The organism is Stenotrophomonas hibiscicola ATCC 19867, from assembly GCF_000382065.1.
Taxonomy (GTDB): Bacteria; Pseudomonadota; Gammaproteobacteria; order Xanthomonadales; family Xanthomonadaceae; genus Stenotrophomonas; species Stenotrophomonas hibiscicola.
The window spans coordinates 130,714-238,868 of record NZ_KB907498.1 but is presented as its reverse complement, the minus strand read 5'-3'; the positions used below and the strand labels follow the sequence as shown (position 1 = coordinate 238,868).

At 64.6% G+C, this 108,155-nt stretch carries 127 protein-coding genes, 2 tRNA genes and 1 pseudogene (1 of these 130 running past the window's edge); 86 read left to right on the top strand and 44 right to left on the bottom strand.

Annotation, left to right across the window (positions count from 1 at the left end; genetic code table 11):
- The 21 genes and pseudogenes from G370_RS0101235 to G370_RS0101135 all read right to left on the bottom strand — a co-directional run.
- Window positions 1–156, bottom strand: the 5' portion of a protein-coding gene (locus tag G370_RS0101235) for a tyrosine-type recombinase/integrase (RefSeq protein WP_019658965.1). Its footprint begins 774 nt before the window's first position; only the first 156 of its 930 coding nucleotides appear in the window; its start codon is at window positions 154–156; its stop codon lies off the left edge, out of view.
- 23 nt (window positions 157–179) lie between these two features.
- Window positions 180–323: pseudogene (locus G370_RS1000000122030) on the bottom strand (helix-turn-helix domain-containing protein); the annotation flags it as partial.
- Window positions 324–343: 20 nt separating this feature from the next.
- Window positions 344–568 (bottom strand): hypothetical protein, encoded by a 225-nt coding sequence (locus G370_RS0101230; RefSeq protein WP_019658964.1) that lies wholly within the window; start codon window positions 566–568, stop codon window positions 344–346.
- A complete protein-coding gene (locus tag G370_RS0101225) occupies window positions 555–875 on the bottom strand; it encodes a hypothetical protein (protein ID WP_019658963.1) in 321 nt (106 codons plus the stop codon). Before G370_RS0101225 ends, G370_RS0101230 begins: the two co-directional genes overlap by 14 nt.
- A complete protein-coding gene (locus G370_RS0101220) occupies window positions 872–1,135 on the bottom strand; it encodes a hypothetical protein (RefSeq protein ID WP_019658962.1) in 264 nt (87 codons plus the stop codon). Before G370_RS0101220 ends, G370_RS0101225 begins: the two co-directional genes overlap by 4 nt.
- On the bottom strand, window positions 1,128–1,352 hold the full coding sequence (locus tag G370_RS0101215; protein WP_019658961.1) for a hypothetical protein: 225 nt from the start codon (window positions 1,350–1,352) through the stop codon (window positions 1,128–1,130). Before G370_RS0101215 ends, G370_RS0101220 begins: the two co-directional genes overlap by 8 nt.
- Window positions 1,353–1,426: 74 nt before the next feature.
- Window positions 1,427–2,044, bottom strand: a complete 618-nt coding sequence (locus G370_RS0101210) for a hypothetical protein (protein WP_019658960.1) — start codon at window positions 2,042–2,044, stop codon at window positions 1,427–1,429.
- A complete protein-coding gene (locus G370_RS1000000121005) occupies window positions 2,041–2,325 on the bottom strand; it encodes a hypothetical protein (protein WP_019658959.1) in 285 nt (94 codons plus the stop codon). Before G370_RS1000000121005 ends, G370_RS0101210 begins: the two co-directional genes overlap by 4 nt.
- Complete coding sequence (locus tag G370_RS0101200; protein ID WP_154081305.1) at window positions 2,322–2,732, bottom strand: hypothetical protein; 411 nt, start codon at window positions 2,730–2,732, stop codon at window positions 2,322–2,324. The genes G370_RS1000000121005 and G370_RS0101200 overlap by 4 nt, the downstream gene beginning before the upstream one ends.
- Before the next feature lie 11 nt (window positions 2,733–2,743).
- Window positions 2,744–3,079: a hypothetical protein gene (locus tag G370_RS0101195; protein WP_019658957.1), complete on the bottom strand. Its 336-nt coding sequence runs from the start codon at window positions 3,077–3,079 to the stop codon at window positions 2,744–2,746.
- Window positions 3,076–4,050: a recombinase RecT gene (locus G370_RS01000000120625; RefSeq protein ID WP_019658956.1), complete on the bottom strand. Its 975-nt coding sequence runs from the start codon at window positions 4,048–4,050 to the stop codon at window positions 3,076–3,078. The genes G370_RS0101195 and G370_RS01000000120625 overlap by 4 nt, the downstream gene beginning before the upstream one ends.
- A 196-nt stretch (window positions 4,051–4,246) precedes the next feature.
- Window positions 4,247–4,483 carry a hypothetical protein gene (locus tag G370_RS1000000121715; RefSeq protein WP_019658955.1) on the bottom strand — a complete coding sequence of 79 codons (237 nt, stop codon included), beginning with the start codon at window positions 4,481–4,483 and terminating at the stop codon, window positions 4,247–4,249.
- 10 nt (window positions 4,484–4,493) lie between these two features.
- Window positions 4,494–4,715, bottom strand: coding sequence for a hypothetical protein (locus tag G370_RS0101180; protein WP_019658954.1), 222 nt, complete (start codon window positions 4,713–4,715; stop codon window positions 4,494–4,496).
- Entirely contained in the window at window positions 4,715–5,026 is a 312-nt protein-coding gene (locus G370_RS1000000121000; RefSeq protein ID WP_154081304.1) for a hypothetical protein, read from the bottom strand. Before G370_RS1000000121000 ends, G370_RS0101180 begins: the two co-directional genes overlap by 1 nt.
- 231 nt (window positions 5,027–5,257) lie before the next feature.
- Window positions 5,258–5,464, bottom strand: coding sequence for a hypothetical protein (locus G370_RS0101170; RefSeq protein ID WP_019658952.1), 207 nt, complete (start codon window positions 5,462–5,464; stop codon window positions 5,258–5,260).
- A 106-nt stretch (window positions 5,465–5,570) separates the two neighbouring features.
- The gene (locus tag G370_RS01000000120615) at window positions 5,571–5,813 is read right to left on the bottom strand and encodes a hypothetical protein (RefSeq protein WP_019658950.1); all 243 of its coding nucleotides are present in this window, start codon (window positions 5,811–5,813) and stop codon (window positions 5,571–5,573) included.
- The gene (locus G370_RS0101155) at window positions 5,813–6,016 is read right to left on the bottom strand and encodes a hypothetical protein (protein ID WP_019658949.1); all 204 of its coding nucleotides are present in this window, start codon (window positions 6,014–6,016) and stop codon (window positions 5,813–5,815) included. Before G370_RS0101155 ends, G370_RS01000000120615 begins: the two co-directional genes overlap by 1 nt.
- Window positions 6,016–6,324 (bottom strand): hypothetical protein, encoded by a 309-nt coding sequence (locus G370_RS0101150; RefSeq protein WP_019658948.1) that lies wholly within the window; start codon window positions 6,322–6,324, stop codon window positions 6,016–6,018. Before G370_RS0101150 ends, G370_RS0101155 begins: the two co-directional genes overlap by 1 nt.
- A 3-nt stretch (window positions 6,325–6,327) precedes the next feature.
- Window positions 6,328–6,522, bottom strand: coding sequence for a hypothetical protein (locus tag G370_RS0101145; protein ID WP_019658947.1), 195 nt, complete (start codon window positions 6,520–6,522; stop codon window positions 6,328–6,330).
- 137 nt (window positions 6,523–6,659) lie between these two features.
- Window positions 6,660–7,298, bottom strand: coding sequence for a hypothetical protein (locus G370_RS0101140; RefSeq protein ID WP_019658946.1), 639 nt, complete (start codon window positions 7,296–7,298; stop codon window positions 6,660–6,662).
- Complete coding sequence (locus G370_RS0101135; protein WP_245541192.1) at window positions 7,298–7,969, bottom strand: S24 family peptidase; 672 nt, start codon at window positions 7,967–7,969, stop codon at window positions 7,298–7,300. The genes G370_RS0101140 and G370_RS0101135 overlap by 1 nt, the downstream gene beginning before the upstream one ends.
- 337 nt (window positions 7,970–8,306) lie before the next feature.
- Here G370_RS0101135 and G370_RS0101125 point away from each other — a divergent pair, with 337 nt between their 5' ends.
- The 18 genes from G370_RS0101125 to G370_RS0101025 all read left to right on the top strand — a co-directional run bounded on the left by G370_RS0101125 (window position 8,307) and on the right by G370_RS0101025 (window position 15,840).
- Window positions 8,307–8,492 carry a hypothetical protein gene (locus G370_RS0101125; RefSeq protein WP_019658943.1) on the top strand — a complete coding sequence of 62 codons (186 nt, stop codon included), beginning with the start codon at window positions 8,307–8,309 and terminating at the stop codon, window positions 8,490–8,492.
- Between the two features lie 342 nt (window positions 8,493–8,834).
- Entirely contained in the window at window positions 8,835–9,146 is a 312-nt protein-coding gene (locus G370_RS0101115) for a winged helix-turn-helix transcriptional regulator (RefSeq protein ID WP_019658941.1), read from the top strand.
- Between the two features lie 3 nt (window positions 9,147–9,149).
- Window positions 9,150–10,295, top strand: coding sequence for a DUF1376 domain-containing protein (locus G370_RS1000000120995; RefSeq protein WP_019658940.1), 1,146 nt, complete (start codon window positions 9,150–9,152; stop codon window positions 10,293–10,295).
- Between the two features lie 222 nt (window positions 10,296–10,517).
- Window positions 10,518–10,718, top strand: a complete 201-nt coding sequence (locus G370_RS0101100) for a hypothetical protein (RefSeq protein ID WP_019658938.1) — start codon at window positions 10,518–10,520, stop codon at window positions 10,716–10,718.
- On the top strand, window positions 10,715–10,891 hold the full coding sequence (locus tag G370_RS1000000121710) for a hypothetical protein (RefSeq protein ID WP_019658937.1): 177 nt from the start codon (window positions 10,715–10,717) through the stop codon (window positions 10,889–10,891). Before G370_RS0101100 ends, G370_RS1000000121710 begins: the two co-directional genes overlap by 4 nt.
- Window positions 10,891–11,205, top strand: coding sequence for a DUF551 domain-containing protein (locus tag G370_RS0101090; protein WP_019658936.1), 315 nt, complete (start codon window positions 10,891–10,893; stop codon window positions 11,203–11,205). Before G370_RS1000000121710 ends, G370_RS0101090 begins: the two co-directional genes overlap by 1 nt.
- Entirely contained in the window at window positions 11,202–11,651 is a 450-nt protein-coding gene (locus tag G370_RS0101085) for a hypothetical protein (RefSeq protein ID WP_019658935.1), read from the top strand. Before G370_RS0101090 ends, G370_RS0101085 begins: the two co-directional genes overlap by 4 nt.
- Window positions 11,652–11,925: 274 nt before the next feature.
- Window positions 11,926–12,141 carry a hypothetical protein gene (locus G370_RS0101075; protein WP_019658934.1) on the top strand — a complete coding sequence of 72 codons (216 nt, stop codon included), beginning with the start codon at window positions 11,926–11,928 and terminating at the stop codon, window positions 12,139–12,141.
- Window positions 12,141–12,332, top strand: a complete 192-nt coding sequence (locus G370_RS0101070; protein WP_019658933.1) for a hypothetical protein — start codon at window positions 12,141–12,143, stop codon at window positions 12,330–12,332. The genes G370_RS0101075 and G370_RS0101070 overlap by 1 nt, the downstream gene beginning before the upstream one ends.
- Window positions 12,329–12,700, top strand: coding sequence for a Ref family recombination enhancement nuclease (locus tag G370_RS0101065; protein ID WP_026346908.1), 372 nt, complete (start codon window positions 12,329–12,331; stop codon window positions 12,698–12,700). The genes G370_RS0101070 and G370_RS0101065 overlap by 4 nt, the downstream gene beginning before the upstream one ends.
- Window positions 12,697–13,170 (top strand): hypothetical protein, encoded by a 474-nt coding sequence (locus G370_RS0101060; protein ID WP_019658931.1) that lies wholly within the window; start codon window positions 12,697–12,699, stop codon window positions 13,168–13,170. The genes G370_RS0101065 and G370_RS0101060 overlap by 4 nt, the downstream gene beginning before the upstream one ends.
- 219 nt (window positions 13,171–13,389) lie before the next feature.
- Window positions 13,390–13,824 carry a hypothetical protein gene (locus tag G370_RS0101055; RefSeq protein ID WP_026346907.1) on the top strand — a complete coding sequence of 145 codons (435 nt, stop codon included), beginning with the start codon at window positions 13,390–13,392 and terminating at the stop codon, window positions 13,822–13,824.
- Window positions 13,825–14,000: 176 nt separating this feature from the next.
- Entirely contained in the window at window positions 14,001–14,438 is a 438-nt protein-coding gene (locus G370_RS0101050) for a lysozyme (protein ID WP_019658929.1), read from the top strand.
- An 8-nt stretch (window positions 14,439–14,446) separates the two neighbouring features.
- Window positions 14,447–14,695, top strand: coding sequence for a hypothetical protein (locus tag G370_RS0101045; RefSeq protein ID WP_019658928.1), 249 nt, complete (start codon window positions 14,447–14,449; stop codon window positions 14,693–14,695).
- A complete protein-coding gene (locus G370_RS0101040; RefSeq protein ID WP_019658927.1) occupies window positions 14,692–15,018 on the top strand; it encodes a hypothetical protein in 327 nt (108 codons plus the stop codon). Before G370_RS0101045 ends, G370_RS0101040 begins: the two co-directional genes overlap by 4 nt.
- Window positions 15,015–15,287 carry a hypothetical protein gene (locus tag G370_RS0101035; RefSeq protein WP_019658926.1) on the top strand — a complete coding sequence of 91 codons (273 nt, stop codon included), beginning with the start codon at window positions 15,015–15,017 and terminating at the stop codon, window positions 15,285–15,287. The genes G370_RS0101040 and G370_RS0101035 overlap by 4 nt, the downstream gene beginning before the upstream one ends.
- A 9-nt stretch (window positions 15,288–15,296) precedes the next feature.
- Window positions 15,297–15,584, top strand: a complete 288-nt coding sequence (locus tag G370_RS0101030; RefSeq protein WP_019658925.1) for a hypothetical protein — start codon at window positions 15,297–15,299, stop codon at window positions 15,582–15,584.
- Window positions 15,585–15,594: 10 nt separating this feature from the next.
- On the top strand, window positions 15,595–15,840 hold the full coding sequence (locus G370_RS0101025) for an Acb2/Tad1 domain-containing protein (RefSeq protein WP_019658924.1): 246 nt from the start codon (window positions 15,595–15,597) through the stop codon (window positions 15,838–15,840).
- A 43-nt stretch (window positions 15,841–15,883) separates the two neighbouring features.
- Here G370_RS0101025 and G370_RS1000000121510 read toward each other — a convergent pair whose 3' ends face one another.
- A complete protein-coding gene (locus G370_RS1000000121510; protein ID WP_154081302.1) occupies window positions 15,884–16,264 on the bottom strand; it encodes a hypothetical protein in 381 nt (126 codons plus the stop codon).
- A gap of 217 nt (window positions 16,265–16,481) precedes the next feature.
- Between G370_RS1000000121510 and G370_RS0101015 the strand changes: the two genes are divergently transcribed.
- The 15 genes from G370_RS0101015 (at window position 16,482) to G370_RS1000000121705 (ending at window position 31,660) form a co-directional block, all read left to right on the top strand.
- The gene (locus tag G370_RS0101015; protein ID WP_019658922.1) at window positions 16,482–16,688 is read left to right on the top strand and encodes a hypothetical protein; all 207 of its coding nucleotides are present in this window, start codon (window positions 16,482–16,484) and stop codon (window positions 16,686–16,688) included.
- Between the two features lie 3 nt (window positions 16,689–16,691).
- Window positions 16,692–17,123 carry a terminase small subunit-like protein gene (locus G370_RS0101010; protein ID WP_019658921.1) on the top strand — a complete coding sequence of 144 codons (432 nt, stop codon included), beginning with the start codon at window positions 16,692–16,694 and terminating at the stop codon, window positions 17,121–17,123.
- Entirely contained in the window at window positions 17,113–18,618 is a 1,506-nt protein-coding gene (locus G370_RS0101005; RefSeq protein WP_019658920.1) for a terminase large subunit, read from the top strand. The genes G370_RS0101010 and G370_RS0101005 overlap by 11 nt, the downstream gene beginning before the upstream one ends.
- Window positions 18,618–20,651, top strand: coding sequence for a portal protein (locus tag G370_RS0101000; RefSeq protein WP_019658919.1), 2,034 nt, complete (start codon window positions 18,618–18,620; stop codon window positions 20,649–20,651). Before G370_RS0101005 ends, G370_RS0101000 begins: the two co-directional genes overlap by 1 nt.
- A 51-nt stretch (window positions 20,652–20,702) precedes the next feature.
- Window positions 20,703–21,608, top strand: a complete 906-nt coding sequence (locus G370_RS0100995; RefSeq protein WP_019658918.1) for a hypothetical protein — start codon at window positions 20,703–20,705, stop codon at window positions 21,606–21,608.
- Window positions 21,609–21,620: 12 nt separating this feature from the next.
- On the top strand, window positions 21,621–22,811 hold the full coding sequence (locus G370_RS0100990; protein WP_019658917.1) for a P22 phage major capsid protein family protein: 1,191 nt from the start codon (window positions 21,621–21,623) through the stop codon (window positions 22,809–22,811).
- Between the two features lie 12 nt (window positions 22,812–22,823).
- The gene (locus G370_RS0100985) at window positions 22,824–23,027 is read left to right on the top strand and encodes a hypothetical protein (protein WP_019658916.1); all 204 of its coding nucleotides are present in this window, start codon (window positions 22,824–22,826) and stop codon (window positions 23,025–23,027) included.
- 10 nt (window positions 23,028–23,037) lie between these two features.
- Window positions 23,038–23,307: a hypothetical protein gene (locus G370_RS0100980; RefSeq protein WP_019658915.1), complete on the top strand. Its 270-nt coding sequence runs from the start codon at window positions 23,038–23,040 to the stop codon at window positions 23,305–23,307.
- A 64-nt stretch (window positions 23,308–23,371) separates the two neighbouring features.
- Window positions 23,372–23,779, top strand: a complete 408-nt coding sequence (locus G370_RS01000000120600; protein ID WP_050563249.1) for a packaged DNA stabilization gp4 family protein — start codon at window positions 23,372–23,374, stop codon at window positions 23,777–23,779.
- Complete coding sequence (locus tag G370_RS1000000120990; RefSeq protein ID WP_020723484.1) at window positions 23,779–26,223, top strand: putative Ig domain-containing protein; 2,445 nt, start codon at window positions 23,779–23,781, stop codon at window positions 26,221–26,223. The genes G370_RS01000000120600 and G370_RS1000000120990 overlap by 1 nt, the downstream gene beginning before the upstream one ends.
- Window positions 26,216–26,443 (top strand): hypothetical protein, encoded by a 228-nt coding sequence (locus G370_RS01000000120590; protein WP_019658913.1) that lies wholly within the window; start codon window positions 26,216–26,218, stop codon window positions 26,441–26,443. The genes G370_RS1000000120990 and G370_RS01000000120590 overlap by 8 nt, the downstream gene beginning before the upstream one ends.
- Window positions 26,443–27,000: a GNAT family N-acetyltransferase gene (locus G370_RS0100955; RefSeq protein ID WP_154081301.1), complete on the top strand. Its 558-nt coding sequence runs from the start codon at window positions 26,443–26,445 to the stop codon at window positions 26,998–27,000. Before G370_RS01000000120590 ends, G370_RS0100955 begins: the two co-directional genes overlap by 1 nt.
- 55 nt (window positions 27,001–27,055) lie before the next feature.
- Window positions 27,056–27,865 carry a hypothetical protein gene (locus G370_RS1000000120985; RefSeq protein WP_019658910.1) on the top strand — a complete coding sequence of 270 codons (810 nt, stop codon included), beginning with the start codon at window positions 27,056–27,058 and terminating at the stop codon, window positions 27,863–27,865.
- Complete coding sequence (locus G370_RS01000000120580; RefSeq protein ID WP_019658909.1) at window positions 27,865–29,427, top strand: D-Ala-D-Ala carboxypeptidase family metallohydrolase; 1,563 nt, start codon at window positions 27,865–27,867, stop codon at window positions 29,425–29,427. The genes G370_RS1000000120985 and G370_RS01000000120580 overlap by 1 nt, the downstream gene beginning before the upstream one ends.
- On the top strand, window positions 29,417–31,660 hold the full coding sequence (locus G370_RS1000000121705; RefSeq protein ID WP_019658908.1) for a hypothetical protein: 2,244 nt from the start codon (window positions 29,417–29,419) through the stop codon (window positions 31,658–31,660). The genes G370_RS01000000120580 and G370_RS1000000121705 overlap by 11 nt, the downstream gene beginning before the upstream one ends.
- On the opposite strand, the gene G370_RS1000000121505 is transcribed toward G370_RS1000000121705, so the two are convergent.
- Window positions 31,657–31,815, bottom strand: coding sequence for a hypothetical protein (locus G370_RS1000000121505; protein ID WP_154081300.1), 159 nt, complete (start codon window positions 31,813–31,815; stop codon window positions 31,657–31,659). The two genes, G370_RS1000000121705 and G370_RS1000000121505, sit on opposite strands and share 4 nt — an antisense overlap.
- A 474-nt stretch (window positions 31,816–32,289) precedes the next feature.
- Between G370_RS1000000121505 and G370_RS01000000120575 the strand changes: the two genes are divergently transcribed.
- The 5 genes from G370_RS01000000120575 (at window position 32,290) to G370_RS0100910 (ending at window position 36,382) form a co-directional block, all read left to right on the top strand.
- Window positions 32,290–33,081, top strand: coding sequence for a hypothetical protein (locus G370_RS01000000120575; RefSeq protein ID WP_154081299.1), 792 nt, complete (start codon window positions 32,290–32,292; stop codon window positions 33,079–33,081).
- Window positions 33,081–34,259: a hypothetical protein gene (locus G370_RS0100925; RefSeq protein WP_019658905.1), complete on the top strand. Its 1,179-nt coding sequence runs from the start codon at window positions 33,081–33,083 to the stop codon at window positions 34,257–34,259. The genes G370_RS01000000120575 and G370_RS0100925 overlap by 1 nt, the downstream gene beginning before the upstream one ends.
- Window positions 34,259–35,017 carry a hypothetical protein gene (locus G370_RS0100920; RefSeq protein ID WP_019658904.1) on the top strand — a complete coding sequence of 253 codons (759 nt, stop codon included), beginning with the start codon at window positions 34,259–34,261 and terminating at the stop codon, window positions 35,015–35,017. The genes G370_RS0100925 and G370_RS0100920 overlap by 1 nt, the downstream gene beginning before the upstream one ends.
- 67 nt (window positions 35,018–35,084) lie before the next feature.
- Window positions 35,085–36,041, top strand: coding sequence for a tail fiber domain-containing protein (locus G370_RS0100915; protein ID WP_154081298.1), 957 nt, complete (start codon window positions 35,085–35,087; stop codon window positions 36,039–36,041).
- 98 nt (window positions 36,042–36,139) lie between these two features.
- The gene (locus G370_RS0100910) at window positions 36,140–36,382 is read left to right on the top strand and encodes a hypothetical protein (protein WP_154081297.1); all 243 of its coding nucleotides are present in this window, start codon (window positions 36,140–36,142) and stop codon (window positions 36,380–36,382) included.
- 62 nt (window positions 36,383–36,444) lie between these two features.
- Here the strand turns inward: G370_RS0100910 and G370_RS0100905 are convergent.
- Window positions 36,445–36,531, bottom strand: a tRNA-Leu gene (locus G370_RS0100905).
- Window positions 36,532–36,662: 131 nt separating this feature from the next.
- Between G370_RS0100905 and G370_RS0100900 the strand changes: the two genes are divergently transcribed.
- The 4 genes from G370_RS0100900 (at window position 36,663) to G370_RS0100885 (ending at window position 40,771) form a co-directional block, all read left to right on the top strand.
- Window positions 36,663–37,097: a BLUF domain-containing protein gene (locus G370_RS0100900; protein ID WP_019658901.1), complete on the top strand. Its 435-nt coding sequence runs from the start codon at window positions 36,663–36,665 to the stop codon at window positions 37,095–37,097.
- 142 nt (window positions 37,098–37,239) lie between these two features.
- A complete protein-coding gene (locus tag G370_RS0100895; RefSeq protein WP_019658900.1) occupies window positions 37,240–38,526 on the top strand; it encodes a nucleotide sugar dehydrogenase in 1,287 nt (428 codons plus the stop codon).
- Between the two features lie 55 nt (window positions 38,527–38,581).
- Entirely contained in the window at window positions 38,582–40,204 is a 1,623-nt protein-coding gene (locus tag G370_RS0100890; protein ID WP_019658899.1) for an FMN-binding glutamate synthase family protein, read from the top strand.
- A gap of 105 nt (window positions 40,205–40,309) precedes the next feature.
- A complete protein-coding gene (locus G370_RS0100885; RefSeq protein ID WP_019658898.1) occupies window positions 40,310–40,771 on the top strand; it encodes a GNAT family N-acetyltransferase in 462 nt (153 codons plus the stop codon).
- Between the two features lie 122 nt (window positions 40,772–40,893).
- Here the strand turns inward: G370_RS0100885 and G370_RS0100880 are convergent, their stop codons facing one another.
- Both G370_RS0100880 and G370_RS0100875 read right to left on the bottom strand, forming a co-directional pair.
- Window positions 40,894–42,141, bottom strand: a complete 1,248-nt coding sequence (locus G370_RS0100880) for a TIGR03862 family flavoprotein (RefSeq protein WP_019658897.1) — start codon at window positions 42,139–42,141, stop codon at window positions 40,894–40,896.
- A complete protein-coding gene (locus tag G370_RS0100875; RefSeq protein ID WP_019658896.1) occupies window positions 42,128–42,562 on the bottom strand; it encodes an FKBP-type peptidyl-prolyl cis-trans isomerase in 435 nt (144 codons plus the stop codon). Before G370_RS0100875 ends, G370_RS0100880 begins: the two co-directional genes overlap by 14 nt.
- Window positions 42,563–42,632: 70 nt before the next feature.
- Between G370_RS0100875 and G370_RS0100870 the strand changes: the two genes are divergently transcribed.
- The 4 genes from G370_RS0100870 (at window position 42,633) to G370_RS0100855 (ending at window position 45,816) form a co-directional block, all read left to right on the top strand.
- Window positions 42,633–42,998 carry a DUF6164 family protein gene (locus tag G370_RS0100870; RefSeq protein ID WP_019658895.1) on the top strand — a complete coding sequence of 122 codons (366 nt, stop codon included), beginning with the start codon at window positions 42,633–42,635 and terminating at the stop codon, window positions 42,996–42,998.
- Between the two features lie 287 nt (window positions 42,999–43,285).
- Window positions 43,286–44,053: a sulfurtransferase gene (locus G370_RS0100865; RefSeq protein ID WP_019658894.1), complete on the top strand. Its 768-nt coding sequence runs from the start codon at window positions 43,286–43,288 to the stop codon at window positions 44,051–44,053.
- Between the two features lie 200 nt (window positions 44,054–44,253).
- Window positions 44,254–45,249, top strand: a complete 996-nt coding sequence (locus G370_RS0100860) for an LLM class flavin-dependent oxidoreductase (protein WP_019658893.1) — start codon at window positions 44,254–44,256, stop codon at window positions 45,247–45,249.
- A gap of 69 nt (window positions 45,250–45,318) precedes the next feature.
- Complete coding sequence (locus G370_RS0100855) at window positions 45,319–45,816, top strand: pyridoxamine 5'-phosphate oxidase family protein (protein ID WP_019658892.1); 498 nt, start codon at window positions 45,319–45,321, stop codon at window positions 45,814–45,816.
- A gap of 92 nt (window positions 45,817–45,908) precedes the next feature.
- Here the strand turns inward: G370_RS0100855 and G370_RS0100850 are convergent, their stop codons facing one another.
- Together G370_RS0100850 and G370_RS0100845 are read right to left on the bottom strand one after the other, a co-directional pair.
- Window positions 45,909–46,568, bottom strand: a complete 660-nt coding sequence (locus G370_RS0100850; protein WP_019658891.1) for an exopolysaccharide biosynthesis protein — start codon at window positions 46,566–46,568, stop codon at window positions 45,909–45,911.
- Window positions 46,552–47,856: a hemolysin family protein gene (locus G370_RS0100845; RefSeq protein WP_005416017.1), complete on the bottom strand. Its 1,305-nt coding sequence runs from the start codon at window positions 47,854–47,856 to the stop codon at window positions 46,552–46,554. The genes G370_RS0100850 and G370_RS0100845 overlap by 17 nt, the downstream gene beginning before the upstream one ends.
- A gap of 292 nt (window positions 47,857–48,148) precedes the next feature.
- Here G370_RS0100845 and G370_RS0100840 point away from each other — a divergent pair, with 292 nt between their 5' ends.
- Window positions 48,149–48,775: a DUF47 domain-containing protein gene (locus G370_RS0100840; protein ID WP_004152833.1), complete on the top strand. Its 627-nt coding sequence runs from the start codon at window positions 48,149–48,151 to the stop codon at window positions 48,773–48,775.
- 13 nt (window positions 48,776–48,788) lie between these two features.
- On the top strand, window positions 48,789–49,910 hold the full coding sequence (locus G370_RS0100835) for an inorganic phosphate transporter (protein WP_019658889.1): 1,122 nt from the start codon (window positions 48,789–48,791) through the stop codon (window positions 49,908–49,910).
- 373 nt (window positions 49,911–50,283) lie between these two features.
- Here G370_RS0100835 and G370_RS0100830 read toward each other — a convergent pair whose 3' ends face one another.
- The 3 genes from G370_RS0100830 to parE all read right to left on the bottom strand — a co-directional run bounded on the left by G370_RS0100830 (window position 50,284) and on the right by parE (window position 54,512).
- Window positions 50,284–51,780, bottom strand: coding sequence for a S10 family peptidase (locus G370_RS0100830; protein ID WP_019658888.1), 1,497 nt, complete (start codon window positions 51,778–51,780; stop codon window positions 50,284–50,286).
- A gap of 110 nt (window positions 51,781–51,890) precedes the next feature.
- Window positions 51,891–52,469 carry a GNAT family N-acetyltransferase gene (locus G370_RS0100825; protein ID WP_019658887.1) on the bottom strand — a complete coding sequence of 193 codons (579 nt, stop codon included), beginning with the start codon at window positions 52,467–52,469 and terminating at the stop codon, window positions 51,891–51,893.
- Window positions 52,470–52,622: 153 nt separating this feature from the next.
- Window positions 52,623–54,512 carry a DNA topoisomerase IV subunit B gene (gene parE / locus G370_RS0100820; protein ID WP_019658886.1) on the bottom strand — a complete coding sequence of 630 codons (1,890 nt, stop codon included), beginning with the start codon at window positions 54,510–54,512 and terminating at the stop codon, window positions 52,623–52,625.
- Between the two features lie 170 nt (window positions 54,513–54,682).
- On the opposite strand from parE, the gene G370_RS0100815 reads away from it, so the two are divergent.
- The 10 genes from G370_RS0100815 to truD all read left to right on the top strand — a co-directional run bounded on the left by G370_RS0100815 (window position 54,683) and on the right by truD (window position 62,576).
- A complete protein-coding gene (locus tag G370_RS0100815) occupies window positions 54,683–54,916 on the top strand; it encodes a hypothetical protein (RefSeq protein WP_019658885.1) in 234 nt (77 codons plus the stop codon).
- A 400-nt stretch (window positions 54,917–55,316) separates the two neighbouring features.
- The gene (locus G370_RS0100810) at window positions 55,317–56,981 is read left to right on the top strand and encodes a CTP synthase (RefSeq protein ID WP_005416023.1); all 1,665 of its coding nucleotides are present in this window, start codon (window positions 55,317–55,319) and stop codon (window positions 56,979–56,981) included.
- An 89-nt stretch (window positions 56,982–57,070) separates the two neighbouring features.
- Window positions 57,071–57,901, top strand: coding sequence for a 3-deoxy-8-phosphooctulonate synthase (gene kdsA / locus G370_RS0100805; RefSeq protein WP_019658884.1), 831 nt, complete (start codon window positions 57,071–57,073; stop codon window positions 57,899–57,901).
- Window positions 57,898–58,245: a hypothetical protein gene (locus G370_RS0100800; RefSeq protein WP_019658883.1), complete on the top strand. Its 348-nt coding sequence runs from the start codon at window positions 57,898–57,900 to the stop codon at window positions 58,243–58,245. The genes kdsA and G370_RS0100800 overlap by 4 nt, the downstream gene beginning before the upstream one ends.
- Window positions 58,245–58,574 carry a hypothetical protein gene (locus G370_RS0100795; RefSeq protein WP_019658882.1) on the top strand — a complete coding sequence of 110 codons (330 nt, stop codon included), beginning with the start codon at window positions 58,245–58,247 and terminating at the stop codon, window positions 58,572–58,574. Before G370_RS0100800 ends, G370_RS0100795 begins: the two co-directional genes overlap by 1 nt.
- 96 nt (window positions 58,575–58,670) lie before the next feature.
- Complete coding sequence (gene eno, locus G370_RS0100790) at window positions 58,671–59,963, top strand: phosphopyruvate hydratase (RefSeq protein ID WP_014036739.1); 1,293 nt, start codon at window positions 58,671–58,673, stop codon at window positions 59,961–59,963.
- 4 nt (window positions 59,964–59,967) lie between these two features.
- The gene (gene ftsB / locus G370_RS0100785) at window positions 59,968–60,321 is read left to right on the top strand and encodes a cell division protein FtsB (protein WP_019658881.1); all 354 of its coding nucleotides are present in this window, start codon (window positions 59,968–59,970) and stop codon (window positions 60,319–60,321) included.
- Window positions 60,318–61,016: a 2-C-methyl-D-erythritol 4-phosphate cytidylyltransferase gene (gene ispD, locus G370_RS0100780; RefSeq protein WP_019658880.1), complete on the top strand. Its 699-nt coding sequence runs from the start codon at window positions 60,318–60,320 to the stop codon at window positions 61,014–61,016. The genes ftsB and ispD overlap by 4 nt, the downstream gene beginning before the upstream one ends.
- A gap of 34 nt (window positions 61,017–61,050) precedes the next feature.
- A complete protein-coding gene (gene ispF / locus G370_RS0100775; protein ID WP_005409005.1) occupies window positions 61,051–61,548 on the top strand; it encodes a 2-C-methyl-D-erythritol 2,4-cyclodiphosphate synthase in 498 nt (165 codons plus the stop codon).
- The gene (gene truD / locus G370_RS0100770; RefSeq protein WP_019658879.1) at window positions 61,545–62,576 is read left to right on the top strand and encodes a tRNA pseudouridine(13) synthase TruD; all 1,032 of its coding nucleotides are present in this window, start codon (window positions 61,545–61,547) and stop codon (window positions 62,574–62,576) included. The genes ispF and truD overlap by 4 nt, the downstream gene beginning before the upstream one ends.
- Before the next feature lie 123 nt (window positions 62,577–62,699).
- Here truD and G370_RS0100765 read toward each other — a convergent pair whose 3' ends face one another.
- Complete coding sequence (locus G370_RS0100765) at window positions 62,700–63,239, bottom strand: Smr/MutS family protein (RefSeq protein WP_019658878.1); 540 nt, start codon at window positions 63,237–63,239, stop codon at window positions 62,700–62,702.
- 209 nt (window positions 63,240–63,448) lie between these two features.
- On the opposite strand from G370_RS0100765, the gene surE reads away from it, so the two are divergent.
- The 5 genes from surE (at window position 63,449) to G370_RS0100740 (ending at window position 66,974) form a co-directional block, all read left to right on the top strand.
- Window positions 63,449–64,228 carry a 5'/3'-nucleotidase SurE gene (gene surE / locus G370_RS0100760; RefSeq protein ID WP_019658877.1) on the top strand — a complete coding sequence of 260 codons (780 nt, stop codon included), beginning with the start codon at window positions 63,449–63,451 and terminating at the stop codon, window positions 64,226–64,228.
- Entirely contained in the window at window positions 64,225–64,902 is a 678-nt protein-coding gene (locus tag G370_RS0100755; protein WP_010485977.1) for a protein-L-isoaspartate(D-aspartate) O-methyltransferase, read from the top strand. The genes surE and G370_RS0100755 overlap by 4 nt, the downstream gene beginning before the upstream one ends.
- Window positions 64,903–64,920: 18 nt before the next feature.
- A complete protein-coding gene (locus G370_RS0100750; RefSeq protein WP_019658876.1) occupies window positions 64,921–65,535 on the top strand; it encodes a YqaA family protein in 615 nt (204 codons plus the stop codon).
- Window positions 65,532–66,314, top strand: a complete 783-nt coding sequence (locus tag G370_RS0100745; RefSeq protein WP_019658875.1) for a peptidoglycan DD-metalloendopeptidase family protein — start codon at window positions 65,532–65,534, stop codon at window positions 66,312–66,314. The genes G370_RS0100750 and G370_RS0100745 overlap by 4 nt, the downstream gene beginning before the upstream one ends.
- Window positions 66,315–66,485: 171 nt before the next feature.
- On the top strand, window positions 66,486–66,974 hold the full coding sequence (locus G370_RS0100740; protein ID WP_019658874.1) for a hypothetical protein: 489 nt from the start codon (window positions 66,486–66,488) through the stop codon (window positions 66,972–66,974).
- Window positions 66,975–67,002: 28 nt separating this feature from the next.
- Here G370_RS0100740 and G370_RS0100735 read toward each other — a convergent pair whose 3' ends face one another.
- A complete protein-coding gene (locus tag G370_RS0100735) occupies window positions 67,003–67,377 on the bottom strand; it encodes an Mth938-like domain-containing protein (protein ID WP_019658873.1) in 375 nt (124 codons plus the stop codon).
- 13 nt (window positions 67,378–67,390) lie between these two features.
- On the bottom strand, window positions 67,391–67,696 hold the full coding sequence (gene yhbY, locus G370_RS0100730; protein ID WP_019658872.1) for a ribosome assembly RNA-binding protein YhbY: 306 nt from the start codon (window positions 67,694–67,696) through the stop codon (window positions 67,391–67,393).
- 65 nt (window positions 67,697–67,761) lie between these two features.
- Here yhbY and rlmE point away from each other — a divergent pair, with 65 nt between their 5' ends.
- The 15 genes from rlmE to G370_RS0100655 all read left to right on the top strand — a co-directional run bounded on the left by rlmE (window position 67,762) and on the right by G370_RS0100655 (window position 83,126).
- Window positions 67,762–68,394, top strand: coding sequence for a 23S rRNA (uridine(2552)-2'-O)-methyltransferase RlmE (rlmE, locus tag G370_RS0100725; protein ID WP_005409014.1), 633 nt, complete (start codon window positions 67,762–67,764; stop codon window positions 68,392–68,394).
- A gap of 69 nt (window positions 68,395–68,463) precedes the next feature.
- The gene (gene ftsH / locus G370_RS0100720; RefSeq protein WP_019658871.1) at window positions 68,464–70,398 is read left to right on the top strand and encodes an ATP-dependent zinc metalloprotease FtsH; all 1,935 of its coding nucleotides are present in this window, start codon (window positions 68,464–68,466) and stop codon (window positions 70,396–70,398) included.
- Window positions 70,399–70,499: 101 nt separating this feature from the next.
- Complete coding sequence (locus tag G370_RS0100715) at window positions 70,500–70,685, top strand: hypothetical protein (RefSeq protein WP_019658870.1); 186 nt, start codon at window positions 70,500–70,502, stop codon at window positions 70,683–70,685.
- Window positions 70,686–71,279: 594 nt separating this feature from the next.
- Entirely contained in the window at window positions 71,280–72,176 is an 897-nt protein-coding gene (gene folP / locus G370_RS0100710) for a dihydropteroate synthase (protein WP_019658869.1), read from the top strand.
- Window positions 72,176–73,129 carry a tRNA (adenosine(37)-N6)-dimethylallyltransferase MiaA gene (gene miaA, locus G370_RS0100705; RefSeq protein ID WP_019658868.1) on the top strand — a complete coding sequence of 318 codons (954 nt, stop codon included), beginning with the start codon at window positions 72,176–72,178 and terminating at the stop codon, window positions 73,127–73,129. The genes folP and miaA overlap by 1 nt, the downstream gene beginning before the upstream one ends.
- Before the next feature lie 96 nt (window positions 73,130–73,225).
- On the top strand, window positions 73,226–73,501 hold the full coding sequence (hfq, locus tag G370_RS0100700; RefSeq protein ID WP_004152891.1) for an RNA chaperone Hfq: 276 nt from the start codon (window positions 73,226–73,228) through the stop codon (window positions 73,499–73,501).
- A 14-nt stretch (window positions 73,502–73,515) separates the two neighbouring features.
- Window positions 73,516–74,826 carry a ribosome rescue GTPase HflX gene (gene hflX, locus G370_RS0100695; RefSeq protein ID WP_005412934.1) on the top strand — a complete coding sequence of 437 codons (1,311 nt, stop codon included), beginning with the start codon at window positions 73,516–73,518 and terminating at the stop codon, window positions 74,824–74,826.
- A 119-nt stretch (window positions 74,827–74,945) separates the two neighbouring features.
- Window positions 74,946–75,440 carry a CinA family protein gene (locus tag G370_RS0100690; protein ID WP_005409020.1) on the top strand — a complete coding sequence of 165 codons (495 nt, stop codon included), beginning with the start codon at window positions 74,946–74,948 and terminating at the stop codon, window positions 75,438–75,440.
- A gap of 34 nt (window positions 75,441–75,474) precedes the next feature.
- Window positions 75,475–77,157 (top strand): 2-polyprenylphenol 6-hydroxylase, encoded by a 1,683-nt coding sequence (ubiB, locus tag G370_RS0100685; protein ID WP_026346905.1) that lies wholly within the window; start codon window positions 75,475–75,477, stop codon window positions 77,155–77,157.
- Window positions 77,158–77,366: 209 nt separating this feature from the next.
- Window positions 77,367–78,002, top strand: a complete 636-nt coding sequence (gene lexA, locus G370_RS0100680) for a transcriptional repressor LexA (protein ID WP_005412936.1) — start codon at window positions 77,367–77,369, stop codon at window positions 78,000–78,002.
- Between the two features lie 204 nt (window positions 78,003–78,206).
- Window positions 78,207–79,244, top strand: a complete 1,038-nt coding sequence (recA, locus tag G370_RS0100675) for a recombinase RecA (RefSeq protein ID WP_026346904.1) — start codon at window positions 78,207–78,209, stop codon at window positions 79,242–79,244.
- 110 nt (window positions 79,245–79,354) lie between these two features.
- The gene (gene recX / locus G370_RS0100670) at window positions 79,355–79,846 is read left to right on the top strand and encodes a recombination regulator RecX (RefSeq protein WP_019658864.1); all 492 of its coding nucleotides are present in this window, start codon (window positions 79,355–79,357) and stop codon (window positions 79,844–79,846) included.
- Window positions 79,847–79,955: 109 nt separating this feature from the next.
- A complete protein-coding gene (alaS, locus tag G370_RS0100665) occupies window positions 79,956–82,604 on the top strand; it encodes an alanine--tRNA ligase (protein WP_019658863.1) in 2,649 nt (882 codons plus the stop codon).
- Window positions 82,605–82,751: 147 nt separating this feature from the next.
- Window positions 82,752–82,955 carry a carbon storage regulator CsrA gene (gene csrA, locus G370_RS0100660; protein ID WP_004152909.1) on the top strand — a complete coding sequence of 68 codons (204 nt, stop codon included), beginning with the start codon at window positions 82,752–82,754 and terminating at the stop codon, window positions 82,953–82,955.
- 78 nt (window positions 82,956–83,033) lie between these two features.
- Window positions 83,034–83,126 (top strand) — tRNA-Ser (locus G370_RS0100655).
- A 74-nt stretch (window positions 83,127–83,200) separates the two neighbouring features.
- On the opposite strand, the gene G370_RS0100650 is transcribed toward G370_RS0100655, so the two are convergent.
- Window positions 83,201–83,656 (bottom strand): DUF4189 domain-containing protein, encoded by a 456-nt coding sequence (locus tag G370_RS0100650; RefSeq protein ID WP_019658862.1) that lies wholly within the window; start codon window positions 83,654–83,656, stop codon window positions 83,201–83,203.
- Window positions 83,657–83,775: 119 nt separating this feature from the next.
- On the bottom strand, window positions 83,776–86,106 hold the full coding sequence (locus G370_RS0100645) for a TonB-dependent receptor (protein WP_019658861.1): 2,331 nt from the start codon (window positions 86,104–86,106) through the stop codon (window positions 83,776–83,778).
- A gap of 221 nt (window positions 86,107–86,327) precedes the next feature.
- On the opposite strand from G370_RS0100645, the gene G370_RS0100640 reads away from it, so the two are divergent.
- On the top strand, window positions 86,328–86,810 hold the full coding sequence (locus G370_RS0100640) for a hypothetical protein (RefSeq protein ID WP_019658860.1): 483 nt from the start codon (window positions 86,328–86,330) through the stop codon (window positions 86,808–86,810).
- Between the two features lie 51 nt (window positions 86,811–86,861).
- Here G370_RS0100640 and aceE read toward each other — a convergent pair whose 3' ends face one another.
- Complete coding sequence (gene aceE / locus G370_RS0100635) at window positions 86,862–89,528, bottom strand: pyruvate dehydrogenase (acetyl-transferring), homodimeric type (protein ID WP_019658859.1); 2,667 nt, start codon at window positions 89,526–89,528, stop codon at window positions 86,862–86,864.
- A gap of 246 nt (window positions 89,529–89,774) precedes the next feature.
- Entirely contained in the window at window positions 89,775–90,074 is a 300-nt protein-coding gene (locus G370_RS0100630; RefSeq protein ID WP_019658858.1) for a hypothetical protein, read from the bottom strand.
- A gap of 139 nt (window positions 90,075–90,213) precedes the next feature.
- Here G370_RS0100630 and G370_RS0100625 point away from each other — a divergent pair, with 139 nt between their 5' ends.
- The 4 genes from G370_RS0100625 (at window position 90,214) to G370_RS0100610 (ending at window position 96,431) form a co-directional block, all read left to right on the top strand.
- The gene (locus G370_RS0100625; RefSeq protein WP_019658857.1) at window positions 90,214–90,729 is read left to right on the top strand and encodes an RNA polymerase sigma factor; all 516 of its coding nucleotides are present in this window, start codon (window positions 90,214–90,216) and stop codon (window positions 90,727–90,729) included.
- The gene (locus G370_RS0100620) at window positions 90,726–91,748 is read left to right on the top strand and encodes a FecR family protein (RefSeq protein ID WP_019658856.1); all 1,023 of its coding nucleotides are present in this window, start codon (window positions 90,726–90,728) and stop codon (window positions 91,746–91,748) included. Before G370_RS0100625 ends, G370_RS0100620 begins: the two co-directional genes overlap by 4 nt.
- Window positions 91,749–91,891: 143 nt before the next feature.
- On the top strand, window positions 91,892–94,825 hold the full coding sequence (locus G370_RS0100615) for a TonB-dependent receptor (RefSeq protein WP_019658855.1): 2,934 nt from the start codon (window positions 91,892–91,894) through the stop codon (window positions 94,823–94,825).
- Between the two features lie 10 nt (window positions 94,826–94,835).
- Entirely contained in the window at window positions 94,836–96,431 is a 1,596-nt protein-coding gene (locus tag G370_RS0100610) for an alkaline phosphatase D family protein (protein WP_019658854.1), read from the top strand.
- Between the two features lie 108 nt (window positions 96,432–96,539).
- Here the strand turns inward: G370_RS0100610 and G370_RS0100605 are convergent, their stop codons facing one another.
- The 4 genes from G370_RS0100605 to G370_RS0100590 form a co-directional block, all read right to left on the bottom strand.
- The gene (locus G370_RS0100605; protein ID WP_019658853.1) at window positions 96,540–98,648 is read right to left on the bottom strand and encodes a phosphocholine-specific phospholipase C; all 2,109 of its coding nucleotides are present in this window, start codon (window positions 98,646–98,648) and stop codon (window positions 96,540–96,542) included.
- Window positions 98,649–98,656: 8 nt separating this feature from the next.
- Window positions 98,657–101,035 (bottom strand): TonB-dependent receptor, encoded by a 2,379-nt coding sequence (locus G370_RS0100600; RefSeq protein ID WP_019658852.1) that lies wholly within the window; start codon window positions 101,033–101,035, stop codon window positions 98,657–98,659.
- 116 nt (window positions 101,036–101,151) lie between these two features.
- The gene (locus G370_RS0100595; RefSeq protein ID WP_019658851.1) at window positions 101,152–102,078 is read right to left on the bottom strand and encodes a c-type cytochrome; all 927 of its coding nucleotides are present in this window, start codon (window positions 102,076–102,078) and stop codon (window positions 101,152–101,154) included.
- Entirely contained in the window at window positions 102,075–103,421 is a 1,347-nt protein-coding gene (locus tag G370_RS0100590; RefSeq protein WP_019658850.1) for a c-type cytochrome, read from the bottom strand. Before G370_RS0100590 ends, G370_RS0100595 begins: the two co-directional genes overlap by 4 nt.
- Window positions 103,422–103,604: 183 nt before the next feature.
- Between G370_RS0100590 and G370_RS0100585 the strand changes: the two genes are divergently transcribed.
- Window positions 103,605–104,723 (top strand): alpha/beta hydrolase, encoded by a 1,119-nt coding sequence (locus G370_RS0100585; protein ID WP_019658849.1) that lies wholly within the window; start codon window positions 103,605–103,607, stop codon window positions 104,721–104,723.
- An 80-nt stretch (window positions 104,724–104,803) separates the two neighbouring features.
- Here G370_RS0100585 and G370_RS0100580 read toward each other — a convergent pair whose 3' ends face one another.
- On the bottom strand, window positions 104,804–105,943 hold the full coding sequence (locus tag G370_RS0100580) for an MFS transporter (protein WP_019658848.1): 1,140 nt from the start codon (window positions 105,941–105,943) through the stop codon (window positions 104,804–104,806).
- A 184-nt stretch (window positions 105,944–106,127) separates the two neighbouring features.
- Between G370_RS0100580 and G370_RS0100575 the strand changes: the two genes are divergently transcribed.
- Window positions 106,128–106,823 (top strand): alpha/beta hydrolase, encoded by a 696-nt coding sequence (locus G370_RS0100575; RefSeq protein WP_019658847.1) that lies wholly within the window; start codon window positions 106,128–106,130, stop codon window positions 106,821–106,823.
- Between the two features lie 81 nt (window positions 106,824–106,904).
- Here G370_RS0100575 and G370_RS0100570 read toward each other — a convergent pair whose 3' ends face one another.
- Window positions 106,905–107,606, bottom strand: a complete 702-nt coding sequence (locus G370_RS0100570; RefSeq protein ID WP_005409043.1) for a pirin family protein — start codon at window positions 107,604–107,606, stop codon at window positions 106,905–106,907.
- A 140-nt stretch (window positions 107,607–107,746) separates the two neighbouring features.
- On the opposite strand from G370_RS0100570, the gene G370_RS01000000120570 reads away from it, so the two are divergent.
- Window positions 107,747–108,155: LysR family transcriptional regulator (locus tag G370_RS01000000120570; protein WP_019658846.1), on the top strand; the 409-nt coding region annotated here is incomplete at its 3' end.

Here is a 108,155-nt window from a genome sequence, read left to right as displayed (position 1 = left end):
ACGACCAGCCGCAACGTCTTTGACGGACGCGAGCCACTTGCGCTCGTACTCCCTCGCGTCCTTGAAGGACCAGTGGCGAGAAGTCTTGCGATACGTTCGTCCGCCGTATCCGATGGTGACTTGATAGTGTCCGTTGGGACGCTTGGTGACGGGCATACCTTTACCTTGCACTTGGCCCACCACACTGCGAGGTCGGCGGGGTGAATTCTGTCAGATCTCGGGCCTTGGCCTAGTCGTGCTGCTGCGAGCTGCCCAGCATCGATGGCCCGCCTCAGCGTCTTGACCGAGCAGGCGCAATGTTCTGCCGCCTGTGCCAGGGTCATCAACTTTTCAGCGGCACTCATCACCAACCCCCGCAGTATTTGAGCTCAATCCTTGCTTCCCATTCGGAGGGGTTCGGATCAAACACCCAGCTGACGCCCTTGACCTTGTATGGCTTACGGCCCAGATAGATAATCTCGCCGATTGCCGGAGCTTGCGGCATATAGCCAATGAAGCCCGCCAGCTGTCCGCGCTCAGAGCGATGCACTGGGATGCCACGTTCGTTCAGCCGCTCAGCCGCGCCCATCCGGCACCTCCGGGCGAGCGTTCATCATCAGCTTCCAGCACTGAGCCGCACCCTGCTTCTCGATGTACTCCTGCCCGTGCGAGTCTGGCGGTTCAACCCAGCCACCCGCTCTCAGCATCGCCTCAGTCGGCTCCACCGGCACCAGCACGTAGCCCTCGGGCGGCGTGAGGGCGGTGATGATGGCGCGCAGCTCCTCGCGGAACATTGCCGGTCGGCCCTGGCGGATCTTGTTGGCAGTGCCTTTCCGGCCAGACCTCTCCATCTCGGCCGCCAGCAGCTCCCGCGCCCGCTTCTCGATCTCGTTCATGAATTCACCTCTGCCAGCGGCGCCGGCGGGTCGATGGCTGGCAGGCTGGTCGGATCCGCTGGCACCAGTTCGCCGGCCAGCGGCCGCATCAAGGGATGGTCAAGCACCTGCGCACGCAGCGCCGCGATCGTCTCCGCCGCCTCGTGCAGCAGCCGGCCATGCTCGCTCATGTACAGCGGGTTGCTGAGGTTGCGGTGGTGCAGGACCTGCTCCCGTAGCCTGGCCTCGATCTCGACTGCTCGCGTCTTGATGTCAGCCATTGGACACCTCCGCCACCAGGCCCTGCAGCTCCCGGCCCCAGTCGATCACGTTGCGGAAGTAGACGTTGCCCGATCCTTGCGCGGTCGGAGCCGCGTTCCTGCCGACCTGCTCGATGCGTTCGCCCAGCAGTCGCAGCTTGTCCAGGTCCACGGCCTGCGCGGGCGGGGCGAGGTAGAGCGGTTCGATGATCCAACCCTTCTGCTTCCATTCGAGCATCTGGATTGGGCATGCAGATGCGACCGGAGGCCAACCCGTTTGCTGACGCCCAAGCCATGCAATAGGATCGGCGTTCATTTTCCACCCCGCTCAATGGCTTCCATTTTTTCAATGAATCTCTTTGCCAGCGCGATGGCCTCTGTCAGTACGTGACGACGACTGGAATGCTGCTTGGTTCCCTGTCGCACATATTCCATAGTGCTCAGGCATTCATATACAACCTTCCGAGGATGTAGCTCGGGAAGCTTCCACAACGGCACCAGCGGAATGCTCGCCAATTCCGCATCAGCCGCAGCAGGGTCAAAGTGGCGTTCAGGGCCGCAGACCGCTTCCAGCATTCCGACCCGCTTGCCGGGCTTTGCTGCGCCAACCGGCTCCCCCACCGGCTGGCGGGCGGCGAGGACGGCAATCGAGCTTGCTAGATCGTCGCCGAACCCAGCAGCGTGCAGTGCATTCCAAACTTCGTCATACATGGCACGCTTGGCGCATTCGGGGACATCCCCCTGACCACCCGGGGAGGGCAGGGCGGAGAGGGCGGCGCGTGCGTAGTTCTGCATCTGCTCGGCGGTGTACAGCGGCTCGGTTCCGTCGCTGTAGGCGCTGTAGCCCGTGCACGGCAGCGGCGGCAGGGCATCCCCCAGCCTCACCCTCCCGCCGGGCTGCACGTCCGCCAGGGTCTTGTCAGTGCTCATGCTGATTCTCCTTTTACGCGGGCGAGGGCAGTGGCACACCCGATGGCGGATTTCACGACTTCATACGGAACGCGATTGCCAAACTTCTGGATCGTGTCGTGAAGCCGGTCGTCGGCCTCGATCAGCTCGGCGACTGCGGCGCGGGCAGCGCAAGCATCTGCGGATGCTTCCTCGGCAATCTTCACTGCACCATTCTCGATGCGGTAATGCCGAGCAAGCTTAGCTTCGCGGTCCATAACCGCCAGAACATCGATAGCCATGGTCTTGTTGTCGGTGGTCATGCGGATGCCCCCATTGCGGAGATTGCTCGCTCGATCACTGCGACCATTCTCGTATTTCGATATGGGCCGTCGTAGAAGAACGACGCGATGTTCGTCAGCGACTCAGCTGGGTGATACGGAGCCATCATCTCAATGGCCTTCTCGGCAGCATCTGCCCGCTCCCGCTGGTTGATCTGCAGTAGGACTGACGACCACACCTCAAGAAGCGACTCAGACCAGCCATAAGCGCCCTTCTCTGGCATCTGCTGCTTGAGCGAATCCCGCGTATTGCTCAACGCGACTACGCCGCATCCGGCGAGCTGCACCTGAAGCTGCTCTACCTCAGCGCGCAGGCGGGCGATCTCTGCATTCCTCTCGGCAACGGATTGGTCAACCTCGTAGAACGTGCCATCCGCCATGTTCTGCATTCCAGTAGCCATCACCAGCCCCCCTGCATGGTCAGAAATGGGATGTCATCTGGGAATTCATCGCGCGGCGCATTGTCGGTAGCCCTCTGCGGCCGCTCGCGCGGCTCCTGACCGCCTCGGCGGGAACTGGCGCCGCCGCCTTGGTTCGGCTTCCAGTCGTCCACTGCGGCGTACCACTTCCCGTTCTGCGATACCTTCACGTCGAAGTTGATCCACTCGCCCTGTTCGGTGCCTAGCCATGCGATAAGGTCTTCGCGCTTGATCGAGCCGCGAGCCATGATGTAGCTGGGTGCCTTATCGTGCGGCGCCTTGAAAATAAGCCCGCTAATTAACTTCACGTCGCTCATTGCTGTTCCTCGGATTCGGTGGCGACCTTCGGCACGCCGTTCTTGATCGCATTGCGTTCGGCAGTCATGAAGCAGCCGCCCTTGCTCGGAGCCAGCCACAGGGCCATCTGGTCTTCCTGCGGGATCTCGCCCCACATCTCGGCGACCGAGTGCATATCCGGCTCTTCGGCTGCCAGTGCTTCCTTGATGGCCTCGACGCTGCGGAAGTGGCGGCCTAGCGCGGCGTCATGCTGCTGACGGCGCTTGTGCAGCTTCTCTTCCTCGGATTCCAGGTCGTAGCCACCCTCAGACGTGTTGGCGATCTCAATGGCCTGATCGATGCGTCCCGACTGCTCGGTGTACGGCCACGTCTTGCTGGCGCGCTTGATCACGGCCTTCTTGCACATCTGGACGAACCAATCGACCCACGGGCCGGACTTCGCCATCGACTTGGAGCGAATCTTGTCAATCTCGGCGCGATCCATGACCTCGGTCAGGATGTCGCCCGCGTGGGTCTTGGCGATGCAGTAGACGCCGATGATCTCGCCGCGATCCGTGTTGAATGGGTTGGCGGTGTGTTCCGGCAGGGCAGCAGGGCCGTGGTAGGCGAACGTGTCCTTTTCGTAGACCACATCAGCACGCGCCCACTCAATCGAGCCGGTGTCGGTCGCGATCTTGATCAGGCCCTTGTAGCTGATATCCAGGTGGATGGCCCGGTCACGCGGCACGAGGTAGGCGTAGCCGTTGGCCGGATTCAGCGTCAGGCCGGTCGAGGCCACGTTGATCATCGCCATGTGCACCGACTGCGGGTTCTTGTTCGCCGTCTGCATGGCGAAGTCGGTCTTCATAATGGCCTGCATGGCGAACACCGACTCGCGGTCGTAGTTCACCGTGGACGCTGCTACCTTGGCGAAGCGGTCCTTCGCCTTCTGGATCGCGGCCTGATACGGCACGACCTGGCGTTCTTCCTGTTGGACGACTACTGCGTTCATGTGTGCCTCGTTGATAGGTGCCAGCGTTGGACCCGGCTGGCGCGGGTCCCTGTCGTGGGGAGCGACAGGGCAGGGGATTGGGTGGAGGGGCCGGTGGTGTCTTTCCGGCTTCCTAATCGGCGCTAGCCACCTTTCGGCTTCCAAAGATCGCGGATCACCACTCCGCATTCCCTCCGTAGAACTCGTATGCAGAGGACTAAGCGTCCTTTGTTCCAAGCAGTAGAGAGTGGATCTCTCCCCACGGCTTACCCTGTGCATAAGGGTTATTCCTTAGATCGGTGTACTCCGCATGCTTCTCTGGATCGAACTCAACGGTTACCGTTTCGCCTCCCTGCATGTAGTACGGATTTCCTTCGCGGCAGTGCAGAACCTCGACCGTCGCGTCCTGGTCCTCAAACTTCTGCAGCCATTCGATCAACTCTCTAACTTTCATCAGTTCCTCCTCAGCCCCGCTCGGTGGTGAGCGGCGGCTGCTTGAATCGGTCCTTGCGCTTCTTGCGGATGATGTGCAGCTCGTCGTAGATGAAGAACGCATCGATCAGGGCGACGAGCAGTGCGCAGGCCGTGATGTGATACGCCTCGTACTTGTAGGTGAACCACGCAGCCCAGCAGAGGAAGACGATCAGTCCGATGCACGAAGCCAGTACCAGGTAGTGGGTGCGCATTAGGCTTCTCCCGTGGCTTTGGCGATGGCGGCGCGTGCGAGTGCCAGATTCTCGAATGGGGAAGGCTCGTAGCACTCGCCGTACTTGTCTTCGACTAGCTCCGCTTCGAGTCGGATCAACGCTTCCAGCAGCTCCGGCGCGGCGGCGATCAGCCGGCGGTTGTATTCCCACTCATCGCGTTGCTTGTTGACGCTGGCAACATTCCAATGAGCGGGACGCCCATCAGGCAACTCGCCCTCGACAGTGGCGATGTCTGTAGTCCACTCATCGCCTCGGACGATGACCCAAGGACCCTTGGTGTGCTTATTCATCGCAATCCCCCTGTGCGCAGGGGCCATGGTTCGTCTCGTCGGCGTCTACCTCTGAATACACGTAGCGATTACGCTGACAGGCCATGTGTATCCCGTAAAAGCCGTTGTCGGAATCGGCTCTGTGAATTCCATCAGTCACGCGCATCCCTGCTTGGCAGCCATCGCACTGGTTTCCCAGCGGATCGGGCCTCGGGATGTCGCGGAAGAGGCGGTCGAGTTCGGAGAGGGGCGTCATTCGTCAGATCCTCGGATCTCAATTTCCTCAATCTCAAACTCATCCTCTGGATCATCTGCATAGGCAACCCGGAACCCTTCTGCCGCAGAGGACGTTGAGAACGATCCGGTAAATCCAGTGGCCGCATAGTCGGCATCGCCCAGGTCGTTGGTGATGTACCCCTCGGTGCGTCCCTTGTTCCAAACGATGTAGTAGGTAGTCACGACACAACTCCATTAACGATGAGTGCCAGCTTCGTCAGCACGTAGGCCGCGATCAGCGCCATTGCTGCCAGCGGGGCGTAGCGGGAGCGGAGGAAGCGGGTCATGGTCATTCCGCTAGAGCCGACAGCAGATGGTCCGCGTAGGCGACTGCGGTTTCCGCTCCTTCTCGAGGGACTCCGGCATGGTCCCAGCCGCTAGCCAGAAGCCCCTGCATCGCCATCGCAGCGAATAGCTCGCGCTTTGTCAGGCCTCCTTGGCTCTCCTTAACCTTCTCGATCATTTCCCAGCGCTCGGCCCATACGTGAGGGGCCGGATGCGCCAATGAGTTGCCGTTCTCGTAGGCGTCCATCACGCTGCCCCCTTCGGCCCGTGGCCCAGGTTGTGTTGACGGGTCGACTCCCACAGCGCGTTCTGCGCCTGCTTCGTGCAGCCAGCGGCCATGAAGTCGCGTTCTACTTTCCGGCGATCCAGCCCGTTGCGAGCGCAGTGGGCGCGGATGCTCTGCAACATGTGCAGCTGGAAGTCGGTCTGTACCGGGAACTGGATGACCATTAGCTGTTCCTCACGTCAGAGAAGAGACGGGCCTGCTCATCGAGCTTCTTGTCGAGACTCAGGGCCAGCTTGAACAGAGCCATCGCGTTCACCGCTTCGGGCGCGCTCAGGCCGGGGATTCGTGACAGCTTCGACAGGACCGGAAGCGCATCGACAAGGGCCTGCACCATCTCGCCGACCCGTTCCTCTTCGATGCACTCGTTTGCTACGTCGCTGATGGCGTCCCAGCGCTCGGAGTCATCCGGAAGGCGGGCGTCGTAGGTCCGCTGCGCGTTGCGGGCAACGTCGGTTGGGGTATGCAGGCCCATGGCTCAGCCCTCGGCCTTGCCAGCAGCGATCAGCTGCTCGCCGATGGTCACGGCTTCGGAGGGGAGGAGCATGTAGGTAGCGCGGCTAAGACCGCTACTGACAACCAGGAACACCTCGTCGCCCAAGCGCATCACGCGGACGGTCGAATGCAGGATGTCTGAGCCTGCGATTCGGACTACTTCAAAGGTCTTGTCCACTGCCTTCGTCTCCTAGCCCCTGGCCCGGTAGTGGGTGTGGTGGGGCGTTGGAGACAGTCTAGACAACTAGACTTCGAAGTCAAGAGAACTAGACGCTCTAGACAAATATTTTTCTGAACGGCATCGATTCCGTTCAGTTATCGGAAGGCTACGATGATGGCGACGAATACCACGGCGGCCACTATGTAATGGGCGGCCTTCTCAATCGACTTCAACTGATCGCCAATTTGCTGCATATCACGCTTAGTAGGCGCATCAGGGGTTGAGGGCTCGGTGATGTCTTCATCATCTTCCTCTGGGGCCTGGGAGTCCTTTACCAGAATGCGCGCTGTTCGCACCGCCCTGTGCTTGATCTCTGTGTCCCAAACCTTGCCGCTTCCATCGGGCTCCCATCCATATTCAAGATCATCGATCTCAAGAGTGATGGAGCTGATTGTCTTGCCCGCGTTCCATGCCGTCCACAGGTCCGAGATAGACTGTTGGGGAAGGCCAACATAAGCCGAGAACACGGCGGGGCTGCCGTACTCTGGATCATCTACGCGTTCATGGTATGAGCATATCCCGACGGCGCCTAAATCCTTGGCATGTTCAGCGATCCTATCCTCAGGAACCACCTGGACTTCCCAAGGCGCTGACCCGATCTCATTGTTGGCTTTGTCACGGACACTGGTTCGCCAATTCAACGCCCCGTTGAGACCGATGGTTATGCCGTTACTGCCATCAATCGTTCCAATCTCGGCGAGCACCGTTCGTACTTCAATAGAGATGTAAGCCATCAGTCCTCCCAGCTTCCGATCCAGCGAACACGTCCTATGATTTGAATCGGGTTCTTCTTGTCATCCATACGGCGTGCCTTCTTCCAGTTGTGGTCGCCGTGCGGATTGTCCGCCTTGAAGTACACAAGGTCGTCAAGAAGTTCGCAGCGCTTCACCTGGTACTCCGGGTTATGCGCGCCAGGCACAAGGATCACGAACAAGGCGCCGTCGCGGGGCCTTGTGTCCGAAGTATCGAATAGGATCGCGTCGCCAGACAGAACGCGGGGCTCCATGGAGTCCCCCTTGCCATACATGACGGCGAGGGCAGGGGCTCTGAGCCGCTTGCGTGCCAGAGACGAAGCCTTGAACTTTAGCTTGTGGGTCTCTGCATACTCCGCAGCTTCGGGGCCGCCGCCTAGGCCCATTGCCTGGGCATATCCCCGTACATCCTCCCACTCTCCCTCTGGGATTGAAGCTCCGCCTTCCATTGGCCCCCGACCATACTGAAGCCACTCCGGATTGACCTGGAGAGCTGCTGACAATTTTGCCACCGTCGCGGCTCGGATCTTCTCCGCCTTGGTGGTCCCATCAAGAATGAAGTAGATGCCAGCCTTGCTGAGGACCTTTCGGGCGATCAGATCGGGCGCGGTCATCCCACGCAAAGCCATTGCCTGCTTAACGCGTTCAGCCATCGTGCTCATATGGCTAGAAAAGTAGACTGAACGGGGTCTAGAGAGCTTGACTTCTGAGTCTAGAGAGCTAGACTGCGATTCCATGGACATGTCAAAGACCGCCGTAAAGAAGGTGCTCGGCTTCGATTCCGATGCTGAGTTGGCGCGCTTCTTCGGGCTGAGCCGAGGCGCAATTTTCCACTGGCCCGAGGCCGAGCCGATTCCAGAGTCCCGCCAATGGGAACTGAAGGCTCGTCGCCCTGATCTGTTCGGCCCCCCTCCAAAGAAGAAGCGGACTCCCAGAGCCGCCTAGGGCATTTCTCACTTCGATTTCCCCCTCACTGACAAGGCTCCATCTATGTACGCAGACCCCACACACCTCCGCGACAACCCGATCAAGGTCCGTTTCAACGACTCGGAAAAGGCAGTGATCGAGGCTCTCGCCAACTTCAACGGTCGTCAGCCCGCAGTGTTCGTGCGGGAGCTGGTCCTGGCTGGGATTGCTTCTTTGGAACAGCGTAGCTCCGACCGCGATGCCGCCTGAAGGTCCATACAAGTCCCCGGGGAGGGCCTATGGAAATACAGCTGTCGCGCGATGAGCGCCGAAGGCTTGAGGAATACGCGGAGGCCCAAGGGCTTCCACTGCACGAAGCACTGATCCACGCCGCCCGCGCTGAGCTTGATAGGCGCTATCGGCTCCCAGCCCAACACGGCTCCGTTGTTCCTTTTCAGGCCCTGAAACGTGACGACCCAGACACCTAAGAAGAAGCCGACTCACCCCTGGCGCAACTTCTCACCCGGCTGGCTACAGCGGGGAGCAGACAAAGCCCGCGCCGACCGAGTCATCCCGCTACACGCCCGCCCGATCAAGGGCTGAGGAATCCACATGAACCATCCAGCTCGCTACACCGATCCCAGCAGCAGCCACGAAGCCGCAGCGCACATGGTGTCGTCTGGCGCTCAGGCTCAGCAGCACTCGCAGGCCGCTTCGGCGGTCCGCAAGTACCCCGGCCTCACTAGCCTGGAACTAGCCCGTGCTACCGGGCTGGATCGCTTCATGTTGGCCCGTCGCCTGCCCGAGCTGGAAAAGCAGGGCCTCATTCGGCGCGGGATGGTCCGGAAGTGTTCGGCCAGCAATGGCCGCAGCGGCTGCACGTGGTTCCCGATCAGCAGTGACGAAGGTCCGAAGGCCGCCTGAGCCATGAACTATTTTGAGCTCCACCTCGGTGACTACGCAGCAGCGACGGCGCACCTGTCGCTGATCGAGGACGCCATCTACAGCCGTCTCCTGCGCCGGTACTACCTGCAGGAAGAGGCGCTGCCCGCCGATGTGAAGCAGGTTGCCCGTCTGGCTGGCGCTCGCTCTCAGGAAGAGCTGGAAGCGGTCCAGGCTGTGCTGGACGAGTTCTTCACCCTGACTGATACCGGCTGGCACAACAAGCGCGCTGACGAAGAGATTGCGCGCTACAAATCGCGGGTGGAGGCAGCTCGTGAGAATGGGAAGAAGGGCGGCAACCCTAAGAAGAAGGCCGGGTACAACGAGCCTGGCTATCTGTATGCCGTCCAGCGTCAACGCGGCGGCTCAATCAAGGTAGGCATCACCAAGTACCCCGCGCCGCGCATGTCTGACCTGCGCAGCAAGAACGGTCCCATAGACATTCTGGCGATGGTTCAAGTATCAGACATGGGCGCCTCGGAAGCTGCGGTGCATCGTAAGTTCGCTTCTGTGCTGGATGGAGAGTGGATCTCTGCACCTGCCGATGATGTCGTTGCCGAATGCCTTGGGTGTTCGCAGGCATCGGGCACCGAACAGGCTCAGATGTTCGGTGCCAGTTCGCAGACTCTCCATACACCAGACACCAATCTCCAAGAAGAAGAGCAAAAGCAACAGCATGTGCAGCCGCTGGCCGCACGCTGCCGCTTCGCCGACTTCTGGGCTGCTTACCCGAACAAGAAGGGCAAGCAGGAGGCCGAGAAAACTTGGAAGCGCCGAAAGCTGGACAGCCGCTGCGACGAGCTGATCGGCCACGTGCGGCTGATGGAGGCCCATGACGACGGCTGGCGGCGCGGTTACGTGCCGATGGGGTCGACGTACCTCAACCAAGCCCGGTGGGAGGACGTGCCGCAAGAATCGGCAAGGGCAGGGCCTCAAACGGGCCAGAGCGGGCAGCAACTTGGGAAAACGGCGCAAGGCTTGATGGCACTGAAGGAATTCGCAAATGGCGGCGTGGATCAAACAGGAAATTTCGGAGGGCCTGATGCGGCTCATGTGTTTGGGCCTGGAGCGGACGCCGGCAGCGGAGGTTATCCAGCTGACCGCCGCCGTCTGGCTGGAGGCCATCACTGAGGGGCGGGAGTTCGATCAGGAGCTGGACGCGCCTCGTTTCCGTAGGGCCTTCGCAATCCTGTGCCGCGACTGCCGCCAGTGGCCGTTGCCGTCCTCTCTGCTGGAGGCTATGCCGCCGCGAGAGCAGTTGGTTCTCACGAAACAGCCGATACCAGCTGACCCCGACTCTCCTGAAATGAAGAAGCGTTTCGAGGAAATCGCCAAGGTTCTGAGGATGCCGGTATGAGTCGCATCAACCTCTCCGACGTAGACGTGTTCCGCCTGTACTGCGAGGGCTGCAACGCCAACGAGATTGGCGCGGCTATGCAGATCCCTCCGCAGGCTGCGGCGGCGCTGATTGCCCGTAGCCGTGTGCTGTACGCCAGGGCGCAGGAATCGCGGCGTCCCGGTCCGCTGCACCTGTCCAATCGGGAGGCCGCGTGATCGCCCAATACGAACTGGAACGCGCCCGCCAGACCGGCCGGTGGATGCGCGACGCACACAAGGACCGCAACTCGGCCCCTCTCTATGCCATGGGCGAGGACGGGCTGGAACTGCGCCGGGCATGGCTGGCCGGCTGGGACGAACGAGACGAACAGATCAGGAGGAAGCGGTGATGAGCGAGATTGAATTGAAGGCGCGGGAGCTGCTGGGTGAGCAACTTGGCCCTCTGGAAGTCGGCGCCATTATGAGCGGAGCCGGTGACCTGTTCGTTGCCGAATCGGCAGCGGTGAAAGCAATCATCGCCGCACTCGCGCCGCAGTGGCAGCCGATTGAGTCGGCGCCGAAGGATGGGACGCGGCTGATGCTGTGGGACTCGCGCGCAGGCGGCTATGCCGTTACCGGCGCATGGGTGGCTGGCAGCGCCGATGACCACGAGACGATCACCCACTGGCAGCCGCTACCTGCTGCGCCGGAGGTGGAGGGATGAAAATCACCGTCAACTCCGAGATCGCCCTGCAGTCGGCGGTCGGCCAGCTCCGCGAGCAGTTCAAGGACCGCAAGTACCTGACGGTGAGCATCACGCACGGAAAGGCGCGGAGCCTTGACCAGAACGCGATCAGCCATGCGTTTTACGAGCAGGTTTCCCGTGAGCTGAGCGAGGACAGCCCGCTAGGCGTGAAGTCGTTCTGCAAGCTCCACTTCGGCGTGCCGATCCTCCGTGCCGAGGACGACGACTTCCGCGCTAAGTACGACAAGGCCGTCAAGCCGATGGCCTACGAAGACAAGTTGATCCTGATGGAGTGGTTCCCGGTCACATCGCTGATGACCACTCCGCAGCTTTCGCAGTACCTGGAATCAGTCCAGCGCCATTACCAGCGGCTTGGCGTGTGGTTGGAGTTCCCCGAGCCGCATAACAAGAAGAGGGCAGCGTGATGAACACGATTTTTTGGGTAATTTGGGGTTCGGCCTGCATTTGCCTTGCCGCGTGGTATGTCAGGGCAGGGAAGGCAAACAATGCTACGCACCGCGAACGTAATCAGATCATCCAGGCCATGGACGCTGCCGGATGGCCTAGCCATCTCCATCGGCAGTACGGCCTTGTGGACTATCAGGCACACCTGCGGGAAAAGTTCTGGGGCCGGGACGCGCTCAGCCTATACCCGAGGGAGCTGCAAGAAGTAGTCCGGGCATACCGTGGAGAATGCGCATGAACCTCGAACAGATCGACACCAGCACTACGGCGGGGAAGGCTCGGGTACTGCTGGCCATGGCCTTGGACGAGCGCGGATACCCCTACGAGGCAGAGAACGTCCGCGATGGTTCTGACCTGGAGAGCTACGAAGGCGAGCTTCAGGCTATTGGCTGCCTCATTGACTTGGGACTGATTTCGTCTATCTCCGACCTCGCTGGGGAGAAGGGCTGATGGACTTCTCCGACTACAAGACCCGTAGCCGACTGACCGAGGCGAGCAACGCCGGGTACAGCGCCAGGCTCGACCGCAAGCCGATCACCTCGTGCCCGTTCGATGAAGGGACGGACGAGGCCAAGGCGTTCCAGCACTACTGGGGCCGGGCGGATCAGGACGAGCATCGGCGGCAGGGGAGGGCGGCGTGAAGCACTCCACCGGAACACCGACTGCAGCTGAGGCCGCCCGCATCGTGGCCTGCAAGGAAGGCCTGTGCGTGGCCTGCGTCATCCGCAGCGAGCAGGAAGACGCGCCGCAGTTCTTCATGGTCCACCCAGGCTGCGACTACCACCACCTGCTGAGTGGCGGGCGGCGCATTGGGCACATGGATGGGCTGGGCCTTTGCGCTTGGCACCATCGCGGGCTGGTCAATTGGGGCTGCACCCATCAGGAAATGAGGGCCCACTACGGCCCTAGCCTCATGGACGGCAGCAAGACGTTCCACGCGGCATTCGGCAGCGACGCCGTTCTGCTGGAGCGCCAGAACAAGATGCTGGGCATCGGGGAGGCCGCGTGAGAATACTTGCCATCGATCCTGGCACCGAGGGAAGCGGGTGGTGCCTGCTGCAGAACGGCAGTGTCTTGGAATCCGGCGTGATGCCGAACGATGAACTGCTTGTGGCCCTGCTCGGCTGGGGCGGGTATAGCAAGGACCAGCTGGCAATCGAGATGGTCGCCAGCTACGGGATGGCGGTGGGCCGTGAGGTGTTTGAAACCTGCGTGTGGATCGGGCGATTCCAGCAGGCGTGGAGAGTACCAGCATCGGTCAGGCTGGTCTACCGACGCGACGTGAAGCTGCATCTGTGCGGTAACGCCAAGGCCAAGGACGCGAACATCCGGCAGGCGCTGCTGGACTTGCTTGGGCCGCAGGGCACCAAGAAGGCACCGGGGCCGACCTATGGAGTCAAGTCGCACGCGTGGGCTGCGCTTGGCGTGGCCGTGACCGTGGCAGGTATCACTCCTGAGAACAGCAGGAGGGCAGCATGAGCCGCGCACAGCAGATCCGGCAGTGGCTGGCAGAGAACCCGGGGTGGCACTTCATAGGCGATGTCTGCGCGGGGGTGCCTGCAGTAGATCGGGACAGAGTTACCCGTGATGTGGATCAGATGGCCCGGCGCGGCCAGATCGAGTGCGTCGGGCGACACGGTACTAAGCGATATCGGTTTGGGCGACAGGCCCGCAAATACATCCGACAGGGGGAACATCATGCAAGCTGACACCTTCGGGGCATACGTCCGGGCCGAGCTGGAGCATTGGGGTAGGGAGTTTGCACTGCACCGCGACTGCGAGTACCTGGGCCATCAGTCCAAGAACCTCCTCGCTGTCCTGATCGAACACCACGGCGAGATGCCAGGCCGAGTTCAGGGGTTCAAACCGCTGGAGACGGACCTTCGCGCACAGCGGATAGAGGACATCGTGTACAGCATCGGCAGGGACCAGGTGGTCTATGCCTGCGTCCTGCGAGCCTACTACTGCGGCATGGGTCGAAGGAAGGTGGAACGTTGGGAGACGGCCAACCTTCTGTTGGTGCACGTCGGGGAGAAGCCAGTAAGCCAGCGGCATTACCTGACACTGCATGACGTGGCGTTCGCAGAGGTGAAAGGCGCCATGCGAGGGATCGCGATGGCTCAGGCAGCCTGATTTGAGGTGTTTTTGTCGAAGCCATATTGCAGAGGTGCGCACCTCTAGCGTAACTTTTCAGGCACTGTGACATAGAAGCCTCTCGGTCCCGAGGGGCTTTTTCTTTGCCCGTTCCCCCGTCCAGATCAACCCTCGCGCATAGCTGGCAGCGGGGCGGGCGCCCATTGGAGGATCCTGTGTCTGCCCTTGCCTATGCCATCTCACTGATAAAGCGGTGGGAAGGATGCAGGCTTGAGGCATACCCGGACCCCGGCACTGGCGGAGACCCTTGGACGATTGGCTACGGCGCCACAGGCCCGGGCATCGCCAAGGGCGTGAAGTGGACGCAAGCGCAGGCAGATGAGCGGCTGGCTCAGGACGTGACCCGATTCCTCAAGGGCGTTCAGTCGGCGGTGAAGAAGCCAGCCACTGACGCCCAGATCGGGGCTATGACCAGTCTGGCCTACAACATCGGCGCCAAGGCGTTTGCCAACTCCACCTTGCTGAGGAAGTTCAACACCGGGGACGTGGCTGGCGCAGCTGCTGAGTTCACCCGCTGGAACAGGGCTGGGGGGCGAGTCATGAAGGGCCTGACCAACCGGCGCCTTGACGAGCAAAGGGTGTTCCGCGAATGAGCGAAACCATGGACATCTTGGTCCGCATCCTCGCCATTGTCGTCCCCTGCCTCATGCTGGGCGTAGGCGCGCTGACGGGCTGGATCTGGATGCTCTGGCAGGACCACAACAAGCACAAGCTCTATGTGGCCGAGAACATGCTGAAGCAGGGCGCGCTGCAGGAAGTTAAGGAAGAGATCCACAGCCTGCGGGACGTGATCTACCGAATCGCCACCAAGATGGATGTCCCTGTGTTCTCGGAGCCCTTCAGGAAATGAGCGCCAACGACGAACTGGCCCGGGACTTTCGCGCAGGGTTGGAGCGGCTGGATTCGGCGTTGAGTCGGCTCCACGGTTCATCCGCCAACGGGAACGTGGTGCGCCTTGAGGGCGCCGGTTCTGTGTGGAACGGAATCGCCATTGGTATTGCACTGGCTGGGGTGACCCTTGGCGCCGTGTGGATCGCACACACCGCCAGCAGCGCCGATGTGGCTACCCGGCAGGCCGAGGCCTACCACAAGGCGGTCTATATGCTGGCCCCTCGCTTCGCCGAGGAGGTTGACAAGGAACTCCAGCGCCAGAAGGAGCGCGAAAAGAAATGAGCAGTCCTACCCCGATCATCACCAAGCCGCCGAAGGCTGCTAAGGCTAGTCTTCTGCCGCAGGGCCTGATGCCGATCCGCGACACCCTCAAGCACTACAGCACCTGGGCGCTGGCCGTCCTCGTGGCCTCCCCGGACTTGTACCAGGCCGCCAACACGCTCGGCATGCTGGCGGACGAGGCAATGCCGCAGGCGGTCGTGTGGTCGATCCGCGTGGTTGCAGGCTTCGGCCTGATCGCCAAGTTCATCAGTCAGCGTAAGCCCAACTGAGGGTTCAACATGTTGAAAGGTTCAAGCGAGATTGCTCCGGCTATGCCGGCGTCCGAAGTCGATAGCCTTCTGCGGGTACAGCGCGACCTCATGGACGAGCTGTCCCATGCTGTGATCCGCACCCGTTCTTCATTCGCAAAGGTGTTGGCGCCGGAGCGGAACGGCAAAGCCGACGCGTGCTGTTCTGATCCGGTTCCTGAGCGTGCCCCGCTCGTGGATGTGCTGATGAATGGGAACGCCCTCCTGTCCAGCATCTTGGCCGACCTGCATAGCATCAACGACCGAAGCGTTCTCTGAGGACTCATTCATGGAAAACCAGCACCGCAAGATCACCGGCTACCGGGAACTGAGCCAGGCCGAGATCGACCTGATGAACGAGATCAAGGCGAAGGGTGAGGAGCTGCAGGCCCTGGTCAACAAGGTCAACGACACGAACACCGCGATCGAGGGCGACAAGGGCGATTGCTACCGCTGGTCTGCAATTGCCAAGACCGACTTCCAGACCGGCCTGATGGCGCTGACCCGCGCTGTGGCCAAGCCGGGATCGTTCTAACGTGAGCATTCTGTCCCGTGTCCTGCTGGGAGCCGTATTGCTCCTAGTGGGCGTTGCCGTGTGGCAGCGCGGGACGGTAGCTCAGGCAGAGCGCGCCCGAGACAACGCCCAGACGGCCAAGGCAGTCGCAGAGCAGGAGCGCGACAACGCCATCGCCGTGATCGCGGTCGAGCGCCAACGGGTCAAGCGGGCCGAGGCAGTCGCAACCCAGTACGAGCAGGAGAAGGCAGATGCTGAATCGAAAGGCGCGGCTGTCGCTGATGGCCTGCGTGCTGGCAACCTCCGCCTGCAGCAGCGCTGGGCAGGCTGTGAGGCCCGAGTGTCCGACCTTAGCGCCAGCTCCGGCCCCGTTGATGACAGAGCCGACGACCGAGCGGGCAGTGCGGGCCGAATTGTTCGTGCCGCAGCCGCCTGTGACGCCCAAGTCCGTGGGCTCCAAGCCTTGGTGAGGGCTGATCGTGAGTGACATCGGTCGAGTGACCCGCTGCGTGGTTTCGGCGCATAACCGGGACCGCGTGCACTACGGGCAGGTCTACAGCCCTGAGCGTCGACAGCTTGTCACCGACTTCAACGGTGCGCTGCCTCCAGGGGTAACCATCTCCAAGGCAACGTGGAACACCCTAGACAACTGGACCGGGGTCATGTCTGACCCTGTTGTAGATGGCCGCAAGGTCTCAATCAACGTGCAGGCACAGATCGACGGCGCCTGCTGCATCCGCCTGGACGCGGAGCTGAGCAACGGGGAGCGCTACTGCCAGTGGCATGTCCTGCGCATCCTGCCAGCCCGCTATGTCCGCAACGACAACTGGATCACCGGCCCTCAGCAGTTGGTGGCATTCCCGAGTTAAGCCATGGCGCGCCCTACTGACTACAACGACCAGATCGCTGACGTGATCTGTGAACGGATAGCGGACGGCGAGTCGCTGCGGGCCATCTGTGCTTGCGAGGGCATGCCGAGCAAGGCCACTGTATTCAGGTGGCTTGGCAAGCACAAGGAGTTCCAAGACCAATACGCACGTGCGAGGGATGAACAGGCCGAATCCTTTGCCGACGAGCTGGTTGCGATCTCGGATGAGCAGGAAACCGTGGTGAAGGATGCCGAGGGCGGCACGACCATGGTGGTGTATGACTCCACGGCGGTTGCTCGTAATCGGCTGCGGGTCGACACCCGCAAGTGGGTGGCAAGCAAGCTGAAGCCCAAGAAGTACGGCGACCGCCTGGACAGCACGGTCACTAACGTGACGTTGACCCATGAACAGTGGCTCGCCTCGCTTGAAGACTGAGGAGGTTGAGGCGCGGCGCCGGCTGCGGGACGACCTGGAGTTCTATTCCAAGAACTGCATGTTCATCCGCAGCAAGTCGGGAGCCGTCCAGGCGCTGCGATTCAACAGGGCTCAGGCCTACATCCATGAGCGGCTGGAGGAGCAGAAGGCCGCTACCGGGAAGGTTAGGGCGCTGATCCTGAAGGGCCGTCAGCAGGGTTGCTCGACATACGTTTCGGCCAGGTATTACCACGCATCCTCATGGAGGAGGGGGGTTAGGACCTTCATCCTGACGCACGAGGACGCGGCCACTCAGAACCTGTTTGAGATGGTGAACAGGTATCACGAGAACTGTCCTGAGTTCGTTCGTCCCAGCACTGGGGCGGCGAACGCCAAGGAGCTGTTGTTCGATGGCCTGGACAGTGGCTACAAGGTCGGCACGGCTGGCACCAAGGGCGTCGGCCGCTCCAGCACGATCCAGCTGTTCCATGGATCCGAGGTGGCGTTCTGGAAGAACGCAGAGACCCATGCTGCTGGCGTTCTGCAGGCGGTGCCAAACGAGGACGGGACCGAGGTCATCCTTGAGTCCACGGCCAACGGCATCGGCAACTTCTTCCACCAGAACTGGCAGGCAGCTGAGCGCGGCGAAGGCGACTTCATCGCGATCTTCGTGCCGTGGTACTGGCAGGAGGAGTACCGCCGCGCTGTGCCGGCCGGGTTTGAGCTGGATGAGGACGAGCGCGCCTATGCCCAGCTGTATGGCCTGGACATGGAGCAGATGGCGTGGCGCCGGAACAAGATTTCCGAGCTGAAGGACGCCGCGCTGTTCAAGCAGGAATACCCGGCTACAGCAGCTGAGGCATTCCAGATGTCCGGCCACGATAGCTACATCAAGCCAGCATTGGTGGCCCAGGCGCGTAATACCGTCAAGGACCCGGCTGGGCCGCTGGTGATCGGCCTGGATCCGGCGCGCTTCGGCGACGACAGCACAGCGATGATCAGGCGACGAGGTGGCAAGGCGTTCGGTCTGGAGCGCCGGGCCAAATGGGACACGATGGCAGTTGCTGGCTGGGCCAAGAAGGTCATTGATGAAGAAGCCCCAGCAAGGATGTTCATCGACGTTGGCGGTATTGGCGCAGGCGTCTATGACCGACTGAAGGAGATGGGCTACGGAAAGGTGGTCGTAGCCGTCAACTTCGGTTCTGCGCCGCAAGAGCCGCCAAAGGACGGCGGCGGCCCTGCCAACCGTCGCGCCGAGATGTGGATGCGGTCGAAGGAATGGCTGGAAGAGATCGCAGGGGTGGAAATCCCCGACGACGACGCTCTGCAGGCCGATGCCTGTGGGCCTGGGTATCGGTACGACAGCCATTCACGTCTGATCCTTGAGTCAAAAGAGCATATGCGCGAACGAGGCATCAGCAGCCCCGATGGTTGGGACGCGCTGGCGCTGACGTTCGCTGAGCCTGTGGCAGTGGCTGCACCTATCCGCCTCAACTTCGCATCGGAATTCGCCTAATGGCTGAGTACAAGAACACGCCAGAAGATCCGAAGTTCGCGACGGAGCGGTCGGGCGTGGACAAGGAGGCGCTCCACAAGGAGATGCTGTCCCGGCACCAGTACGCCCGCGACTACTGGCGCAACCAGTACCGGCTGGCTGAGCAGGACATGGAGTTCGCCTTCATGCCTGATACGCAGTGGGACGAGTGGATGGCGCAGACCCGTGCGGGTCGCCCCATGTACACCGTGAACAAGCTGCGCCAGGCAATGAAGCAGATCACCAACGACCAGCGCCAGAACAGGCCGCAGGCGAAGGTGAGGGCAGTCGAGGATAGCGATGCTGACCTGGCCGAGATCCGTCAGGGTCTGATCCGCAACATCGATCAGACCAGCGAGGCCGACCGAGCACGGGACACCGCCTTCCAGTTTGCGGTGGGCGGCGGCTACGGCGTGTGGCGCGTCAACTACGGATACGAGGACGACGGCGGCTTTGACATGGTCATCCGCAAGGAGGAGATCGCCAATCCCTACACGGTGGTCTTCGACCCTGCGGCCAAGTCAAAGGACCGCCGCGACGCCCGCTTTGCCTTCGTGGACAGCACTTGGGCACGCTCGGCATTCCGGGAGAAGTGGCCTGATGCCCAGCTGGTTTCGGTGGATGACTGCGGCGAGACGCACCGCGACTGGTTCCAAGAGGAAGAAGTAACCGTATCGGAGTACTGGTACAAGACCAGCGAGACGTACACCCTGGTCCTGATGTCCAACGGCGCCTCATACGACGAGGCTGAAATCGTCGACGTGCTGGACGAGATGGCCCAGGCAGGAATCACCGTCCAGCGCAGCCGCAAGGCAACCCGCGAAAAGGTCTGGCAGTGCATCGTGTCCGGCGCGGAGATCCTGGAAGGCCCCAACGAGTGGGCTGGCCGCTTCATCCCGCTTGTGCCGGTCTGGGGAGAAATCCTCAACCTTGGCGGCAAGGAAACGTTCTTCGGTGCCGTCCGCTTCGGCAAGGACGCCCAGCGCATGTACAACTACGAGCGCTCTACGTTCATCGAGGTTCTGTCCGACCAGCCTTACAGCCCGTTTATGGCTCCGGCAGAGTCGTTGGCTGGTTACGAGGGACAGTGGAACAGCCTGAAGACAAAGCGGCCGCCTGTGCTGCTGTACAAGGCAGACCCGGCCCTGCCCAACGCAGGTAAGCCGTCACGCGAGCCTACAGCGCAGTTCCCGGCAGCACTGGCTCAGGCTGCAGCCATCAGCAGCGACGATATCAAGGCTGCGACTGGTATCTACGATGCCAGCCTTGGCGCTAGGTCCAACGAGACGAGCGGCCGGGCGATTCTGGCCCGCCAGCGCGAGGGCGATGTAGCCAACTTCGACTACATCGACAACCTGTCGTACGCCATGAAGTACGACTTCGAGATCACGAACGACCTGATCTCCAAGATTTACGACACCGAACGCCAGATCCGCATCATCGGTGAGGACGGCGCCGAGAAGGTAATCCGAGTCAATCAGACAGTTGTTGATCAGCAGACGGGCCGCGAGGTGACGTTGAATGACCTGTCTCAGGGGCGGTACGACATTGCGGTGACCATCGGTCCGAGCTACACGACCCAGCGGATGGAAGCCGCCGAAGCGATGATGCAGCTGGCGAATGACCCCAGCCCACTGGGCATGGTTGCCAAGTATGGCTTCATCAAGTCGCTCGACATGCCGGGCCTTGAGGACGTGCGCAAGGCCGCCCGCCGAATCGTCGTCCAGGCCGGTTTGCTTGAGCCGGAAGAGGGTGAAGAGGTTCCGCAGCAACAGCAGCCTAGCCCTGAGCAGCTGGCTCAGGCGCAGAAGATGCAGGCTGATGCGAAGAAGTCCGAAGCGCAGTCGGTTAGCTACATGGCCTCGGCCCAGAAGGACGCTGCTCAGGCTGAATCCATCCAGTTGGACAACATGTCCAAGGAACAGCAGGCAGAGCTACAGGAACTATTCCGAACGTTCCTGACAACGCAGATCGGAATGCAAGGGGCCCAGATGGGCCCCTTCTCTTTTCAGTGATCCAAAACCGTACCGGTGAGGTTCACCGGGCCAATATCGCCAGAGGCGCACATGAGTGACGAAGTGACCAAGCCGGGTCCGGTGGACAACAGCCACCTGGACGCGGGCATTGCCGCGCGAGCCGAGAAATCCGAAGCACAGAAGCCAGTGGAGAAGGAGACCACTGAGCAGACGGTGGAGGTTCAGACCGGCGAGCAGAACGACACCGAAGGATCGGCAGCTTCGGAAACGGATGATGCCGCCGCCCAAAAGCCCAAGAACAAGGGCGTGGGGAAGCGCATCGATGAGCTGACGCGTGAGAAGTACGACGCGTTGCGTGAGCGGGATCACTGGCGCGAGCAGGCACTGCGCAACCAGCGCCAGCCAGAGCCGCGTCAGGAACAGGCAAGCCAGACGGAACAAGCCTCCGACAAACCAACCATGGAACAGCATGGTTTCGACGTCGCCGCCTATACCGAGGCCTTGTACGAATGGCACAAGCAGCAGGACGCCAAGAGTGCGCAGAAGGCCAAAGAGGCTGAAAGCGAACAGGAACGTGCCAAGAGATATCAGGACAGCGTGCAGGCATTTGCCGAGCAGCACCCCGATTTCCATGACGTGTTCCACGGTGGCGTGCCCGTGTCAGTCGCGATGGCTGAGGCTATCACTGAAACGGACAACCCAGCTGCTATCGCCTATTACCTGGGTCAGAACCTGGACGAAGCCGCGCGTATTGCGGCCATGAGTCCCACGGGTGCCAGCCGAGCCATCGGTCGCATCGAGGCGAAGTTGGAATCCCAGGCCGCTCCTGCTGCCGCTGAACAAGCGCGTCAGCCAGAAACCAAAACCGTTACCAAAGCCCCGCCTCCGGTGACCACGCTCTCCGGTGCTCCGCCTGTCGTGAAGGACCTGACCGAGATGTCAATGGCCGACTACGACGCGCAGCGCAGGAAAGAGCGCAAGGCCCGTGGGCTCTAAGGAGACATTCCCATGGCAAATCAGTTTCTCACCACCCAGCTAATCACTCGCGAAATCCTGTCGGTCCTGCGTCAGAAGCTCACCTTCCTGCGCAAGATCAACATGGAGTACAAGGGCGAGTTCGCCGTAACTGGCGCCAAGATCGGCGACACCGTCAACATCCGTGTGCCGACCCACGCCAAGATCCGCAGCGGCCGCATCATGGATGCGTCCAACATGGTCGACAAGACCGTTCCGCTGACCATCTCCGATCAGACCGGCGTCGATCTGGTGTGGAACAGCTCGGACATGGCCCTGAAGATTGATGACTTCAGCGCCCGTTACCTGGATCAGCCCATCGCCGACTTGGCATCGCGCATCGAGCAGACCGTTCTGCAGCGCGCCCTGCCGTTCGCGGCCAACTTCGTGCCCAACGCCGATGGCAAGCTGGACTTCGTGGAAGCTCTGCGTGCCAACAAGGTGCTGACCGACAATCTGGCGCCGACTCGTCGGTTCATGGTGACCAACACCAGCGGCACGGTCCAGGTGGTCGACCAGCTGAAGGGCTTCTTCAACGCCCAGGATCGTCTGGCCGAGCAGTATGAAGACGGTCTGATGGCCCGCGCAGCTGGCTTCGACTGGTTCGAAACCACCAACATGCCGGCACAGGCCTATGGCACTTCGGCTATCCCGGGCACCTATCAGGTCAACGGCGCCAACCAGACCGGTAGCTCCATTGCGGTTAACACGGGCACTGGCACCCTGGTTGCCGGTCAGCACGTCACTTTCGCGGGCGTGTTTGCCGTCAACCCGGCCACCAAGGTCTCGACCGGCGTTCTGCAGACCTTCGTCGTGACGGCCAACTACGCCGGCGGCGCTGGCAACCTGCAGATCTCCCCGGCCATCGTCACCAGTGGCCCGGAGCAGAACGTCACCGCTTCCCCGGCTGCTGCCGCTGCTGTTTCTGTCTTGGGTGCAACCGCTCAGACCGGCGTCAACCTGGGCTTCGCTCGTGACTTCCTGACCTTCGCAACGGTCGACCTGCCGCTGCCGGAGAACAAGGAAGCCAGCCGTATGCAGTTCGACGGCCTGAGCCTGCGCATGATCCGCGACTACGACACCGTCAACGATCAGTTCCTGAATCGCGTCGATATCCTTTGGGGTTCGGCCGTTCTGCGCCCCGAGTTCGGTGTGGTCATCCCGAACGACCCGACCAACTTCTAAGGAGAAGAAACGATGCCACTTTCGCCCGATACCGTCGCCGCTGCTGCGACCGAAAACCCCGATGGCACCCTGCTGGGGCGCAACGCCGACTCGAAGGTCGGCTTCTTTGGCGCCACTCCGGCAGTGCAGCCCGCCGCACTGAGCTTGGCAAGCGTCACCGCCGCGCAGCTGGCAACCGCACTGGCCTCGCTGGGCCTCATCAAGACCACCGCGTAAGGAGGCCGTCATGGCTGAGTTCAAGCACGCCAAATACCTTCACAAGGATGGCGAAGTGGAGCTTTTCGCGGGCGACGAAGTCGAAGATGCACTGGCCGATGGCTGGGAGTATCCGAAGTTTCCGCGTTCGAACGGCGAGGACTGGAATCCCGAGGTTCCGGCAGACGAGGTGTCTGCAGCTGATGCAGCCGCCGAGGTTCAGAAGGCCAATCGTGCACGCCAGGAAAAGCTGGATGCTCGCGAGGCCAAGGCTGAATCCAAAGCCGCTGGTAAGAAGTAACAAGTCGCAGTAGTCAGTGAATTGGGGCGTCCTTCGGGGCGCCCCTTCTTTTTGGGGGTTTGCCATGTCGAAGGTTTCCGAAATCGTTTCTGGAGCCCTGGGCCTGCTGCGCGTTCTGGATGCAACGGAGGCCCCGGAGGCCGAGGACATGGAGACGGGCATCTTCACCCTCAACCAGATGATGATCCGCTGGGAAGCCAACGGCTACTCAGTGGGTTGGTCTCCGGTTTCCAACCCATCCGACGAGATGCCGAATGTGCCGGAGGCCGATGAGGCCATCATGTACAACCTTGCCGTCAAGCTTCGCCCGCGCTACGGCGTGAGCATTGATCCGGATGTCTTTGAAGAGGCTAGGCGGCTGAAGTCTGACGTACTGGCTGATGTGTTTTCTTCCAGCCCCATGGAGATGGAGCGCGGCATCCCAGGCTTCCGTTGCCGCTACAACACCCGCAGTGACGGGTATCGCTGGTAATGCGCGCTCAGCCCGTAGACCTGATCGGCGGCTTCTACACCAGCGATAGCCTGCCGTGGTCGTGCCAGGACACGGTGAACTGGCTGCCGGTGATGGCGGAGGTGGCTGGGACGCGGACTGTGTCGATGTTCGCGACTCCCCCTGGCCTCAAGCCTTACCAGCAGATTGGCACTGGCCCGATTCGCGGCATGCACGACTGCGAAGGGCTGCGACTGATCGTGTCGGGCCGATACCTCTACCGTATCAGCAACACTGGCGTTGGCGTTCCGCTGGGGATCATCCCTGGTGTCGGCCGCGTCCAGATGACGCACAACCAGTTCAAGACTGGCTATCAGGTGCTGGTTGAGAACGGGCAGGGCGGTGGCGGGTATGTCTACAACACGGTAGACGACACCTTCGCCAAGATCACGGACGAGGGCTACCCCGGTTCGATCTCGTCGGACTACCTCGACTCGTATCTGCTGGGCGTGGAGCCGCAGGGGCGCTTCTGGTTCCACTCCAACCTTGCTGACGCCACCGACTACAACACCCTTGATCGATACGAGGCTGAGGCCGCGCCCGACAAGATCGTAGGACTGGCCGTTAGCCAGTTTGAGGTCGTCGTCTTCGGGCAGCGGACGATTGAGTTCTTTTTCAATGCTGGCGGCCAGACTGGCACGTTCCAGAACCGCCGCCAGTCGATCACCCGTGGCTGTGCGTCACGTCATACCATCCAGAAGCTGGACAACACCCTGTTCTGGCTCGGCGATGACGGCGTGGTCTACCGCATGGAAGGCTACGCAGCCCGTCCGGTGTCCACACGAGCGCTAGAGAAGGCCATTTCCGGCTACAACTGGGCCGAGGCCATCGCCTTCACCTGGGAGGATCGCGGCCACAAGGTCTACTATCTGACCTTCCCTGACGGACAGACCTTCGGCTACGACGTGGTGAGTGGCCTGTGGCATCGCCGCGAGTCCTTCGGGATCAACCGCTGGCGCTTGAGCCATACCCAGAAGTGGGGGCGCGACTGGTTTGGCGGCGACTTCCAGAACGGGCGCACCTGGCAGCTCGACTGGGATTATTTCCTCGAGGGCGATCAGCCGATCATTAGCGAGCGTAGCTCCGGCGTAGTGGCTGACAATCAGAGCGCGCTGCTGCTGCCCAATGCCGAGCTGATCTTCGACACCGGGCATGGGCCGCCAACAGCGCCTATTGCGTTCCCCGCTCAGCCTTCGATGCCGGTTCTGTCTGGACAACTCCCTGTTGGTTACGTCGAGAATGCGTATAGCTACACAATCCCAGTGTCTGGAGGGACTGCGCCGTATACGTTCGCGGTGGTTGATGGAACGCTTCCTAGCGGCCTGTCGCTAACGGCGGCTACAGGCGTAATCAGCGGGGTCCCATCCCAAAGTTTTTCCGGGGCGGTAACGATCCGAGTAACTGATTCAGCCCAGATGTGGGATGAAAAGTCCTACCAGGTCGAGATCTATTCGACGCTGCCAGCCTTCATGGACCAAGCACGCTCGTACCGGATGCAGGCTGACGGGACATATGTACTCTACGGGAGCAATCCGATTGGAAGCGGAGGCACCTACTTGGGCCTGACGGTTTCCAGGTCAGCAAAGTACATCGCTGGGCCTATGGGGACTTCAACCATCGTGCTGAGCTGGGCTAAGCTGAATGGAGCAGGTACGCAATACACGCTTCTGCCATCTCCGCCGCAGCCTACAACTGGAACCTGTCGATACTGCAGGTTCAACCCTGATGGTAAGTTCTTGGCAGTACTCACCAGCACGACGCTGTTTGTCTATGCCGTTAATCAGTCAGACGACACCCTTTCGATAGTTTCGTCGTCGGCAGCTGGGACAGACGCTACCACTGTGTCATGGCGAGCAGACGGCAAGCGTGTAATCGTTGGGACATCATCGGGGGGTGGATTCAACTGGCGCGCTGTCTACGTAGTAGATAGTAACGGCGTTATTGGCTCGCGCTATTCTCCCGCAACGTCTGTCGGCGCTCAGTCTGGTATCGATTTCGATTGGAGTCCAGATTCCAAGTATGTAGCCGAGCGGAACAATACTGGCCTATATATTTGGCTGGTAACTGATTCTGCAATTACGTTGCAAGCACAAAGCTCAACTGGTAGCGGTCGTGGAGCATATTTCTCTGCCGATGGGCAGTGGGTCTATTCCTTTGGATCAGGAGCAGCCTCAGCTCGGCGTTACCCATTCTCCAGCGGGAGCCTTGGCACTGCGAGTCCGACGACTTGGCAGAATTCATCGACTGTGAATGACAGTTCAATATCCAGCGACAAGACACGGATCACAGTAGCGACATCCGGCACTCCCAGCCTCCCTGTTCTGCTCACCCACGGCGGTGATCTTGTGCTAGATGCGAACCAGCCTCCGACACCAACCACCACATCAACCTGTGTTAGATGGACATCGGGTGAATCAGATGGCTGACACTGACCACTACGTGGAAATGTGCTACAGCGTCGACGGCGGTGCGAACTGGTCGAACTGGAAGCAACGCAGCATTGGTGAGGTGGGGCAGTATGCCAAGCGCGTGCGCTTCATGCGCCTGGGCAAGTCCCGGCAGCGCGTTTTCCGCATACGCGTTTCCTCTCCGCGCAAGCATGACCTTCTGGGCGCGGTTCTGACCCCGGAACAGACGGAAGACTGATGAAGATTGCGACCGATCCATGCTTCCTGCAGGAAGTCATGGATCACCCCGCCGTGCGTCCGTGGATTGGACCGGATGGCGTGGAGGGGTCGTGGCCGCTAGCTGCGATCTTCGATCAAGGAATCGGGATCGAGTTTGAGGGCGGCGGGTTCTTCTTCCACCGGCTTGGCGATGGTGTTGTTGAGGTACACACCATGTTCCTGCCGGGATCGAAGGGCGTGGCCCGGTTCTGTGCTCAGGCGGCGGAATACCTGTTCTGCGGGACCGAAATGACCAAGATCGTCACGAAGGTGCCGGTAGACAACGTGCCAGCCCTGCGCCTGACCGAGCGCGTCGGATTCCGCCTCGACTACGTGCGACCTACTGCCTTCCTGCGCGGTGGTGTTGCCCACGACGTGAAGCACTACAGCTGGGACATTGATCTCTGGCTGCGCGGCACGGACGGCCCGCAATGGGCGTATGAGCGCTGCTGCGCAATGGACAACAAGAACAAGGGCCTGCGCCTGCGATACCGCTGGGCAGTGATGAACGACGACTATTCGGTATTGGAGAGCTGATATGCCAGCTGTAGGTGCAATTGTGGGGGCTGCCGGCAGTCTTGTTGGCGGGAAAATGCAGGCGGACGCTGCCGGGCGTGCAGGCGATGCGGCCACGGGTGCATCTCGCGACTCGATCAACGCCCAGGTGGCGATGTACAACCAAAGCCGTGCGGACACGCTGCCGTATCAGGTGACCGGTACGGGCGCGCTCAACCTGCTGGCACAGATGTATGGCCTGCCGACATACTCGGCGCCGCTCTCTAGCGGCATTCAGATCACCCAGCCTGAACCAGCCAAGAAGAAGAAGCGCAGCCTCTTCGACAAGATCACTGACCCTGCCAACCTCGCCGGACAGTTCGGCGGCACCAGTTACGACCCGATGGGCTTCTTCAGCAGTGGCAGCACTGGTGGCGGTGGGAGCCTTCAGTTTTCCACAGGCGGCGGAACTGGCAATGCGCCGGCGGGAGGCGGGACCGTGGATCAGGGTACTGGCACCCCTGACTTCAGCATGTTCTATCAGACGCCCGACTACCTCGTGGCGCGAGATGAAGGCATCAACGCTCTCGACCGTGGCGCTGCTGCTCGTGGCGGTCTGTACTCGGGCGGAGCCGACGCTGACCGGATGACCTTCGCGTCGAACCTTGGTTCAAAGGCTTTCGGCAACTTCCAGAACTCGCTCTTCCGACTGGCAGGCCTCGGCGGCTCGGCGAATAGCGAGCTGAACAGCTTGGGCCAGAACACCGCAGGTCAGATCGGTAACCAGCTCGCCAACGCAGGCAACGCCCGCGCTTCGTCCTATCTCAACCAGGGTCAGGCCTGGAACAACGCGCTTGCCGGTGTCGGCGGTGCATTCGGTGATTACTGGGCCACTCGGAGGACCTGATGGCAAATTTCTACGAAGCCTTCGCACGTGGGCAGGCCAACGGCCTTGAGCGGCAGAATGCGATCACCCAGCGCAACATGCTGGCCGAGCTGCAGACTCTTGCTCCTCAGGTCATGGCTGGTGATTTGGATGCAACAAGCCGAGCATATGCACTGGACCCCAAGCGAGCTGAGGCATACCAATCCGAAGGCAACAGGCAGCAGCAGCAGCTTGTTGGTCTGGCAAAGACGCTCAAGCAGTATGCCGACAATCCGCAGATGCAGGCGGGCGTATACCGTTCGGCGCTGCCATACCTAAAGAGGAACTTCGGCGCTGAGATCCCCGATCAGTTCGATGCGGCCACGGTGATGCCCATCGTTGACCAGGTTCTGTCGGTTGCAAGCAACACGCCGAATTTCAATGGGCAGACGCCCACTGACGTGCGCTCCTTCCAGATGATGACTCAGGGTCTGAGCCCGGAAGATGTGGAGCGCGCACGCCGCATCAACCTCGGCCTGGCTGGTCGGGAGTCCTCGGCAGCCATCGGCTATCAGAAGGTGAAGGGGCCCGACGGTGTTGAACGTCTGGTGGCCGTTGACCCGCGTCAGATTGGTGCGCAGGTCGTGGGTGACGGCACCGGCTACGGCTCGTTCTCGCAGCCGGCACCGATGGCGGGAGGCGGCAACCACTTCGCAGCCTTCAGCCAGCTGGCGACTGAGTTCCCGTCGGTGATGATGACCAGCGGTGTGCGTTCTGCCGAACGCAATGCCCAGGTCGGAGGTCAGCCCAACAGCCAGCATCTCAATGGCACTGCAGCAGACTATGCAGTCCCGACCAACCAGAAGCCTGCATTCATCTCCCGTGCGCGCCAGCTGGGCTATCAGGCCATCGATGAGGGCGATCACATCCACCTGCAGGTGCCTCGCGGTGCTGGCGGTGCTGGCGGTGGTGCGAACCTGTTCGCCGGTCGCCGCCCAGAGGATGAGGCGGCGGCTGTCGAGGCGGCAAAGCTGGGTACTCAGCAGCAGTTCCTCCCGCAGGAGCTGGCGATGCGCACCCAGGCCGCCCTTGCTCAGGAGGCTGGCAAAGCACAGGTTGGCGCCCAAGCAGATGCCAACAAGCTGCAGACAACTCGCACCCGGGATGCGAACACGGCTCTCGACCTGCTTGACGATGCGCAGGCCATCCTCAACTCGGGCGCCACGGGTAGCCTTATTGGTGCTGGTGCTGACCGGTTGGCGGGCGTTTTCGGCCGATCCACCCAAGGCGCCCAGGCGACTGCAGCCCTGCAGACAATCGCGGGACAGCTGACTTCCAAGATGCCGCGTATGGAAGGCCCGCAGTCGGATCGTGATGTACAACTTTACAAGCAGATGGCCGGTGACCTTGCCAACGATACGCTGCCAGTCCAGACGCGCCTTGCCGCGCTCGAGCAGATCCGTTCGTTGAACAGGAAGTATGCGAACAGGCAGTCGTCGGCATCTCGGGAACAGGGCGCTCAGCGCACCATCGTCCGCCGAGGCACCTCCAACGGACGCCCGGTCGTCCAGTACAGCGACGGGGCCATCGAATATGGCAATTGATCCGTCCACCATCGTTTGGGACGACGAGCCCCAGCGGCCGCAGCTGGCCCGTGGGCAGCTGTCAGCTGGCAACATCGACCTCACCAAACGCCCTGTAGTTCGAAACGCGGATGGATCGATCTCGACTGTACGCTCAATCTCCGCGAACTTTGACGGCCGTGAGTACCTGATCCCGACCGTCTCCGATGACGGTAGGATCCTCAGCGATGATGATGCGATTGATCTGTTCCGGCGCACTGGTCGGAACCTCGGGGCCTTTGACACTCCTGAGAATGCAACAGCATATGCAGAAAGTCTCCATAACGATCAAGCGCGCATGTACGACCGCCCAGACCCCAGCACGATTGTCTGGGATGACGAGCCTGCAGGTGGCGATCAGGCCCTGAACATCGACATTGTCGGTGGCACAAGGGAGAGTGATGTCGGTCGAGGAGGCATTCCTAACCCCACCGACAACATGAGCGGTATCGACCGATTTCGCGCTGGCGTCGGCAAGTCTTTGGTTGATACGTATCAGGGGTTGAAGCAGGCCGCTGGCGACGTTGGATCCTCACCTCTTCTAGCATTGCAGCAGGGGACTGTTGGCGCCTTGAGCGGTGGTGGTTTCCTGGAAAGCGGATTGGTTGCCCTTTCCAAGCTTGGGGCCGAGCGCAAGCGACTGCGTGATGAGGAAGCTGCGCGCCGAGAGATTGACCGGCCACTGCTTGATACTGGGGCCGGGTTCAGCGGGAATGTCCTTGGGACGATTGCACAGATCCTTGGCCCTGGCGTCGCAGCTCGCGGCACTACGGCCGCGAATGCCCTTCTGCCAACCACTGTGCGAGGCAATGCTCTTCAGGGCCTAACCATCGGCGCTCTGCAGCCGGTCGCCTCGGAGAATGAGCGTGTTGGGAACGCGCTGTTGGGCGGAGTGGGCGGCGGCGCTGGCGCTCTTGCGGCAAAGGGCGCGGGTGCTGCTCTGAACACCGGCCGAAACCTCCTGGCGCGTACCGGCCTCAATGCCACTGACCGGCAGGCCGGTAATGTACTGGCGCGCGAGGCTACCAACCCGAACAACCTCACTATTACTCAGTCTGATGTCCCCGGCGTACAGCGGACCCTGGGCGAGGCTAGTGGCGATTCCGGCCTCATGGCCTTGGAGAATCTGATGCGTGCGCGGAATCGAGGTGCATTTGAGCCCATCGATTTGAGAAACAACGCCGCCCGTGTGCAACAGTTGCAGAATATCGCTGGAACCGAGGGCGACATGGCAGCAGCCGAAGCTGCGCGCGAGAGTGTGGTCGACACGGCATTGCAGAGGGCAATGGCGGAAGGTCGCCAGTTTGAATCCTCACTGGAGCAGGCCAACCGTTCGTTGACCCCCTCCCAGAGGCTGCAAGGCGAGGATGTGTCAGAGGGCCTACGTAACCTTCGCCTTATGGCATCTCGCATGTCGTCTGAGTATGCCCCACGCCCGAGCGTTCAATCTGCGATCAACGACGTTGGCCGAGCTCTTGATTCCGCAGGCGAGTCGGTTGGGTCGCTATACCTTGTCCGGCAGTACATCGGGGACCTCTTGCAGGGCAAGGCTGGCGCCGACAAGAGTTATGCGCGTGCAGCTTCCCGAGAATTGATGCAACTTCGCGAGGCGTTGGACAGCGAGCTGGCAAACCGTGCGCCTAGCTTCCCTGAATACCTCTCTGCCTACCGCAATGCCTCCAAACCAATCAACCGCATGGAAGTTGGTCGAGAGATCCTTTCTCGCTCATCTAGCACTGCGCAAGACCAGCTCGGGAACCCGATCCTTACGCCGTCGGGCGTGTCGCGCTCGACCAACGATCTGGATGCTATCGCCGCCAAGGCCACTGATTTCAAGAAGGCGAGGGCTACTGACATCCTGACTGCCTATGACCTGGCGTCGCTGCGCGCGATTCAAGACGACATGCAGAGGATTGCCCAGCGTAGCCGGTCGGCGACAGCTGGTAGCCAGACTGCGGAGCGGCTGAGCATTGGCGAGAGAGCCGCTGTGCGTGGCGTTGGCAGCCGGCTGCCGTGGGTTGGGCCACTCTTCGAGCATTTCGAGCAGCAGGCTAATCAGCGCTTGTCGGAGCGACTGGCGTATCTGATGGCAAACCCGTCAGAGGCTCAACGGGTTCTGGCCGCGCTTCCCAAGGAGGATGCCGGGGTTGTCCGTAAGTCGCTCAACCAGCTTGCGCTGGCGGCAGGCCGCTCGGCTCAGCCTTCAGCTGACTAGAAGTAGCGGTCCTTGGTCAGAAAGTCTCGCCACTTCTGGCTGGGGATCAACCAGCGCACCAGAGCGTTTCCACCCTTGATGGCAAGCAGCCAGTAAGCCAGTACAAAAAGCGGCGCGAAAAGCAGTTTCAGGCCGATGGCATAGAGCCAAGTCATGACGACACCTGTGGACATGTGGCCCGAATCCTACCACCCAAATGTCAAGCGCGCTGCGCGGAGATATCCACAGCTTTGTTGCTCACTGAGAGTCCGTCGGTGCCGCTAGCATTTACCTGTCGGTGAGCGTGATTGAGCGTACCGACCCCAAAACGGCGAAGGGCCACCAGTTCGCGCTGGTGACCCTTCATGTATCCGCAGTGACCTGACCACCGAGGACCATGACCAAGAATACACCCAAAACGCACCTTGGAGTTAAAGGGGCCATGAGCAAAGAAGGCGCTGACCGGGCTGGCAACAAGCTGGCAAACGCGGCTCTGATTGCGGCTATCGGGCTGTCCGTAGCCGCCGTGATATGGGCTATCAAGTGGTGGTAGCCCGCCATCCAAAATCCTGAACACCCGAAGCCCCGCCTTGAGCGGGTTTTTTTATGCCCGAAGCCCGTCAACGCGGGCTTTTTCTTTGGGAGATCCCATGAGCGGCCGCTTCTACGACCCAAACCCGGTGTATTTCGACATCCTGAGCAATCAGCCGGTGGCCGGTGGCTTCCTGCAGTTCTATGACCAGGGCACGACCAATCCCCGCATGACATGGTCAAACCAGGGGCTGACGATCCCGAATACCAACCCGGTGCCGCTGGACAGCTCGGGCCGGGCCAACGTGAACATCTGGCTGTCCGGGTCCTATACCGTACGGTTGACCGATAGCCTTGGCGCCGTGATCTGGACCCGGGATGTGAATGACGGCTCGGTGGGGAACAACGTGTTCCCGACGCTCGAGGCAGGCAAGTTCCTGACCAATGACGGTTCGGTGGTGCTGTGGGAGGACATCATCCAGCTTCCTGACCCGACCGGCTCGGACGGCAAGATGGTCGTTGCCAGTGGTGGTGGCTATGTCCTCCAGGCCCAGCCGACGGCGCCGGTTTCGCCAATCGTGGTCACGGACACCTCGGTCAAGTACGTCGGCACCAGTTCGGTCATCCTTGAGCAGTGGGGGACGTTCTCAATCCCAGCCAGCGGGGCACAGATTGCGAGTGGCTCGTTCAACTTCCCTGTCGCATATGCCACTGTCCCGAACGTCCAGGTGACCATAAACCGGGGTTCCGGCGCGGTAGCTGCTGGGTTCATCGGTGACATTGGAGCTACCGCAAGCACTACAGGAGCTACGATCTATTGGGACCTGGGCGTCGATGACGTGAGGTCCCAATACAACCTCAGCAGCCCGCTGCCGGTGATGTGGCGAGCGATTGGCAAGGTAGCCAGCTGATGGTCAGCCGCTTCCCTGGCGAACAGCCGCGCTTTGACCAGCCGGTAGTTGATCAGGCAGGGCGGGTCACGCAGGCGTGGGCGAACTACTTCCTGCGGCTGGCCTCGGCCCAATCGAGCGATGACCTGCGTGCTCTCTATGAGGCCCTTGCTGCCCGCGTTGCGGCGCTGGAGGACGGCGAGGGCGGCAGCTTCCAGATCCTCGGACAGCAGTCCATCGCGGTAAACGGCATACCGCAGCCTGGCTATGTGGTGGTCATCACCCTGCAAGGCGATGAGGAAAGCCCAGGCAACACTGAGTACTACGGCACCGGCCCGGATGGCACGAAGGGCTGGTTCCCTGTCTCTGGCACCATCACGGTTGCGGCTGGAGAGCTGACAAAAGCCATTGGCACCGATGGCGTGACCACGTTCGGCCTCGCCGATGTTGCCGACTCTGGCGCCGGTACGCTGCTGGCGATCACACGGGACGGCAAAGGGCGCGTCACTGGCACCAAAGACGCCACGATCACCGGCACCGCGCAGCAGATCGACGTGGCGAACGGGAATGCAGCGGCAGGGCTACCGACCATCTCGCTATCGAACCTGCCCGATTCCGGTGCTGGTGCGGCGCTGGTCAAGATCACCCGCGATGCTAAGGGCAGGGTGTCCGGCACCCAGGCTGCTACTACCGACGATCTGCCGCCCGGCACGATCAACAAGTATTTCCCCGAAGCGCCGAACGACGGGTTGCCCTATGCCCGGCAGAGTCTGGCGTGGGCGCCACTGGATGGCCCGAACAGCCCCTATGTGCTGCTGCGCTGGTCGGTCCTGACGGATCAGCTTGGCAATCCGCTGACAGACCAGCAGGGAAGGCCGCTATACGCCAATTCGGCGCAGATCCCCTACCAGTGGCTGTCGGGCGTCCCGGCCAATCTGACCGGCGTTGCTGGCCTGTCTGGGCAGGGTTATGCGTTTCGATCGAGTGGTGGGGCATGGTCGCTGCAGACCCTCGGGGACATTCACACCCTCGTGGCGATGACGCTGGCTCAGGCCAATGCCCTGACGCCGGTATCGCTGGGGCGAATGGTCATTATCACCGACCTCGCTACCGGCAACCCCGAGCCTTGCTGGTACGACTCCACCGTGGTGTCAGGCACGAAATGGCGCCGTTTCTCTGACCGGAGTATCGCAAGCTGATGGCCGCTCTTGATCCGACAGACTCCGACATTCGCGGGCTGCAGCTGACGCTGGCGCCAGATGGGATGAACATCACGACCTCGCCTGGCGTGTTCTTCCTGCCGGGGACGCAGCGCGTGGCCTACGATGGCAGCGCTACGGCTACCCTGCCTGCAACCCCTGCTGCCAACACGTTCTACCACCTGTATGGGTACGCCAGTCCCGACGGCATGGGCCTGCTGGAGTTCGATACGGTTGCCCCTGATAACCCCTATCTCGGCACCGCACGCACTAAGACCGGTGATACGACGCGGCGCTATCTCGGCACATGCCGCTCAGAATCAACGTCCCGGTTCCGATCTGGTCGGCACATTCTGGCGGGGCAGGGCGGAAACCTCGTAAAGCTGGACCGCGCCTCTACGGCGGTCGGCGGCCCAGCGCGGCCTCTGAATTTGAGCATTGCAATCCTCACCCAGCCTGCCCTGCAGACCATCAACCTGTCCAGCATCTTGCCGCTGACGGCAACGATGGTGCGGCTCAAGGTCCGAAATGCCTCAAACCTGACTCTTTACTTCTCCCGGCCATCGATGGGCGCGCCTACAGCGACGATGAACACGGAGTACGTCGACGCCAACATGACCAGCACCATCGAGCTGAACTTGGACGCTGACCTGACCGTGACCATGCAGGGCCTCGCCACGAACATTCTCGGCGGCGTCGTGACCATTGCAGCCGGCCAAGTAACGGTCGAAGTCTCCGCCTACTACTTCAATAGGTAATCTCATGCCCAAGTACGCAGACCCCTCCGTATACCCGGTTGGCACCCCGGCAGCCACCGACAACGTGATGACCCGGACCGCTGCGGGTGCCGATGGAAATTTCGCCCTCGGCAACCTTGCAGGCATCGCTGGGTTGACCGCTGCCGCAGACCTGTCGCTGTACTACAACGGCTCCGCATGGGCGACGTACACCGTCACCAGCGTAGGCCGCACCCTCCTTGCCGCCACCACTCAGGCGGCGCAGAGGACGGCATTGGCGCTCGGCACAGTTGCAACATTTGACCAAGGTAACTCTGGGAACACGATCCCTCATTGCAATAGCACTGTTACGTGGGGCAATCCTCAGACAATGCTGGGGAACCTAACCATCTCAAACGGCGGTCCATCTCTCTTTCTTAGCCATACGAATGGCAACCTGACCAGATTCTGGAATCCCGGAACAGCACTTACCCTGAGCAATACTCTAAGTGGTACGACGACGAACTATCTCGTTATCGACATGGCTAGTTCGATTGTCTACTTCCGAGGAAACAGCGTTCCGGCTGGTGACAACCTGTATTCCAGTGGACAGGCAGGTAACCGTTGGTCACAGGTATACGCGGTAAACGGCACCATCAACACCTCCGACGCCCGCCTCAAGACCGAGCCGCGCCAGTTGTCGGATGCTGAGTGCAAGGCAGGTTCGGAGCTGGCCCGGCTTCCGGCCATCTGGGAGTGGCTGACCGGGGACCGGCTGCACGCTGGCCCGACTGTTCAGGCCGCTATCGCGGTGATGGAGGCGCATGGGCTGGAACCGTTCGCCTACTCCTTCATCTGCTACGACGAGTGGGAGGCCGAAGCTGCCACCCACGACGATGAGGGCAACGAGCTTACTCCGGCCCGCGAGGCAGGCGACCTCTACAGCTTCCGGAAGGAGGAGCTGTTGTGCTTCATGGTCTCGGCGCTCGCGGCGGAGAACGACGTACAGGCGGGCAAGATCGAGGCACTCGACGCCCGGTTGTCCGCCCTAGAAGCCAAGGTCTGATCGCAACCCCTGAGACGGGGAAGCGTATCCTCCCCGGCATGGAACTACCTCCAGACTTCACTTGGCAGAAGGCGTCGACGTACACCCAGGCTCCGGACATGATCTGCCTGCACTTCATCTGCGTGGCCCGGATCCAGCAGCGGGTGGATAATCAGAGGTGGCAGGTGTTTCTGGACTTCCACCGTGACTACCGGCAGCACATCGTCCGGCCGTGCCAGAACCAGTGGACGGGCAGGGCTGGGATGGAGCAGTGGGTGATACGGCATCAGGACAGGCTGCGACAGGAAGTCGCGGCCATCCTTGAGGAAAGGGAGGCGGGGAAGATCAAGCCCGCAGAGTGACCACTGCACAAAAACTGCACATAGGCGTTTCTGGGTGGGTGGCGCAATAGGCCCGAAAGCCTTGGTGCCCGGAGCCGGAATCGAACCGGCATGGGGTTGCCCCCGGCGGATTTTAAGTCCGATGCGTCTACCAGTTTCGCCATCCGGGCCAGCAGCGCGGCGCCGATTGTAGCCCACCTGCGCTGCCTCGGCCTGTTTGCATCACGGCGGTCGCGTGCTTAACTGCCGATCGTATTCATGTCATAGTCCCTGCCATCGTTCCCAGGGGGGGAGCCATCTGATGTCGCTGCACGCGATTGCCTATGCCAGCGAGGCCCGCGCCGATCTGCAGACAACCGATCTTGACCGCCTGCTGGCCGATGCCACGGCATTCAATCGTGTAGCTGGAGTCACCGGCGTCCTGATGTTCGATGGCAGCCGTTTCCTGCAGTATCTCGAAGGCCCGCAGGACGGCATCGATTCGGTGTTCCAGCGCATCCTCAACGCGCGCAGCCATGGGCAGCTGCACGTACTGTGCCGCGCTCCGGTGGTGCAGCGGGCATTTCCGCGCTGGTCGATGGGTACGCGGCGCATCGAGCCAGAACCACTGGCGCAGATCGTCGACGCCGCTTGGCCCGGCTTCCTGCTTGGCAGCGGTGGATTTGAACGCCTGCTGCAGGCCTGGACCGGTGCCGACGGTGAGCTGGAACCGGCGGCGGTGGCGTTGGGGTCCTGAGCCCGCCTTGGCGGCAGGGCGCCGGGGCCGGTAGGCTGTAGCCTTTCTGGCGCAGGTTTTCCGGAGTGGTGCAGCAGATGAGTGTGTTGGCCGAAGCCATGGCAGCGTATGTGCGATTGCATCGATTGCACGGGATGTGCCGATGAGTGTGCCGGTTGCGGCGGCCAGTGACCCTCGTTTTGCGGTGGTCGGCCTGGGCTATGTCGGCCTGCCGTTGGCGGTGGCGTTTGGCCGGCAGTGGCCGACGTTGGGCTTCGATATTGACGCCGGTCGCATCGCCGAGCTGCGCAGCGGCCAGGACCACACACTGGAAATGGAAGCCGACGAGCTGGCCAGTGCGCACCTGTTGCAGTACGGCAGCGATCCGGCACTGCTTGATGCCTGCAATGTCTACATCGTCACCGTGCCGACCCCGATCGATGCCTACGAACAGCCCGATCTGGAGCCGTTGCGTTCGGCCACGCGCCTGATTGCCAGCCATCTCCGCGCCGGAGATCTGGTGATCTACGAGTCCACGGTCTACCCCGGAACCACCGAGGAAGTGTGCGTGCCGCTGCTGGAACAAGGGTCCGGCCTGCGCTTCAACGAAGACTTCTACTGCGGCTACAGCCCCGAACGGGTCAGCCCCGGTGACCGCCAGCGGCGCCTTGCCGACATCCGCAAGATCACCTCCGGATCGACCCCGGAGGTCGCTGCGGTGATTGATGGTCTGTACCAGCGCATCATTGCCGCCGGTACGTTCCCGGCCCCTTCGATGCGCGTGGCTGAAGCGGCCAAGGTGGTCGAGAACATCCAGCGTGACGTCAACATCGCGCTGGTCAACGAGCTGGCCCTGATCTTCGACCGGCTCGGCATCGACACCCAGGACGTGCTGGATGCCGCCGGCAGCAAGTGGAACTTCCTGCCGTTCCGCCCGGGCCTGGTCGGTGGTCACTGCATCGGCGTCGATCCGTACTACCTGCTGCACAAGTCCGAGAGCGTGGGTTACCACCCGGACCTGATCCACACCGCGCGACAGGTCAATAACCGCGTCGGCGAGCACGTAGCGGCTCGGGTGCTGGCGATGCTGGCCGAGCGTGGCCGTGCGCCGGCGGATGCACGCATCCTGGTCCTGGGCGTGACCTTCAAGGAGGATTGCCCGGACCTGCGCAACAGTCGCGCGTTGGAACTGGCACAGCGCTTGCGCGATGCCGGTGCGAGGGTCGAGGTAAGCGACCCGTGGGTCGGCCCGGCGGCATTGACCGGCGAGGGCCTGGACTGGCTGGCCGAGCCCGGGGCAGGGCGCTATGACGCGGTGGTGCTGGCGGTGGCCCACGCCCGTTTCAAGGCGATGGATGAATCCGCAATCCGGGCGCTGCTGGCGCCCGGTGGCCTGGTCTACGACGTGAAATCGGCCTGGCCGCGCAACGTGGTTGACGATCGTTTGTAAGCCCCGGCTGCGAACGGCGCGGTAGACTCGGGGGCAGTTGCAACCGAGGAACGCCATGCACCGGTATATCGTCTACCTGCTCGCCATCCTGATGTTCCCGATATGCCTGTGGCTGGCCACGATCTGGCCAGCCTGGTACTGGGGCGTCGGCCTGACTGCCGCGATGGTGGCGCTGGGGACCTGGGACCTGCTGCAGAAACGCAGCACGTTGCGCCGCAATTATCCGGTGATGGCGCACTTCCGTTACGGGCTGGAGTCGATCGGTCCGGAGATCCGCCAGTACTTCGTGCAGAGCGACCTGGAAGACGTGCCGTTCTCGCGCCAGCAGCGCGCGCTGATCTACCAGCGTGCAAAGAACGAGATGGACACGGTGCCGTTCGGCACCCTGCGCAGCACTTATGCGGTGGACTACGAGTGGATCAACCATTCGCTGGCACCGACGACGATTGCCAAGCATGACTTCCGCGTCCTGATCGGCCCGAACTGCGCCAAGCCTTATTCGGCCAGCGTGTTCAACATCTCGGCGATGAGCTTTGGCTCGCTGTCAGCCAATGCGATCCGCGCACTGAACGAAGGCGCACGCCGCGGTGGCTTCTACCACGACACCGGCGAAGGATCGATTTCGCCCTACCACCGCGAAATGGGCGGCGACCTGGTGTGGGAGATCGGCTCGGGGTACTTCGGTTGCCGTGACGAGAAAGGTGGTTTCAGCGAGGAGCGCTTCGTTGCCAACGCTACCCACGATCAGGTCAAGATGATCGAGATCAAGCTGTCGCAGGGGGCCAAGCCGGGCCACGGTGGTGTGCTGCCGGCACCGAAAGTGACCGCCGAGATCTCGGTGACCCGTGGCGTGCCGATGGGCGTTGACTGCGTGTCGCCGTCGCGCCATTCGGCGTTCTCCACGCCGGTTGAACTGTTGCAGTTCGTGGCCCGCCTGCGCGAACTGTCCGGTGGCAAGCCGGTCGGTTTCAAGTTGGCCATCGGCCACCCGTGGGAATGGTTCGGCATCGCCAAGGCGATGCAGGAAACCGGCCTGTTGCCGGACTTCATCGTGGTGGATGGCGCCGAAGGCGGCACCGGCGCGGCACCGGCCGAGTTCGTCGATCATGTCGGCGTGCCGATGCATGAGGCACTGCTGCTGGTGCACAACACCCTGGTCGGCCTCGACCTGCGTGAGCGCATCCGCATCGGCGCGGCCGGCAAGATCACCAGTGCGTTCGACATCGCACGGACCATCGCGTTGGGGGCCGACTGGTGCAATGCCGGCCGAGGCTTCATGTTCGCGCTGGGCTGCATCCAGTCGCTGAGCTGCCATACCGACAAGTGTCCGACCGGGATCGCTACCCAGGATCCCGCGCGCTGGAAGCATCTGGATGCACCGGACAAGGCTGCTCGTGTCTACAGCTACCACGAGCACACGCTGCATGCCTTGAAGGAGCTGCTGTGTGCCGCTGGCCTCAATGATCCGGCCGAGCTGGGGCCGGAACACATCCTGCGCCGTGTCTCGCCGGTGGAGATCCGTTCGCTGGCCTCGTTGTACCGCTACCTGGATCCAGGCGAACTGCTGCACAAGGTGCCCGACCATGCGGTGTTCCATGCGTTCTGGGCCGATGCGCGCAGCGACTCGTTCCAGCCACCGCCGAAGATCCAGGCGCTGCGCGCCAGCAAGTCGCGATAACGTGATGTTGTAGAGCCGAGCCCATGCTCGGCTGCTTCTCTCATCGCGATGTTGGAACGAAGAACAGCCGAGCCGAGCATGGGCTCGGCTCTACAGGGAGATGTCATGCGGTTCAGGACCGGCACCATCGACGATGTCGCCATGCTGTGGGCACTGCGCACGCGTTGCGTTCGCGAGACGTGCAGCAGCCACTACCCGGCGGAGGTGATCGATCCGTGGTCTGCTTCGCCGCCGCCGTCGCAGTACGCACGGTTGCTGGGGCAGGGAGGCTGCGTAGTGGCCGAGGACGGGCAGGGTGGCCTGCTCGGCTTCGGCGTCTTTGATGCCGATGCCAATGAAGTCGATGCGTTGTTCGTCAATCCGGATCATGGCGGCCAGGGCATTGGCCAGGCGTTGATGCAGCGCCTGCTGGCGATGGCCGATCGTGAACGTGAGGTGGTGCTGTCGGCCTCGCTCAACGCCGTGCCGTTCTATCAACGCCAGGGGTTCGTCAGCGTGCGCGAAGAGGCCTACCCGCATCCCAGCGGCGTGGCGCTGGCTTCAGTGAGCATGCGCCGGCCGTGGTGAGTGCTCGTTTTCTGCGTTCTGTAGAGCCGAGCCCACGCTCGGCTGCTTTTGATTCAAGCCGAGCATGGGCTCGGCTCTACAGGTAACGCCGTCGAGCATGGCTCGACGCTACAAGGCAGGCGTCACCGCCCGGCCAGCCACCCGATTACGCCTTCCGCAGCACGCAGGCCACTGGCGTAGCACGCGGTCAACAGGTAGCCACCTGTCGGCGCTTCCCAGTCCAGCATCTCGCCGGCGCAGAACACGCCGGGCACTGCCCGCAGCATCAGGCCATCATCCAGCGCATCCAGGCGCACGCCGCCGGCGGTGCTGATCACCTCGGCCATCGGCCGGGGACGCAGCAGGCGCAGCGGCAGGCGCTTGAGCGTAGCCGCCACGGCAGGCAGGTCGCTGCCCGCTTCTTTACCCAGAATCTCGAACACCAGTGCGGCTTTCACTGCATCCAGACCGGCTTGGCGGCGCAGGTGCTCGCCGAAGCTGCGGCCCTTGCGTGGGCGTGACAGATCGGCAAGCAGGCGCGCCTCGTCGCGGCCCGGTACCAGATCCAGCCACAGCATCGCGTGGCCCTCGCGGTTGATGGTCTCGCGCAGGTCCGCCGCAATCGCATAGATCAGGCTGCCTTCGATGCCGTACTCGCTGGCCACGCATTCGCCCTGCAGCGACCGTGGCTGTCCGGCCAGGTCGATCCAGTGCGCGACCACCGGCTTCAACGGCGCGCCGGCATTGCGTTGGGCGAAGAATGGGGTCCAACCCACGTCGAAACCGCAGTTGGCCGACTGCAGTGGTGCGATGTCCACGCCACGGGTCTGCAGTGGCGCGACCCAGGCGCCGTCACTGCCCAGCTGCGGCCAGCTGCCGCCGCCCATGGCCAGCAGGGTGGCATCGGCATGTACTTCAACGGCGCCATCTTCGGTTTCAAATCGCAGCGCGCCATCCTCACCCCAGCCGATCCAGCGGTGGTTGGCATGCAGGCGCACACCCTGTTCCTTCAGCCGGCGCACCCAGCCACGCAGCAGCGGCGCAGCCTTCCGGTCGACCGGGAACACGCGGCCGGAGCTGCCCACATAGGTCTCCACGCCCAGGCCGGCGGCCCAGTCGCGCAGCGCCTGCGCATCGAAGTCGTCCAGCCAGCGGCCCACGGCCGTGGACTGCTCGCGGTAGCGGCTGTCGAACAGCGTACGCGGATCGGAATGGGTGAGGTTGAGCCCGCCCTTGCCGGCGATCAGGAATTTGCGGCCGGGCGACCCCTTGGCCTCGTACAGGTCGACGTCCAGCCCGGCGGCGCGCAGGCGCTCGGCGGCGAACAGGCCGGCCGGGCCACCGCCGATGACGGCGACGCGGTGGGGCATGGCGGCATCACGGTTTGACATCGAGCAGCTCGACGTCGAACACCAGCGACGATCCGGCCGGAATCGGGCCGACCTTGCGGTCGCCGTAACCGTAGTCCGGCGGGATCATCAGCGTGCGCTTGCCGCCAACTTTCATGCCGGCCACGCCCTCATCCCAGCCGCGGATGACCTGGCCGGCGCCAAGCGCGAAGGTGAACGGTTGGCCGTGCTTGAAGGAGCTGTCGAAGGTCTTGCCGTGCTTGGTCTCGGTACGGTTGTCGTAGATCCAACCGGTGTAGTGCACGGTGACCTTGCTGCCGGGAACGGCTTCAGCACCGGCACCTGGCACGATATCGATCCGCTCGAAGGCGGTCAGGGTGCCGCCGGGCGGCGGGCCGGACGGTTCGGTCGAGCAGCCAGCGGCGGCGAGGGACAGCAGCAGGGGAAGCAGCAGGCGGCGCATCGGGCGTCTCCGGTAGGGCGCAGGTCGAGGGCGGCAAGGGTAGCGCATCGGCGCCGGGTATCATGGGGACATGGCAAAACTCCTGCTCAATCTGCGCAATGTCGGTGACGACGAATACGCCGATGTCTGCACGCTGCTCGACCAGCACGGCATCGCCTGGTACCGCACCGAACCCAGCCCCTGGGGCATTTCCAACGGAGGCCTGTGGCTGCGCGAGGACGCCGATCATCCACGTGCGAAGGCGCTGATGGCGGAGTACCAGGCCGAACGCGGGCCGCGCATCCGTGCCGAGCGTGAGCAGGCATTGCGTGATGGCACGGCGGAGACCTTCGGCAGCCTGTTCCGGCGGCGGCCGCTGTACGTAATGCTGGTGCTGCTGGGGATGGCCGCTGCCGCTGCGCTGGTGCTGCTGCCGTTCGTACTGTTGCGGGGGTAAGGGGTTTCGGCCGGGTTGCACCCGGCACCCGCAGACGCAACGTCGACGTCAAAAGCCGGGCTTCAGTGGGAGGGTGGGGCGGTGTGGGCAGGCGGGGGACGGCAAACGCTGCTCCTGCGTGCCTCGTAGAGCGCCATCCATGGCGCTCTGCGCCCCCGCCTGCCCACACCGCCCCACCCCTGACAGATTCCGGGTGTCTGCCGGGCTTGGGGTCGGATCCCTCTGCTGCGCAGAGGGCACTGACCCCTGAATCTGTCTGTGCGGGCGGGAGGCGCTAAAATGGCGGGATGATCGCCAATACCGCTGCCTACCATTTCGCCGTCATCGACGCCCCTCAGGCCCTGTGTGACCAGCTGCTGGCGCGTGCCGAGGCGGCACAGCTGCGCGGCACGATCCTGGTGGCGGGCGAGGGGCTGAACCTGTTCCTGGCGGGTGCGCCAGAGGCGGTCGAGGGTTTCTACGCAGCGCTGCGCTCTGACGCGCGCTTTGCCGATATGCGGGTCAAGACCAGCTTCAGCGAGCACCAGCCGTTCGCCCGGCTGAAGGCCAAGGTGAAGGACGAGATCATCAGCTTCCGCCGTGATGACGGCCAGCCGCTGGACTATCCGCGTGCGCCGGCGGTCGATCCGGCCACCGTGCAGCGCTGGCTGCGGCAGGGGCATGACGATGCCGGCAAGCCGGTGGTGATGCTCGATACGCGCAATCTGCAGGAAGTGGAGTACGGCACCTTCAAGGATGCGCTGGTGCTGCCCATCCACAAGTTCACCGACCTGCCGGAGGCGCTGGCGCCGCACCGCGAAGCACTGAAGGACAGCACCGTGGTCAGTTTCTGCACCGGCGGCATCCGCTGCGAGAAGGCGGCGCTGTGGATGGTCAACGACGGCATGGACAACGTGCTGCAGCTGGACGGTGGCATCCTCGGCTACTTCGAGGAAGTGGGCGGCGAAGGCTACGAAGGCCGCTGCTTCGTGTTCGATGAGCGCATTGCGCTGGATGCGGAACTGAAGCCGATGGTCGACCAGCCGTTGCCTGATCCGCGCCCCAGCGCGTTCTAAGCCGGGATGTCGATTCCCCGGTAGAGCCGGCCGCTGGCCGGCTGCCAGCCACGTTGCCTGCCGGCCAGCGGCCGGCTCTACCGGATCAAGCGCAGCCAGTCGTGGACCCGCGCTGCGGGAATCAGCATCCCGCCACCGGCACTGGCCGCTGCGCCGGGTCGTCCCCATGCATGGGGGATCCTGTGACGGAAAAACGCCTGATGATCCCGTTGTCGATCCTTGACCTGGCCCCGGTCTGCGAGGGCAGTGACACCACCACCGCCTTTGCCAACATGCTGGAACTGGCCCAGCACGCCGATGCGCTGGGCTACCGCCGCTATTGGCTGGCCGAACACCACAACATGCCCGGCATCGCCAGTGCGGCCACCGCCGTGCTGATCGGCCATGTCGCCGGCGGTACCCGGCGCATCCGGGTCGGTGCCGGCGGCATCATGCTGCCCAACCATGCCCCGCTGCAGGTGGCCGAGCAGTTCGGCACGCTGGCCTCGCTGTATCCGGACCGGATCGACCTGGGCCTGGGCCGCGCACCGGGTACTGACCAGCCGACCGCGCGTGCATTGCGCCGCTACTTCGACAGCGCGGACCAGTTCCCACAGGACGTGCGCGAGCTGCTGCACTACTTCGAGCCGGTTCAGCCGGGGCAGGCGGTGCAGGCCGTTCCAGGTGGCGGCCTGCGGGTACCGACCTGGATCCTCGGTTCCAGCCTGTTCGGCGCGCGCATGGCCGCGTCGATGGGCCTGCCGTATGCGTTCGCCTCGCACTTCGCACCCGACGCGATGGACGAAGCCCTTGCTGTCTACCGCCGCGAGTTCCGCCCCTCGGCGGCGCTGAAGCAGCCGCACGCGATGCTGGCCCTGAACGTCGTTGCCAGCGACAGCGAGGCGGAGTCGCGCCGCCTTTTCACCAGCCAGCAGCAGAGTTTCGTCAACCTGCGTCGTGGCCGGCCGGGCAAGATTCCGGCACCGATCGACGACATCGAGTCCTTCTGGGAGCCGCACGAAAAACTGGGGGTGGAGCGGGCGCTGGCCTGCACCGTGCTGGGCGATCCGCAGCAGGTCGGGGAGGGCATCGCCGCGTTTGTCGAACGGCACAAGCCCGACGAGCTGATGCTCACCGCCAACCTGTACGACCACCGCGCGCGCTTGCGCTCGTTCGAACTGACCATGCAGGCCTGGCACGCCCGCCACGCGGGCTGAACAATTGCGTCACGGGCTGTTGCGGCCGTGCCCGGTCTGATGGGGGCTCATTCCGATGGAGTCTCCCACATGGCCGACACCCGTGCCGAACACGTCAACCAGCTGGCCGAACTGATCAAGGATGTGGAGGTGGCCATGTTCACCACCACCGGCGTCGACGGACGGCTCTACAGTCGGCCGCTGGCCACCCAGCAGGTCGCCTTTGACGGCGACCTGTGGTTCGTCATCACCGCCGACAGCCCGAAGGTGGCCGAGATCGCGCTCGACCCGCGGGTCAACGTGGCGTATGCCTCGCCCTCGAACAACACCTATGTCTCGGTGGCCGGGCGTGCCCGCGTCGTCGATGACCGCGCGAAGATCGAGGAGCTGTGGTCACCGGCGATGACACTGTTCTTCCCGGGTGGCAAGGATGATCCGAACCTGCGCCTGATCCACGTGCGGGCCGACTCGGCCGAGTATTGGGATGGTCCGGGCACGCTGTTGGGCAAAGCGTTGAATTTCGTGCTGTCCGCCGTGCAGGACGAGCCGGGGCAATTGGCCGACAACGGCTTCATCGATCTTCGGTGATGACCGATGTCCGTTATTGGTAGTGCCGGCCGCTGGCCGGCAACCCTGGAAACGTGGCAGCCGGCCAGCGGCCGGCTCTACCGGATGCCGCTTCAGAACCAGCGCTGGAACAGCTCCACTGTATAGCCCACCAGCTGCCCCGAACTGAAGCCGAAGAACGCGATCGCCACCAGTGCGGCGATCCAGTTGAACAGCATCAGCGCACCATCGCGTTCCAGCAGCGCCAGCGAGAACAGCAGCAGCTGGAAGCCGAACAGGAAGTTGGTGAACGGAATCGGCAACGACAGCAGCAGGCCCAGCAACACCAGCAGCAGGCCAGTGAACGCGTGTGCGGGCAGCGGTGTCAGCAGCTGCGGCAGGCGTGGCTTCAGCATCCTGTCCAGCCGCCGCAACGGGCGATCGATACGGTCCAGGAAGCGGTGCATGGTGCCGCGCTTCGGCCCGCGTCGGGCAATGAAACCGGGCAGCCAGGGGCGGCGCAGGCAACACAGCATCTGCAGGCCGATCAGGACCACCAGTGGGCCGCTGACCGCACCCCCCATGCCCGGGATCGGGATGAACGAGGGCAGGATCGCCACGAACAGGAACACGCCGAACGCGCTCTGCTGCAGGTTGCTGAGGATCTGGCCGAGCGGCATGTGCTCGGCGGGATCGCCGGAGGCGAACATCTCCAGCAGGGTGCGGATGCCCTCGTTGCGGTAGGCCGCGCGCTGAGCGCCCTGGCCCTGGCCGGCCTCAGGCGGTGAGCTCATCGGCCTGCTCGTCGGACAACGTGCGCAGCAGCAGCTTGTCCACCCGTGCACCGTCCAGGTCGACCACCTCGAAGCGCCAGCCGGCCCAGTCGAAGTACTCGCCTGCGTGCGGGATGCGGCCGAAGTAGTGGATGCACATGCCGGCCAGCGTGTAGTAATCGCCGTCCTCGGCATCGGGCAGGTCATTGCTTCCGATCAGCTCGCGCAGGTCTTCGATCGGCAGCGAGCCGTCCACCAGCAGCGAGCCGTCCTCGCGGGTCACCACCAGGGCATCCTCGTCGGCATTCTCGACCGCCTGCAGGCGGCCGACCACCGCGCCCATCAGGTCGCTGATGGTCACCAGGCCCTGGATCTCGCCGTACTCGTCCACCACCAGCGCCATCGACTGCTGTTCCTCGCGGAAGATCTCCAGCAGCTTCATCGCGTGGGTCGATTCGGAGACGTACAGCGGTTCGCGCAGGGTCTGGAACAGCGCGTTGTCGCCGCGCGCCATGCGCGTGGCCAGCGATTTCAGCTCCAGCACGCCGACCACGTCCATGTCGTTGTCGCGGTACACCGGGTAACGGGAGAACTCGTGCTCGGCCATGATGTCCAGATTGCGCTCCAGCCCGGCCTGGGTGTCGAGCCAGGCGATGCGGTTGCGCGGCGTCATCAGGCTGTCGGCGGTGCGGTCGCCCAGGCGCATGACGCGGTTCATCATGTCGCGCTCGTGGGCGTCGATCACGCCGGCCTCGTGGCTCTCGGCCACCAGCATCCGGATCTCTTCTTCAGTCACCTGCGCGGCCTCGTCCTTGCCCAGGCCCAGCACCTTCAGCACCAGCTGGGTAGTCTTGGACAGGAGCCAGACGAAGGGCAGGGCGAGCCTGGCCAGCCAGCTCATCGGCATCGCGACCAGGCCGGCAATGGCCTCGGAACGTGTCAGGGCCAGGCGCTTGGGCACCAGTTCGCCGAAGATCAGCGTGATGAAGGTGATCAGCGAGACCGCCAGGGCGGTGCCTACTTCGCGCGCGTACGCAAAGCCGGGCATCAGGCCCTGCAGCCAGCCGGCGATCGCGTCGCCGATCGCATCACCACCGAGGTAGCCGGTGAGTACGCCGATCACGGTGATGCCGATCTGCACGGTGGACAGGAAGCTCTCCGGCTTCTCCGACAGCTCCAGCGCCTTGGCGGCGCGCTTGGAGGTGGCGGCCATCTGCTTCAGGCGGCTCTTGCGCGAGGTCATGACCGACATCTCGGACATGGCGAAGAAGCCGTTCAGCAGAACCAGCGCGAAGACAATCAGGATCATTTCAAACACGGGCGTCGTCCCCGGTTGGTGGCAGGGAGGGCGGGTGCTTGCGATGGCGGCAGGCGCTCAGGAACGGGGTCCGGCGCGGCGCAGGGGGATAAGGGTCGTCGTCCATAAGGTGCGCCTGAAGGCGCGCTGGCATCTTAGCAAAGGGGCGTGGCAGGGTGGCAACCGCCTGTTCAGGTTGGGGCTCCCAGAGCCCGGAAAGGGCGCGGGGATACCCGTGATGGTCATCTAGCCGTCATAATTCGCTCTGGTGCCGTCCTTCCCGCGACGGCTGACAGGTTTCTCAATGTTCTCTCTGCAGACCATTTTCGGTTCCGGCAAACAGTTCTACACCCTGCTCGATGAGGCTGCTGTCGCGGCTTCCGATGCCGCCAAGGCGCTGCATTCCATGCTGCGCGAGGCCGACCGCCAGCCCGCGCTGGACGCCTTCAAGCTGGCCCGCCTGCGCGAACGCGCGGCCTCGGACAAGATCAGCCAGGCGCTGGTGGACAGCTTCATGACCCCCATCGAGCGCGAAGACATCGAAGCGCTGGGTTCGGCCCTGTACAAGATTCCGAAGCAGATCGAGAAGTTCGCCGATCGCTATTCGCTGGCCACGACCCACCTGGAGCACATCGACTTCGCGCCGCGCGCGGCGATGCTGGAGCAGGCCGCCGGCGTGGTGGTGGAGATGGTGGCCGACCTGCGCCACATGAACCTGGACCGGATGACCGCGCTGAACGAGAAGCTGCGCTCGCTGGAGAACGAGGCCGACCGCCTGATGCTCGAGCTGTACCGCGACATCTACTCCGGTCGCCTGGACAACCTGCAGATGTTCCTGCTGAAGGAATTCTTCGAGATCCTGGAAAAGGCCATCGACCGTTGCCGCGAGGCTGGCGTGGTGGCGTACCAGATCGTGTTGAAGAACAGCTGACGGACGCCGCCGCATGTTGACCCTTGTCCTGGTAGTGATCCTGGCCGCGCTCGTCTTCGAGTTCATCAACGGCTTCCACGACACTGCCAATTCCATTGCCACCGTAGTGGCGACCAAGGTGCTCTCGCCCGGCTGGGCGGTGATGCTGGCCGCCTTCATGAACCTCATCGGTGCGCTGACCGGTACGGCGGTGGCGCTGACCATCGCCTCGGGCCTGCTCAACACCAACGTGGTGGAAGTCACCCCGCAGGTGATCCTGTGCGCGCTGCTGGGCGGCATCATCTGGAACCTGATCACCTGGTGGAAGGGACTGCCGTCCTCGTCCTCGCACGCGCTGATCGGCGGCCTCTGCGGCGCCGGCCTGGCTGCGGCCCACAACAACTGGGATGCCCTGATCTGGTCCGAGCGCCTGGGCAGCTGGGCGCAGAACAAGGGCCTGCTGTGGAAGGTGTTCGTGCCGATGATCACCTCGCCGATCGCCGGCTTCCTGCTCGGCATTGTGGTGATGGTGCTGCTGTGGGCGCTGATCGCCGGCCTGGCCAAGGTCGGTGGCGCCATCGGCCGCCTGGCCCGCCCGCGCATCGTCAATGCCTTCTTCGGCAAGGCGCAGATCGCCTCGGCGGCCTACATGGGCTTCGCCCACGGCCACAACGACGCGCAGAAGACCATGGGCATCATCGCGATGACCCTGATTGGTGCCGAAGCCACCGGCGCACTGAACGATCTGCCGTCCTGGCTGGCCTTCATGCACCCGGACGCGCACGCCGGTGACGGCATCGCCATGTGGATCGTGCTGACCTGCGCGGTGGTGATGGCGGCCGGTACCGCTTCGGGTGGCTGGAAGATCATCAAGACCCTGGGCCACAAGATGGTCAAGCTGCACCCGATCCACGGCTTCGCCGCGGAGACCAGCTCGGCCACCATCCTGACCCTGGCGGCCCACTTCGGCATGCCGGTCTCGACCACGCACAGCATCTCCACCGCGATCATGGGTGTCGGCTTCGCCAAGAACCCGCGTTCGCTGAAGTTCGGCGTGATCGAGCGCATCGTCTGGGCCTGGATCCTGACCATCCCGGCGGCCGGCGGCTGTGCGTACCTGATCCTGAAGCTGTTCGAACTGTTCGGCTGGACCTGATGCCAACGGCCTTGGGATCAGAGCCCTTTCCCTGCGGGAAAAGGATCTGATCCCGGTAAACGAAAAAGCCCGCCGGATACCGGCGGGCTTTTTTCATGGCAGATCATTCCTCTGTATCCAAGCGTGCCGACCAACGGTCGGCACCCACCAACAGCAGCAGGAACCTGTCAGCGGCGGGGTGGGGTGGATATGCAGGACCGTTGGCGCCATGGATGGCGCCATCGAGCCCCCATGGACGGGTTTACGGCGTGTCCTGCATATCCACCCCACCTCGCCAGCCCTCAGGAAGCCCGCTTTTGCAGTTGATCTTGCCGTGGACCTTGCCGTTGCCGTTGATCCGGCGGGTGCCGGGCCGCAGGCCCGGCCGAACCCCTCAATTACGCTCGAACAGCGCCTTCACATCATTCCGGAACGCCGCCTGGCTGTCGGCCCGGCTGTAGAACATGTGCCCGCCCGGATAACTGCGCACCTGCACCCGGTCCGGATTGCTGCCCATCGTCGGCATCTGGTCCACGGTCAGGATCGAACCCATGAACGGGCACGACAGGTCGTTCCAGCCATGCACGATCAGCACCTGCAGGTGCGGGTCGATCGCCACGGCCTGGCGCAGCTGGGTCACCGCGCCATCGCGCAGCTCGCCATTGCGGTCCCACAGCCGGTTCACGTCGTAGTTCAGCGCCTGGTACCGCGCGTCCACCTTCCAGCCGACCACGCGCGTCACGAAGTCGACCATCGCCGTGGTGGTCGGCGCGATGATGCTGTCCAGCAGCGGATCGTTGGCGCGCTGCTCCGGATCGTTCGGGAACGGATCGAACGCGGTCACATTGGAATCGTAACGGCTGCCCAGCGTGCCCTTGTCGCGGAATACTTCGCGCAGGTAGGCCTGCGTTTCCAGGCGGCCACCGGCACGGCGCACGAACTGCGGCTCCAGGCCGGTCAGTTCGGTCACCCGGCGCAGCATCGCCTCGGTTGCCTGCGGATCGCTACGGCCTTTCATCAGGGCGGTGGCGTAGTCGCCACGGGTGTATTCCACTACTTCGCGCATCGCTGCATCGGTCAGTTTGCCCTGGCGCTCCAGGTGCGCGGCGGCGATCGACGGCAGGGTCTGCATCCACGCCATCGGCGAGACATCGGCGTTGTCTTCCAGGGTCGGGCTCAGGTACGGCGAGACCAGTACCAAGCCGTTCATCGCCACGCCCAGCCGGGTCTGCAGGTAGTGGGTGATGCGCGGGCCGCGATAGCCGCCGTAGCTCTCGCCAGTCAGGTACTTGCGCGACGCCATGCGCTGGTTGCGCAGCAGCCAGTCGTAGATCGAGCGTGACAGGTATTCGATGTCGGCGCTGGGGTTGTACAGTGCCTTCTTCGCTTCATCGTCGCCGATCCGCGCGCGGCTGAAGCCGGTGCCGACCGGATCGATGAACACCAGGTCGGTGAAGTCCAGCCAGGTGCCGGGGTTGTCGTGCAGGGTCGCCGGCGCCGACGCGCTGTCACCCTCGGAGCCGAAGGTCACCACCTTGGGTCCGATCGCGCCCATGTTGAGGTACACCGACGACGCGCCGGGACCGCCATTGAGCGCGAAGGTCACCGGCCGGTCCTTGCCCGGCATCGTATAGGCGGTGAACACCACATCGGCGATCACCTTGCCCTTGGCATCGCGTACCGGCAGGGTGCCGACGGTGGCGGTGTAGTCCAGGGTGCGGCCGGCCAGGCGCATGCTCTGGCGGGCTGAGGCGTCTGCGGGCAACGCAGGTGCCTCGGTCTTGTCGTCTTTCGGATCGGGCTTGGCGTCGGCATCAGGCGCGGCCAGCACGCTGGCTGGGGCGATGAGCAGGCCGACGCAGAGCGCGGCAGTGTGCAGCAGGGACTTCATGGCACCGGGTGGGCAGCGGAAGGGGATTCCGATGCTAGGCCGGTGGCGGCCCATGTCGTATGTGTCCAAAGGCATGGCCGTGCGTTGAGCCCGCTACTGGCCAGATTGGGTCAAGCGGGCAGGGTGGCGGCCGCTTCGTCATCGGCCAGCAGGCCATAGACGGCCGAGTCGGCCAGTTCCCCCTGGATCCGCCAGCGCTGGCGCAGCACTCCCTCGCGGCGGAAGCCCAGGCGTTCGAGCACGTGCGCGGAGGGTGCGTTGCGCGGGTCGATCTCGGCTTCCACGCGATGCAGGTGGAGGGTGCCGAACAGGTAGGCCAGTACCTGCTGCAGGGCCTCGTGCATGTAGCCCTGGCCCTGGCGATCCGGTGCCAGCAGGTAGCCGATCTCGGCGCGTGCCGCATCGCGGTCCAACGCAAACACCACGCAGATGCCCAGCAACGGGCCGTCCAGCGTTTCGCGCACGGCCAGCTTGAGCTGGGTGCCGGTGGCCTGTGCCGCCAGGTCATCGTCGATCTGCGCGCGTGCCTCGGACGGTCGTGTCCATGCAGGATGGTTCCAGAACCGCATCACGTCCGGATCGGACTGGATTGCGAACAGGGCGGCCGCATCGTCGCGGCGGATCGGGCTCAGGACGAGGCGCGCGCTGTGCAGCGGCAGGCCGGGAAACAGCAGGGAGTGGCTGGCCAATACGTTGGTCCACACGGATGGACGCGCATTATGGCGCCGCCGGGTTTGCCGATGGGGGTGGAATCTCTGTAGAGCCGAGCCGATGCTCGGCTGCCCGGCACGGCGCGGAACGCAGCCGAGCGTGGGCTCGGCTCTACAGGAGGGCTGCGGGAGTCAGACTTCCAGCGAAGCCAGGTCGCCCTTCGACTCCAGCCAGCCCTTGCGGTCGGAGGCGCGCTTCTTGGCCAGCAGCATGTCCATCAGCGAACTTGTCTGCTCGCGATCGTCCACGGTCAGCTGCACCAGCCGGCGCGTATCGGGGTGGATGGTCGATTCACGCAGCTGAGGCGGGTTCATCTCACCCAGGCCCTTGAAGCGGGTCACGTTGATGGCGCCCTTGATCTTCTCGCGTTCGATCTTGTCCAGCATCGAGCGCTTTTCTTCCTCGTCCAGGGCATAGAACACCTGCTTGCCCACGTCGATGCGGAACAGTGGCGGCATGGCCACGAACACGTGGCCGGCATCGACCAGCGCAGGGAAGTGCCTGAGGAACAGTGCGGTCAGCAGTGTTGCGATGTGCAGGCCGTCGGAGTCCGCGTCGGCCAGGATGATGACCTTGCCGTAGCGCAGGCCGCTGATGTCGTCCTTGCCCGGGTCGCAGCCGATCGCGATCGCCAGGTTGTGCACTTCTTCCGAGGCCAGCACGCTGTTGGAGGAAACCTCCCAGGTGTTCAGGATCTTGCCGCGCAACGGCATGATGGCCTGGAAATCCTTGTCGCGGGCCTGCTTGGCGCTGCCGCCTGCAGAATCACCTTCCACCAGGAACAGCTCGGTGCGCGACAGGTCCTGGCTGATGCAGTCGGCCAGCTTGCCGGGCAGGGCCGGGCCCTGGGTGACCTTCTTGCGGACGACCAGCTTTTCGGTCTTCAGGCGGGCGCTGGCGCGCTCGATGGCGATCTGCGCGATCTTCTCGCCCAGCTCCACGTTCTGGTTGAGCAGCAGGCTGAAGGCATCATGGGCGGCACCTTCGATGAAGCCGGCCGCCTGGCGTGAGGACAGGCGTTCCTTGGTCTGGCCGCTGAACTGCGGGTCGGTCATCTTCAGCGACAGCACGAACGACACGCGGTCCCACACGTCTTCCGGGGCCAGCTTGACGCCACGCGGCAGCAGGTTGCGGAAGTCGCAGAACTCGCGCAGCGCCTCGGTCAGGCCGGTACGCAGGCCGTTGACATGGGTGCCGTGCTGGGCGGTGGGGATCAGGTTGACGTAGCTTTCCTGCACCAGCTCGCCTTCCGGCAGCCAGGCCACTGCCCAGTCCACGACCTCGGTGTCCTTCTTCAGGCTGCCGACGAACAGCTCGGCCGGCAGCATCTCGCGATCACCCAGCTCCAGCTTCAGGTAATCGCGCAGGCCGTCTTCGTAGTACCAGGTATCGACTTCACCGGTGGCTTCATCGGTCAGCTTCACGGTCAGGCCCGGGCACAGCACGGCCTTGGCGCGCAGCAGGTGCTTGAGCGCGCGCACCGCGAACTTCGGCGTATCGAAGTACTTCGGGTCCGGCCAGAAGCGCACGCGGGTACCGGTGTTCTTCTTGCCGACGCTGCCAACTACTTCCAGCGGTGTGGCGCGGTCGCCATTGCGGAAGGTGATGCGGTGTTCGGCACCGTCGCGCTTGATGTGCACTTCCACCAGGGTCGACAGCGCGTTGACCACGCTGACGCCGACGCCGTGCAGACCACCGGAGAAGGTGTAGTTGTTGTTGCTGAACTTGCCGCCGGCATGCAGGCGGGTGAGGATCAGCTCGACGCCCGGGATCTTTTCTTCGGGATGGATGTCCACCGGCATGCCGCGGCCGTCATCGCTGACCTCCACGCTGCCGTCCTTGTACAGGGTGATCTCGATCGAGCGGGCGTGGCCGGCGAGGGCCTCGTCCACCGAGTTGTCGATCACTTCCTGCGCCAGGTGGTTCGGGCGCGCGGTGTCGGTATACATGCCGGGACGGCGCTTGACCGGGTCAAGGCCGGACAGGACTTCAATATCGGCGGCGTTATAACGGGCGTTCATCTGTCTTCGAAAGCTTGGAGCGACGGGCAAGTGTGGGGTCTGGCACGGGATTTTGCACGCCTGCGGTTCAGTCTCGGCGACGCAGAGGGGGTAAAATGGCAGCCGCTGGAATCTGAACGCCGGCGCTCCGTTGGATCAGAACGTCCAAGCCATACCGCGAGGAGGACTCCATGAAGAAGTTGCTGACCATTGCGATCCTGGCCGCTGCCGCTGTTGCAGTGCCGCTGGTGGTGGCGCAGAACGCCGGCCAGTCGGCCCCGCAACAGGGTGATCAGGCCGACAAGGCCCAGGCCGAGGCCGATGCAAAGGCCAAGCGCCGGGCCCAGGCCAATGCCCAGATGAAGGCGCAGGGCCAGCCGGCCCCGCAGCAGGAAGAGGAAGAGGAAGCGCGCAAGAAGCGCTGATCCCGCAGCCTGCCAGGCGCCCTTGCGACAAGGGTTGCGCTCCGGAACGCCCCGCTCAGCGGGGCGTTTCTTTTTGGGAACGTGGCGTCTGCCCCTTGGGTTGGCGGCCATCAATCTGTAAACTATGGCTTTCCGGGAGTAAGTGCGTGTCCACCATTTGCGAATGGGCTGGAGCGGCCAAGCGTGGCTTCCAGCATGGCGGGTCGCAGGTGACGGTCGATTTGGCCGGCACGGCCGCCCCGACCTCGCACGATGGTTCCGGTCCGGCGCCTGCCGCCGCACGGATCCGCACCTCCCTCGCTGCCTCAGCGAACCGGAAAACCCCCTCTGAGCACCATGCCCGCCCACCGGGTGCGCGTGGTGCTGCCGTTTTCCATTTCCAGACAGGATGCTTGCAGCCATGACTCCCTTGATTTTCGTAACCGGCGGCGTGGTGTCCTCGCTCGGCAAAGGCATTGCCGCCGCGTCGCTGGCCGCCATTCTTGAAGCCCGTGGCCTGAAGGTCACGATGATGAAGCTCGACCCGTACATCAACGTCGACCCGGGCACCATGAGCCCGTTCCAGCACGGTGAGGTCTACGTCACCGACGACGGCGCGGAGACCGACCTCGACCTGGGCCACTACGAGCGCTTCGTGCGCACCCGCCTGAGCCGCAAGAACTCGGTCACCACCGGGCGCATCTACGAGAACGTGATCCGCAAGGAGCGCCGCGGCGACTACCTGGGCGCGACCGTGCAGGTCATTCCGCACATCACCGACGAGATCCGTCGCTGCATCGACGAAGCCACCGAAGGCTACGACGTGGCACTGGTCGAGATCGGCGGCACCGTGGGCGACATCGAGTCGCTGCCGTTCCTGGAAGCGATCCGCCAGGTGCGCACCGAGCGCGGCCCGGAGAAGGCGCTGTTCATGCACCTCACCCTGGTGCCGTACATCGGTGCCGCCGGTGAGCTGAAGACCAAGCCGACCCAGCACTCGGTGAAGGAACTGCGCTCGATCGGCATCCAGCCGGACGTGCTGTTGTGCCGTTCAGAACAGGCGGTGCCGGATTCGGAGCGTCGCAAGATCGCCCAGTTCACCAACGTCTCCGAGCGTGCAGTGATCAGCGTACCGGACGTGGACGTGCTGTACCGCATCCCGTCCGGCCTGCATGCACAGGGCCTGGACGAAATCGTGGTGAATCAGCTGAAGCTGGCCGACAAGGCCGGTCCGGTCGACCTGTCGATGTGGGAAGACGCGGTCGATGCGACCCTGCACCCGCTGGACGAAGTGACCATCGCCGTGGTCGGCAAGTACGTCGATCACCAGGATGCCTACAAGTCGGTCGGCGAGGCACTGAAGCACGGTGGCCTGCGCCAGCGCACCAAGGTCAACCTGAAGTGGCTGGAAGCACAGGACCTGGAAGGCACCGACATGGCTGCACTGGCCGATGTCGACGGCATCCTGGTACCGGGTGGCTTCGGTGACCGCGGCTTTGAAGGCAAGGTGCTGACCTCGAAGTTCGCCCGCGAGCAGCAGGTGCCGTACTTCGGCATCTGCTACGGCATGCAGGCGGCGGTGGTCGATTACGCGCGCAACGTGGTGGGCCTGGAAGGTGCCAACAGCACCGAGAACGACCGCCAGTCGCCGAACCCGGTGATCGGCCTGATCACCGAATGGCGCACCGCCAGCGGCGATGTCGAGAAGCGTGACGACAAGAGCGACCTCGGCGGCACCATGCGCCTGGGCCTGCAGGAACAACGCCTGAAGCCGGGCACGCTGGCCCGCGAGCTGTACGGCAAGGACGTGGTCGCCGAGCGCCACCGCCACCGCTACGAGTTCAACAACCGCTACCGCACCCAGCTGGAAGATGCGGGCCTGGTGATCGCGGGCAAGTCGATGGACGACACCCTGGTGGAAGTGGTCGAACTGCCGCGCGATGCCCACCCGTGGTTCCTGGCCTGCCAGGCGCACCCGGAATTCCTGTCCACGCCGCGCGACGGCCACCCGCTGTTCATCGGTTTCATCCGTGCCGCGCGCGAGCGCAAGGCGGGCGGCAAGCTGCTTTCCGAAGCGCGCGCCTGACTTGTGAATGGGGGCGTGGGCCCCCATCCTGCATGCTTCAACCCCCAGCGCACCGGCCCGGCCGGTGCTGCGGACAACAAGGAAACGCCATGAAACTGTGTGGATTCGAGGTCGGGCTGGACCAGCCCCTGTTCCTGATCGCCGGCCCCTGCGTGATCGAGTCGATGCAGCTGCAGCTCGATACCGCCGGCAAGCTGAAGGAGATCACCGGCAAGCTCGGCGTCAACTTCATCTTCAAGTCCAGCTTCGACAAGGCCAACCGCACCTCGGGCACCGCCTTCCGCGGCCCGGGCATGGAGGAGGGCCTGAAGGTCCTGGCCGAGGTCAGGAAGCAGATCGGCGTGCCGGTGCTCACCGACGTCCATGAGTACACCCCGATGGACGAAGTGGCCTCGGTGGTGGACGTGCTGCAGACCCCGGCGTTCCTGGTCCGCCAGACCGACTTCATCCGCAAGGTGTGCTCGGCCGGCAAGCCGGTCAACATCAAGAAGGGCCAGTTCCTGGCGCCTTGGGACATGAAGCCGGTCGTGGAGAAGGCCAAGGCCACCGGCAACGAGCAGATCATGGTCTGCGAGCGTGGTGCCAGCTTCGGCTACAACAATCTGGTCAGCGACATGCGTTCGCTGGCGGTGATGCGCGAGACCGGTTGCCCGGTGGTGTTCGACGCTACCCATTCGGTGCAGCTGCCGGGCGGGCAGGGCACCAGTTCCGGTGGCCAGCGTGAGCACGTGCCGGTGCTGGCCCGTGCCGCCGTGGCGGTAGGCATCTCCGGCCTGTTCGCCGAGACCCATCCGGACCCGTCCAAGGCCCTCTCCGATGGCCCCAATGCGTGGCCGCTGGACCAGATGGAAGCCCTGCTCGAGACCCTGATGGAACTGGACGCGGTGACCAAGAAGCACGGCTTCTCGCGCTTCGCGTGAGTCGTGACCCGTGGCTGGCGCTGGAAATCCAGCGCCGCCGCCGGCACTGGAAACAGTGGCCCTGGGGCCTGATCGCACTGGGCCTGGCCGTGCTGTTCACCGTGGGCATGTTCGGTCTGGCGCTGATCGGCGCCGCGTCAGTGCGCCCACCAGGTGATGGCGGCAGCGCGCTCAATCTGCGCGTGTACTTCATTGCGCTGCTGGTTGCAGAGCTGGTCGGCGCCGTGGGATGCGTCGCTGCCGCCGTACTGGCCTGGCGCCTGAACCGTGGCAAGGTGACCGCCGGGTTGGCGATCATCCTGCTGTCGCTGTGGCTTGGCGCCCTGTTCTACGGACTGTTCTGATGAATGCGACCCTGGCAACCCGTGATCGGCCCTGGGGCCTGATCGCGCTGGCGCTGGCTGTTCTTGCCTGGGCCGGCCTGGTGGCAGCTGTATTCGCCTTCGCCGCCAGTTTCGGTTCGCCCGGGGATGGCAGCCATGGCATGCAGGCCATGCAGTACTGGATCTGGGCTGCACTGGCCATGCTCGTGCTGTCCTTCGTTGGCAGCCTGGTGGCGATGGTGATGGCCTGGCGTTGCCGCCGCGGCGGCGTAGTGGCGGCCATTGCTGGTGGCCTGCTGGTGGTGATGGTGTCGTTGATCCTGATGGTGATCGGGGCCACTCTGGCCTGACGGCGCCCACGCCATTTGGCAAGTGGCGGGCAGCCGGGGATAATCACGCGGCATTCGTTTTGTCGCCCCCTCTCCATACAGGTAACCGGCCCGACCATGAGTACGATCCGCAGCATCCACGCCCGTGAAATCCTCGACAGCCGTGGCAACCCCACGCTGGAAGCCGAAGTCATCCTGGAGGACGGTTCGTTCGGTCGTGCCGCGGTTCCCTCCGGCGCCTCGACCGGCACCAAGGAAGCGGTCGAGCTGCGTGATGGCGACAAGACCCGTTACCTGGGCAAGGGCGTGCGCAAGGCCGTCGACAACGTCAACACCACCATCGCCAACGCGCTGAAGGGTTTTGAAGCCACCGACCAGGCCGGCCTCGACCGTCGCCTGATCGATCTTGATGGCACCGAGAACAAGGGCCGCCTGGGCGCCAACGCGCTGCTGGGTGTTTCGATGGCCGCCGCGCACGCCGCCGCTGCATCGAACAAGCAGGCACTGTGGCAGTACCTGGCCGCCAAGACCGGCGTTACCCCGTCGCTGCCGGTGCCGATGATGAACATCATCAACGGCGGTGCGCATGCCGACAACAACGTGGACTTCCAGGAGTTCATGGTGCTGCCGGTCGGCTTCACCTCGTTCTCCGAAGCGCTGCGCGCCGGCACCGAAATCTTCCATTCGCTGAAGTCGGTGCTGAAGGGCCACGGCCTGAGCACGGCGGTGGGCGACGAAGGCGGTTTCGCGCCGGACTTCCGCAGCAACGTCGAAGCGCTGGACACCATCCTCGAAGCGATCGGCAAGGCCGGCTACACCGCCGGTGAAGACGTGCTGCTGGGCCTGGACGTGGCGTCAAGCGAATTCTTCGAGAACGGCAAGTACAACCTGGTCGGCGAGAACAAGCGCCTGACTTCCGAGCAGTTCGTCGACTTCCTCGCTGACTGGGCCGCGCAGTACCCGATCATCACGATTGAAGATGGCCTGGCCGAGAACGATTGGGCGGGTTGGAAGCTGCTGACCGACCGCATCGGCAAGAAGGTGCAGCTGGTCGGCGACGACCTGTTCGTGACCAACCCGAAGATCTTCCAGGAAGGCATCGACTCGGGCACCGCCAACGCGATCCTGATCAAGGTCAACCAGATCGGCACGCTAAGCGAAACCCTGGAAGCGATCGCCATGGCTGATCGTGCCGGCTACGCCGCCGTGGTTTCGCACCGCTCGGGTGAAACCGAAGACACCACCATCGCTGACATCGCCGTGGCTACCACCGCCACCCAGATCAAGACCGGCTCGCTGTGCCGCAGCGATCGCGTGGCCAAGTACAACCAGCTGCTGCGCATCGAGGAAGCCCTCGGCGCCGGCGCGCGTTACGCCGGTCGTGACGCGTTCGTTTCGCTGAAGCGCTGAGCCGATGCGCGACTGGCGCTGGATGCTGCTGGTGCTGGCCCTGTTGCTGGGCTGGCTGCAGTACCGCTTCTGGTTCGGTCCGGGCAATTCGGGTGAAGTGATGATGCTCGAAGCCCAGGTCGCCAACCAGGAGCGGGACAACGAGGGCCTGCAGCAGCGCAACGACGCGCTGGCCGCCGAAGTGAAGGACCTCAAGGAAGGCCAGTCCGCCATCGAGGAGCGCGCGCGCAGCGAGCTGGGCATGATCAAGCCTGGCGAGAAGTTCTACCGTGTGGTCGAGGATGCGCCGGTCCAACCGGCGCAACCTGCGGCAGGTGTCAGCGCCCAGGTCGGCGATCATCCGGCGGACGTGCCATGAGTGGGGCGATCTGGGTGGTGGTTCCGGCCGCCGGCCGTGGCGCCCGCTTCGGCGCGCCGCTGCCTAAACAGTACCTGCAGGCCGGCGGGCAGATCCTGCTCGCCCATACCCTGGACGCGCTGCTGGCGCACCCGGCCGTGGCCGGCGCAATGGTGGTGATCGGACAGGACGACGGTGACTGGCCTGGCTGGAGTGAATGGGCCGGCAAGCCGGTGCTGACCTGCATCGGCGGCGCGACCCGTGCCGCCTCGGTGCTGGCCGGGCTGCAGGCCCTGCCGGACTCGGTGCGTGCCGATGAGTTCGTGCTGGTCCATGATGCGGCCCGGCCCAACCTGTCGCTGGCCGACCTTGGCCGCCTGCTTGAAGTCGGTCGTGCCGACCCGGTCGGGGCGATCCTGGCCGCACCGGTGCGCGACACCCTCAAGCGCGCGGGCGATGACGGTGGCATCGATGGCACCGAGCCGCGCGAGCGCCTGTGGCGTGCATTGACGCCGCAGCTGTTCCGCCGCCACCAGCTCAGCCGCGCGCTGTCCGAAGCCGCTGCCGCCGGTGTCGAAGTCACCGACGAGGCCATGGCCATGGAGCGCCAGGGCCAGCGCCCGCTGCTGGTGGAAGGCAGCGAGGACAACTTCAAGGTAACCACTCCGGCCGATCTCGACCGGTTCGAATTCGTACTTTCCCGCCGCGCCGGCTGATTGCCCGCGCGGCCCTGCTGCAAGGGTTGCATCCATGAGCACCGCACCGTTCCCGCCCGTCCGCATCGGCCAGGGCTACGACGTCCATGCCTTCGGTGAGGGCGATCACATCATGCTCGGTGGGGTGAACGTGCCGCACAGCTGCGGCGTGCTCGCGCACAGCGACGGCGACGTGATCCTGCATGCCCTGTGCGACGCGATGCTCGGTGCGCTGGCGCTGGGTGACATCGGCCAGCACTTCCCGCCGAGTGATGACCGCTGGAAGGGCGCTGACAGCAGCGATTTCGTCCGCCATTGCGACAGCCTGCTGCGCGAGCGTGGCTGGCGCGTCGGCAACACCGACATCACCGTGATCTGCGAGCGTCCGAAGGTCGGTCCGCATGCGCTGGCCATGCGTGAGCGCATCGGCGGCCTGCTGCAGCTGCCGCTGGATGCGGTCAGCGTCAAGGCCACCACCTCGGAGAAGCTGGGCTTTACCGGCCGTGGAGAAGGCATCGCCGCACAGGCGGTGGTGCTGCTGGTGGCGGCATGATCCCGCTGCCGCTTGCGTTTGGTGCGCCGTTGCTGTCGGCGCGCATCCGCACCACGCCGGAGGATTTCCAGGTCGACGAGTTGCCGGCGTTCGAGGCCACTGGCGAGGGCGAGCACCTGCTGCTGCACATCCGCAAGCGCGGTGCCAACACCGTGCATGTGGCCAAGCTGCTGGCCAAGTGGGCCGGCCTGCCGGAAATGGCGGTGAGCTACGCCGGCATGAAGGACCGCCATGCGGTCACCACCCAGCGCTTCAGCGTGCACCTGCCCAAGCGCATTGCACCGGATCTGGCCGAGCTGGCCAGTGATGAGATCGAAGTGCTCGAAGCCACCTGGCACAACCGCAAGCTGCAGCGCGGCGCCTTGGCCGGCAACCGCTTCAAGCTGGTGCTGCGCCAGGTGCGGGGCGATGCTGCAGCGATCAGTGAGCGTTTGCAGCAGATTGCCAGCCGGGGCCTGCCGAACTGGTTCGGTGAGCAGCGCTTCGGCCGCGACGGCGGCAACGTGCCGGCCGCATTGGCGATGTTCGGGGGCCGCCGCATGCGCAAGGACCAGCGTTCGCTGCTGTTGTCTGCCGCCCGTTCGGCGCTGTTCAACCGCGTGCTGGCCGCGCGCGTGGAGCAGGGCAGCTGGGATCAGCCACTGGAGGGCGAAGTGTGGATGCTGGACGGCAGTCGCAGCGTGTTCGGCCCCGAGCCGTACACCGACGTGCTGGCCGAGCGCCTCGCGCGGTTCGACATCCATCCCAGCGCACCGTTGTGGGGCGAAGGCGAGCTGCGCAGCGCCGACGCTGCACGTGAGCTGGAGCTGGCCGCGCTGGACGACGAGGAATCGAAGGCGCTGCGCGCTGGCCTGGAAGACGCACGGTTGAAACAGGAGCGCCGCGCGCTGCGCCTGCGCCCGGCGCTGCTGCAGCATCAGTGGCTGGCCGATGACGTGCTGGAACTCTCGTTCGCGCTGCCGCCGGGCTGCTACGCCACCGCTGTACTGCACGAGCTGGGCCCGGTCGAAGACGCCTCGCAGGCCTGAGCAGGGCGCACGGTAGAGTCGACTGTCAGTCGACTTGCGCGCGCAGCGCGGGGTATTCGCTTGCCCCTGGAAGAGCAGTCGACTGACAGTCGACTCTACCTGGACTCATGGCGTCCCCTTTTTTCAGCGCCGCGCCAGCAGCACCAGTACCGCGCCGGTCCCGCCTTGCCCGGCCGGCGCTGAATGGAACGCCAGCACGTCGTTGCGCAGCCGCAGCAGGCGGTCAACCAGGTTCTTCAGCACCGGCGCACCGCCATCGGCTTGCAGGCCCTTGCCGTGGATGATGCGCACGCAGCCATATTCGTGTGCATGCGCTTCAAGCAGGAACTGGCGCAGCAGCGTCTCCGCCTGTGCGGCGGTGGCGCCGTGCAGGTCCAGCTCGTCCTGCACCGAGTACTGGCCACGCTTGAGGCGCTGGAACAGGCGTGGTGGCAGGTTGTCGCGTCGATAGCTGGCCACATCGCCGGCTTCCAGCGGGGTGCTGTCGCGCAGCAGCCGGGCGAACTCGCCGGCGGCGTCGGCCTCGTCACGTTCGGCCATCCGCGCACGCGGCTTCGGTCGCGGCGCGGCAGGTGCCGGCTCGGCATCCTTGCGCAGCGGCGTCACTTCGCCGATGGCCGCACGGAACAGCGCGGCGGGATCTTCGTCTTCAGGGTGCGACATGCGCACAGGGTAAACCGCCGGCGCAGGTCTGCCTATGACGGTTCGATGTCGGCCGTGACCGCCGGCAGGGTAGGACCGGCGGCTCGCATGCGGCACAATAGACGATGCGCTTGCAGGGTCGACGGCTTCCGCAGGGGAGCGCGGCGGTCCCGCCCACACTGCACGGTGACGGAATCGAATTCTTGGAAAATCAAGCGGTTAAATCGAAGATGCGAATCCTGGTCAGCAATGACGATGGTGTCGACGCTGCAGGCATCCGGATGCTTGCCTCGGTCCTGCGCGAGGCTGGGCACGAGGTTACGGTGGTCGCACCCGACCGCGATCGCTCCGGCGCCAGCAACTCGCTGACGCTGGATCTGCCGATACGGCTCAAGCGCATCGACCATTACACCGTCTCGGTGGCCGGCACCCCGACCGACTGCGTGCACCTGGCGCTGACCGGCCTGCTTGAATTCGAGCCCGACATTGTCGTGTCCGGCATCAACAACGTCGCCAACCTCGGTGATGACGTGATCTATTCCGGCACTGTTTCGGCGGCGATGGAAGGTCGCTTCCTGGGCCTGCCCGCCGTGGCGGTGTCGCTGGTCAGCCGCAACCACGATCCGAAGCACTACGAAACCGCTGCGCGCGCCGCGGTCGAGATCGTTGCACGGCTCAAGGCCGACCCGCTGCCGGCCGACACCATCCTCAACGTCAACGTGCCGGACCTGCCGTGGAGCGAGGTCAAGGGCTTCGAGGTCACGCGCCTCGGCAACCGCCATCGTGCCGAAGGCTGCATCGCGCAGAAGGATCCACGCGGCAACGAGGTGTACTGGATCGGCCCGGCCGGCCGCGAGCAGGACTCCGGCCCGGGTACCGATTTCCACGCCGTGCGCACCGGCCACATCTCGATCACGCCGATCCAGGTCGACCTCACCCGCTACCAGGCGCTGGAGAAGGTGGCCAGCTGGGTCGGCGGCCTCAGCGCAGCCCTGGACCAGCCGGCATGAGCCCACGCCTGCGCCTGCAACCGGAAGCTGTGGGTATCGGCATGACCTCGCAGCGCGTGCGTGACCGTCTGGTCGACCGCCTGCGCGAAGCCGGCATCGTCGACGAGCCGACCTTGAACGCGATCCGGGTGGTGCCGCGCCATCTGTTCATCGACGAAGCGCTGGCCTCGCGTGCCTACGAGGATACCGCGCTGCCCATCGGCCACGGCCAGACCATCTCGCAGCCCTGGGTGGTAGCGCGGATGACCGAAGCGGTCCTCCAGGTCGCGCCCAAGCGCGTGCTGGAAGTGGGCACCGGTTCCGGGTACCAGGCCGCCATCCTCGGTGCGCTGGGCCTGGAGGTCTACACCGTGGAGCGCATCGGCGACCTGCTGCGCCAGGCGCGCAAGCGCTTCCGTGCGCTGGGCATGAACATCCGCACCAAGCATGACGACGGTCGCGTCGGCTGGGCCGAGCACGGTCCCTTCGATGCCATCGTGGTCACTGCGGCGGCGCCGGCACTGGTCGACGCGCTGATCGAGCAGCTGGCCGAGGGCGGCCGGCTGGTGGCGCCGGTCGGTGGTCCCGGGGCGCAGTCGCTGGTGCAGCTGGACCGCAAGGCCGACGGCAGCATCGAACAACACGTGCTGGCGCCGGTCACCTTCGTGCCGCTGCTGTCTGGCATGCTCGACTAATCCACGGAGCAGGGTTGCATGAAGATTTTCGGGCCGCTGTACGAGCGGGCGATGAAGTGGGCGGCGCACGAACGCGCGCCGACCTACCTGACGGTGTTGAGTTTCTTCGAAGCGATCATTTTCCCGGTGATGCCGGAGGTGATGCTGGCGCCGATGTGCGTGGCCCAGCCCAAGCGCGGCTGGTGGTTCGCCACCCTCAGCCTGGCCGGCTCGATGCTCGGCGCGCTGGTTGGCTATGCACTGGGTCACTACGCCTTCGAGGCGATCAAGCCGCTGTTCGAAGCGCTGGGCATGCTGCCGGCGATCGAGCAGGGCATCACCACCGTGCAGGCGAAGATGGCCGAGTCGCCCTGGGCGGTGTTCACCTTCCTGGTGCTGGGCGGATTCATGCCCATCCCGATGAAGGTCTTCACGTGGGCATCGGGTATCGTCGGCGTACCCATGCCGCAGTACCTGCTGAGCATGCTGATCGGTCGCGGCAAGCGCGTGTTCGTGCTGGCCGCGGTCATCCGTATCGGTGGTGCGCGTGCCGAAGCCGCACTGCGTCGCTGGATTGAACCGCTGGGCTGGATCGCCACCGTGCTGGTGGTGGTGCTGATCGCCTGGCTTGTATGGAGGTCGAAGTTCGCATGAATCCTGATCGTCTGAGCAAGGGAGTGCGCATCGGCGCGCTGGCGTTGCTGGTTTCCACACTGGCCGCCTGCGGTACCGCCACCGTGGTCCGCCCGGGCGGCGGCAACGCTGGCGGCGTGAGCACGCCGAAGACCTCGGTACCCAAGCCCGGGCAGACCGTGGTGGTGCGCAAGGGCGACACCATCTATGCGCTGGCCCGCATCCATGACATCACCCCGGCCGACCTGATTGCCTGGAATCGTCTGGACAACCCGTCGACCATCTACCCCGGCCAGGTGATCCGCCTGTATCCGCAGGGGGCCACCAGCGGCCGTGCGCCGACCACGGTGGTCACCCCGCCGCGTTCGGCTGGCAGCAGTGGCGGCAGCACCGCGCCGGCCCCGGCGCCGGTCGGGCCGGTGAAGAGCAACATCGCCTGGCGCTGGCCAGCCGATGGCGCGATCGTCGGCCGCTACGTGGCCGGTGACGCGACCAAGCAGGGCGTCGACATCGCCGGTACCAGCGGCCAGCCGGTCAAGGCAACCGCCAACGGTGTGGTGGTGTACTCCGGTGCCGGCCTGGTCGGCTACGGCGAACTGATCATCATCAAGCACAGCGACCAGTGGCTGTCGGCCTATGGCCACAACCGCAAGCGCCTGGTGAATGAAGGGCAGAGCGTGAAAGCCGGCGAGCAGATCGCCGAAATGGGCCGCACCGGTGCGAACCGCGACATGGTCCACTTCGAGATTCGCTACAACGGCAAGCCGGTCGATCCGCAGCAGTACCTGCCGGCACGTTGACGCGGTTGGAACAGGGAGTGCCGGGCCATGCCTGGCGTTCCTGACCTGTAGAGCCGTGCTCGACTCAGCGACTGCGGAGCGGTCGTTTGCGATCCTGTGTGCCGCTGGCTCACCTTCACGGCGGACCGGATACCCGGCATTCTTGAGCGGTCCCAGTCGACCCGGTACCCCATGCTGCGTCCTGCTTCCGTTCTCGCCTTGCTGATCGCCGCGCCGCTGGTCACCGCGGCCAGCGATCCGCGCGACGTGGTCACCCGTCTTTACGCCGTAGTCCAGGCGCCGGCTTCAGATGAAGCGGCCATCCCGCCGTCGCTGGGCGATGCCCTGCGCTCGGCGGTCGATGCGCAGCATGCTTACGAGCGGGCCTGCACCGCGCTGGCCGCGCACGACGAGAAGCCACACATGCTCGACCAGAGCCTGTATCTGCTGGCGCCGGACCGACCGGACACGGTCGCGGTGGGAATGCCCGAATCGAGGGGTGACGCGACCTGGATCCGCGTCGACATGGCAGTGGGCGACTATCGATGGACCGACCGGGTCCTGCTGCAGCGGCAGGACCGGGACTGGAAGGTCATGGATATCCGCTGGGGGCAGGGCGGCCACCTGATCGGCCGGCTCCAGGAGTTCTCGGCATTCCGCTGCGCGCCTTCAGGCCGCTAGGGGCCGGAGGCACCGGTGACTCGAGAACTCAGCCTTCCAGAATGAAAGCAGCCGCGACCTTGCGGCCTTCGCCGGCCAGGATGTTGAACGTACGCGCGGCGGCTGGATTGTTCATCACTTCCAGGCCGATGCCGCGTGACAGGCAGGCGGCCATCACCGCCGCCGGCGGGAACACCTGACGGTCACCCGTGCCGAGCACGATCAGCGCAGGGTTCAGCGCCAGGATCGGATCCAGGTCAGCCAGCTGCAGCGCAGTGGCGCTCACCGCCGGCCATTGCGTGACCAGCTGGTCCGGGGTCAGGAAGAAACTGCTGCCCAGCAGCTGGTCATTGACCTTGGCCGAGCGGCCATCGGCGGCGCGCAGGCTGTAGGCGTAGTCCGGCGGTTCGTGGTTCAGCTGCATGGCAGTAGGCCGATCAGCCGCGCGGCAGCACGATCTGGCGCTGTTCCCTGCTCGGGCGGTACAGCACGGCGACGTGGCCGATGCGCTGCACCAGCGCGCTTTCGGTGGCTTCGACGATCTCGCCGATCATCACGTCACGGGCCTCGCGGTCTTCGGCAGCGACCTTCACCTTGACCAGCTCGTGGCGCTCCAGCACTTCGTTCAGCTCAGCAATGAAGGCCGGGGTCACACCCTTGCCGCCGGTCTGCAGCAGGGCCTTCAGGTCGTGGGCTTGGCCGCGCAGGAAACGGGTCTGGGAGGCGGTCAGGGCGATGGACATGCAGGAAAAGACGGTTGAATGGGGCGATCAGGGTATCATGAGGACCCCATCAGCCCCTATTTTCAATGGCTACCCGCAGCAAAAGCAGCCAGCGCTGGCTCAAGGAACACTTCTCCGACCCCTTCGTGAAGAAGGCCCAGGCCGAAGGCATGCGCTCGCGTGCCGCCTACAAGCTCGAAGAGCTGCTGGAACGTGACCGGTTGCTGAAGCCGCACATGGTGGTGGTCGACCTCGGCGCGGCCCCGGGCGGCTGGTCTCAACAGGTGCGGAGACAGATCGGCGATACCGGCCGGGTGCTGGCCCTGGATATCCTGGACATGCCGCCGCTGGCCGGCGTGGAGTTCCTTCATGGTGACTTCAGGGAAGAAGCCGTCCTATCGCAGTTTGAAGCCATGCTCGGGGATCAGCCGGTAGACCTTGTGCTGTCGGACATGGCCCCCAATAAGAGTGGTGTGGGCGCGGTCGACCAGCCGCGGATGATGCACCTGGCGGAGCTGGCCCTGGATTTTGCCGACAACCACCTCAAGACCGGTGGGGCGTTCCTGATCAAGCTGTTCCAGGGTGAAGGCTTTGACGACTACGTGCGCGACATGCGCCGCCGGTACGACAAGGTCTCCATCCGCAAGCCGGAAGCCTCGCGCAAGCGCTCTCCCGAGGTGTATGCCTTGGGTCAGGGAAAACGCGCCCACATGAAGTAAGCTCGCAATGTACGCAAGTTCGACCCCCACGCAACGCCAGCACTGAGAGGAACACCGGAGCCAATGAGGATGAACGACTTGACCAAGAACCTCCTGCTATGGGTGGTCGTCGCCGTCGTGCTGATGGTGGTCTTCCAGAGCTTCTCGCCGAAGTCCTCCGGAGCCGGCGCGCAGGGCGCGTCGTACTCGCAGTTCCTGGACCAGGTGGACAGCGGCAACGTGCAGAAGGTCGCCTTCGGCGGCGACATGCGCGGCGGCACCAGCCAGCTGACCTACACCACCCGCGGCGGGCAGACATCCACCATCACCGCACCGTTCGATCGCGACCTGATCAACGTGCTGCGCACCAAGAACGTGGAGATCGTGCAGGAGGAGCCGTCCAGCGGCATTTCCCTCGGCGCGATCCTGATGAATTTCCTGCCGGTCATCCTGATCATCGGCTTCTGGTTGTTCATCATGCGCCAGATGCAGGGCGGCGGTGGCGGTGCCAAGGGCGCGATGTCCTTCGGCAAGTCGCGCGCCAAGCTGCAGGGCGAGGACCAGATCAAGGTCACCTTCGCCGACGTCGCCGGCTGCGACGAGGCCAAGGAAGAAGTGGGCGAGCTGGTCGACTTCCTGCGCGACCCGTCCAAGTTCACCAAGCTGGGCGGCAAGATTCCGCGCGGCGTGCTGATGGTGGGCCCGCCGGGTACCGGCAAGACGCTGCTGGCCAAGGCCATTGCCGGCGAAGCCAAGGTGCCGTTCTTCTCGATCTCCGGTTCGGACTTCGTGGAAATGTTCGTCGGCGTCGGCGCCAGCCGCGTGCGCGACATGTTCGAGCAGGCCAAGAAGCATGCCCCGTGCATCATCTTCATCGATGAAATCGACGCTGTCGGCCGCCACCGTGGCGCCGGCCTGGGCGGCGGCCACGACGAGCGCGAGCAGACCCTGAACCAGCTGCTGGTCGAGATGGACGGTTTTGAAGGCGGCGAAGGCGTGATCGTGATCGCCGCGACCAACCGTCCGGACGTGCTGGACCCGGCGCTGCTGCGCCCGGGCCGTTTCGACCGCCAGGTCGTGGTCGGCCTGCCGGACGTGAAGGGCCGCGAGCACATCCTGAAGGTCCACATGCGCAAGCTGCCGCTGGCCGACGACGTCGAGCCGATGGTGATCGCGCGCGGTACCCCGGGCTTCTCCGGCGCCGACCTGGCCAACCTCTGCAACGAGGCCGCCTTGTTCGCTGCGCGTGGCAACGAGAAGGAAGTCCGCATGGACCACTTCGACCGTGCCCGCGACAAGATCCTGATGGGCGCCGAGCGCCGCTCGATGGCCATGAGCGAAGAGGAGAAGACCCTCACCGCCTACCACGAAGCCGGTCACGCCATTGTCGGCCGTCTGGTACCCGAGCATGATCCGGTCTACAAGGTCACGATCATTCCGCGTGGCCGTGCGCTGGGTGTGACCATGTACCTGCCGGAAGGCGACAAGTACTCGATGAACCGCGTCGCGATCCAGTCGCAGCTGTGCTCGCTGTACGGCGGCCGCGTCGCCGAAGAGCTGATTTTCGGCGAGGACAAGGTCACCACCGGTGCCTCCAACGACATCGAGCGTGCCACCAAGATGGCCCGCAACATGGTCACCAAGTGGGGCCTGTCCGAGCAGCTCGGTCCGATCGCCTATGGCGAAGAGGACGATGAGGTGTTCCTGGGCCGGTCGGTTACCCAGCACAAGAGCGTGTCCAACGACACGGCGCGCCGTATCGACGAGGAAGTGCGCAATATCCTCGACAAGGCCTACGCCCGTACTACCCAGCTGCTGACCGAGAACATCGACAAGCTGCACGCGATGTCCCAGCTGCTGCTGCAGTACGAGACCATCGACGCGCCGCAGATAGACGCGATCATGGAAAGCCGTGATCCGCCGCCACCGGCGGGCTGGAGCAAGTCGAACAAGGACGGTGGCAACGACAAGGGCGGCGACGCCCGTCCGCTGCCGCCGATCGCGGGCCCGGCCGAATCGCACTGACGGCCCGCTGCAGGTGCACCAGACGAGGCCGGGGCAACCCGGCTTCGTCGTTTCCGGGCCACTGGCCCATCCCGAAGATCCGATCTGACGCTGGAGCCCGCATGTCCGCCCCGAAGCCCGAACCGATTTCCCACACCGCCGAAATGGTCATCGCCACCGTGGTCGGCGTGGGTGTGGGCCTTGGGGCCGACAACCTGCTGCTGGGCTGCGTGGTGGGTATCGGTGTCGGCATTGTGCTGAGCATTGCCAGGACCCTGTACGTGGACCGCAAGCGCCGCCGCCACTGAGGAGGGGCGGCAGGGCTGCGCCCTGCACCCGTGGTAGTGCCGGCCGCTGGCCGGCAACCTCAACAGCAACAGCAACAGCGGGCTTTCCGTAGGATGGCGGGGCGGTGTCGGAGTGCGGGGACGCTGCAAGTACGTCCCTGTAAGCTTGGCAGCCGCATCCATGCGGCTGACACCCCGCCCTCCGACACCGCCCCACCTCTGACAGATTCCTGCTGCTGTTGGTAGGTGTCGACCTTGGTCGACACGTAGATCCACGCCATGCGTGGATGAATCTCCATCTAAATCGAACATCTCGATATCCGGGAGATCTGAGCCGAGCATGGCTCGGCTCTACAGAAAACAAGGCCCGACAGATCGTGGAAATCTGTCGAAGGCGGGGTGGGTCCGGTTGCGGGGGCGTGAGCCGCATGGATGCGGCGACCGAGCTTACATGGACGTACTTGCAGCGGCCCCCGCAACCGGACCCACCCCGCCTATCCTCAGGAAACCAGCCTCTGCTGTTGCTTGGGCTTTTGCTGTGGCCGTTGCCTCTGCGGGTGCAGGGCGCCGCCCTGCCGAACTAAACTACCTGCCGTTGTCCCAGCAGGATTGCCCATGTTCGATACCTCGCCCCAGCTCGATTGCGCCGGCCGCATCCTGCGCCTCGACCGTGCCCGGGTCATGGGCATCGTCAACGTCACCCCGGACTCGTTCTCCGATGGCGGCGCGCACGACACCACCGAGGCCGCGGTCGCACATGGCCTCAAGCTGGTCGAGGAGGGCGCGGATCTTCTTGATATTGGCGGCGAATCGACCCGCCCGGGCGCCGCGCCGGTCTCGATTGAAGAAGAGCTGCGCCGGGTGATTCCGGTGATCGAGCAGCTGGCTGCCCGTACCCAGGTGCCGATCAGCATCGATACCTTCAAGCCGGAGGTGATGCGCGCGGCCGTAGCCGCCGGCGCCGGCATGATCAACGACATCTACGGCCTGCGTCAGGAAGGGGCGCTGGACGCCGCCGCTGGAGCCGGCGTGCCGGTGGTGCTGATGCACATGCAGGGTGAGCCGGGCCACATGCAGGCCGATCCGCAATACGACGACGTGGTCGCCGAGGTGCACGGTTTCCTGGTGCAGCGCCTGTTCGCTGCCGAAATGGCTGGCATCGCAAAGAAGAACCTGCTGATCGATCTCGGTTTCGGTTTCGGCAAGACCACCGCCCACAACATGACCCTGCTGGCGCGCTCGGAACACTTCCTGGAACTGGGCGTGCCGATGCTGGCCGGCCTGTCGCGCAAGCGCAGCCTGGGCGAGCTGACCGGCCGCGACGCGGCGTCCGAGCGGGTGGCGGCTTCGGTGGCTGCGCACCTGATCGCGGTGCAGCGTGGCGCACGCATCGTGCGCGTGCATGACGTGGCCGCCACCGTCGATGCGCTGAAGATCTGGCAGGCCGTCGAGGCCGTGCCAACGCCGCGCGCCGACGCCACGCCGACGATCCGCTGGCCGGACGAAGACTGATGGACATCGACCGGCGGCCACTGGCGATCGCCGTGATGGGGCCGACCGCCAGTGGCAAGACCGCCACCGCGATCGCCCTTGCGAAGCAGCTGGATGGCGAGATCGTCAGCGTCGATTCGGCGCTGGTCTATCGGCATCTGGATATCGGCTCGGCCAAGCCGGATGCGGCCGAGCGGGCGCAGGCGCCGCACCATCTGCTGGACCTGCGCGATCCGTGGCAGACCTATTCGGCGGCCGAGTTCGCCGCCGATGCCGGCCGCGTCGTGGCCGACATCGTGGCACGCGGCAAAACGCCGATCCTGGCAGGTGGCACGGGGCTGTACTTCCGGGCCCTGCTGCAGGGCCTGTCGCCGATGCCGGAGGCCGACCCGGTGATGCGCGAAGCACTCAGCACCGAGGCGGCCGAGCGGGGCTGGGCGGCACTGCACGCCGAGCTGGCCAAGGCCGACCCGGCCGCCGCCGCACGTATCCATGCCACCGACCCGCAACGCATCCAGCGGGCGCTGGAGGTCTATCGCCTCACCGGCACGCCGATCAGTGAATGGCAGCGCCGGCCGGGCGTCGCGCCGTTGCCGGTGCGCACCCTCAAGCTGATCCTCGCCCCGCGTGACCGCGCGGTACTGCACCAGCGCATCGAGGCGCGCTTCGACGCCATGCTGGCGCAGGGCTTCCTGGACGAGGTGCGGGCATTGCGTGCAATGCCGGAAATGACCGCCGTGGCGGCGCCGCTGGACCTGCCCGCGGTGCGCGCGGTTGGCTATCGCCAGGCCTGGGAATACCTGGACGGGGAGGGCGATGCTGCCCGTTTCCGGGACAAGGCCATCTTCGCCACCCGGCAGCTGGCCAAGCGCCAGCTGACCTGGCTGCGCGGCGAGCTTGATGCGCGCTGGTTCGACCCCCATGTCGATGGGGAGCGCCTGGCCGGCGCGGTGTCGACCTTCGTCGCACGCTGAACCCCCGCCAGCCGTGTAACATCATCGGTCGGCGGGCGGCTCGGGGGCCGTGGCAACCGTCGGCAACCCAATAAGAACAATAATCAGGAGTGTGCAATGTCCAAGGGGCAATCGCTGCAGGATCCTTTCTTGAACGCACTTCGGCGCGAGCGCGTGCCGGTTTCGGTGTACCTGGTCAACGGCATCAAGCTGCAGGGCACGATCGAGTCGTTCGACCAGTTCGTGGTCCTGCTGCGCAACACGGTCAGTCAGATGGTCTACAAGCACGCCATTTCCACGGTCGTTCCGGCACGTAACGTGAAGGTCGGTCCGGGCGGTGGTTACGTGCAGTCCGGTGAAGGTGGTCAGGCAGGTGATGAAGCAGACGAGTAAGACCGGAGCGGTGAATGTTTGACCGCTCGAAAAAGGGCGAACACGCCCTGTTGATCCAGCCCCATTTCGGCAAGCTGGAAGACGATGTGCTGGAAGAATTCGGTGATCTGGCCCGCTCGGCTGGGGCCAGCATCGCCGCGACGATCACTGCGCGCCTGGACCGACCGAATCCGTCGACGCTGATCGGCAGCGGCAAGCTGGACGAGATCAAGGCTGCGGCCGACGCCAGCGGTGCCGACCTGATCCTGGTCAACCATGCGTTGAGCCCGGGCCAGGAGCGCAACCTGGAACGGTTCCTGGAGCGCCGGGTGATCGACCGTACCGGCCTGATCCTGGATATCTTCGCCCAGCGTGCGCACAGCCACGAGGGCAAGCTGCAGGTCGAGCTGGCGCAGCTGCGGCATCTGGCCACGCGGCTGGTGCGCGGCTGGACCCACCTGGAGCGCCAGCGCGGTGGTTCAATTGGCCTGCGCGGCCCGGGTGAAACCCAGCTGGAAACCGACCGCCGCCTGCTGCAGAAGCGGGTCGAGCAGTTGCAGAAGCGCCTGGAAAAGGTGGAAGTGCAGCGCACCCAGATGCGTCGTGCGCGTGTGCGCAGCGAGCTGCCCCGTGTGGCACTGGTGGGCTACACCAACGCCGGCAAGTCGACCCTGTTCAACGCCATGACCGGCGCCGAGGCCTATGCCGCCGACCAGCTGTTCGCCACGCTGGATCCGACCGTGCGCCGCATCGCGGTGCCGGGCGGCAACGTGGTGCTGGCCGACACCGTTGGCTTCGTCCGCGACCTGCCGCATGACCTGGTCGCTGCGTTCCGCTCGACCCTGTCCGAGGCGCGCGAGGCCGATTTCCTGCTGCACGTGGTCGATGCTGCCGACCCGCACCGCGAGGAGCGCATCGCCCAGGTAGACGAAGTGCTGACCGCAGTCGGTGCCGGCGATCTGCCGCAGCTGCTGGTGTTCAACAAGATCGACCGCATTGACGGCGCCGACGTGCGCCACGACGGCCAGGACGGTATCCCGGACGAATCGCGTCGCGAGCGGGTGTGGATTTCCGCGCGTGACGGTCAGGGCTTGGAGCTGTTGCAGGCGGTGCTGGGCAAGCGCCTGGGCCTGCAGCATGTCACCGGCGAACTGCGTCTTCCCCCGGATGCAGGCCGCCTGCGCGCGCGCCTGCACCAGCTGGAGGTGATCCGCAGCGAGCAGGCCGATGAGGATGGTTGGCTGCTGCAGGTCGACCTGCCGATCGCCGAAGCCGAAAAGCTGGCCGCCAGTGCCGATGGCGCCCCGATCCGCGCGCTGCTGCCGGAAAAACTGCCGGAGTGGTGAGGTAGCGACCGGTGCCCGGTAGTGCCGGCCGCTGGCCGGCAACGCAACCGTGCCGGAGGGGCGCGACATCCGCCTGTCATCTGCGGTACAACGTGGTTCTTCACCCCACCGTCATGCCGATGTCCATCCCCACCGACGCCGATCTCAATGCCCAGTCCGCCGCGCTCGGGCAGCGCCTGCAGCAGGCCTCGCTGCAGCTGGTGACCGCCGAAAGCTGCAGTGGTGGCTGGATCGCCAAGTGCATGACCGACATTGCCGGCTCGTCGGCGTTCTTCGACTGCGGCATGGTGGTCTACAGCTACGAAGCCAAGCAGCGCCTGCTCGGCGTGCGCGCGCAGACCCTGGAGCAGTTCGGTGCGGTCAGCCGCGAAACCGTGCTGGAAATGGTCTCCGGCGCGCTGGTCAATTCCGGTGCCGGCATCGCCGTGGCGGTGACCGGCATTGCCGGCCCCGGTGGCGGGAGCCCGGACAAGCCGGTCGGCAGTGTCTGGATTGGCTGGAAGCGCCGTGGCGGCTATGCCCGCGCCGAGCTGTTCCAGTTCGATGGCGACCGCGAAGCCATCCGCCGGCAAACCGTGGCGGCGGCATTGCGCGGTATCGACGCCCAGCTGTGACATGCTGCTCCGGTAATCGTCCGGAGCACGCATGATGTGGGAGACGCTGGGTACTGTCCGTGACCTGGGCCGACTGCAGGAAATCGCCGTCGTCCTGATCCGCTATGGCTTCGGCGACGTGGTGCGGCGCATCGGCTTGGCCACCACGCTGGAGCGGGCAGGGCGCCTGCTGCACTGGAACGAGGACCGCCAGGAACTGCTGCGGATGACCGCGCCGGTGCGTGTGCGCAGCGCTATGCAGGATCTGGGTCCCACTTTCGTCAAGCTCGGGCAGGTGCTGGCGACGCGCGTTGACCTGCTGCCGCCGGAATGGATCGCTGAACTGTCCGAACTGCAGAACGCGGTGCCGGCGCTGCCGTACGCGGATATCCGCGAGCAGCTCGAAGCCGACCTTGGCGCCTCGCCGACGGAGGTGTTCGCCTTCCTCGATGAAACCCCGATGGCCGCCGCCTCGCTGGCGCAGGCCCATCGCGCCCGGCTCCACGATGGCCGTGAGGTGGTGCTGAAAATCCGGCGGCCCGGCATCCGCGATGTGGTCGAGGCCGATCTGCGGCTGCTGGCCCGCCTGGCCGAGATTGTCGAGGCGCGGCTGCCGGACCTGCGCCGCTATCGTCCGGCCGAGGTCGTGCAGCAGTTCACCGTGTCGCTGCGACGCGAACTGGATTTCGCCGCCGAATGCCGTAACGCCGAACGCATCGCGCGCAACTTCAGCGGCCGCGACGACATCCTGATTCCCAGCGTGCACTGGCAGTGGACCTGCGAAAGCCTGAACGTGCAGGACTTCGTCGACGGCATTCCCGGCCGTAACCTTGCCGGTGTCGATGCGGCCGGGCTGGACCGCCGCGAACTGGCCCGGCGCGGCGCCGGCATCGTGTTGAAGATGGTGTTGGAGGACGGCAGCTTCCACGCGGATCCACACCCAGGCAACATCATCTACCTGCGCGACGGCCGCATCGGCGTGATCGATTTCGGCATGGTCGGCGCGCTGTCCGAGGTGCGCCGCTTCCAGGTCGCGCAGCTGCTGCACGGGCTGGTCGAGCAGGACCCGCAGGGCGTGGCCGACGTGTTGCTGGACTGGGCCGGTGGCGTGGAAGTGGACGAGAACCGGTTGCAGCACGACATCAGCCAGTTCGTCGACCAGTACCGCGGCGTGCCGCTGAAGGACCTGCGTATCGGCCTGATGCTGGGCGATATCACCCAGCTGCTGCGCAGCTACAGTCTGACGTTGCCGGCCGATCTGGCGCTGATGATCAAGGCCTTCCTGACCCTGGAAGGCATGGGCCGCCAGCTCGACCCGGATTTCGACATGGCCAGTGCCGCGCGCCCGTTCCTGGAGCGGGTAGTGCTGCAGCGCTATGCGCCCAGGGCGCTGCTCAAGCGTGGCCGCCGCAGCCTGCTGGGGCTGGTCGACTTCGCCGGTGAGCTGCCGCGCGACCTGCGCAAGCTGGTGCAGGCGGCGCGCCGCGGACGACTGCAGCTGAAGGTCGAAACCACCGCGCTGCAGGGCTTCGGCGAACAGGTGAACCGTGCGGCAAACCGGCTGGTGGTAGGCGTGATCACGGCTGCCCTGATCATCGGCTCGTCGATCGTGATGCACAGCGTCGGCGGGGTTTCCAGCCGCTGGCTGCTGGCGCTGGGCGTGTGCGGCTTCATCGGCGCCGGCTTCTGTGGTGTGTGGATCCTGTTCTCCATATGGAGGAGCGGCAAGCACACATAGTGTGCTTGCCGCAGCGGTTCCCCATCGGAACCGTGGAATCGCTGCGCGATTCCTGTAGGGCCGACCGCTGGTCGGCTGCTCTTGCTTTTGCCTTTGCCGCCCGGCCATTGGCCCAACTGCCGAGCATGGCTCGGCACTACAGATCCCCATCACCTGTTTGTCGTACCCGGCACTTGCAGTTGTGTGCGTTAGTAGTAATACTACTAACCATGGACCTGACCGACACCCAGCAGGCGATCCTGCAGTTGATCGCCGAGCGTATCGAGAGCGAAGGCGCACCGCCCTCGCAGACTGAAATCGCACGTGCGTTCGGCTTCAAGGGCGTGCGCGCGGCCCAGTACCACCTGGAAGCCCTGGAGCAGGCCGGTGCGATCCGTCGCATCCCGGGCCAGGCGCGCGGCATCCGCCTGGTGCAGGCGCCGCCGGTCGAGAAGCTGGCCGAGCCGGGCCTGCCCGACAGTGTGCTGCGCCTGCCGGTGCTGGGCCGGGTTGCGGCCGGCCTCCCAATCGGCGCCGACATCGGCTCGGACGATTTCGTGGTGCTGGACCGGGTGTTCTTCTCGCCAGCGCCGGACTACCTGCTGAAGGTGCAGGGCGATTCGATGATCGACGAGGGCATCTTCGACGGTGACCTGATCGGTGTGCACCGCACCCGCGACGCCCATTCCGGGCAGATCGTGGTGGCGCGCATCGATGACGAGATCACGGTCAAGCTGCTGAAGATCGCCAAGGACCGCATCCGCCTGCTGCCGCGCAATCCCGATTACAAGCCGATCGAGGTGCTGCCGGACCAGGATTTCGCGATCGAGGGCCTCTATTGCGGCCTGCTGCGGCCCAACCGTTGACCCGTTCCATAGCGCATTACCCCGCGGTCTTTTGTGGCGATTCTCTGGTTCCACTGAGGTTGGTACGGATGTCCGATAATTCTTTTCAGAGCGCCGGGCAGAATCTCAGCCTGTGCGATACGTCCGACTTAAAGTGAACCCATGGCAAAGAAGACCCCCAAAGACAGCACCCCCAACGACATGACCTCTGCAAGGACCAATACGATGGACGAGAACAAGAAGCGCGCCTTGGCTGCTGCTCTGGGCCAGATCGAGAAGCAGTTCGGCAAGGGCTCGGTGATGCGCATGGGTGACCGCGTGGTCGAGCCCGTCGAAGCCATCCCGACCGGTTCGCTGATGCTCGACATCGCACTGGGCATTGGCGGTCTGCCGAAGGGCCGTGTCGTTGAGATCTACGGGCCGGAATCCTCGGGCAAGACCACCCTGACCCTGCAGGCCATCGCCGAGTGCCAGAAGATGGGCGGTACCGCAGCTTTCATCGACGCCGAGCACGCGCTTGACCCGATCTATGCCGCCAAGCTGGGCGTGAACGTGGACGACCTGCTGCTGTCGCAGCCGGATACCGGTGAGCAGGCGCTGGAAATCGCCGACATGCTGGTCCGTTCGGGCTCGGTCGACATCCTGGTGGTCGACTCGGTCGCCGCACTGACCCCGAAGGCCGAAATCGAAGGCGAGATGGGTGACCAGCTGCCGGGTCTGCAGGCCCGCCTGATGAGCCAGGCGCTGCGCAAGTTGACCGGCAACATCAAGCGCTCCAACACCCTGGTGATCTTCATCAACCAGCTGCGCATGAAGATCGGCGTGATGATGCCGGGCCAGAGCCCGGAAACCACCACGGGCGGCAACGCGCTGAAGTTCTATGCCTCGGTCCGCCTGGACATCCGCCGTATCGGCGCGATCAAGAAGGGTGACGAGATCATCGGCAACCAGACCAAGATCAAGGTGGTCAAGAACAAGCTGGCGCCTCCGTTCAAGCAGGTCATCACTGAGATCCTGTACGGCGAAGGCATCAGCCGCGAGGGCGAACTGATCGACATGGGCGTGGATGCCAAGCTGGTCGAAAAGGCCGGCGCCTGGTACAGCTACGGTGAAGAACGCATCGGCCAGGGCAAGGACAACGCCCGCGGCTACCTGCGCGACAACCCGACCGTCGCTGCAAAGCTCGAGGCAGAACTGCGCGAGAAGTTCCAGCCGGCCGAAGCGGCCCGCGAGGATGGTGACGACGAAGGCGACGACGAGTAAGGCTTGCTGTGGGGCAGGGCGGCGCCGTCAGTGACGTCGCCCTGTCCCGCAGGTTCGAATCGCCCATGGATGGGCTGGGTGCCACGGATGGCGCCACCCTTGGAGTACCCATGTCCGACGCCGAAGACATTCCGACCGGCCGCAAGCGCCGACCGCGTGAGCAGACTCCCGTGCAGCGGGCGCTGGGCCTTCTGGTCCGCCGCGAACACTCGCGCAAGGAACTCACCCGCAAGCTGACCGCCCGTGGCATTGAAGACGAAGCCGCGCAGGCCGCTGTCGCCAAGCTGACCGAGGCCGGCTGGCAGGACGACACCCGCTTCGCTGAGAACCTGGTGCGGATGCGCGCCAACACCGGCTATGGGCCGATCCATGTCCGCGCCGAGCTTGGCACCCACGGCCTGGACAGTGCCGCGATTGCCGTAGCAATGGACAGCTACGAAGGCGACTGGCAGGAAAATGCTCGCGATCTGGTCCGCAGGCGCTTTGGCGAGGCCGGCCCGCAGGACCTGGCGCAGCGGCGCAAGGCCGCCGATCTGCTGGCCCGACGGGGCTTCGACGGCGACAGCATCCGCCGCGCGACCCGCTACGACCCGGATGACTGAGACTGGCGGCGCCGGGCCTGATACCCTTTAGGTTTTCGGCGGTCCCTCGCGACCCTGGCCAACGCGGCCGGTGGTCCGGGTCCGCCGGCCCGCAGACTGCCAGCCCCCAATGAACGCATCCGCCAAATTCACGACTTCCCAGATCCGCAGCGATTTCCTTGAATTCTTCAAGGGCAAAGGCCACACCATCGTGCCGTCGGCGCCGCTGGTGCCGGGCAACGATCCGACCCTGCTGTTCACCAACTCCGGCATGGTGCAGTTCAAGGACGTGTTCCTCGGCGCGGAAAAGCGCAGCTACGTGCGCGCGGCCGATGTCCAGCGCTGCCTGCGCGCGGGCGGCAAGCACAACGATCTCGACCAGGTTGGCTACACCGCACGCCACCACACCTTCTTCGAGATGCTGGGTAACTGGTCGTTCGGCGATTACTTCAAGAAGGACGCGATCGCCTGGGCCTGGGAGCTGCTGACCCAGGTCTGGAAGCTGCCGGCCGAGCGCCTGCTGGTTACCGTGTACCAGACCGACGACGAAGCCTACGAACTGTGGCGTGACATGGTCGGTGTGCCGGAAGAGCGCATCGTGCGCATCGGCGACAACAAGGGCGCACCGTTCGCCTCGGACAACTTCTGGCAGATGGCCGACACCGGTCCGTGCGGCCCGTGCACCGAGATCTTCTATGACCACGGCGACCACATCGCCGGTGGCCCCCCGGGTTCGCCGGATGAAGACGGCGACCGCTTCATCGAAATCTGGAACCTGGTGTTCATGCAGTTCGACCGCCAGCCCGACGGCACCCTGGTGCCGCTGCCGGCGCCGTGCGTGGATACCGGCATGGGCCTGGAGCGACTGGCGGCGATCCTGCAGCACGTTCACACCAACTACGAGATCGACCTGTTCCAGGCGCTGATCCGCAAGGCCGCCGAGCTGACCGGCACCGCCGACCTGGAAAACAAGTCGCTGCGCGTGATCGCCGATCACATCCGCGCCTGTTCGTTCCTGATCGTCGATGGCGTGCTGCCGTCCAACGAAGGCCGTGGCTACGTGCTGCGCCGTATCATCCGCCGCGCCCTGCGCCACGGCTGGATGCTGGGCGTGCGGCAGCCGTTCTTCAGCAAGCTGGTGCCGACCCTGGTGGAGCAGATGGGCGAGGCCTATCCGGAACTGCCGGCGGCGGTGGACACCGTCACCCGTGCGCTGCAGGCCGAAGAAGAGCGTTTCGCCGAAACCCTCGATGCCGGCATGAAGATCTTCGAGGACGTGGCGGGCAAGGCCAGCAACGGCGTGATCCCGGGCGTTGACGCCTTCCGCCTTTACGACACCTACGGTTTCCCGCTCGACCTGACCCAGGACATCGCCCGCGAGCGCGACCTGACCGTCGACATCGCCGGCTTCGACGCCGCAATGGAGCAGCAGCGCGAGACCGCACGCGCAGCCGGCAAGTTCGGCGGCGGCGTGACCCTGCCGGCCGAGCTGGTGGCAACGCTCAGCCCGACCCTGTTCCTGGGCTATGACCGCCTGCAGGCCGACGGCCTGAGCGTGCTGGCCCTGCTCAAGGACGGCCGTCCGGTGCAGTCGGCCGATGCCGGTGATTCGGTCATCGTGATCACCAACCAGACCCCGTTCTACGCCGAATCCGGCGGCCAGGTCGGTGACACGGGCGTGCTTGCCGGCAACGGCGTGCGCCTGGTGGTGGAAGACACCCAGAAGTTCGCTGGCCAGTTCCATGGCCACGTCGGCACCCTGTCCGACGGCGGCCTGAAAGTGGGCGATGTGCTATCCGGCCAGGTCGATGGCGCGCGCCGCGGCGCCACCATACTCAACCACTCGGCAACGCACCTGCTGCATGCCGCCCTGCGCGAAGTGCTGGGCACCCACGTGCAGCAGAAGGGCTCGCTGGTCGCGCCGGACCGCCTACGTTTCGACTTCTCGCACTTCCAGCCGATCAGCGCGGAAGAACTGGCGCTGATCGAGCGCAAGGTCAACCAGCAGGTACGCGCAAACAACGCGGCCGAAGTCCACAACATGGGCATGCAGGAAGCGCTGGACTTCGGCGCGATGGCCCTGTTCGGCGAGAAGTACGGCGAGCACGTGCGCGTGCTGAAGATGGGTGACTACTCCACTGAGCTGTGCGGTGGTACCCACGTCAACCGTACCGGCGACATCGGCCTGTTCAAGATCACCTCCGAGGGCGGTGTCTCGGCCGGCGTGCGCCGTATCGAGGCGGTCACCGGCCAGGGCGCCCTGGATTACGTGGACGCCGAGGAGGCCCGCCTGGCCGAAGCCGCTGAACTGCTCGGCGGCAGCGCCGCCGACGTGGTCGAGAAGATCCGTGCCCTCGGCCAGCGCCAGAAGCAGCTGGAGCGCGAACTGGAGGCCGTGAAGGCCAAGGTCGCCGCCGGCGCCACGGCCGACCTGTCCGGCCAGGCCGTCGAGGTTGCCGGCGTGAAGGTGCTGGCCGCCCGCCTGGAGGGCTTCGATGCCAAGGCCCTGCGTGACGCCATGGACCGCCTGAAGCAGCAGCTGGGCGATGCGGTGATCGTGCTGGCCGGTGCCCAGGACGGCAAGGCTGCCCTGGTTGCGGGTGTGAACGGCAGTGCAATGGGCAAGGTCAAGGCCGGGGAACTGTTGTCCCATATCGCCAGTCAGATCGGGGGCAAGGGCGGCGGACGCCCGGACCTCGCCCAGGGTGGTGGCGAGGACGGGCCCGCCCTTGCCACTGCGCTGGCTGCAGTCGTCGAATGGGTCAGCCCCCGCCTGTGATGAACCTGGCCGTCCCCCTCCTTGTAGGAGCGGGACGGCTGACGGTACCATTGCGAATCTTTTCCCTTTGTCGTGGTAGCGCTTCTTGACGGAGCGTCAAGCCGGTGGGGGATACCCTTCCACACGGTTCCATGGAGACTTACAAAAATGTTGATCCTGACTCGCCGCGTCGGCGAAACCCTGATGATCGGTGACTCGGTGAGCGTCACCGTGCTTGGCGTCAAGGGTAACCAGGTGCGTATCGGCATCACCGCGCCGAAGGACGTCGCTGTGCATCGCGAAGAGATCTATCAGCGCATCCAGCGTGGTGATGAAGCCGGTGGCACCGGTAGCGAAAATTCTGCCGAATAACGCTTTACCTTCGCACTCGATTAACGTTATGATTCACGCCCCGCTGAGGTGCAACGCACCAGATGCGGAGAAAACCCCGGAGTGATGCCCGAGTGGCCGAAGGGGCTCCCCTGCTAAGGGAGTATAGGGTCAAAAGCTCTATCGAGGGTTCGAATCCCTCTCACTCCGCCAGATATAAAGAAGCGCCTGCAGATCCTCGATCTGCAGGCGTTTTTCTTTATCCGACACTCGCAGCGTGGAGCTAACTATCCTGGCTGATCGGTGCGGGTGGCAGGCGTTGGCATGGGCGTCGTCGCTGGTGCCGGAGCGGGCGCACCCGGCAGCTGTGGCGGTTCAATGTGACGAGGTGGAATTTCCCGCCACAGCAACGCAAGCGTGCAGTCGTTGGCACGTTCCCTGCACATTCTTTCGGCCTTCCGCTGCGCGGCGTCCGCAGTCTTCTCACCCAGTGCAAAGCCCAACGCAATCGTGCCGGTCGCTATGGCCGAATAACCTTCGCCGATGGTGCTGGCGGACTGGCCGCAATTGCGCGATCGCGCTGCGCAGTAGTGCAGCGACTGCTGCATCGCAGTGGTGAGGGAAGACTGGTTCATCGAATAGCCGTAGCGGCCATCCTTGTCGTAGGTGATCGCAGACGCAGCATTTGCGGCTGATGAAGCGGACAACAACAGCGCCAGTGAAACCGCATGCTTCCAGTTCATCACGCTCTCCTGTTTTGCCGATGGTGAATCAACCGGTGAATGTGGCGCAACCCCGCAGGGGGCGGGGGAGAACGCCTGCAGGCCATTTGCCCGCAGGCGCGTACCGACGCGTTCGATCGTCAGAGCCTCACCGTCACCCCCACCTGGAACCCACGCCCCGGCAACGGCGCGATGTACTTCAACGGTGAGTTGTGCGGCCGTGCTTCTTCATTGAGCAGGTTGCTGCCGTTGATGAACACTTCCATGCCGGCGATGTAGCTGTTGCGTACCGGCAGCTCACGGCTGATCTGCAGGTCGACCAGGTTGAAGGCATCCAGTGGCACTTCCTCGCTGACGTTGCGGCCGAGGTACTTCTGCGTGTCGTAGTAGGTGCTGGACAGCTGCGCCTTCCAACCCTCGCGTTGCCACTGCAGATTGGCGCCGTAGCGGTTGGTCGGCATGTTCGGCAGGTACTCGCCGTCGTTGTGGGCACGCAGCGAATCGGGGTGATCGGCCTTGTTCTTCACCAGATCGGCGAAGGCGGAGATGTTCAACGTGCCATAGCGGCCAAGGTCCAGGGCATGCGATGCGTCGATCTCGAAGCCCTTCACCGTGGTGTCGGTCTGCTTCCAGTATTTCAGCGGCAGGCGGTTGGCGGTCTGCACGCCCGAGTAACCCAGGTACAGATAGTTCTCGTACTTCATCCGATACGCGGTGGCCGACAGTTCGAACCCTCCGATATGGAACAGGCCGGTCAGCTCCAGGTTTTTCGCGCGCTCTGGCTCGAGGTTCTGGTTGCCTTCTTCCTGGGTCATCACCGAGTAGTGCGCGTTGCTCGCATACAACTCATTGATCTCCGGTGCGCGCTGCGAGGACGAGTAGCGCACCTTGGCGGCGAACAACGGACCGAGCTCGACATACGATCCCAAGCTGTAGCTGTTGAGCCGGTAGTCGCGGTCCTGCAGTTTCGTGTTGGCGGCATTGCGCGCGGTCTTGAAGCGGCTTGGTTGCAGGTCATGGTCAACGCGCTCGTGGCGCACGCCAGCGTCGAAACTGGCCCAGCCGAAGTCCAGCGTCTCCTTCAGGAACACCGCGTTGCTGCGGGTGTCGACGTCAGGCAGGTAGCGCAGCGAGCCGCTGCCGGTGACATCGCGCGACTGGTGGCTGTAACCGAGCAGGCCGCTGAGCGGACCGACACGCTGATGGCTCAACAGCAGTTCGGCCTGGGTGCTCTCGAAATCGTAGTCGTTGGCCCGGGTGGCACCCAGCCGTTCGCCCGAGGTGTTGTCCAGCTTCGAAACACGCAGTTCGGCGCGCTCGAACCACGGCAGCGGATCACGCAACAGGGCTTCCAGTGCGTAGCGTTCCTGCTCGATCACCACGCCCACCGGCAATGCGTTGGCGTAGTTGGAACCGAACGACAGGTTCTGCATCGAGAATCCCGGCACGCCGTACTCGCTGTCCTTGGCATCGATGCTGACACCCACGTAACCACGGTCGAAGAACAGGGTCGACCCGAACGCCACCTGCGAATTGCGCGCGTAACTGTTGCCCAACCGGTGATGGTAATCGGGCGTCACATCATTGTTGATCTGCTTCTGTACGTATGACGGCGCGCCGGCGACATAGGCCGGATTGACCGGATTGATATAGGTACGGCGTTGCCAGACCGAAGTCGGGTTGTTGGTGTAGAACGAGAAATCACCGTCGGCCCAGTCCGGGTTCTCGGTCATGAACTGGTCGATGTAAGGTTGCGAGGCCTTGTTGTAGATCTGCTGGACGCGCGCCTCCTTCTGGCAGCTGTCGGCCAGCGCCGAGTTGACGCCGCCGGTCGGCGGAAACAGTCGGGTGTTGCAGACACTGGCCTTGCTGTTGCCGGGGATGTCGTAGTGCGAGATGCGCTGCCGAGAGACCTGCAGGTTGGTCGAGACGTTGCGCTGGTTGTTGAAGTTCATGCGGAAGCCCTGCGCGTCCGCAGCATTGAAGCCCTTGCGCAGGACCAGTTCCATCGACTGGTCCTTGTCTTCCATGCTGCGCGAGATCAGGCCCGGATCGATCTCCACGCTGCCTCCGATCGCATTGCCGCCGTAGCGCACGGTGTCGGAGGACTTGTTGACGGTCACACTGCGTACGAACAGCGGATCGAACGGAATGTTGATGTCGCCGCTGATCGCGTTCATGCCGAGGATGGACTGGCCGTCCTGCAGGATCAGCACGCGGTTGCCGCTGAGGCTGCGGATGACCGGAGCGCCCGCGTTTGGCCCGAAGGCGCTGCTCTGCACGCCGGAGACGTGTTCGAGCAGGCCGCCGAGGGTGCGGTTCTGCGCATGTGGGTTGTCGACAGTGACCCGGGTGTCGATGCGCGAGGGCTGGGAGGCCTGGACCTGGAGGGTGGGGAGGGTGGGTTCGTCTGCGGCCTGGGCGGTGTGGACGGCGAACAGAATGGCAGCAGCAAGCAGATGGCGACGCATGACACGCTCCGTGAAGATTACATGAAATGTTATAACGTAACTATTGCGGGCAACAAGGGCGTTTTGGCTCTAGTCGCGAGGCCGAACACACGGGAGGCGCGAATGAGGTTGCCGGCCGTTCAGCGCTCTGCCTTGTGCGGGGCGCCGATGCTGTGCACGATCCGGATGCTGCGCCCCACAGCGCTTCACGCAGCATCTTCTTCACGGAAACGGAGCAACGTATGAAGCTGCTGTCCGCTGTGTTGTTGTCTGCGCTTTCGCTGGCCGCCGTTCCGGCGCTGGCCGTGGAGGCTTCGCCCTCACCGCTGCTGGGACGCTGGTCGCTGGACATTGCCACCTCGGCGCTGCCCGAGGCGCAGCGCCCGAAACAGGTGGTACTGGAATTCAAGGATGCCGGGGGTGGACGCTGGAGTTCGCACGTCGACATCGTGCTGCACGACGGCAGGACCATGAAGTCCGATGGCACGCTGTCCCTCGACGGCACGCCGGGGCCTTTGTCCGGCACCTACGGCGCGGACAAGGCCAACCTGAAACTGCCGGCGCCGAACACCCTGGTGATGCAGCTGGTGGACCACGGCACGCCGGCCTCCACCCGCATCTATACCGTGGCGGCCGACCGTACGACGATGACCGAGACCAAGGCGTTCTACGGTCACGACGGTACGCCGATCCTGCAGACCAATCTGTTCAAGCGAATACCGTAGCGGCGCCGCCTGCACGACGCCCGCACAGCGGGCGTGGTGAATGCAGCAGCCTTATACCGCGGCCGGGTCGCGCTTGCCGGCGTCGATGCCGTACCTGTCGATGGCCTCCTGCATCCGCGAGCGTTCGATGCGGCCTTCGTCGGCCAGCGACTTCAGGGCGGCCAGCACGATGAAGTGGCGATCCACTTCGAAGAACGTGCGCAGCGACTCACGCGTGTCGGAACGGCCGAAGCCATCGGTACCGAGTGCGATGAAGCGGCGGTCATTGATGAAGGGACGTATCTGGTCGCCTACGATCTTCATGTAGTCGGTGGCCACCACCACCGGGCCATCATGGCCCTGCAGGCACTCCTGCACGTAGGGTACGCGCGGTTCCTCAGCCGGGTGCAGCAGGTTCCAGCGTTCGGCAGCCAGGCCATCGCGGCGCAGTTCGGTCAGGCTGGTCGCGCTCCAGACATCGCTGGCGATGCCGAAGTCCTGCAGCAGCAGTTTCGCCGCGGCTTCCACCTCGCGCAGGATCGAACCGCTGCCCATCAACTGCACGCGTGGCTGCGAGGCGCTGTCGGCCGCTGCCGGATGCAGCAGATACAGGCCCTTCAGGATGCCCGCTTCCACGCCCTCCGGCAGTGCCGGCTGCGGGTAGTTCTCGTTGAGCACGGTGATGTAGTAGTAGACGTCTTCCTGCTCGACATACATGCGGCGCAGACCGTCGTGGATGATCACCGCCAGCTCGTAGTTGTAGGTCGGGTCGTAGGACACGCAGCTGGGAATCACCGACGACAGCACGTGGCTGTGGCCGTCATCGTGCTGCAGGCCTTCGCCCATCAGCGTGGTGCGGCCGGAGGTGGCACCCAGCAGGAAGCCGCGGGTGCGCGCATCGGCGGCGGCCCAGGCCAGGTCACCGACGCGCTGCAGGCCGAACATCGAGTAGAAGATGTAGAACGGGATCGTCGCCAGGCCGTGGTTGCTGTAGGCGGTACCGGCCGCGATCCACGAGCAGATCGCACCGGATTCGTTGATGCCTTCCTGCAGGATCTGGCCGTCCTTGGCTTCCTTGTAGTAGCTCAGCTGGCCGGCATCCTGCGGGGTGTACAGCTGGCCAAGGTAGGAGTGGATGCCGATCTGGCGGAACAGGCCTTCCATGCCGAAGGTGCGCGATTCATCGGGCACGATCGGAATGACCAGCTTGCCCAGCTCCGGGTCCTTCAGCAGGCGGGTGAGGATGCGCACGAAGCCCATGGTGGTGGATTGGCCGCGATCGCCGCTGCCCTGCAGCTGGGTGTTGAAGATCGACAGCGGCGGCAGCGGATCGACCTTCGCCAGCCGCGCCGGCAGCTGGCCGCCCTGGATGCGGCGGCGCTCGGCGAAGTAGGCCGCCTCGGGGCTGCCCGGCTCCGGTCGCAGATACGGCATGTCCTCCAGCTGCTCGTCGCTGACCGGCAGGTTGAAGCGATCGCGGAAGGCACGCACCGCCTCGGCGCTCATCTTCTTCAGCTGGTGGTTGATGTTCTGGCCTTCGCCGGCTTCGCCCATGCCGAAACCCTTGACCGTCTTGGCCAGGATCACCGTCGGCCGGCCGCGGGTGTTCACCGCCTGCTGGTAGGCAGCGAAGACCTTCTGCGGATCATGGCCGCCACGCGCCAGCGCCCAGATATCGTCGTCGCTCATATGCGCGACCAGCTCCAGCAGTTCGGGGTAGCGGCCGAAGAAATGCTCGCGCACGTAGGCACCGCTCTGCGACTTGAAGGTCTGGTAGTCACCATCCACGCATTCCATCATGCGCTGGCGCAGCAGGCCGCTGTGGTCGCGGGCCAGCAGGTCGTCCCAGCCACTGCCCCAGATCAGCTTGATCACGTTCCAGCCGGCCGCGCGGAAGGTGCCTTCCAGTTCCTGGATGACCTTGGCGTTGCCGCGCACCGGCCCGTCCAGGCGCTGCAGGTTGCAGTTGACCACGAACACGATGTTGTCCAGCCGCTCGCGGCCGGCCAGCGAGATCGCCGCCAGCGATTCGGGCTGATCCATTTCGCCATCGCCGAGGAAGGCCCAGACCTTGCGGCCCTGGTGCTCTTTCAGGCCGCGGTATTCCAGGTAGCGCATGTAGCGCGCCTGGTAGGCAGCGGTCAACGGGCCCAGCCCCATCGACACGGTGGGGAACTGCCAGAACTCCGGCATCAAGCGCGGGTGTGGATATGAGGACAGGCCTTCGCGGCCGGCTTCGCGGCGGAAGTTGTCCATCCGTGCCGGATCGATACGGCCTTCCACGTACGCGCGGCCGTAGATCCCTGGCGCGGAGTGGCCCTGGATGTAGATCATGTCGCCGTCTAAGGTGTCGGTACGGCCACGAAAGAAATGATCGAAGCCCACGTCGTACAGCACTGCCGCCGACTGGTAGGTGGCGATGTGGCCGCCGACGTTGGAATGCTTGCCGGCACGCAGCACCATCACCATCGCGTTCCATCGGATCATCGCGTTCAGGCGGCGCTCGATGGCCAGGTCACCCGGGTAGGCCGGCTGGCGCTCGGGCGGGATGGTGTTGACGTAGGCGGTCCAGGCACGGGTATGCAGGTCGCCGTGCTGCCGGGCGTCCAGATCGCTCAGCTGGTCGATCAGGTAGTGCGCGCGCGGCCGGCCGCCGGCCTGCATCACCGCCTCCAGCGATTCACGCCACTCCTGGGTTTCCAGTGGATCGGTATCGAAGGGAATGAGGGCTTGGTTCATGGCTGTCTCCAGAGGGCGCCGGTCGGAGGTCTGCCTGGGCGACAACACCGGCAGGGCGCACAGCACTGGAGCGGGGTCGCAATGGCGGGCGCCGTGACGCGAAGGGCGACCGTGGCGGCCACCGAGAAGACAAGCGTAGGCCTGCCCCCCCACGCCTCGATAGGCGGGCGGGGCTTGGGTCTCTGGCAAGCAAGGGTTGGTGCCGCGCGCCGTATCATGGGCCGATGCGCTGGGCGCGGCCGCTGATCAGGCCGGGGACAGCCCCGGCAGGAACACCGGGATGATCGCCACGCCGACGCCCAGCAGGCACCAGGCGACGACGGGCAACCAGCGCGCCAGGCGTTGGGCGGGTTCCGGTGCACGACGACCGCCGATCCACAACAGCAGCGTGAGCACACCTAGCGCATAGGCGAGGACGACGATCACCGGATGCACATGGATGACCCGGCTGGGCGGCCACATCTGCTGCTGGTAGGCGGTGGTGTGGGCGACCAGCAGCAGGAACAGCAGGCTGCTGAGGGTGTTGATGGCGGTGCGGGCGTTCATTGCGGGGCACTCCTTGTGCCGGCTGCCGGGACATTGCAGGGGCCGCATTCTAGCGGCTGCCTGCCGGTCGTTGAAACGCCACTGTCATCGATGGCGGTCACCCTGCGGGGCTTTCCAGCCTCGGGGTGGTTGGCCGGCCGTGAACAGCGTGAGGATCTGGGAGAAAAGCTACGCGCTGCGGCGCCGGCTACTGCGTGGCTTCTTCCTGCGTCGCGGTTCGGCCAGCGAGGATGCCGAAGACCTGGCGCAGGAGGTCTACCTGCGCCTGCTGCGCAGCACCGGCGAAGATGCCGATGCGGTCGAGAACCCGGAAGCCTACCTGTTCACCGTGGCGGCCAACCTGGCGCGCGAGCATGCGCGCGCGCGGTCGTCGCTGCCGCCGCTGGAAGACGTCGACCTGCTGGCCGAAGTGCTGAAAAGCGAAGAAGACATCGAAGGTGATTTCGAGCGTGCGCAGCGCTGGAACGATATCCGCAGCACCATCGCACGACTGCCGGCAACCACGCGGCGGGTGATGGAGCTGCACTACCGCGACGGGCTGGACTGCCCGGCAATCAGCCAGCAGCTGCAGGTGTCGGTGCACATGGTGCGCAAGCACATCGGCAAGGGGCTGGAGGCCTGCAGGAAGGTGCTGGGCGCCAGGGAGCTCACATGAACCGGACCTCATCGCCCGTGGCCGACGACACGATCGCCTGCGAGGCCATGGACTGGTTCCTGGGCAACCGCGAGGGGCCGTTGGATGAGGCCGGGCGCCTCGCGTTCCTGGACTGGATGAAGCGCTCGCCGGAGCATGTGCGCGCCTACTTGCGCGTCCTCTCGTTGCACCGGCAGGTGGGCGAAGCGCTGCAATCGTCGTTGGCTGACGAGGCGCCGCCGCTGCGGGAGGCGACGTCGGCCAAGGTGGTGCCGCTGTTCGGTGGCGTGCACGCGCCGCCGCGCGCTGTGCCGCGGCGCGGTCGTGCGCGCTGGTGGGTGGCAGCTGCCGCAGCCTGTATCACCTTGCTCGGCGTGGGCCTGGTTCCGCAGCTGATGCCCACCGAGCAGCTTTACAGTGCCGGACAGGGTGAACTTCGCGACCTGGTGCTGCCCGACCAGACCCAGGTGCAGCTCAACGCGGACAGCCGCCTGCGGGTACGCATGGGCTGGTTCAGCCGCAAGGTGGAGCTGCTGCAGGGTGAGGCCACGTTCGACATCGCCCGCGACCGCCGTCCGTTCGAGGTGCAGGTGAACGGCCTGGAGATCCGGGATATCGGCACGGTATTCGATGTATCGCGACGGCTGCAGAGCACGCGCATCGGCGTGGTCTCCGGCGAGGTGGAGGTATGGAGCCAGGGTGCGGACGCCCGGCGTCTTGCGCAGCTGGGCGAAGGCCGAGTGGTGCAGGTCGACGCGGGCAGCCATGCGGTCGAGTCCTTGGACCTGCCATTGTCGATGCTGCTGGATTGGCAGCAACGCAAGGTGTCCTTCCTGGATGAGCGGCTGGACGAGGTGGCCGCTGCCTTCAACCGGCACAACCAGGTGCAGGTCCGCGTGCTGGACGAAGGCGCGGCATCGGCACGGTTGTCGGGCAGTCTCGATGCGCATCGCATCGGTGCGCTGCAGGCCTTCCTCGAACGCGACCCGCGTTTCGTGGTGAGGCGCGAAGGCGACACCGTGCGGGTTGGCAGTCGCTGAGGCCGAAATGGCCGTGGACTGTCAAAAAAAATTCATCGAATCCGCGTTCTCCACTTCGGTGGATGCGGGCTCTTACTTGGGAGAAGCCGCTGCCGAGCCACGCAGCGGCGCCTGCTGCCTTCTCTCTCTTCCAAGGACCCGTGATGCGCAACACGCTCTACCTGTCGATCATCCTCGCCCTGTCTCCCTGCAGCGTGCCGCTGGCCTTCGCCGCCGGTGCCGATGGCCTGGAGGCGCGTGTATCCACGCCGATCGCGGCGCAGCCGTTGGCGCGTGCGCTGGAGCAGTTGTCGCGCAGTTCCGGGGTGCAGTTCCTGTACTCGGCCGGCGGTGATGCCCGCATGGCCGGTGCGGTGCCGCGCGGTGCCACCGTCAGGCAGGCGCTGGACGCGCTGCTGGCCGGTACCGGCCTGGGGTACACCGTGGTGGATGGCAATGTCATCGCCATCGATCCGGCGCCAGCACGCAACCAACCGAAGCCGGCCGCGCCGAAGCCGCGCGAGGCCGAGGCAATGGTGGCGCCGACCCTGGACACGGTGAAGGTGATTGCTGCACATGAGGTCATCGACCAGAAGAAGCGCTCACCGGTGATCAAGGATTCGGTGGTGTACGACGAGATGGACAGTTACGGCGACGAGACCTTGGCCGAGAGCCTGATGGCCGCTCCAGGCCTGAGTGCGGTGGAGGATGCCGGTGAGCCACGTTACGTGACCGTGCGCGGCGTACAGGCCAACCTCAACTACACCACCATCGATGGCATCGCGATTGCCAGCGTGGGAGGCAGTGGCTCCGGCGAGCGAATGAACAACCTGCAGCTGATTCCCAGCGACATCGGCACCCGTACCGACATCTACAAGAGCTTCAGTGCGGAGCAGGCACCGGATGCGATCGGCGGCGTGATCGACATCATCAGCCGCAGTGCTTTCGACCGGTCCGGCAAGTACGTGTTTGCCGATGTGGCGGGCATCTATTCCACCGCCGAGACCAACGTCGAGCGCAGCGCAGGCGGCAACCACGAGACTCTGGGCCACTTCGGCAAGAGCGCCAAGATGGTGTTCTCCAACCAGTTCGGCGCCGACCAGGAGTTCGGCATCGTTGCGGTGGCACGCTACGAGCAGCGTTCACGCAACAGCGTCAAGCGCTGGGTGGAGTCGAACTACTACTACAACGACGCTGGCAAATACCTCACCGACGGTACCACCGGTCCGGACGAGGCCAAGGGCTGGAACGGGCTGCGTGCGCCTGGCAACTTCAGCACCGGCACCTATACCAACTTCATCACCAACTTCGGTGGCTCCGCCAAGCTTGAGTGGAAGCCCTCGGATGATCCGTTCTACGCATCGCTGCTGCTGTACTCGTACCGGTTCTACGAGAACTCGACGATGAACAAGACCGATCTGTACGGCAATGCCAAGTTCCCGATCCGCAACCAGACCGAGGACAGCGGCACCACCCAGATCAACAGCATCTACATCAAGAACCGTCACGACCGCTGGGACCGCAGCAACCGTGGTGCCATCGCCAGTTTCAACTGGGACATGGGCGACCGTTCGCGGCTGACCCTGCGTGGCGGCCATACCGAAGAGACCTTCCACAACAACCAGGTCTACTGGGGTGTGCGCGCCTACCCAAGCAATCTGTTCGTCGACTACGAAAACGACAGCCATGGGTTCCCCAACGCGGTGGCGGTTTCCGATTCCAGCCTGCTGACCAGCTCCGCGTTCAAGCTCAATCCGGCGCAGGCCTACGTCTCCCCGCGCGATGCCAAGGAGAGCATCGACAACCTGCGCGCCGATTTCAGCTACAACATCGACGCCGATGCGCGTGGCTTCGGCCTGGCCACCGGCGCCGAGTACCGCCACCTGAAGATCTGGCAGGACATCGACTTCGACTACTTCAAGAGCAGCGCCACGCTCAACGACTACCTATATCCGGGTTCGACACTGCTGGGCAGCGTGCCCGGCTTCCCGCTGATCGACAACCGCAAGTGGACCGAGGAACTGCTGCCGAAACTGGGCAGCAACAATGCGGCGTATCCGAATGCCAACTTCACCAGCGACTACAAGTACGTGGAGGACATCACCAATGCCTATGTATCCGCGCACTACGCCTGGGACCGGCTGCTGCTGATCGGCGGCCTGCGCTACGACCACACCCGCTTCGATGCCTACAGTCCGTTCAGCGATGATGGCGGCGCTACCTATACCTCTGCGTTCCGCAACACGAGCGGTGGCTACAACAACCTGCTGCCCTCGTTGAACGCAACCTTCAAGCTCACCGAGGACCAGCGCCTGCGCTTCTCCGCCAGCCGCACGCTGGGCCGGCCGACGCCGAGCAACATCGCCCAGGCCACCAGCACCAGCTGTGGCGATGACGAGGAGGGCAGGGGCTTCTGCACCATCAAGCAGGGCAATGCCGATCTGCAGCCGCGCCGTTCCACCAACATCGATCTTGCATGGGACCTGTACTTCAACGGCAACAACGGCCTGGTCTCGGTGGCGTTGTTCGACAAGGTGATCAAGGACGACATCTACACCCTGACCACCTTCGAGAACGTGGGTGATACCCGCTATCGGATCACCCAGCCGATGAACACCGATGAGTCGAAGCTACGCGGTGTCGAGTTCGCGGTGGCCAACCGCAACCTGCAGTGGGGCCGCCAGCGCTTCGACATGTACTTCAACGCCACGCGGCTGGAAGGGCAGACCGACTACCGCATCAGTGATGGCACCGCGCGCCGCCTGGATCGCCTGCTGTACCAGCCGGACTGGTCGCTCAATGGTTCGGTGATCTGGCGCATGCCGTGGAGGAGCGCGCAGCTGCGCCTTTCCGGAACCTACCGCAGCCGGATGCTGGTCGACTTCGGTGACACCGAATGGCTGGATTCGTACTACGACCCGTACATGACGTTCAACATGGCCTTCAGCCACAAAGTCGGCAGGCACGTGACGCTGAAGTATGAAGCCAAGAACCTGTTCAACACCCAGCCGACCTACAGCACCGGCCCGAATGGGCGCTTCCGTACCGAGATCGACGACTACGGCCGCTTCTTCTACTTCCACATCATCTACAACTGAGGGCAGCGCCGTGGATACGATCAATCGCAGGCGATTCCTGGCCCTGGCCGGCCTGTCTGCTGCCGGCGCCTGGATGGGCACGGCACACGCGCTGGCCGCGCAGGCCGATGCCACCGCGCTGAACCCGCGCAACCTGCTGGCCAAGCCGCGCTTTGCCAGCACGCCCTTCACCCTGGGCGTGGCCTCGGGTGATCCCTCGGCCGATGGCATGGTGCTGTGGACACGGCTGGCGACCGAGCCGCTGGTGTTCGGCGGTGGCATGCCGGCCCGGCCGATGGTGGTCGAGTGGCAGCTGGCAGCAGACGAAGGCATGCGCAGAGTGGTACGCCAGGGTTCGGCAATGGCGCATCCCGAACTCGGCCACGCGGTGCACGTGGAGCTGGACGGGCTGGCGCCCGGACGGCCCTACTGGTACCGCTTCACCGTAGGCGGCCACGCCAGCGCAGTGGGTTGCACGCGCACGCTGCCGGCAGCCACGGCAGCGGTGGATCGCGTTCGCTTCGTGGTGGCCGGTTGCCAGCATTACGAAGAAGGCCACTACACCGCGTGGCGACGCATCGCCGAGGAACCACTCGATTTCGTCTTCCACTACGGTGACTACATCTACGAAGGCGAATGCCAGCCGGGCCTGCGGAAGATGAACGGACAGCCGTTCACCAACCTGCGCAACCACGTCGGCCCGCAGATCTACACGCTGGATGATTACCGCCGCCGCTACGCCCAGTACAAGAGCGATGCCGACCTGCAGGCCGCGCATGCGGCGGCACCGTGGTTCGTCACCTTTGACGACCATGAAGTGGACAACAACTGGGCCGGCGCCGAAGACCAGGATGACACGCCCAGCGAAGTATTCCTGCTGCGCCGCGCACAGGCGTTCCAGGCCTACTACGAGAACATGCCGTTGCGCCGTTCGGCATTCCCGCGCGATGGCCACATGCAGATGTACCGACGTGCACGCTACGGCACGCTGATGGACCTGCACCTGCTCGACACCCGCCAGTACCGCAGCAAGCAGGTGAACATGACGCTGCGCGAGGAGGTGGAATCGCCGGAGCGCAGCATTGTGGGGGCGAAGCAGGAACGCTGGCTGTTCGACGGCCTGTCCGATGCTGCGCCGCGCTGGCATACCATCGCCCACCAGGTGGCACTGGGCAACTACATGCGCGAGAAGGATGGGGTGGTGCAGTCGTCCGACGATCAGTGGTCGGGCTATCTGGAAAGCCGCCGGCGCCTGCTCGATCACATCCAGAAGGTGGGCTTCGGCAACGTGGTGACCGCCTGCGGCGACGCGCATCGCCACTACGCCAGCGATCTGGTGCAGGACCACCGTGACTCGGGCGTGGTCTCCAGCGAGTTCCTCGCCACCTCGATCACTTCCGGTGCCGACGGCCAGGGCGTGGACGCGTATGCCAGGAACCAGCTTGCCCACAGCCCCTACCTGAAGGCGACCACCGACAAGCGTGGCTACGTGCTGTGTGATGTCACCCGCGATGCGTGGATCGGCGACATGAAGACGCTGGATACCGTGATGCAGCCGAATGGCGCGCTGCAGAGCTGGAAGCGCTACGCGGTGGAGCACGGCCGGCCGGGGCTGCAGGAGGCCTGAATCTACCGGTCTGCGCTGTAGAGCCGAGCCCACGCTCGGCTGCTTTTTTCGGGGCAATGCGACCAGGGCGAAAGCAGCCGAGCATGGGCTCGGCTCTACAGGGATTCTTCAATCGTGCTCGAACCGCAGCGGCTCGGTGCCCATCGCCGGGTCACTGGTGCCGGGGCGCCCATCCTCGGCGCGGCCGGCCAAACGCAGCACACTCCCACCCGCGCTGACGCGCAGGTCATACCAGCCGGCGGTAGGCGTAGCATCCCACGCCAATGAAGTCTGCGCATGTGCGGGCAGCGCCAATGTCTGTTCGGGCATGTGTCCTGCATAGGCGCCGCCGTGCACGCGCACCTGCTGTGCACTGTCACCCAGATTGCGCAGGCGGAGCCGCAGTTGGTCATCGACGCGATCGATTGAAGCCTGCACGGCAGGACCCGTGGCCGCTCCCTGGAAGTGGCGGTGGAAGCCGTTCGGGCCGAGCAACCACAGGTCATAGCGGCCCTGGGCATCCAGCGGCCAGCGCTCGCGCAGCGGCCTACCGGGCAGCAGCGTGTAGCGGCGTGGCACCGCATCCAGCCGCAGCCGGTCGTAGACATGCAGCACAGCCGCTGCGCCTTCGCAGGACAACGTCAGGTCCACGCCCGCAGCGTCGACCGCAGCGATCGATGCCTGCGGCCGGTAGGGCAGGGCACGCGCCGGGCGTACACCGCTTTCCTGTTTCGCCGGCTTCAGTCCCTCGGGCAACGCGGGCACGGTGCGTCCCGGCAGGGCGGCGGCACGCGCGGCCACCGCGCTCATGTCCGGCAGGCCGCGCACGAACGGACGGGTATCACGCTGGGCGAAGTCGAACGCGTTGCTCAGATCCCCGCAGACCGCACGGCGCCACGGCGAGATGTCCGGTGCGGCCACGCCGAAGCGACGTTCGATCAGGCGTATGACCGAGGTGTGGTCGTACACCTGCGAATCGACCCAGCCGCCGCGGCTCCACGGCGAAATCACGTACAGCGGCACACGCGGACCGAGACCATACGGGCGCCCGCGCAGTTCGGCGGCATCGTACTTCTCGTCGCCCGGTGCGGGATGACGGTGATACTCGCCCTCGGTACTGACCGACGAGGCACCTGCCCATCCACCGTTCACCGGTGAGGGAGGGGCCGGTGGCGGCATGTGGTCGAAGAATCCGTCGTTCTCGTCGAACATCAGCAGCAGGGCGGTGCGGCTCCACACTTCCGGATCGGCGGTCAGCGCATCCAGCACGCGCGCGGTATAGGCCGCGCCCTGGGCCGGGCTGGACGGGCCGGGATGTTCGCTGCCGGCGGCATCGGCGATGATGAAGCTGACCTGAGGCAGGCGCCCGTCGAGTACGTCCTGGCGCAGCTGTGGCAGGCCACGGGTGCTGACAGCGCGTGCGCGCAGCTGCGGATCATGTCCGGGTGCCGCGCTGTAGGCACGACGGAACGCCTCGAAGCCGGCCAGCGGGTTGTCGGTGAAGTTGTCGGCCATGTCCTGGTAGATCTGCCAGGACACGCCGGCGTTCTGCAGGCGCTCGACATAGCTGGTCCAGCGGTACGACGCCGGATGCCCGCCGTGTTCGGGGAAGTTGTCATGCGAGTTGGCGATTACCGGGCCACCGGCACGGGCCTGTGCATCGTTGTGGCCGGTCCACAGGAACACCCGGTTCGGGTTGGTGCCGGCCTGCATCGCGCAGTGGTACGCATCGCAGATCGTGAAGGCATCGGCCAGCGCGAACTGGAACGGCAGGTCGCTGCGCTGGAAGTAGCCCATCGAGTGGTTCTGCTTGGCCTTCGGCCATTGCCCCATGCGGCCGTGGTCCCAGGCGCGCTGCGCATCGGGCCAGGTATGCGGCGTACCTTCCACGCGCATGTAGCCGAAGTGCGCGGCGGTATCCAGCGGGAACGGCGCGATCGCCCGCGTGCCGCTGGCATCGGGCTGCAGCCACAGGCTGCGGGTGCGGCCACCGGCCTGCAGCGCGGGGGCAGGGGCCACGAAGCGGTCGCCGAAACCACGTACACCCGGCAGCGTGCCGAAGTAGTGGTCGAACGAACGGTTCTCCTGCATGAACACCACGATGTGCTGCAGGTCTTCCAGGCTGCGCGTCTGCGCGGCAGGGGCGATCGCTGCGGCCCGGGCGATGCTGGGCAGCAGCGGAGAAAGGCCGGCGGCAACGCCGGCCTGCAACAACCGGCGTCGGCCGATATCGGTCACGGGCTCACTCACAGGTCCACGCGGAAGGAGATGCCGACGGTGCGCGGAGCGCCGATGAAGGCGTTGTCGCGGCCGTCCACCCCTGCAAGATACCGCTTGTCGGTGAGATTGCTCACCACCAGGTTGGCACCCATGCCCTTCAGGCGCGGCGACAGCCCCTGCAGGTCGAAGCCGATGTTGGCGTTGAACACGGTGGCCGAGGGCAGCGTGTTGACGTTGGCGGCATCAAGGTAGCGCGTGCCCAGGTAACGGCCGGACAGGCCGAAGTTCCAGTTGGCGCCCTGCCAGTCGGCCGACAGCACCAGGGTGTTCTCCGGCTGGCCGATCACCTTGGCGCCGTCGACGATGCCCAGCTGGGCATCACGCGCGGCATTGCCGCTGCCCAGGTACTTGGAGCGGTTGTAGGTGTAGGCCGCGTTGATCCGCCAGCCGTTGTTCCACCCATAGCCGAACGCGGCTTCCAGGCCGTTGCTTTCCACGCCGCCGAAGTTCTCGTAGACACCATCGGTCTCGCCCAGGTAGTCGATGCCACTGACGAAACCTGCCGGCAGATAGACGATGCGGTTGTCGAACTTGATGTTGTAAAGCGTGACGGAGGCGGTCAGCGGCCAGCGGCTGATGCGCATGCCCACTTCAATGTTGTCGGCGGTTTCGGGCTCGACGTTGCGGAAGCGCTGCGGGTCGGTCTCGCCAAGCACGCCGGAGGGGATGGCAGCGAAGTTCTGCGAGAAGCCGGCGAACAGCTCCATGCCTTCCACACCCGGTGCCCAGGTGACGCCGGTGGACAACAGTGGATCGGACCTGGAATCGGATTTGACGTGCTCGCTGGCACCGATCACGCGGCGGCGCGACTGGTCGACGAAGAACTGCTTCACGCCCAGGCGCGCGCTGAACGGACCGAAGCGGGCCACGTCCTCGACGTAGTACATCTGCTCGTCGACCTTGTACTTGTCCTCGAACTGCACCCAGTACGGCTGGTGGTCGAAGGCGATGTCCTGGCCGACGTTGAGCAGGCGGTGCCAGTCACGGCGTGCCGAACGGTCCAGCTTCTCCACCCAGAGGCCGCCACGGATGGTGTTGTCGATCGCACCGAAGGTCTGCCGCCATTCGACGTCGGCGGTCACGCCCATGCGGTCGTTGTCGTAGTGGGTGTGGCGGTAGGACTGCGCGCCCAGCACGTTGCCGGCGTAGCAGTTCGGATCGTACTCGGCGGTGAAGCCCAGGCGCGGGGTGCAGCTGGCCAGGCGCTGCGCGGCGCTGCCATCGGTATTGACGAAGAAGATCTGGCCACGGTTGCTGCCGCCGTACACGGTTTTGCCACCGAGATATTCCGATTCGGGGCGGCCCGCACCCTCATCGCTGACCTGCGCCAGGTAGGGTGGAAGCCAGTCGCCACGACCTTGCATGCGGTGCCCGTAGGCGGCCACCGAGGCCTTGAGCCCGTTGCCGCCGTCGAAGGCCGCACGCAGGTAACCGAAGGTGTTCTCGCGCAGCGCACGCGAGCCCGAACGGAAGTTCTGGTCCAGATAGGGAATGCCGGTGAGGGTGCCGACCAGGTTGTCGCGATCCGGATGGGTGGCAAAGCCCTTCGGCGAAACACTGGTGTATTCGGGCTCGTCGGCATCGTTGTAGGACAGGTAGCCGGCCAGCGTCCAGCGATCCAGTTCGGTGATGAACTTGCCGGCGATGTGGTCGTTGCTGGCGTGGCCGGTGCCGTCGATCCAGTCGTGCACCTTCGACGTGGAGGCGCTGACCCAGGCGCGGGTGTGGCCGCCGAGCAGGCCGGTGTCGTAGCGCACGTAGTACTTGCGCGCCTCGTTGTCACCGGCACCGACCACGAAGCGCAGGCGGCTGTCCTGCAGCGGGTCGCTGGTAAGGAAGTTGAGCGTGCCGCCCAGTGCTTCGTTCGAGCGCGAGGAGATGTCAGCGGTGCCCTGGCTGACTTCCACCGTCTCCAGGTCGAGGGTGTCGATGTAGCGGTTGGCCAGCGAGCCGCCACCGTAACCTGAGCCGCCGTTGGGCAGGCCGTCGATGGTGGTGCCGATCTGCTGGGTATCACGATTGGTGACGAAACCGCGCATGCTGATCTGCGTGCCCCACACCGACGAACCGGTAGCGTCGGCCTCGCTGACCACCACGCCCGGCACTTCATTGAGCGCATCGTTGACGCTGCTCATCACCGTCTGCCGGTTCAGTGTTTCTGCGCGCACCGACGTCTTGGCGTAGCTGGTGGCCTGGCCGATCACCTGTACCTGGTCCAGGGTACGGGCATCGCTGCTGTGCGCTTCGCCCGTATCGCCCTGCGGTGCTTCTGCGAGGGCGTCCAGGGCGGGGGCGATCAGCACGGCAAGCAGCGAGACACGGGGAAAACGCGCAAACGTTCGCATTGAAACCGGACCTTCAGGGGAGGGAAGCCCCGGAGTGTCGGCAGTGCCCATGACATCGGCATGACGCGGCGAAGCAGGAACCGTGTTGTGTGACGGCCGGTTCCAATGGCTTATGCTCAGTACCGCGCGTCCTTGGGTTTCGGGTCGCGCGGCCAGTCCTTGGCCTTGTTGGCGAAGTCCGGGCGTGGCTGGTTGATGAAGTAGCTGGCGATGTCCACCGCATCCTGGTCGGGCATCACCTGCTGGCCCAGTGGCGGTTCACGGGTCACTGCCGGCGGCATGTTGTGTTTGACGAAACCGGCGGCCTTGTACAGGCGCGCCATGCCGGCGCCGATGTTGAAGCTGTGGTCGCCCCATAGCGGCGGGAACGCGATGTCACCGCTGGCGTCGCGCCGGCCTTCGCCATTGTCGCCATGGCAGGCAGCGCACTGCACGGCGTACAGCGCCTGGCCACGGATCGGGTCCGGGACCAGCGTGCTGTCGATGGGCCCTTCACTGGGGGCAGCCACCCTTGCACCCACTGGCACAGGGCTGCTCAGCCACGCCATGTAGTCGAGCATCGCACGCATCTGCGGCGAGTCCTTCGGCAGCGGCTTGCCGTTCATTGAACGCTGCAGGCAGCCGTTGATGCGCTCGGTCAGCCCGATCACCTTGCCCGGACGCGGCATGTAGCGCGGATAGGCGCCGCCGCCGGTGTTGAAGTAGTGATTGCCGAACGGCCGCTTGCCTTCGGCCATGTGGCACGAGTTGCAGTTCAGATCGTTGCCGACGTTGTCCGGCAGCAGCCGTGCGGTCTCGTTGAGGAGGCGGCGGCCGAGCATCACCGACTCGGCATTGCCGAGCCCGGCGATTTCTTCGGCGCTGGGTGCACGGTAGTGGCCGACCACCTTGCCCTGTGCATCGAGGATATCGATCGTGCTGGCCACGGCGGCATCCAGGTCCGGGTACAGATGGCGGTAAGCGAGGGTACCGGCGCCGGCCAGCAGCACGAGGGTGATCGCACTGCCGATCAGCAGGCGGGAGCGTTTGCGCGAACGTTTCATCGTGCGGACTCCTGCGGAACGTAGTGCACTGGCTTGTCGCGCACCACCCGGCGCATGCGTGCCACGTCGACCTCGCTCACTGCGCTGGCCTGGTTGCCCCAGCTGCTGCGGATGAAGGTCAGGATCTGTGCCAGCTGCGCGTTCGGCAGCTGTTCGAAGCCGGGCATGGTGAAGGCCATGCGGTCGTGCGGGGTATGCGGCGTGCGGCCACCGATCAGGGTCACCTGCACCAGCGAGCTGGGATCGTCAGCGAACACGATCGAGTTGCCGGCCAGGGCCGGATAGACGCGCGGCATGCCGCGCCCGTCGGCGCGGTGGCAGGCCTGGCAGTGCTCGGCATAGGCCAGCGAACCGGCCACGCGGTAGTCGCCGCTGCGCAGTGCGGCGGTGGTCGTGTCGCTGCCGGGCGACCACTGTGCGCTGCGTCCTTCGCGGGCGGGCAGCTGCTTCAGGTAGCGGGCCATCGCCAGCAGGTCAGCGTCGGACAGGTACTGCGTGCTGTGCTCGACCACGTCGGCCATGCCACCGAAGGCCGCCGACCGATCGGTGCGTCCGGTGCGCAGGAAGTCCACGATCTCGCCCTCGCTCCAGCTGGCCAGGCCGCTCGCTTCATTGCGCAGGTTCTTCGCATACCAGCCTTCCAGCACCGAGCCGGAAAGGAACTGCCGGCCCCCATCATCGGCCATGGCCTTCTCCTGGAACGCCAGGCCGCGTGGCGTGTGGCAGGCGCCGCAGTGGGCCAGGCCTTCCACCAGTTCGGCGCCGCGCTGCTGGCTGGCATCCAGCGACGGATCCGGGTTGAACGTGCGCGGGCGTGCGAACAGCAGCTGCCACCAGGCCAATGGCCAGCGCATGTTTACCGGCCACGGGATCGTGCTGTCGGCGTTGTTCTGCTTCACCGGCTGCACCGAGCCCATGAAGTAGGCGTACAGCGCCTTGATCTCGGCGTCGCTGGCGATCACGTACGAGGCGTACGGCATGGCCGGATACAACGGCTGGCCATCGTGACGGATGCCGCGACGTACCGCGCGCTCGAAGTCGGCGTAGTCGTAGGCACCAATGCCGGTGTACGGATCGGGCGTGATGTTGGTCGAGTAGATCGTGCCCATCGGCGTCTGCATGCCGAGGCCACCGGCGAACGGCTTGCCACCCGGTGCGGTGTGGCAGGCCGCGCAGTCTGCGGCGCGCGACAGGTATTGTCCCTGCGCGATCAATGCCGGATCGTGGATGTCGACCTGCGCGGCCTGTCGCGGTGCGAACCAGTAGGGCGTGGTGCGGGCGACGCCGTAGGCGGCGGCCAGCGTGGCGACCAGGGCAATGGCGAGCTTGAACGAGGTGCGCATGGCGGCACTGTGGGCAATCCCGCGCGCGCGTTCATTGATCCGGATCAATGACTGAACGGATACAGCTTTTACACCAAGCTGAATCGTTCCTGCGTTGTCATCAAGCCGTCATCCACGCGCGATAGATGGCCCACGCGCGCGTCGCTAACCTGCCACGCTGTCGCACCTTTTCCCCGATTGCCCATGAAGCGCCTGCTGCTGTTGTTGCTGGCGTGCGCCGGCCTGTGGCTGGCTGCATGCTCGTCCTCGATCAATGCCTCGTCCACCTCGCTCGCCGATCGGCTGATCGCGCCGGGTGGCGTATCGACCCTGCTCGATCGCCCGCGCATCGCCGCGGCCATCGCCGAACTGCCCAACCGCCACGGCTTTGCGCGGGGCCGCGATGGCGTGCCGATCTTCTGGCGTGTGTTCGATCCTGGCGATTACGGCGCGCGTTATCACTACCTGCCGCAGCGCCACGAGAACGGCCTGCCGCTGGATACCGGCTTGAGCCTGGCAGTACCGCGACCGTTCCGCGCGCAGGCACCGCGCGGCACCGTGGTGCTGCTGCACGGCTGGATGATGAATGGTGATTCGATGCTGCCGTGGTCGTTGCAGCTGGCCGAATCCGGCTACCGCGTGGTCACGCTCGACCTGCGCAACCATGGACAGTCCGGTACTGGGCCGTCGGGCTATGGCACCTATGAATCCGACGATGTGGTGGATGTAATCGGCGAGCTGCGCGCACGTGGTGAAGTAACCGGCCCGCTGTACCTGTTCGGCGTGTCCTATGGCGCCGCCACAGCGGTATTCACCGCCGACAAGCTCGGCGACCAGGTGGAAGGCGTGGTGGCGATGGAATCGTTCGCCAATGCCGGTGTAGCGATCCGCACGATGATCCCGCACCTGATGGGGCTGCAGCCGGAAGGCCTGAAGGCGCAGGCGATGGCGTCGTACGCGCGCTGGCGCTACGGCGGCCAGGACATCAACCAGGTGATCGCCGACGCCAGCCGTCGCATCGACGTCGATCTGGACCGCGTCGACGTCGCGCGTGCGCTGGCCGATACCCGCGCCTGCGTGCTGCTGCTGCACGGGCAGGGCGATCAGCACATACCCGTCAGCCAGGGCCGCGAACTGGCCCAGGCCAACCCGCGCGCGCACTACATCGAGATGCGCGGCGAAGACCATATCACCCTGCCGCTGCGGCTGGATCTGCTGGCCGGAGTGGTTGACGACTGGATGGCGCGCGACGAGCACCACCCGCAGAGCGCATGCCCGGCGCCGCAGCTGCCGGCCCAGGCCGAATGGCTGGCACACGGCTGAAAAAGGGGACGGAGGGGATTAAGTCGTTTGCAGCACACCCGTGGCAGATGCGACTTAATCCCCTCCGTCCCCTTTTTTTGTCAGGCCACCCGTCGTGCCAGTGCTCGCGCGGATGCGGCTACGCCCAGCAGCAGCGCGGCCACGCAAAGGAAGGCGAATCCGAGGCTGGTGCCGTGTGCCAGTGCACCGATCGCCGCCGGGCCGGCGAGGATGCCGGCGTAACCCAGTGTGGTCACTGCAGTGATGGCGATGCTCTCCGGCATCACCCGCTGCTGGCCGGCCATCGAGAACAGTGCCGGCACGATGTTGGCGCAGCCCAGCCCGACCAGCACGTAGCCGGCCAGCGCCACCGGGAACGAGGGCACCAGCGTGGCCAGGGTGAAGCCTGTTGCGGCGGTGATGCCGCCGAAGACCAGGGTACGGGTCCGTCCGAGGCGCTCGACGATGCCGTCGCCGAACAGGCGCATCGCGGTCATCGCCAGGGTGAACAACGCGAAGCCGGCGCCGGCCTGGTCACGCGGCACCTGCCGCACTTCGGCCAGGAACACCGCGCTCCAGTCCAGCATCGAGCCCTCGGCGAGGAATACCACGAACGCCAGCACGCCGATGAACAGCACCACGCCGTGCGGCAGTGCCAGCAACGGTCCTTCATGCAGGATCCGTTGTGGGCGCCAGTGCGGCGCCGACAGAACCGCAACCAGCAGCAGTGCTGCCACTGTGGCCAGCGCGGCCAGCCACAGCGGCGTGCCCAGAATCAGCAGGCCGGTCATGCAGCCGGCGCCGACGAAGCCACCGATGCTGTAGAAGGCGTGGAAGCCGGACATCATTGCGCGCCCGGCGTCGCGCTCTACCGCGACCGCCTGCATGTTCATCGCACAATCCAGTGCACCGACGCCGGCGCCGAACACGAACAGCGCCGCGCCCAGCGCCACCGGCGAGGGCGCCAGCACCAGCAAGGGCAGGGCGCACAGCATCATCGCGCAGGTGATCACCATCACCCGGCGGCAGCCCAGCCGCCCGGTCAGCGCACCCGCCAACGGCATCGCCAGCAGCGAGCCGAGCCCGAGGCACAGCAGCACGGCGCCGAGGCTGGCGTCGGACAGCCCGGCCTTGGCCTTGGCGTAAGGCACCATCGGCGCCCACGCGGCGGTGGCGAATCCAGGAATGAAGAAGGCGGCACGGGTGGCGTGCTGCTGGGCACGCGGGGATGAAGGCGTCATGCGCGATGCGAAGCTCCAGGGGACTTTTATGAAAACGTTTTCAGGCCGGATCGGCAAGTGCCATGCGTGACATCGGGCGACGCATACGATTGCAGTGACCCGATCGCGTCACCAGCGATTAACGTCGCCCACGGACAGTGGCTGCACGGTCGGCACCCCGCCGGCCGCTGCCGGAGATCCGTACATGAGCACGACACCGACCATCCTCCTCGTCCATGGATTCTGGGGCGGGGCCGCACACTGGGCCAAGGTGATCCTGGAACTGCATCGCAACGGCCACGACCGGGTGCAGGCGGTGGAATTGCCGCTCACGTCGCTGGCCGACGACGCAGGACGCACCCAGAAAATGATCCGGCAGATCGACGGTCCGGTGCTGCTGGTCGGCCACTCCTACGGCGGTGCGGTGATCAGCCAGGCCGGTAACGAGCCCAACGTGAAGGGCTTGGTTTACATCGCTGCCTTCGCGCCTGATGCCGGCGAGAGCCCGGGTGGCATCACCCAGCAGCATCTGCCGGAGGCGGCGCCGAATCTGGCACCGGACAGCGATGGCTACCTCTGGCTGCGTGCGGACAAGTTCCATGAGAGCTTCTGCCAGGACCTGAGTGCCGACGAGGGCCGGGTGATGGCGGTGACCCAGAAGGCGCCGCTGGCCAGCACTTTCGGCGACACGGTCAGCGATCCGGCGTGGAAGCACCGGCCGAGCTGGTACCAGCTGTCCCGCCACGACCGCATGATCGCGCCGGAAAACCAGAAAGCCATGGCCGCAAGAATGCAGCCCAAGCGCCTGCTGGAGCTGGATGCCAGCCATGCCTCGCTGGCCTCGCAGCCGAAGGAAGTGACCGCGCTGATCCTGGAGGCCTGCGCCGCCATCGGTGGGTAACACTCCTCCTGTAGCACGCCTGGCGCAGGCCGGGCTCTACGAAAAGGCCCCCGATGCTCAGCAGCATCGAGGGCCTTGTGGTTACAGCGGCAGGTCGAACACCAGCACTTCGGCATCGTTGCCGTTTTCCAGCGTCAATTGGGCTTCGTCGCTGACCTGCAGTGCATCGCCGGCTTCCAGGGTGATGCCGTTGACCTGCAGCTGGCCACGCGCCACCTGCACATAGGCGCCACGACCGTTGCCAAGCGCGTGGTGCAGCTTCTGGCCGCCATCGAGGATGGTGGCGAAGATGCGGGCATCCTGGTGGATGCGCAGCGAACCGTCGGCACCGTCCGGCGAGGCGATCAGGCGCAGCTGGCCGCGCTTGGTCTCCGGCGCGAAGTGGGTCTCCTCGTAGGACGGCGTGATGTTCTCGGTGTCCGGGAAGATCCAGATCTGCAGGAAGTGCACGGTCTCGTCGGCCGAGTGGTTGAATTCGCTGTGGGTGACGCCGCTGCCGGCGCTCATGCGCTGCACGTCGCCATAGCGCAGCACCGAACCGGTGCCCATCGAGTCCTTGTGTTCCAGCGCACCGCCCAGCACGTAGGAGATGATTTCCATGTTGCTGTGGCCGTGGGTGCCGAAGCCCTGGCCGCCGATCACCTTGTCTTCGTTGATCACCCGCAGCGGGCCGAAGCTGACGTAGCGGGGGTCGTAGTAGTTGGCGAAGGAGAAGGTATGGCGCGAGGACAGCCAGCCATGCTCGGCCAGGCCACGGGTAGCGCTCTTGCGGATCTGCAGCATGATGGAATCTCCTTGTTCGATGGTTTCGATGGGGCGGGGTGGACCGGTAGCCGCTGTGTTTCCCCGTTGGAGAGAAGTATTCGCTTGCGCCCCGGGTTTGAAAAACGGATAGTTTTGACAGCCATCATCGAAAAATTCGAATGCTCAAGCTCAGCCTCGATGCCCTGCAGATCCTGGATGCCATCGACCGCCGCGGCTCGTTTGCGGGCGCTGGCAAGGCGCTGCACAAGGTGCCCTCGACCATCTCCTACACCGTGGCCAAGCTGGAGGAGGACCTGGGCGTGCAGCTGTTCGACCGGGTTGGCCCGCGCGCCGAGCTGACCGCAGCTGGCCGCGCGCTGCTGGACGAGGGTCGACACCTGCTGCGTGCAGCCCGCGAGCTGGAACTGCGGGTGCGGCGGGTGGCCTCGGGCTGGGAGACCGAACTGACCCTGGCGGTGGACTCGGTGTTCCCGACCTGGCTGCTCGGCCCGGACATCGCCGCGTTTCGTGAGGCCCAGGCGCCGACCCGGCTGCGATTGATCGGCGAGGCCCTGTCCGGCACCTGGG

Bases quoted from the DNA above. Each gene is read 5' to 3' on its own strand.
- G370_RS0101230 (WP_019658964.1), bottom strand. From the start codon at position 568: ATGGGCGCGGCTGAGCGGCTGAACGAACGTGGCATCCCAGTGCATCGC.
- G370_RS0101225 (WP_019658963.1), bottom strand. From the start codon at position 875: ATGAACGAGATCGAGAAGCGGGCGCGGGAGCTGCTGGCGGCCGAGATG.
- G370_RS0101220 (WP_019658962.1), bottom strand. From the start codon at position 1,135: ATGGCTGACATCAAGACGCGAGCAGTCGAGATCGAGGCCAGGCTACGG.
- G370_RS0101215 (WP_019658961.1), bottom strand. From the start codon at position 1,352: ATGCTCGAATGGAAGCAGAAGGGTTGGATCATCGAACCGCTCTACCTC.
- G370_RS0101210 (WP_019658960.1), bottom strand. From the start codon at position 2,044: ATGAGCACTGACAAGACCCTGGCGGACGTGCAGCCCGGCGGGAGGGTG.
- G370_RS1000000121005 (WP_019658959.1), bottom strand. From the start codon at position 2,325: ATGACCACCGACAACAAGACCATGGCTATCGATGTTCTGGCGGTTATG.
- G370_RS0101200 (WP_154081305.1), bottom strand. From the start codon at position 2,732: ATGCAGAACATGGCGGATGGCACGTTCTACGAGGTTGACCAATCCGTT.
- G370_RS0101195 (WP_019658957.1), bottom strand. From the start codon at position 3,079: ATGAGCGACGTGAAGTTAATTAGCGGGCTTATTTTCAAGGCGCCGCAC.
- G370_RS01000000120625 (WP_019658956.1), bottom strand. From the start codon at position 4,050: ATGAACGCAGTAGTCGTCCAACAGGAAGAACGCCAGGTCGTGCCGTAT.
- G370_RS1000000121715 (WP_019658955.1), bottom strand. From the start codon at position 4,483: ATGAAAGTTAGAGAGTTGATCGAATGGCTGCAGAAGTTTGAGGACCAG.
- G370_RS0101180 (WP_019658954.1), bottom strand. From the start codon at position 4,715: ATGCGCACCCACTACCTGGTACTGGCTTCGTGCATCGGACTGATCGTC.
- G370_RS1000000121000 (WP_154081304.1), bottom strand. From the start codon at position 5,026: ATGAATAAGCACACCAAGGGTCCTTGGGTCATCGTCCGAGGCGATGAG.
- G370_RS01000000120615 (WP_019658950.1), bottom strand. From the start codon at position 5,813: ATGGACGCCTACGAGAACGGCAACTCATTGGCGCATCCGGCCCCTCAC.
- G370_RS0101155 (WP_019658949.1), bottom strand. From the start codon at position 6,016: ATGGTCATCCAGTTCCCGGTACAGACCGACTTCCAGCTGCACATGTTG.
- G370_RS0101150 (WP_019658948.1), bottom strand. From the start codon at position 6,324: ATGGGCCTGCATACCCCAACCGACGTTGCCCGCAACGCGCAGCGGACC.
- G370_RS0101140 (WP_019658946.1), bottom strand. From the start codon at position 7,298: ATGGCTTACATCTCTATTGAAGTACGAACGGTGCTCGCCGAGATTGGA.
- G370_RS0101135 (WP_245541192.1), bottom strand. From the start codon at position 7,969: ATGGCTGAACGCGTTAAGCAGGCAATGGCTTTGCGTGGGATGACCGCG.
- G370_RS0101125 (WP_019658943.1), top strand. From the start codon at position 8,307: ATGTACGCAGACCCCACACACCTCCGCGACAACCCGATCAAGGTCCGT.
- G370_RS0101115 (WP_019658941.1), top strand. From the start codon at position 8,835: ATGAACCATCCAGCTCGCTACACCGATCCCAGCAGCAGCCACGAAGCC.
- G370_RS1000000120995 (WP_019658940.1), top strand. From the start codon at position 9,150: ATGAACTATTTTGAGCTCCACCTCGGTGACTACGCAGCAGCGACGGCG.
- G370_RS0101100 (WP_019658938.1), top strand. From the start codon at position 10,518: ATGAGTCGCATCAACCTCTCCGACGTAGACGTGTTCCGCCTGTACTGC.
- G370_RS0101090 (WP_019658936.1), top strand. From the start codon at position 10,891: ATGAGCGAGATTGAATTGAAGGCGCGGGAGCTGCTGGGTGAGCAACTT.
- G370_RS0101085 (WP_019658935.1), top strand. From the start codon at position 11,202: ATGAAAATCACCGTCAACTCCGAGATCGCCCTGCAGTCGGCGGTCGGC.
- G370_RS0101075 (WP_019658934.1), top strand. From the start codon at position 11,926: ATGAACCTCGAACAGATCGACACCAGCACTACGGCGGGGAAGGCTCGG.
- G370_RS0101070 (WP_019658933.1), top strand. From the start codon at position 12,141: ATGGACTTCTCCGACTACAAGACCCGTAGCCGACTGACCGAGGCGAGC.
- G370_RS0101055 (WP_026346907.1), top strand. From the start codon at position 13,390: ATGCAAGCTGACACCTTCGGGGCATACGTCCGGGCCGAGCTGGAGCAT.
- G370_RS0101045 (WP_019658928.1), top strand. From the start codon at position 14,447: ATGGACATCTTGGTCCGCATCCTCGCCATTGTCGTCCCCTGCCTCATG.
- G370_RS0101040 (WP_019658927.1), top strand. From the start codon at position 14,692: ATGAGCGCCAACGACGAACTGGCCCGGGACTTTCGCGCAGGGTTGGAG.
- G370_RS0101035 (WP_019658926.1), top strand. From the start codon at position 15,015: ATGAGCAGTCCTACCCCGATCATCACCAAGCCGCCGAAGGCTGCTAAG.
- G370_RS0101030 (WP_019658925.1), top strand. From the start codon at position 15,297: ATGTTGAAAGGTTCAAGCGAGATTGCTCCGGCTATGCCGGCGTCCGAA.
- G370_RS0101025 (WP_019658924.1), top strand. From the start codon at position 15,595: ATGGAAAACCAGCACCGCAAGATCACCGGCTACCGGGAACTGAGCCAG.
- G370_RS0101015 (WP_019658922.1), top strand. From the start codon at position 16,482: ATGTCTGACCCTGTTGTAGATGGCCGCAAGGTCTCAATCAACGTGCAG.
- G370_RS0101010 (WP_019658921.1), top strand. From the start codon at position 16,692: ATGGCGCGCCCTACTGACTACAACGACCAGATCGCTGACGTGATCTGT.
- G370_RS0101000 (WP_019658919.1), top strand. From the start codon at position 18,618: ATGGCTGAGTACAAGAACACGCCAGAAGATCCGAAGTTCGCGACGGAG.
- G370_RS0100995 (WP_019658918.1), top strand. From the start codon at position 20,703: ATGAGTGACGAAGTGACCAAGCCGGGTCCGGTGGACAACAGCCACCTG.
- G370_RS0100990 (WP_019658917.1), top strand. From the start codon at position 21,621: ATGGCAAATCAGTTTCTCACCACCCAGCTAATCACTCGCGAAATCCTG.
- G370_RS0100985 (WP_019658916.1), top strand. From the start codon at position 22,824: ATGCCACTTTCGCCCGATACCGTCGCCGCTGCTGCGACCGAAAACCCC.
- G370_RS0100980 (WP_019658915.1), top strand. From the start codon at position 23,038: ATGGCTGAGTTCAAGCACGCCAAATACCTTCACAAGGATGGCGAAGTG.
- G370_RS01000000120600 (WP_050563249.1), top strand. From the start codon at position 23,372: ATGTCGAAGGTTTCCGAAATCGTTTCTGGAGCCCTGGGCCTGCTGCGC.
- G370_RS1000000120990 (WP_020723484.1), top strand. From the start codon at position 23,779: ATGCGCGCTCAGCCCGTAGACCTGATCGGCGGCTTCTACACCAGCGAT.
- G370_RS01000000120590 (WP_019658913.1), top strand. From the start codon at position 26,216: ATGGCTGACACTGACCACTACGTGGAAATGTGCTACAGCGTCGACGGC.
- G370_RS0100955 (WP_154081301.1), top strand. From the start codon at position 26,443: ATGAAGATTGCGACCGATCCATGCTTCCTGCAGGAAGTCATGGATCAC.
- G370_RS1000000120985 (WP_019658910.1), top strand. From the start codon at position 27,056: ATGCAGGCGGACGCTGCCGGGCGTGCAGGCGATGCGGCCACGGGTGCA.
- G370_RS01000000120580 (WP_019658909.1), top strand. From the start codon at position 27,865: ATGGCAAATTTCTACGAAGCCTTCGCACGTGGGCAGGCCAACGGCCTT.
- G370_RS1000000121705 (WP_019658908.1), top strand. From the start codon at position 29,417: ATGGCAATTGATCCGTCCACCATCGTTTGGGACGACGAGCCCCAGCGG.
- G370_RS1000000121505 (WP_154081300.1), bottom strand. From the start codon at position 31,815: ATGACTTGGCTCTATGCCATCGGCCTGAAACTGCTTTTCGCGCCGCTT.
- G370_RS01000000120575 (WP_154081299.1), top strand. From the start codon at position 32,290: ATGAGCGGCCGCTTCTACGACCCAAACCCGGTGTATTTCGACATCCTG.
- G370_RS0100925 (WP_019658905.1), top strand. From the start codon at position 33,081: ATGGTCAGCCGCTTCCCTGGCGAACAGCCGCGCTTTGACCAGCCGGTA.
- G370_RS0100920 (WP_019658904.1), top strand. From the start codon at position 34,259: ATGGCCGCTCTTGATCCGACAGACTCCGACATTCGCGGGCTGCAGCTG.
- G370_RS0100915 (WP_154081298.1), top strand. From the start codon at position 35,085: ATGACCCGGACCGCTGCGGGTGCCGATGGAAATTTCGCCCTCGGCAAC.
- G370_RS0100910 (WP_154081297.1), top strand. From the start codon at position 36,140: ATGATCTGCCTGCACTTCATCTGCGTGGCCCGGATCCAGCAGCGGGTG.
- G370_RS0100900 (WP_019658901.1), top strand. From the start codon at position 36,663: ATGTCGCTGCACGCGATTGCCTATGCCAGCGAGGCCCGCGCCGATCTG.
- G370_RS0100895 (WP_019658900.1), top strand. From the start codon at position 37,240: ATGAGTGTGCCGGTTGCGGCGGCCAGTGACCCTCGTTTTGCGGTGGTC.
- G370_RS0100890 (WP_019658899.1), top strand. From the start codon at position 38,582: ATGCACCGGTATATCGTCTACCTGCTCGCCATCCTGATGTTCCCGATA.
- G370_RS0100885 (WP_019658898.1), top strand. From the start codon at position 40,310: ATGCGGTTCAGGACCGGCACCATCGACGATGTCGCCATGCTGTGGGCA.
- G370_RS0100880 (WP_019658897.1), bottom strand. From the start codon at position 42,141: ATGTCAAACCGTGATGCCGCCATGCCCCACCGCGTCGCCGTCATCGGC.
- G370_RS0100875 (WP_019658896.1), bottom strand. From the start codon at position 42,562: ATGCGCCGCCTGCTGCTTCCCCTGCTGCTGTCCCTCGCCGCCGCTGGC.
- G370_RS0100870 (WP_019658895.1), top strand. From the start codon at position 42,633: ATGGCAAAACTCCTGCTCAATCTGCGCAATGTCGGTGACGACGAATAC.
- G370_RS0100865 (WP_019658894.1), top strand. From the start codon at position 43,286: ATGATCGCCAATACCGCTGCCTACCATTTCGCCGTCATCGACGCCCCT.
- G370_RS0100860 (WP_019658893.1), top strand. From the start codon at position 44,254: ATGATCCCGTTGTCGATCCTTGACCTGGCCCCGGTCTGCGAGGGCAGT.
- G370_RS0100855 (WP_019658892.1), top strand. From the start codon at position 45,319: ATGGCCGACACCCGTGCCGAACACGTCAACCAGCTGGCCGAACTGATC.
- G370_RS0100850 (WP_019658891.1), bottom strand. From the start codon at position 46,568: ATGAGCTCACCGCCTGAGGCCGGCCAGGGCCAGGGCGCTCAGCGCGCG.
- G370_RS0100845 (WP_005416017.1), bottom strand. From the start codon at position 47,856: ATGATCCTGATTGTCTTCGCGCTGGTTCTGCTGAACGGCTTCTTCGCC.
- G370_RS0100840 (WP_004152833.1), top strand. From the start codon at position 48,149: ATGTTCTCTCTGCAGACCATTTTCGGTTCCGGCAAACAGTTCTACACC.
- G370_RS0100835 (WP_019658889.1), top strand. From the start codon at position 48,789: ATGTTGACCCTTGTCCTGGTAGTGATCCTGGCCGCGCTCGTCTTCGAG.
- G370_RS0100830 (WP_019658888.1), bottom strand. From the start codon at position 51,780: ATGAAGTCCCTGCTGCACACTGCCGCGCTCTGCGTCGGCCTGCTCATC.
- parE (WP_019658886.1), bottom strand. From the start codon at position 54,512: ATGAACGCCCGTTATAACGCCGCCGATATTGAAGTCCTGTCCGGCCTT.
- G370_RS0100815 (WP_019658885.1), top strand. From the start codon at position 54,683: ATGAAGAAGTTGCTGACCATTGCGATCCTGGCCGCTGCCGCTGTTGCA.
- G370_RS0100810 (WP_005416023.1), top strand. From the start codon at position 55,317: ATGACTCCCTTGATTTTCGTAACCGGCGGCGTGGTGTCCTCGCTCGGC.
- kdsA (WP_019658884.1), top strand. From the start codon at position 57,071: ATGAAACTGTGTGGATTCGAGGTCGGGCTGGACCAGCCCCTGTTCCTG.
- G370_RS0100795 (WP_019658882.1), top strand. From the start codon at position 58,245: ATGAATGCGACCCTGGCAACCCGTGATCGGCCCTGGGGCCTGATCGCG.
- eno (WP_014036739.1), top strand. From the start codon at position 58,671: ATGAGTACGATCCGCAGCATCCACGCCCGTGAAATCCTCGACAGCCGT.
- ftsB (WP_019658881.1), top strand. From the start codon at position 59,968: ATGCGCGACTGGCGCTGGATGCTGCTGGTGCTGGCCCTGTTGCTGGGC.
- ispD (WP_019658880.1), top strand. From the start codon at position 60,318: ATGAGTGGGGCGATCTGGGTGGTGGTTCCGGCCGCCGGCCGTGGCGCC.
- ispF (WP_005409005.1), top strand. From the start codon at position 61,051: ATGAGCACCGCACCGTTCCCGCCCGTCCGCATCGGCCAGGGCTACGAC.
- truD (WP_019658879.1), top strand. From the start codon at position 61,545: ATGATCCCGCTGCCGCTTGCGTTTGGTGCGCCGTTGCTGTCGGCGCGC.
- G370_RS0100765 (WP_019658878.1), bottom strand. From the start codon at position 63,239: ATGTCGCACCCTGAAGACGAAGATCCCGCCGCGCTGTTCCGTGCGGCC.
- surE (WP_019658877.1), top strand. From the start codon at position 63,449: ATGCGAATCCTGGTCAGCAATGACGATGGTGTCGACGCTGCAGGCATC.
- G370_RS0100755 (WP_010485977.1), top strand. From the start codon at position 64,225: ATGAGCCCACGCCTGCGCCTGCAACCGGAAGCTGTGGGTATCGGCATG.
- G370_RS0100750 (WP_019658876.1), top strand. From the start codon at position 64,921: ATGAAGATTTTCGGGCCGCTGTACGAGCGGGCGATGAAGTGGGCGGCG.
- G370_RS0100745 (WP_019658875.1), top strand. From the start codon at position 65,532: ATGAATCCTGATCGTCTGAGCAAGGGAGTGCGCATCGGCGCGCTGGCG.
- G370_RS0100740 (WP_019658874.1), top strand. From the start codon at position 66,486: ATGCTGCGTCCTGCTTCCGTTCTCGCCTTGCTGATCGCCGCGCCGCTG.
- G370_RS0100735 (WP_019658873.1), bottom strand. From the start codon at position 67,377: ATGCAGCTGAACCACGAACCGCCGGACTACGCCTACAGCCTGCGCGCC.
- yhbY (WP_019658872.1), bottom strand. From the start codon at position 67,696: ATGTCCATCGCCCTGACCGCCTCCCAGACCCGTTTCCTGCGCGGCCAA.
- rlmE (WP_005409014.1), top strand. From the start codon at position 67,762: ATGGCTACCCGCAGCAAAAGCAGCCAGCGCTGGCTCAAGGAACACTTC.
- ftsH (WP_019658871.1), top strand. From the start codon at position 68,464: ATGAACGACTTGACCAAGAACCTCCTGCTATGGGTGGTCGTCGCCGTC.
- G370_RS0100715 (WP_019658870.1), top strand. From the start codon at position 70,500: ATGTCCGCCCCGAAGCCCGAACCGATTTCCCACACCGCCGAAATGGTC.
- folP (WP_019658869.1), top strand. From the start codon at position 71,280: ATGTTCGATACCTCGCCCCAGCTCGATTGCGCCGGCCGCATCCTGCGC.
- miaA (WP_019658868.1), top strand. From the start codon at position 72,176: ATGGACATCGACCGGCGGCCACTGGCGATCGCCGTGATGGGGCCGACC.
- hfq (WP_004152891.1), top strand. From the start codon at position 73,226: ATGTCCAAGGGGCAATCGCTGCAGGATCCTTTCTTGAACGCACTTCGG.
- hflX (WP_005412934.1), top strand. From the start codon at position 73,516: ATGTTTGACCGCTCGAAAAAGGGCGAACACGCCCTGTTGATCCAGCCC.
- G370_RS0100690 (WP_005409020.1), top strand. From the start codon at position 74,946: ATGTCCATCCCCACCGACGCCGATCTCAATGCCCAGTCCGCCGCGCTC.
- ubiB (WP_026346905.1), top strand. From the start codon at position 75,475: ATGTGGGAGACGCTGGGTACTGTCCGTGACCTGGGCCGACTGCAGGAA.
- lexA (WP_005412936.1), top strand. From the start codon at position 77,367: ATGGACCTGACCGACACCCAGCAGGCGATCCTGCAGTTGATCGCCGAG.
- recA (WP_026346904.1), top strand. From the start codon at position 78,207: ATGGACGAGAACAAGAAGCGCGCCTTGGCTGCTGCTCTGGGCCAGATC.
- recX (WP_019658864.1), top strand. From the start codon at position 79,355: ATGTCCGACGCCGAAGACATTCCGACCGGCCGCAAGCGCCGACCGCGT.
- alaS (WP_019658863.1), top strand. From the start codon at position 79,956: ATGAACGCATCCGCCAAATTCACGACTTCCCAGATCCGCAGCGATTTC.
- csrA (WP_004152909.1), top strand. From the start codon at position 82,752: ATGTTGATCCTGACTCGCCGCGTCGGCGAAACCCTGATGATCGGTGAC.
- G370_RS0100650 (WP_019658862.1), bottom strand. From the start codon at position 83,656: ATGAACTGGAAGCATGCGGTTTCACTGGCGCTGTTGTTGTCCGCTTCA.
- G370_RS0100645 (WP_019658861.1), bottom strand. From the start codon at position 86,106: ATGCGTCGCCATCTGCTTGCTGCTGCCATTCTGTTCGCCGTCCACACC.
- G370_RS0100640 (WP_019658860.1), top strand. From the start codon at position 86,328: ATGAAGCTGCTGTCCGCTGTGTTGTTGTCTGCGCTTTCGCTGGCCGCC.
- aceE (WP_019658859.1), bottom strand. From the start codon at position 89,528: ATGAACCAAGCCCTCATTCCCTTCGATACCGATCCACTGGAAACCCAG.
- G370_RS0100630 (WP_019658858.1), bottom strand. From the start codon at position 90,074: ATGAACGCCCGCACCGCCATCAACACCCTCAGCAGCCTGCTGTTCCTG.
- G370_RS0100620 (WP_019658856.1), top strand. From the start codon at position 90,726: ATGAACCGGACCTCATCGCCCGTGGCCGACGACACGATCGCCTGCGAG.
- G370_RS0100615 (WP_019658855.1), top strand. From the start codon at position 91,892: ATGCGCAACACGCTCTACCTGTCGATCATCCTCGCCCTGTCTCCCTGC.
- G370_RS0100600 (WP_019658852.1), bottom strand. From the start codon at position 101,035: ATGCGAACGTTTGCGCGTTTTCCCCGTGTCTCGCTGCTTGCCGTGCTG.
- G370_RS0100595 (WP_019658851.1), bottom strand. From the start codon at position 102,078: ATGAAACGTTCGCGCAAACGCTCCCGCCTGCTGATCGGCAGTGCGATC.
- G370_RS0100590 (WP_019658850.1), bottom strand. From the start codon at position 103,421: ATGCGCACCTCGTTCAAGCTCGCCATTGCCCTGGTCGCCACGCTGGCC.
- G370_RS0100585 (WP_019658849.1), top strand. From the start codon at position 103,605: ATGAAGCGCCTGCTGCTGTTGTTGCTGGCGTGCGCCGGCCTGTGGCTG.
- G370_RS0100580 (WP_019658848.1), bottom strand. From the start codon at position 105,943: ATGACGCCTTCATCCCCGCGTGCCCAGCAGCACGCCACCCGTGCCGCC.
- G370_RS0100575 (WP_019658847.1), top strand. From the start codon at position 106,128: ATGAGCACGACACCGACCATCCTCCTCGTCCATGGATTCTGGGGCGGG.
- G370_RS0100570 (WP_005409043.1), bottom strand. From the start codon at position 107,606: ATGCTGCAGATCCGCAAGAGCGCTACCCGTGGCCTGGCCGAGCATGGC.